The sequence below is a fragment of the Thioalkalivibrio sp. ALJ2 genome (assembly GCF_000378325.1).
GTDB lineage: Bacteria > Pseudomonadota > Gammaproteobacteria > Ectothiorhodospirales > Ectothiorhodospiraceae > Thioalkalivibrio.
This window is the reverse complement of the sequence record NZ_KB899554.1, coordinates 454166-569508: the sequence shown is the minus strand read 5'-3', so window position 1 is coordinate 569508 and position 115343 is coordinate 454166. Positions and strand designations below refer to the sequence as shown.

Genomic DNA, 115343 nt, shown 5'->3' with positions numbered 1-115343 from the left:
GAAGGTAACCTTCACGCCCTTCTTCTCGTACTCGGCCTTCAGCGACTTGCGGAAGTCCTCGAGCTCGGTGATGTCGGCCTCGTCGAACTGGGTCACGTGCGGGACAGTGACCCAGTTGCGATGCAGGTTCTTGCCGGTGAGCTTGTTGATCTTCGACAGCGGCTGGGTCTCGATCGGACCGAACTCGGAGAAGTCGATCTCCGGCATCGGCTCAACCCCCAGGCCGCCGCCGGCGCCCTGGCTCAGCGCGCGCTTGACGAAGCCCTGCACGTCCTCGCGCAGGATGCGCCCCTTGCGCCCGGAACCCTCGACCTTGCTCAGGTCCACGCCCAGCTCGCGCGCGAACTTGCGCACCACCGGCGAGGCATGGGCCTTGCGGAAGGCCGACTCGTCGCGGATGTGCTCGGTCGGCGACGGCCGCGGATCGGCCCGATCGGCCGCTTTCGGCGCCTCGGACGGCTTCGGCTGCTCGGCCTCGGGGGCCGACTCGGCCTGCCCACCCGAGGGAGACGGCGCTTCCTGCTTCGGCGCCTCGTCGTTGGCTGAGGTGTCCTCGGCCGCGCCCTTGTCGGAGGGCTCCAGCTCCAGGATCGGGTCGCCCTGGTTGACGCGGTCGCCGGCCTTCACCTTCAGCGCCTTCACGGTGCCGCCCTGCGGGGCCGGGATCTCGATGGAGGCCTTGTCGGACTCCAGCGTGATCAGCGGATCCTCGGGGGCCACGGTGTCGCCGGGGCTGACGATGACCTCGATGATCTCGACGTCCTTGAAGTCGCCGATATCCGGGACGTGCACAGTAGTCGTGTTGCTCATGTCTGCTCCTGCCTCGGGTCCGGCGGCCTCAGGCCTGCAAGGGGTTGGGCCGTTCGACGTCGATCTTGTACTTCTTGATCGCGTCGGAGACGGTCTTGACCTCGACGGTCCCGTTATCGGCCAAGGCCTTCAGGGCCGTGACCGCGATGTGGTAACGATCCACCTCGAAGTGGCGGCGCAGCGCGGCACGGGTATCCGAGCGACCGAAGCCGTCGGTCCCCAGCACGCGGTATTCGGCCGGCACGAAGGCACGGATCTGGTCGGCATAGGCCTGCACGTAGTCGGTCGCGGCGATTACCGGATCCTCCGAGCCACCCAGACATTCCTCCACCCAGGACTTGCGCGGCTTGGCCTCCGGATGCAGCCGCGCATGGCGCTCGACATCGCGGCCGTCGCGGGCCAGCTCGTTGAAGCTGGTCGCGCTCCAGACCTCGGCGGCGACGCCGAAGTCCTTATCCAGCAGTTCGGCGGCGGCAATGGCCTCGCGCAGGATGGTGCCGGAACCCAGCAGGCGCACCTTCTTTTTCTTGCGCCCACCCGCCTGCAGCCGGTACAGGCCGCGGCGGATGCCTTCCTCGGCGCCCTTCGGCATGGCCGGCTGCGGGTAGTTCTCGTTCATTACGGTGATGTAGTAGAAGACGCTCTCCTGCTCCGCATACATACGGCGCATGCCGTCCTGCACGATCACCGCCAGCTCAAAGGCGAAGGTCGGGTCGTAGGCGATGCAGTTGGGCACGTTGGCGGCCATCATCAGACTGTGGCCGTCGTCGTGCTGCAGGCCCTCACCGGCCAGGGTGGTACGCCCGGCGGTCGCCCCCATCAGGAAGCCACGGGCACGCATGTCGCCAGCGGCCCAGATCAGGTCGCCAATGCGCTGGAAGCCGAACATCGAATAGAAGATGTAGAACGGCACCATCGCCACGCCATGGGTGGAGTAGGAGGTGGCCGCCGCGATCCAGGAGGACATGGAACCGGCCTCGTTGATCCCCTCTTCGAGAATCTGGCCCTTCTTGTCCTCCTTGTAATACATCACCTGGTCCTTGTCCTGCGGCTCGTAGAGCTGACCGACCGAGGAGTAGATTCCCAGCTGGCGGAACAGCCCTTCCATGCCGAAGGTACGCGCCTCGTCGGGCACGATCGGGACGATGTTCTTGCCGATCTTCTTGTCGCGGGCAAGCAGGGTCAGCAGACGCACGAAGGCCATGGTGGTGGACATCTCACGCTCGCCGGAGGCCTCCAGCAGGCCGTTGAAGGCGTCCAGCCCCGGGATCTCCAGCGGGGTGGCCAGCGGGCGGCGCACCGGCAGATAGCCGCCCAGGTCCTTGCGCCGCTCGTGCATGTACTTCATTTCTTCGGAGTCGGGGTCCGGCTTGATGTACTCGGCCTTCTCCACCTGCTCGTCGGACAGCGGAATGTTGAAGCGGTCGCGGAACTGCTTCATGTCGTCCGCGTCCATCTTCTTCTGGCTGTGGGTACGGTTCTGGGCCTCGCCCGCCGACCCCATGCCGTAGCCCTTCACGGTGTGCGCGAGGATCACGGTCGGCTGCCCCTTGTGCTCCGCGGCCTCCTTGTAGGCTGCATAGACCTTGACCGGGTCATGGCCACCGCGATTCAGGCGCCAGATGTCCTCGTCGGACATATTGGCCACCATGCGCTTGAGCTCGGGGTACTTGCCGAAGAAGTGCTCGCGGACGTAGGCGCCATCGCGCGACTTGTAGTTCTGGTAGTCGCCGTCGACCGCCTCCATCATGCGTTTCTGCAGCAGGCCGTCAGTGTCCTTCGCCAGCAGCGGGTCCCAGTAGCGGCCCCACAGCACCTTGACCACGTTCCACCCGGCTCCGCGGAAGATCGCCTCCAGCTCCTGGACGATCTTGCCGTTGCCGCGGACCGGGCCGTCCAGGCGCTGCAGGTTGCAGTTCACCACCCAGGTCAGGTTGTCCAGCTTCTCGCGCGAGGCCAGCGTGATTGCCCCCAGGGTCTCCGGCTCGTCCACCTCGCCGTCACCGACAAAGCTCCAGACGCGGCGGTTCTCGGTCTGCGCCAGGCCGCGATCCTGCAGATAGCGCATGAAACGCGCCTGGTAGATGCTCATGATCGGGCCCAGACCCATGGACACGGTCGGGAACTGCCAGAAGTCCGGCATCAGCCAGGGATGCGGGTAGGAGGACAGGCCCTTGCCGTCCACCTCGCGGCGGAAGTGGTCCAGCTGCTCCTCGGTCAGGCGGCCTTCCATGAACGCGCGGGCATAGATCCCCGGCGAGGAGTGCCCCTGGGCAAACAGCAGGTCGCCGCCATGATCGTGCGACGGGGCGTGCCAGAAGTGATTAAAGCCGACGTCATAGAGCGTAGCGGCGGATGCGAAGGTCGCGATATGCCCGCCCAGCTCGGCCGATACGCGGTTGGCCTTGACCACCATCGCCATCGCGTTCCAGCGGATATAGGAGCGGATGCGGTGCTCCACCGCGCCGTCGCCCGGGTATTCGGGCTCCAGGTGCGTAGGGATGGTGTTCACGTAGGCGGTATTGGCCGAATACGGGAGGTAGGCCCCGCTGCGGCGCGCCTTGTCGACCAGGCGCTCCAGCAGGGCGTGCGCCCGTTCGGGGCCGTCGGTCTCCAGCACGGAGGCCAGGGCGTCAATCCACTCCTGGGTCTCCTGCGGGTCGATATCGTGTTCGGTCGCGTTCGGGTCCATGCGTCTACCCCTGAAAACGGGTTGGGAATCAGGATGCCATCACGGCTCCAGGCCACCGGGCGGGCGGGCATTTGCTACCATGCGCCGGTGTTGGGCGGGCATAAAAGGCGCAAGTATCCCGACTGAGCCGCCAACAGGTCAAGCGAAAGCCGCCTATGGCGCCGATCTTCGGGAAAATCTGCGGGAAAAGCCGCAAACATCACGAAAGCCCACGCTCTCGCCGCCAACACCCGCGAATACCGCCCGCCGACCCCATTCAGGACCGAGCACACCGATGGCCGAACCCGTCCAGCTGGACCCGCAACACCGCCCCATGGCAAACCGATTTCGCGGCTTCCTGCCCGTTGTGGTAGATGTCGAGACGGGAGGCTTCGATTGTCGGCGACATGCCCTTTTGCAGGTCGCGGCCGTGTTCCTGCGCCGCGACGAAAACGACCATCTGGTGCGCGACCGCACCGTGAGCCTGCACGTGCGCCCCTATGAGGGGTCGGAGATGGATCCAAAGTCGCTGGAGGTGAACGGGATCGACCCCTACCACCCGCTGCGCGCGGCCTACCCCGAAGATCAGGCCATGGGCCGGCTGTTCAGCGAGGTCCGACGGGAGGTGAAGATCAACCACTGCAAGCGGGCGATCCTGGTCGGGCACAACGCACACTTTGATCTCGGCTTCGTGCATACCGCCGCCGAGCGCTGCGGGATCAAGCGCAACCCGTTCCACCCGTTTTCCAGCCTGGATACCGTGTCCCTGGCCGCACTGGCGTTCGGCCAGACGGTGCTGGCACGGGCGGCCGATGCCGCGGGGCTGGGATGGGATACGGAAGCCGCTCACAGCGCGGCATTTGATGCGGAAAAGACAGCGGATATTTTCTGCCAGATCGCGAACCGCTGGCAGGACGGGGTCGGGGTCCCGCAGAACGCCCTGCGCCTGCCCGACCCGGAAGAGCTGCCGCCGGGGAGCTGACCCCGACCCGGGGTAACACCCACAGATCGCCATGCCCCTGCGGGGCTCGCGATGACACAACCGCAACCCCGTCATTGCGAACCCCGCAGGGGGTGAAGCAATCGCCCGACATTTCGGCGGCGGCAGGGCCCGGGGGCTACGTCAGGAGATCGCCACGGCCCCTGGCGGGGCCTCGCGATGACGGTTTTGGGGTGTGCGACAGCCCTTCGGGCTGACGCACCAGGAGTTCTAACTCGCCGCGCGCTTGGCGTGGGCCTCTTCGACCGCCTTCTTCAGCTCACCGCTTTCGAACATCTCAAGGGTGATGTCGCAGCCACCGATCAGCTCGCCATCCACATAGACCTGCGGGAAGGTCGGCCAGTCGGCGAAGCGCGGCAGGTTCTGCATGACCTCCTGGTCAGCGATCACGTTTACGTAGGCGAACTCCTGCTCGCAGCGCTTGAGCGCCTCGACCGCGCGGCTGGAGAAGCCACACATCGGGAACTGCGGGGTGCCCTTCATGAAGATCACCACCGGATTGTCTTCCACCTGCTGGCGGATGCGGTCCATTACGTCCATCGAAGTACTCCCAAAGATTCGGTGCAAAACAGGGCGAGGCACCAGCGGCACCACACCCGATAATCAATTCGCAGTGTAACGCTCAGACATTGAAGCGGAAATGTACCACGTCGCCTTCGTGCATTAGGTATTCCTTGCCTTCCAGGCGCCATTTCCCGGCGTCCTTCGCACCCTGCTCGCCATTGTTCGCGACGAAGTCGTCATACCCCACCACTTCGGCACGGATGAAACCGCGCTCGAAATCGGTGTGGATCGCACCCGCGGCCTGCGGCGCAGTGGACCCCCGACGCACGGTCCAGGCTCGCACTTCTTTCTCGCCGGCGGTAAAGAAGGTCTGCAGGTCCAGAAGCCGGTAGGCGGTACGGATCACCCGATCCAGCCCCGGCTCCTCGAGCCCGAGATCGGCCAGGAATTCGGCCCGCTCCTCCGGATCCAGCACGGCGATCTCGGCCTCGATGGCCGCACAGACGCTGACCACCTCGGCGCCCTCCTCGGTCGCCTTGGCCTGTACCGCCTCGACCATCGCGTTGCCGCCGGCCAGCGAGGCCTCGTCGACGTTGGCGATATACATCAGCGGCTTGATCGTCAGCAGATGCAGGTCATAGAGCAGGCGCCGCTCGTCCTCGTCCAGGTCCTGGGCCCGCGCCGGAATCCCCTGATCCAGGCCGGCCGCGACTTTTTCGGCCGCCTTCAGCTGCGCGATGGCCGTCTTGTCCTGCGACTTCGCCGCGCGCGCCAGTCGGGTCAGCGCCTTGCTGGCGGTCTCGAGGTCCGCCAGCATCAACTCGGTGCTGATCGTCTCGATATCGGCCAGTGGATCAACCTTGCCGGCCACGTGCACGATGTCGTCGTCCTCGAAACAGCGCACCACCTGGGCGATCGCATCCGTCTCGCGGATGTGAGCCAGGAACTTGTTGCCCAGCCCCTCGCCCTGCGCGGCACCGGCCACCAGACCGGCGATGTCGACGAACTCCACCGTGGTGGCCAGCGTACGCTCGGGCTTCACGATCTCGGTGAGCCGCGCCAGGCGCGGATCCGGCACCTCCACCACGCCCACGTTCGGGTCGATGGTGCAGAACGGATAGTTCTCCGCGGCGATCTCGGCGCGGGTCAGGGCATTGAACAGGGTCGACTTGCCGACGTTCGGCAGGCCGACGATCCCGCACTTCAGACTCATCGGGTTTCCTCGGGGGTTGTGCGACCGGGGGCCGCCTTCGACCCGCCGCCATGCAGATTGCGTACAGCCTCGTCCCAGCGCCCGGCAATCAGCGCCGGCACCTGGTCCAGCGCGGCATCGATGGCATCCTCGATCGCACGGGCATCGTCCCGACCAGGCCGGTCCAGCACGAACGGGACGACGTCGTCACGATGCCCGGGGTGACCGATACCCAGGCGCAGCCGGGCATAGTTCGGCCCACCCATATGGCGATGCAGGTCGCGCAGACCATTGTGGCCACCGTGCCCGCCGCCCATCTTCAGGCGCGCGACACCGGGGTCCAGGTCGAGCTCGTCATGCACCACGAGAATCTCTTCCGGGGCAATACGATAGAAATCCGCGCACTTGCGCACCGGGAGACCGCTCTTGTTCATGAAACTCATGGGCTTGAACAGCCAGCAGTCGCCCTCGGGCAGAGTCAGCCGCGCCGCCTCGCCATCGAAGCGGCCCTCGCTGCGAAATTCGGTGGAATGACGACGAGCCAGGGCATCCACAAACCAGAAGCCCGCGTTATGCCGGGTCTCGGCATAACGCGGGCCCGGATTGCCCAGCCCGACGATCAGGCGAATAGCCATGGGTCAGAAGGGCGCAGGAATGGCCGTGAGGCTTATTCCTTGTCCTCGGACCCGCCTTCGTCGCCGGAGGAGGACGCTTCTTCGCCACCCTCGGCCTCGGCACCCTCGGCCTCGGCGGCTTCGACTTCCTCGCCCTCTTCTTCTTCGGCCTTCGCGGCACGCGGGAGCAGGACACTGACCACGGCGTAGTCGTAGTCCTCGCCGTGCATCAGGGCCACACTTTCCACACCCTTCGGCAGTTTCAGCTCGGAGATGTGGATGGTGTCACCGACGTCCATCTCGACCACATCGATGTCGATGGACTCGGGCAGGTCGCCCGGCAGGCACTCGACTTCGATGTCGTTCAGCATGCGGCTGACCATGCCACCACCCAGCTTCACGCCCTTGCATTCTTCCTCATTGTGGAAGTGCAGCGGCACGTGCACACGGATCGGCTGGTTCGCCGACACACGCAGCAGATCCACGTGGTAGATGGTCGGCTTGAACGGATGACGCTGCACGTCGCGCAGGATCGCCTTCTCGCTCTTGCCATCCAGCTTGACCGTCAGGATGTGCGAGTAGAACGCATCATGCTTCAGGTTGTGCACCATCGCGTTGTGGTCGAGGGTGATCGGCTGCGCGTCATTCTCGCCACCGTACAGGATGGCGGGCAGCTTGCCGGCGCGACGCAGGCGGCGGCTCGCACTCGATCCCTGCTCGTCCCGCTTCTCGGCTTCAATGGTAAAACTCATGCTCATCGTTGCTTTCTCCAAATGAACACGCCTCATCCGCGACCAGATGAGGCGTGAAGTTGGGGGACAATCCCCCGAAATCGTGGCGCCAGTAGCGCCTTGCGCCCGAGGCTTCAGTCCACAAACAGCGAACTGACCGATTCTTCGAGATTAATCCGACGAATGGTCTCGGCCAGCATCTCCGCGACCGACAGCTGCCGGATCTTTGCACAGGCCTGGGCATTCGGCTGCAGGGCCAGAGTGTCGGTCACCACCAGCTCGTCCAGCGCCGAACCGTTAATATTATCAATTGCTGCACCAGAAAGCACGGGGTGCGTGGCGTAGGCGCTCACCGACGCCGCACCGTGCGCCTTCAGGGCCTTGGCCGCCTGACACAGCGTGCCGGCGGTATCCACTAGGTCGTCGATGATGATGCAGGACTTGTCGCGCACATCACCGATGATATGCATCACCTCGGACTCGTTCGCACGCGGACGGCGCTTGTCGATGATCGCCAGATCGGCATCATCCAGGCGCTTGGCAATCGCGCGGGCACGCACCACACCGCCAACATCCGGCGAAACCACGGTCAGATTGCCGGAGACATGCCGCCAGACATCGCCCAGCAGCACCGGCGAGGCGTAGATGTTGTCCACCGGGACGTTGAAGAAGCCCTGCACCTGATCCGCGTGCACATCGATAGTCAGCACGCGATCGGCACCGACCGCCTCGATCATGTTCGCGACCACCTTGGCCGAAATCGGCACCCGCGCCGAGCGCACCCGGCGGTCCTGGCGGGCGTAGCCGAAGTACGGGATCACGGTGGTAATGCGACCGGCCGAGGCGCGCCGCAGCGCGTCCACCATGATGACCAGCTCCATGATGTTCTCGTTGGTCGGCTGCCCGGTCGGCTGGATCAGGAACACGTCGCGACCGCGCACGTTCTCCAGGATCTCGACCTGCACCTCGCCGTCGCTGAAGCGGCCCACAATCGCCTTGCCCATCGGCAGGCCCAGGTGCTCGGCAACGCTCTGTGCCAGGCGGGGGTTCGCGTTCCCCGCGAAGACCATCATTCGGCTCTTGTCGACCACGGTTTTTTCCGGTCTGGGTGGTGCGGAGCGGGTGAACGGGTCACCTGGCTCCAAAATAGACCCCGGCGTGGCGCCGGGGCCGGTGGTGTGTGGCGCGGTGGCGATATCCAGCATCACCACCCGCGTTGTATGGCTGGGCCGGCAGGATTACGGCGCTTCGCGCCGCCCTTCGGGCCGCCGCCAGTGACGGCGTTCTCTCGCGGCTATGCCGCTCGAGTCGAACCCGGTTCTCATCCTGCCGGCCCTTTGGCCGGTGCCGCGGCGCCGTGCGCCGCGGGTTTCGTTGTATGGCTGGGCCGGCAGGATTCGAACCTGCGCATGACGGGATCAAAACCCGTTGCCTTACCGCTTGGCTACGGCCCAATTGCTCGTTGTTGCCTGCCCCAACCCTGCCCAGGTTCCGCTTCCGGAACCGATGGCGGATCGGCTGCCGCCGATCCGGGCCGGCAGGATGATGGCGCTGCGCGCCACCCTTCGGGCGCCACCTGCGGTGGCGTGCTCTCGCGGCTGCGCCGCTCGGGTCGAACCTGCGCATGACGGGATCAAAACCCGTTGCCTTACCGCTTGGCTACGGCCCAATTACTTGTTGTTCGGCACCCTCGGCGGCGGCGCTGCCCGGGAGCCACTGCCGCAGGGGCGACACGTTCGTCAGCGGCGTCACCCAGCTCCGCCAGGGACGGGGCTGTGCGGCCTGCGCCTGGCGGGCAGCCTGCTCGTTCGGGAACATCCCGAAGATACAGCCCCCAGTGCCGCTCAGCCGCGCGCGCTCCGTTTGCCCGCCCATCCAGTCCAGTGCCTCGGCAACGAGTGGATACTGCCGGCGAACCAGCGGCTCGAACACATTACGAAAGCGCGCGGCATCAATTTCGGGCGAAATTGTCTCGGCGGGACAGTCGCGTGTCAATTCCGCTGAGCCAAACATGGGCCCTGTCGCCACCGAAACGCCGGGGTCCACCAGCAGCAACCAGGCCAGATCCGGCTCCAGAGGAACCAGGCGATCCCCGACGCCTTCGGCCCAGGCCGCCCGGCCGCGCACAAAAACCGGCACATCAGCCCCCAGGCCCAAGCCAATCGCGGCCAGGTCATCCTCCAACAGCCCGAGATCGAATAGTCGGTTCAGTACGACCAGCGTGGTTGCGGCGTCGGAACTGCCCCCACCCAGGCCACCTCCAATCGGGATGCGCTTGTCGAGATGCACCCGCACCCCAAAGGATGAACCGCTGGCCTCCGCCAGCGCCCGCGCGGCCCGCAGGCACAGGTTGTGACCTCCATCGAGCGCCCCGGCCGACATCTCGAATCGCCCCCGCTCCAGCGGTTCGAAGCGCAGCGAATCCGCCAGCCCGACGAACTGAAACACGCTCTGCAGCTCATGGTAACCATCGGCGCGCCGCCCCGTGATATGCAGAAATCGGTTGATCTTGGCCGGCGCGGGGAAGGCCACATCGAAATCGCCGCTCATCGCGTCGCCATGTGCCAGTTAGCGATGCGCACACGCAGCTCCACGCCCTCGCGCTCGAGGTCCATGCGCACCGGGAGCGCCATGCCGTCAACCTCATCGAACTCGCCGAACTCGATCACCCAGCCGGACTGCTCGATGCGCCGGGGCAAGCCGTCCTCGTCCACCTCGAGATCGTACTCGGCGCCCGGCGCGAGCAGACCCCGCACCCAGTAGCGCATGCCGGACACCGGTATCGCCTCGTTCGTCAGGTAGGCGACCAGAGCATCCGGGTCCTCGGCCTGATACTGCTCGCCGGCTCGCGTGATCAGCACCGCGGGTTGATCCGGGGCCAGCGTCAGACGGCCACCCCCACGTCCCATGGGACCAGACAAGTCGAGGACATGGCGCTCCTGCTGCACGCGCCAATTCAGCTGCGCGGACCAGTATTCCGTCTCGGTGGAGAGCCCCAGACGGGCCGCCAGGCGCCACTCATCAAAGGCCTTCACGACCTCGGCGCGCTCGTCGAAGGCCTGTCGTGCAGCGGGGTCTTCGGTACGAGGCATTGGGGCCGTACAACCGATCAGCACCAGCGCCACGACGACACCTGACACCCAACGGGTCACTCCCGCCCACGAGGGCGCACGGGACTCTGGGGATCCAGACAACATCACTCGAGAAGTTCGTCACGCACCCGCAGCAGGCGCTCGTGATCCGGCTCGCGCTCCAGTGCCGCCTCCAGAATGGAGCGGGCCTCGTCGCGTTCGCCCCGCTCCCAGAGCACCACGGCGAGGTTGCTCGCGATCTCCCCGTCGTCGGAGAGATCGTAGGCGCGGCGCAGGAAATCCTCGGCCTCGTCCAGCCGTCCGAGGCGATAGAGGACCCAGCCATAACTGTCGATGATCGCCGCGTCGTCGGGCTCCTGCGCGTAGGCCCGCTCGATCAGGTCCAGCGCCTCCTCATAGCGGTCGGTGCGATCAGCCAGGGTATAGCCGAGCGCATTCAGCGCGGCGACGTTCTCCGGATCGTTGTCCAGGATCGCGCGGAAATCCGCCTCGGCGGCCTCGATTTCATCCTGGCGCTCGTGCACCAGGCCGCGCATATACAGCAACCGGGTATCGCCGGGGAACTGCACCAGCCCCCGGTTCAGGCGTTCGCGCGCAGCCGTGTACTCGCCCTTTTCACGCAGCAGGTTCGCCTCGCCGAGATAGGCGCGTCGGGCAAGCTCCGTATCCGGGCCCTGCTGCATCTGTTCGAAACGCTCGCGCGCAGCCGACTCGCCCTCGACCTCCAGCGTCATGCGCGCCGCACGCAGGCGGGCATCATCGGCGTGGCTGCCGCCCCCGACCCGCTCGTACGCCTGGCGCGCCCCCTCCGGGTCGTCTTCCATCTCGTGCAGCCGCCCCAGGTAGTAGGCGATGTCGTCCTCGCGCTCGCCCAGGGCGTCCAGTCGCTCCAGATAGGTCCGGGCCGGTCCCAGCTGTTCGGCCTCGAGGTTCATCAGCGCCAGGGCCAGCAGCAGCTGCACATCCTCCGGGTCCTGCTCGACCAGGCGGTCCATCTCTTCGCGTGCCATTTCGCGATCATCGTGCTCCGCCAGCATGCGGGCATAGCCAAAACGGGCCTCTCGGCTCTCGGGGTGGCTGGCCACCGTCGTGCGCAGTTCTTCCAGTGCCTCGTCGGACTGCCCCACCTCGTCCAGGGCACGGGCGCGCAACAGACGCAAAGACACGGATTCCGGGAAGCGCTCCACACCCCGAGCGGTCGCCTCCAGCGCCGGCTCGCCGGGCGCGAAGCGCAGTGCGGCCTCTGCAAATACGCGATGGACACCGACGTCGTCCTGACGCTGATCCGTCAGGCTCTCCAGGGCCTCCAGCGCGGCCTCGCGGTTGCGTGTCTGACCGACCACCGCCCCCAGCGCCGCGTAGGGATCTCCACCCTGCACGGTCTGCAGGTCAATCACCGTGCCCATCTGCTCGGCAGCGGGGTCCGGCTGCCCGAGGTCCAGACGCAGCACCGTGGACAGCTGCAGGGCATCCAGGCTCTCCGGTGCCAGCTGGCGCCAGCGCTCGGAAGACTGCAGGGCCTGGTTGCGGTCCTGGGCGAACAGCGCAATGCGGGTGGCCCGTTCGGCGATAGCCGGGTCGTCGCTGAGCAGGGCCGCGGCGCCGTAGTAGCGCGCGGCCTCTTCGTACTGCCCGGAGCGCACAGCAATCTCGCCGACCAGCACACCCAGCATCAGGGCCGCTTCCGGGTCCTGCGCCGGCATGATCGGGAGGATCACGGGGCGATCCACCTCCGGGGCCTCGCCCTCCGAGGCGCCCAGAGGCATGTGGGCGCAGCCCACCAGCACGAGCGCGGCCAGCGCCGCAAAAAGGGGTCGAATCATTTCGGGTCCGATCGGATTACTCCGTTGCATTCTGGGGAGACTCGGATAAGTGCATCACTTAGTTGCATCACTAATGGGACGCCCATCCCGTGCCACGGTTCCAAACCGGCAACCGTGCGGCACACCGGCTGGACACTGTAACGGACGGCACGGGTCGTTACACTACGCGCGTAGCCCTTGGGGAAGCACAAGTATCCTGGGTGACTTGTATGTTTTGGGGGCCTTTTCCGGGTATTTGCGGCACAATAGCGTCAGCATGCTGTTCACTCTTGGTATCAATCACAAAACCGCCCCGGTCGCGATCCGCGAACGGCTGTCGGTGAATGAAAGCCAGCTCGGCGAGGCCCTGCACTCGCTGCGCTCGGGCGTCCTGTTGCCGGAAACCGCGATCCTGTCGACCTGCAACCGCACCGAGGTGTACTTCCGCGAGGGCGGCAAGCAGTCGGAACATCGCGTGCTGGACTGGCTGGGCGGCTACCACGGCATCGACCGCGACGAACTCAGGCCCTACCTCTACCTGCACCACGACGGCTCCGCGGTGCGCCACACCCTGCGCGTGGCGAGCGGCCTGGATTCGCTGGTCCTCGGCGAGCCCCAGATCCTCGGGCAGATGAAGACGGCCTACCAGCATGCCCATGACGCCGGCACGCTGGGCCGCTCACTGGAGCGACTGTTCCAGCACGCCTTTGCCACCGCCAAGGATGTGCGTACCCAGACAGCGATCGGGCAGAGCGCCGTCTCGGTGGCCTTTGCCGCGGTCTCGCTGGCGCGCCAGATCTTTGGCGACCTGAAGCCGCTGACCGCGCTGGTAATCGGCGCCGGAGAAACGATCGAACTGGCGCTGCAGCACCTGTCCGGCCACGGGATCGGCAAAGTGATCGTCGCCAACCGCACCGAGGAGCGCGCCCAGGCCGTAGCCGAGCGCTTCGATGGCGAAGCGATCAGCCTGAACCAGTTACCGGATCGCTTGGCCGAGGCCGACATCGTCATCTCGTCCACCGCTGCCCCGCTGCCGATCCTCGGCAAGGGGGCGGTGGAACGCACCCTGCGCAAGCGCCGTCACAAGCCGATCTTCATGGTCGACATCGCCGTCCCGCGCGACATCGAGCCCGAGGTTGGCCAGCTCGAGGACGTCTACCTCTACACGGTGGATGACCTCCAGGAAGTGATCGACGAGAACATGGCCTCGCGCCAGGCCGCCGCCGCACAGGCCGAGGAGATCATCACCCAGCGCGCCAGCGAATTCATGCGCTGGCTGCGCGCCCGTGACTCCGTGGACAGCATCCGCCAGCTGCGTCAGCGCGCCGAGACCGTCAAGGCCGAATCCCTGGCCAGGGCCGAGGCGATGCTGCGCGCCGGCAAGTCGCCGGAAGAGGCCATGCAACTGCTGGCCCACAGCCTGACCAACAAGCTGATGCACGCCCCCTGCAAGTCACTGAACACCGCCGCCCACGAGGGCGACGCGCGCCTGCTCAATGCCGCCCATCGGCTGTTCCAGCTTCCCAGCCCGGAAGACGACCCCGGCCACGACCCCGAGTCCGGCACCCGTTCGTGAAGGCCTCGTTCCGCACCAAGCTCGAGGGCCTGGCCGAGCGCCATGCCGAGATCGCACAGCTGCTGGCCACGCCGGACGCCGCCGAGGACGCCGACCAGCTGCGCCGCCTGTCGCAGGAATACAGCCAGCTGGAACCGGTCGCCGCGGCCTGGAAGGCCTGGCACGACAACCAGGGCGCACTGGAAGAGGCCCGCGCGATGCTCGCGGAGGACGACCCCGAACTGCGCGAAATGGCCGAGGCCGAGATCGCGACCCTGGAGGAACAGGCCGAGGCGCTGGAGGCCGAGCTCCATCGTCACCTGATCCCGAAGGACCCGCACGACAACGCCAACGTGTTCCTCGAGATCCGCGCCGGCACCGGCGGCGACGAGGCCGCGATCTTCGCCGGCGACCTGCTGCGCATGTATACCCGCTACGCCGAACAACAGGGCTGGAAGCTGGAGATCCTCAGCGCCAGCGAGGGCGAACACGGCGGCTACCGCGAGGTGATCGGGCGCCTGGCCGGCCAGGGCGCCTTCTCGCGACTCAAGTTCGAGTCCGGCGCCCACCGCGTGCAGCGCGTGCCGGAGACCGAGTCCCAGGGCCGCATCCACACCTCCGCGGCCACCGTCGCCATCCTGCCGGAGCTGGACGAGGTCGAGATGCCGGATATCAACCCGGCCGACCTGCGCGTGGACACCTTCCGCGCCTCCGGGGCCGGCGGCCAGCACGTGAACAAGACCGACTCCGCGATCCGCCTGACCCACCTGCCCACCGGCATCGTGGTCGAGTGCCAGGAAGAACGCTCGCAGCACAAGAACCGCGCCAAGGCGATGACCTACCTCGCCGCGCGCCTGTTCGAGGCCGAGCGCGAGGCCCAGGCCGCCGCGCAGAGCGCCGAGCGCAAGAGTCTGGTCGGCAGCGGCGACCGCTCCGAGCGCATCCGCACCTACAACTTCCCGCAGGGCCGAGTGACCGACCACCGCATCAACCTGACCCTGTACAAGCTGGAGCAGGTGATGGCCGGCGACCTCGACCCGGTGATCGACCCGCTGATCCACGAATACCAGGCCGAACAGCTCGCGACTCTCGCGGAGGCGTAATGGAAACGCCCGCGACGCTGGATGCCCTGCTGCGCGAACTTCGCCGCCGCCTGCAGGCGGCCGGATTGGAAGAGCCGGGGCTCGAGGCCCGCCTGCTGCTCGGCGCGGCGACCGGCCTCGACACCAGCGCCCTGATCGCCCGCGGGCTCGATGTCGCCTCCGCGTCGCAGCGCGAACGTGCCGACACCCTGTGCCGGCGTCGCGAGGCGGGTGAGCCGATCGCCCACATCCTCGGCCGCCGCGCCTTCTGGACCCTCGATCTCGAGGTCTCCCCCGCCTGCCTGATTCCGCGCCCGGAGACCGAACTGCTGGTGGAACGGGCCATCGCGGCCATCGACGCCTGCGAGCGCGCGCATCCCCGGGTACTGGATCTGGGCACCGGCAGCGGCGCGATTATCCTCGCGCTGAAGGCGGAACGCCCGGCCATCGAGGCCGTCGCCACCGACCGCAGCCCGGACGCCCTGCGCCAGGCCCGTGCGAACGCCAACACCCTGGGGCTGGACGTGACCTTCCTGCAGGGGGCGTGGCTCACCCCGTTCAAGCCCGAGGACGCCTTCGACATGATCGTCAGCAACCCGCCCTATATCGCCCAGGACGATCCCCACCTGACCCGCGGCGACCTGCGCTTCGAACCGAGGGAGGCACTGGCCGCACCGGAAGCCGGACTTGGCGATCTGTACACCATCATCGATACCGCACTCCTCCACCTGCTCCCGGATGCCCCGCTGCTGCTGGAGCACGGGTTCGATCAGGCCCGAGATGTTCGCGCCCGCATGCAACAGGCGGGCTATCGCGAGGTGCAGAGTTTGCGTGACCCCGCCGGGCACGAGCGCATCACGATCGGGAGCCGTCCATAAAAAAGCCCCGGCGCGAACGCCGGGGCCAACCGTGTGATGCGGGTGCTGCCTAGAACGGCAGATGCAGGTGCAGGTTCATCGAGCCGCTGGGCGAGCGGTGCCGCGGGCGGCTGTGGTAGTGGTGATGATGGTGCTGCTGGTAGCTGTGATAGTGCCGGTGATGATGGCCACGCCCGCGTTTGTGCGAGCGCTTGGAATGCTTGTAGCCACGATAGCCGGGATGGCTGCGGGCATGCGGCGGGCCGCCATAATGGCCCGGGCGATGATGCGCATGCTGCAGTGCATCAGGGTCGAAGGCCGCGGCACCGGTGTGCACAAAGCCGGAGACCGGCTGGGCCGCATGCGCCGGGGCCGCCAGGGCAAACGCCAGCAACGCCGCCGGCGCCAGGGCGATCATCATGCGTTTCATCGTGTACCTCCTTGAACTGCGCAACTGGCAGAATTGCCAAGGTCCAAATTACGGGGTCTTCCTGAACGGTTCCTAACCGAGCCGCCCCAGGAGCGTGACGCCGGTTACACTTTGCCGTACTACGTGACTAAGCCTTGACCCGATTCACACTGGAGAACGCCCCGTGGATGACCCGGAACTGCTGCGCTACAGCCGCCAGATCATGCTGCCCGGTGTCGGAGTCGAGGGGCAGCAGCGCCTGCAGGAAGCACATGCGGTCATCATGGGCCTGGGCGGACTGGGTTCGCCGGTAGCCGCCTACCTCGCGGCCGCCGGGGTCGGACGACTCACGCTGGTCGACCCGGACCATGTCGAGGTCACGAACCTGCAGCGGCAGATCCTGCATACGGACGCGGATATCGGCCGCGACAAAGTGGAGTCCGCGGCGCGGCGCCTGGCGGCGATGAATCCGAACTGCCACGTCGAGACCCGCGCCGAACGCCTGGATGTGGATGCCATGACCACCCTGTTTGCAAAGGCCGACGTGGTCCTGGACGGCACCGACAACTTCGCCAGTCGGGGCGCGATCAACCGCGCGGCCGTAGCCAGCGGCACACCGCTGGTCTCCGGCGCGGTGATCCGCTTCGAGGGACAGCTCACCACCTTCGACTACCGCGACCCCGAGGCCGCCTGCTACCACTGCCTGTATGGCGAGGGCGGCGGGGACGAGGACACCTGTGCGGCCAATGGCGTACTGGCCAGCCTGCCGGGGGTGATCGGCAGCCTGCAGGCCACCGAGGCGCTCAAACTGCTGATCGGGCTCCCGACCCTGAGCGGGCGGCTACTGATGGTGGATGCGGCCGGCATGCAGTTTCGCGAGATTCGTCTGCGCCGCGACCCGGGTTGCCCGGTCTGCGCACAGCGCCCGGCGCGGGCCTGAGCGGCACGCTGAGTCAGGCGCTGGAACGGGGCCGGAAGGCGACCACCTGGCCACGGGGGATACGCTGATCCTCCTGGGCCAAGGCGGCGGTCAGGCGGTCGGCCATACAGTTCAGGGCGCGATTGGTAACCATGGGCGCCATGGAGTGGTAAAGACGCAGCTCGCAGGCCACCGGGCGATGCAGGTTGTACCGGTGGGCGGCGCGGAAGGCCGTCCAGGCCACCACCGGCATATCGTTGAGCACACGATCCACCACAACCCAGGCATCCGGCTGCAGGATCAGGTCCAGGTGTTTGAGGATTGGCAGGGGCAGACGGATCTCGGGGCCCAGCCGCCGCAGGGCCAGGGCCACCTGGTTGTAATAGCGGGCCTCGACCTGCCATCCGGGTCGGGTATCCAGGGTGGGAATCTCGGTATGCCGGGAATACATGACCAGCCCCCCCGCCAGGGAAACACTGATGCCATTACTATCTCTATAGCAAAGACTGTCTCTCGGCGGGAAGATTCCGTGTCCGGTTTATTTGCACCCGGCTACTGGCGCGTGTCGGGGGTTGGCGGCTGGGCTGTCTGGGTGGCGCAGAGGGCCTCGGCATCCACCGGGTCGAAGTGGTATTGCGCGTTGCAGAACTCGCAAGTCACCTCGATCTTGCCCTGCTCCTCGATGACGCCGCGGATCTCGTCCTGCCCGAGGCCGCGCAGGGTCTCGGCCACCCGTTCGCGCGAGCAGGGGCAGTGGAACTGGACCGGGGTCCCGTCGAACAGGCGCACGCGCTCCTCGGCGAACAGCCGGCCGAGCAGCGTGCCGGCATCCAGCTTCAGCATCTCCTCGGGGGTGGTGGTGTCGGCCAGGATGTTCGCGCGGTTCCAGTCCTCGGAGTCACGCGTGACTGCATGACCGCCCTCGCCCGGTACCGCCTGCAGGAGCATCCCGGCCGCGGACTGGCCGTTGGCCGCCAGCCACAGCCGGGTGGGCAGCTGCTCGGAACGCTCGAAGTAGACATTCATCGCATCCGCGAGAGTCTCGCCCTCCAGCTCGACCACGCCCTGATAGCGCTCGCCGCCATCGCCCGGGTCCAGCGTCAGCATCAACCGGGCGTTGTCGCCGGCACACTGGGCCAGCGTCGCACCCTCGGGGGGCGTCTCGCGGAAGCGGGCCAGGCCGCGCAGCCGACCCTGGCCATCGGCCTGGGCCACGATCATGTGCACGGGGCCGGTGCCGGTGATTTGCAGGATCAGTGAACCATCGAACTTGAGCGTGGCGGCCGTCAGCGCCACGGCCGCATAGGCCTGCCCCAGGAGGTCGCGCACCACCGGCGGATACTCGTGGCGTTCCAGCAGGGCCTGCCAGGCCGCGTCCAGGTGTACCCATTCGCCACGCACCCCGGCTTCTTCCAGCATGAAGCGGTGCAGGGTGTCGGTTTCAAGCATGAAGTCCGCAGCCCTGCATCATCCGTCCAGCTTGGCCTTCAGGCGCTCGTTCACCTGAGCCGGGTTGGCCTTGCCCTGGGTGGCCTTCATCACTTGGCCGACAAAGAAGCCAAACAGCTTGTCCTTGCCACCACGGTACTGCTCCAGCTGCTGCGGATTGTTGGCCATCACCTCGTCGATGATCGCGTCGATCGCGCCGGTATCGGTGATCTGCTTGAGCCCCTTGGCCTCGATCACGGTGTCGGCATCGCCCTCGCCGTTCCACATCGCCTCGAAGACCTCCTTGGCGATCTTGCCGGAGATGGTCTCGTCCTGGATGCGCGCCAGCAGCCCGGCGAGGTCCTCGGCGTTCACCGGGGCGTCGGCCAGCTCGACCTCGGAGCGGTTCATCGCGGCGGAGAATTCGCCCATCACCCAGTTGGCGGCGATCTTCGGCGCGCCACAGCCGGCGGCCACGGCCTCGTAGAAGTCGCCCATCTCGCGCGCGGCGGTCAGTACACCGGCGTCGTAGTCGGACAGGCCGTACTGTTCGACGAAGCGGGCGCGCTTGGCATCCGGCAGCTCAGGCAGCCTGGCACGCACGGACTCGATGAAGGCCTGGTCCACGACCAGCGGCAACAGGTCCGGGTCGGGGAAGTAGCGGTAGTCGTTGGCCTCTTCCTTGCTGCGCATGGAGCGCGTCTCGTCACGATCCGGGTCGTACAGGCGGGTCTCCTGGACCACGCTGCCACCACCCTCGATCACGTCGATCTGGCGCTCGATCTCGTGATTGATCGCGCGCTCGACGAAACGGAAGGAGTTCAGGTTCTTCAGCTCCGCACGAGTGCCAAACTCGGTCTGGCCCTTCGGCCGGATCGAGACATTCGCATCGCAGCGGAAGCTGCCTTCCTGCATGTTGCCGTCGCAGATATCGAGATAGCGCACCAGCGAGTGCAGTTTCTTCATGTAGGCGACAGCCTCTTTCGCCGAACGCAGTTCCGGCTCGGAGACAATCTCGATCAGCGGCGTACCGGCGCGGTTGAGGTCGATGCCGGTCATCGACTCGAAGCCCTCGTGCAGGCTCTTGCCGGCGTCTTCCTCCAGGTGCGCGCGGGTTACCCCGATGCGCTTGATCGTGCCGTCCTCCAGCTCGATATCCAGATGCCCCAGCCCGACGATCGGCAGTTCGAACTGCGAGATCTGGTAGCCCTTGGGAAGATCCGGGTAGAAGTAGTTCTTGCGCGCGAACACCGACCGCGGCGCGATCTCGGCGTCAATCGCCAGCCCCAGCATCACGGCCCGCTCGACCGCGCCCTGGTTCAGCACCGGCAGCACGCCGGGCATGCCCAGGTCCACCGCGCAGGCCTGGCGGTTGGGCTCGGCGCCGTAGGCGGTCGGCGCCCCGGAGAAGATCTTGGAGACGGTGTTGAGCTGGGCGTGAATCTCCAGCCCGATGACGGTTTCCCATTCCATGCGGCGATCCTCAGGCGAAGGCCGCCGGCACACGGGTGTGCCAGTCGGTTTCTTGCTGGTACTGGTGGGCAACGCCGAGCAGGCGCGCCTCGTCGAAGTAGTTGCCGATCAACTGCAGGCCCACCGGCAGGCCGTCGATCTCGCCGGCCGGCAGCGACATCGCCGGCAGGCCCGCGAGGTTCGCGGCGATGGTGTAGATGTCCGACAGGTACATGCTGACCGGATCGGCCTTGGCGCCCAGGGCGAACGGCAGCTCCGGCGTGGTCGGGCCGAGCAGGACGTCGACGTCCGCGAATGCGCTGCGGAAGTCGTCGGCGATGATGCGGCGGACCTTCTGCGCCTTCAGGTAGTAGGCGTCGTAGTAGCCGGCGGACAGCACGTAGGTACCGACCATGATGCGGCGCTTCACCTCGTCGCCGAAGCCCTCCCCGCGCGAGCGGGTGTAGAGGTCCATCAGGTCCGCGGGGTTGTCGCAGCGGTGGCCATAACGCACGCCGTCGAAGCGCGCGAGGTTCGAGGAGCACTCGGCCGGAGCGACCACGTAGTAGGCCGGCACCGACAGGTGGCTGTTCGGCAGGCTCACCTCGCGGATCTCGGCGCCGCGGCCCTTGAGCACCTCGACGGCCGCGTCGATCACGCCGCGTACCTTCTCGTCCAGGCCCTCGCCGAAAAACTCCTTCGGCAGGCCAATGCGCAGACCCTTCAGGTCCTGGCTCAAACCGGCGGTGAAGTCCTCGGCCGGGCGCTCGACGCTGGTGGAGTCGCGCTCGTCGAAACCGGCCATGGCGTTCAGCATCAGGCCGCAGTCCTCGGCGGTCGCGGCCATCGGCCCACCCTGATCGAGGCTGGAGGCAAAGGCGATCATGCCGTAGCGCGACACGCGCCCGTAGGTCGGCTTGAGCCCGGTAATGCCGCAGAACGCGGCCGGCTGACGGATCGAGCCGCCGGTGTCGGTGCCGGTCGCCCCCGGCACCAGGCGCGCACCCACCGCCGCGGCGGAGCCGCCGGAGGAGCCGCCGGGGACGCGCTCGGTATCCCAGGGATTGCGCACCGGGCCATAGAAACTGGTCTCATTGGACGAACCCATCGCAAACTCGTCCATATTCGTCTTGCCGAGCATCACCGCCCCGGCGGCGTTCATGCGCTCGACGACGGTGGCGTTGTACGGCGAGACGAACGGATCAAGCATGCGCGAGCCGCAGGAGGTCCGCACACCTTCGGTGCAGAAGATGTCTTTCTGGGCGACCGGCACGCCCAGAAGCGGGGTCTGCTCACCATTGGCCAGGCGGGCATCGGCCGCTTCGGCCTGCGCCAGCGCGGACTCGGCGGTCACGGTAATAAAGCTGTTGAGCTGTGAATCGAGGCGCTCGATCCGGTCCAGATACAACTGGGTCAGCTCACGCGAGCTGATCTCGCGGGCCTGGAGCTTGCGCGCCCAGCCGGACAGGGTTTCCTGGGACATGGTTTCGGGAACTCTTGTCTAATAAAGCGTGATGAAATCGGCGAAATCGGCCAGCGGTGCCCGCGGCTTACTCGATCACGCGTGGCACCAGGTAAAGCCCACCCTCGACGGCCGGCGCAATCGCCTGAAAACCCTCGCGATTGTCGGTCTCCGTGACCGCGTCCGGGCGCAGGCGCTGCTCGGCATCCAGCGGGTGGGCCATGGGTTCCACGCCCTCGATGGGGGCGCCGTCGAGCTGCTCGACAAAATCGAAGATATCGCTCAGACCGCCGGCAAATTCGCGGGCCTTTTCGTCGCTCATCGCCAGACGAGCGAGGTGCGCGATGCGCTGAACTTCGGAGGCTTCTACAGACATGATCGGCAAGGGCCCCTGTATCAGTCGATGGTGATGCGGAATGCGGCCGGCAAACTTACCACAAAGCCGTTATTGCCCAAACCCCGGGCAGTTGCTAGAGTCTCGGGCTTTCCCGCCCGACCACCAACGCAGGTTTCTTCTTCATGCTCAAACGCCTCCTGGGGTTGTTCTCCAACGACATCTCCATCGACCTCGGCACTGCCAACACCCTTATCTATATGCGCGGCCAGGGGATCGTCCTGAACGAGCCGTCCGTGGTCGCGATCCGGCAGGACCGAGGCCCGGGCGGCCCGCGCTCCATCGAAGCCGTGGGGATCGAGGCGAAGAAGATGCTGGGGCGCACGCCGGAGCACGTGGTAACCATCCGCCCGATGAAGGACGGCGTGATCGCCGACTTCACCACCACCGAGAAGATGCTGCAGTACTTCATCAAGAAGGTGCACGAGCGGCGGATCTTCCGCCCCAGCCCGCGGGTACTGGTCTGCGTGCCCTGCGGCGCGACCCAGGTGGAGCGCCGCGCGATCCGCGAATCCGCGTTCGGCGCCGGGGCGCGCAAGGTCTACCTGCTGCAGGAACCGGTGGCCGCGGCCATCGGCGCCGGCATCCCGCTGGATGAGGCCGTGGGCTCTATGGTGCTGGACATCGGTGGCGGGACCTCCGAGGTCGCGGTGCTGTCGATGAACGGCATCGTCTACTCCGAGTCCGTGCGCATCGGCGGTGACACCTTCGACGAGGCGATCATGTCGTATGTGCGCCGGAACTACGGCGTGCTGATTGGCGAGGCCACCGCCGAGCGTATCAAGCATGCGGTCGGCTCGGCCTATCCAGGCAAGGAGCTGCTGGAGATCGAGGTCAAGGGCCGCAACCTGGCTGAAGGCGTGCCGCGTTCGTTCACCCTGAACTCCAACGAGATCCTCGAGGCCCTGCAGGATCCGCTGTACGGAATCGTCTCCGCCGTACGCACCGCGCTGGAACAGACCCCGCCGGAACTGGGCTCCGATGTCGCCGAGCGTGGCATAGTGCTGACCGGCGGCGGCGCCCTGCTGCAGCAGATCGACCGCCTGCTGATGGAAGAGACCGGCATCCCGGTGGTCATCGCCGACGACCCGCTGACCTGTGTGGCGCGTGGCGGCGGGCGTGTGCTGGAGATGCTCGACGAGAAGCAGGTGGACTTCCTGTCCATGGAGTAGACTCCGGGCTGGATCGGGGGATGGGGTGTCGCCCCGCATCCTGGGAAATTGGTGGGGCTCTTCCCATCGCACCTGCCAACCGCGGTGCGGCCCTGACCCAGTCACGACCCGCAACCGGAGGTTAAGCCATCAGCAAGCCGCTGTTCAGACTGGGTGTATCGCCCACTCTGCGCCTGCTCGCGGTGATCCTGCTGGGTGTCGCGCTGATGGCGCTGGATCACCGACTGAACGAGCTGCAGACGGTGCGCAATGCGCTGTCCACGGTGGCCTACCCCCTGCAGGTCGCGGTCGATGCACCGATCCGGGCGGGCAGCCGGCTGCTCGAGTCCTTTACCAGCCGCGAAGACCTGATTACCGAGAACCGCATCCTGCGCGAAGAGAACGCTGAGCTGCGGGCCCGCCAGTTGCGCTTCGATGCGCTGCAGATGGAAAACGACCGCCTGCGCGCACTCCTGAACACCGCCGAACGGGCACAAGAGCGCGTCGAGATCGCCAAGCTCCTGGCCGTGGACCTGGACCCCTTCCGCCAGCAGATCGTGCTCAGCAAGGGCAACCGGCACGGTGTCTACCCGGGGCAGCCTGTCATCCACCCCGATGGCGTGATCGGACAGGTCCTGTCCACCCAAATGACCAGCTCCACCGCGCTGCTGATCTCCGACCCCGGCCACGCCCTGCCTGTGCTCAGTGCCCGTACCGGCCTGCGCGGCATTGTCGTCGGCACCGGCAACCCGCGGCGCCTCGAAATGCGGCACGTACCGCCCCAGGAGGACATCGAGGAGGGCGACCTCCTGCTGACCTCCGGGCTCGGCGGGCGCTTCCCGCCGGACTACCCGGTCGCCCGAGTGACCTCGGTCGAACGCCAGCCGGGACAACCCTTTCTTGATATCCAGGCCGAGCCTCTGGCGGCCCTGGACCGCTCGCGCGAGGTCCTGCTGCTGTGGACCAGCGAACGTCCGGACGCGGACACCGATACCCACCCGGAAGAAGAAGGGGAAACGACCGAACGGGAAGCAGAACCGGAGGGCGAGGCCGACATTCCGGGGGCGGCTGAGAACCCATGAACCGCGCGCTGGGCATCCCCTGGCTGATCGCCCTGACCCTGGTCGTCGCGCTGGCCCTGGCCATCGTGCCCATACCCGATGCGCTGCCCCCAGCCCGACCTGAATGGCTCCTGCTAGCGCTGGTGTACTGGATCATGGCCTTCCCTCAGCGCTTCGGGGTGCTGACGGCCTTTGTCATGGGGTTGCTACTGGATGCCCTGTACGGCCAGTTGCTCGGGCAGAACGCCATCGCCCTGGCGGTGGTGGCGTACATCGTGCTGCAGATTCATCCACGCCTGCGTGTTTACCCCGTCTGGCAGCAGGCCATCGTGGTGGCCGTCCTCACGGCGCTTTACAAGCTCCTGGCCCTGTGGCCACAGGGCGCGATTGGACTGCCGCCCGGCAGCGCCTGGTACTGGGCGCCGGTGGCGACCAGCGCACTGGTCTGGCCGTTGATCTTCGTGCTGCTAAGGGACATGCGGCGGCGCTGGCTGCTCCACCTGAGCTGAACACGGGCCACCCGTTCTGGTCGAACGCCCCCAAAAGCGACTCATGCGCGAGCGTGTACGTTGATCACTAGTCCCCTGACGAATGGAGAGAGACACCATGGACCCGAAGACCCGCACCGAAATCGAGGCCGCTGTATTCCAGCGCCTGTTGCAGCATCTTGATGAACGCAAGGATGTACAGAACATCGACCTGATGAATCTCGCAGGTTTCTGCCGCAACTGCCTGTCCAAGTGGTACGTCGCCGCCGCCGAGGAACGCGGCGAGTCGATCGATTACGAGGGGGCCCGCGAGATCGTCTACGGCATGCCCTACAGCGAATGGAAGGAGCGCTACCAGAAGGAGGCGACCGCCGAGCAGAAGGCGGCTTTTGAGGCGAGCCAGAAATCGACCCATGCATGACCACGGGCTGATCGAGACGCCCGAGGCCCTGCAGGCGTTTCTCGATTCGATCGCCGGGACGGACTGGATCGCGCTGGACACGGAGTTTCTGCGCGAGAAGACCTACTATCCGCAGCTCTGCCTGGTACAGGCCGCCACGCTGGATCAGCTCGCCTGCATCGACCCGCTGCGCCTCGACATCCAGCAGCTCGCCCCGCTGTTCCGGGACGCGCGCATCACCAAGGTCTTCCACGCCGCCTCGCAGGACATGGAGTTGCTGTATCGCGAGCTGGGGTTTGTACCCAGCCCCGTGTTCGATACCCAGATTGCGGCCAGCATGCTCGGCTACGGCGAGCAGGTCGGCTATGCCAACCTGGTCAAGAACGTGCTCGATCGCGATCTCGACAAGAGCCAGACCCGGACCGACTGGTCCCGGCGCCCCCTGAGCGCGGACCAGATCCGCTATGCCGCCGACGACGTCCGCCACCTCGCGACACTGTTCAACCGCCTGCTGCACGAGCTGGATACCCACGACCGCATGCACTGGCTACGCCCGGAGATGGAGGCGCTCAGCAATCCGGCCCTGTACGAACCGGCCCCGGAACAAAGCTGGCAGCGCGTATCGGGGGTCAAGCGGCTGAAGCCCAAAGAACGCGCGGTACTCAAATGCGTCGCGGCCTGGCGCGAGCGTACCGCGCAAAGCAGCAATCGTCCCCGGCGCTGGGTGCTGTCCGACGACCTCCTGCTGGACATCGCACGCCGCACACCGGCTGATACCCAGGCTTTGCGCGAACTGCGCCAGTTCCCCGGCGGCATGAAGCCCGACCACATCGAATCGCTTCTGGCCGCCATCCGGGAAGGCCAGGCCCTGCCACGCGAGCAATGGCCGCATTTGCCGGAGAAGCCGCGCCTGAGTGAGCGTGACGAGGTGCTGGTCGATATCGGCATGGCGCTGCTGCGCGAGTGTGCCCGCGAACACCAGATCAGCGCCGCGGCGATCGCGCAACGCAAGGATGTGATCGAACTACTGAAGAGCGGCGGCACGAATGGCCGCCTGGCGAGTGGCTGGCGCCGGGAGATTGCAGGTCAGACCATCCAGCACTGGTTCAGCGGCGAGAGCCGCCTGGCCTGCAAGCCCAGTGGTGAGCTTGATATGGAACCCGTTAGCGAAACGATTGCGACGGAATAGCCGCCGCAATCGTCGCAAGATGCAGATGCAACCCGCTCAGGCCGCGGATTTGTACACACCACGGCGCGGGGACTTCAGACGTCCCTGGCGCTTGAGGTAGGCAAGCGTTTGCGAGATGTTCTTGGTATCCAGGCCGGCCTTCTCGGCACGCTCCTTGATCTCCTTGGTCGCCATCTCGGATTTCTCCGCCACGATCTCGACCAGCTGCTGACTGACCGAGCTGCCGCCCCGGCCGCCACGGCGACCACCACCAGCACGACCGACACGGCCGCCCAGTTCACGGATCTGGCGCTCAAGCTCGTTGAGTTCTTTGCGATGACGCGCGATCATCTCTTTGCGCTTTTCCATCAGCTTTTCGCGCTTCTTGCGGCGCTCGGCGTCCTGGCGCTCGGCTTCTTCCTTTTCCCGCTGACGGGCCAGTGCATACAGCTCTTCGGCGGAAAGTTCGGAGGCCTTCTTGCTATCCAGACTCATTACTCGTCTCCTCGTTCGGAACTTCTCAATGACCAGAACGGCTTCCAACTCCTCGCACGCCCTGGACGGCACATATCGCACGGGTGAATATGATAAAAATGGAAGTAAATTACAAGAGCCGAGAAATAAATTAACACCCGAAGAGGAATCGAAAATCCGACAAAAGGTGTGCGGCTTTTACATCAAGGCGCATCCGGAACAGTCGAACACGATTCCAGAAGTTCTTTTTAACCTGCGGGGCAAAGCCGCCGGACAATGGCGACTGAGCAACGGGCACGAGCAGCTACGGTTCAACCCCGAGGCGTTCTGTCAGGACTGGGATTCACACTTCCCGGATACCGTCGCCCACGAGGTGGCACACTCGCTCGTGTACCGGACGTCCGGGTTACGCCGCGTACGCCCTCACGGCCCGGAATGGCGAGCCTGGATGGAAACGTTCGGCTGCCAGCCACGCGTTACGCACAACACCCCCCTGAAAGGCAGAAGGGTCCGGACCTATACCTACCGTTGCGCCTGCCAGACCCACGCACTGAGTGCGCGGCGACATTATCTGATTCAGCGGCGCCGATACCGCTATGAGTGCAGAGAATGCGGGCAGCGGCTACGGCAGGAGAACTAAAACCTAATACAAAGACTGGCGGGGCGGTCAATGCAGATCATGCAACCGGCTTTCCAACTCGGCCAATACGCGCTCCACTGCGCCACGCCCTTCCTCGATCACCGTGCGCGCCGCATCACCCATGGTTTTCCGACACTCGGAATCTCCCAGCAAATCCGCGACGGCGCGGCCCAGCGCCTCGGCATCCCGCACACGCCACAAAGCACCTTGCTCCCCGAGGCGCTCGACTGCGAATGTAAAATGCTCGGTGCTGGGCCCCACAAGCACCGGCAGCCCGAGCGCGGCGGGCTCGAGTACATTTTGCCCTCCCAGGGGAACCAGGCTGCCCCCGACAAAAGCGGCATCCGCAGCACCAAGGTAGGCCCCAATCTCGCCGATCGTATCGCCCACCAGCACATCCAGCGGCGGCCCCGGACATTGCGTGCGCCTCCCGACAGAAAACCCGGCTTGCCGGGCCGCCTCGAAAGCCACGTCAAAGCGATCGCGATGGCGCGGCACCCAGAGCAATAGGGCGTCGGGATGGGATTCGCGCACCGCGCGATGGGCCTCGAGCACGGCCTCTTCCTCGCCTTCCCGCGTACTGACCGCCACCCAGACCGGCACGCCTTCAGGCGCAACAGTCGCACGCAGATCCGCCGCCTGCTCATGGCCGGGCGGCAATGTGCGATCGAACTTCAGGTTCCCCACCACCTGGACACGCGCGTTCGGCGCCCCCAGCTCGCGAAAGCCCCGGGCGGCCGACTCGTCCTGGGCCAGGATCTTCTCGGCACGCGCAAGGGTTTCCCGCACCAGAGGCTGCAGACGCCGGTACCGCTTGATTGAGCGTGGTGATAGCCGCGCACTCACCACCCAGAGCGGAATACCGGCCTGTTCGCAGGCACGATAGAGATTGGGCCAAAGCTCGGTCTCGACGATCAGCGCGACGGCCGGACGGGTGCGCCGCAAGAATCGGCGAACGGCCCCGGGCAGGTCCAGCGGCAGATAGGCGTGCTGGACATCCCTCCCGAGAGCCGCTTCCACCCGGGCGGCCCCCTCCGGTGTCGTGGTCGTCATCAGGAGCGCATGCTCCGGATAGCGGCTACGCAAGGCACGTGCGAGCGGTACCGCCGCCTCCACCTCGCCCACCGAGGCGGCATGGAGCCAGATGGTGCCGGATGTTAGCGGCTCCCCGGCTCCCAGCCATTCGCGCCAGCGGGCCACTGGTACCGCGTTTGCCCGGGCGCGGCGCACCAGCCGCGCCAGCAAGGCCGGAGAAGTCAGTCGCAGGAGGGCCGTATAGAAGATGTGGCGCATCGCGGCTAGCGGCTCAGTCGAGCCACGCAATGGCCTCGGGCAGGGTGCGGATACGGATGTCTCCGTCTTCAGTGGGCAGCGGTTCCGCGCCCGAGGGATCAAACAGCAATCGGGCGCCGACCCCGGCGCGCCGCGCGGCCTCGAGATCGGACGCGCGATCCCCGACGAGCACCGAACCAGGGAGATCCAGATCCAGGTCATCCCGCGCCCGCAACAGCATGCCCGGCTCCGGCTTGCGATCCGGACAGGCCCGACGATAGTCGGGCTGCGCATCATGGGGATGATGAGGGCAGTGGTAGACGGCCTCGATGCGGCCACCGCGCTCGGCAAAGCGCTCGCGCATCCAGTCCGTCAGCTGCCGGAAATCGCTGTCGCCGTAATAGCCGCGGCCAATCCCGGACTGGTTGGTGACGACCACCACCGGCCAGTGCCGGGAAGTGGCGGCCGCCACCAGTTCGAAGATGCCGGGGACGAACTCGACCTGGTCAGGGCGATGCACGTAGCCATGGTCGACATTGATCACCCCGTCGCGGTCGAGAAACAGGGCGCGCGCACTCACGCCGACCCCGAACGTTCCTGATCGGTCACCAGCGCATCCTCGACGATCCCGCACAACAGATGCCCGATCAGCCCGTGGACCTCCTGAACCCGCGCGGTAGCGGCATCGGGCACCCGCAGCACATGATCTGCGGGATGCGTCTCCGGCAGCCCCTTCTCGCCGGTCAGGGCAACCGTAACCAGCCCACGCTTGCGCGCCATCCCGATGGCCTCGAGCACATTGGGCGAATGCCCGGATGTGCTGATCCCGACGAATACATCACCCGGCTGCCCCAGCGCCTCGACCTGACGCGAGAACACATGCTCGTATCCAAAATCGTTCCCGATCGCCGTCAGCACCGAGGTGTCGGTCGTCAACGCGATCGCCGCCGCCCCCGGGCGCACCGCCCGATAACGACAGACAATCTCCGCCGCAATGTGCTGCGCATCCGCCGCGCTGCCACCATTGCCCGCCAGCAGCACCTTGCCGCCGTCGCGGATGCACTGCAGCCAGCGCTGCCCAACCGTCTCGACCTCGGCAACAAACGCCCGGTCCTCCGCCAGCCGCCCGAACAGCCGGCTGGCCGCCGTGAGCTCCTCGATGATTCCTTCCCGCACTTGCGCTCTCCGCCAGGGAAACACTGAACAATGTAAATGGTCAGCGGGGCACGCCCGCCGATGCCGGGCAAAGTACACCGCGTATCCTTAAGGCCACAAGCAACCGCACGTCGCGGTATCACAGGGCCATGTACAATTTGGGAATGTCTCTCAGCGCCAGTCCGAGTTTCGTGCCACCCGCAAGCCACACGCCGGGCAGCCTTGCCCCATGTTCCGCAGCCCCTGCCGCCCAGCAAGCCCCGGGCGCGACCGGGTGTGCTTTCGTGCTGGCCGGGAGATCATGTTGAGTTCAAGCGGCGCCCACGTCCCGGCTGTCCTGGTCATCGGCCCGGCCTGGGTGGGTGACATGGTGATGGCCCAGAGCCTGTTCATGACGCTCAAGCAACGCGAACCCGCACCCGCTGTGGACGTGATTGCGCCCGCGTGGAGCCTGCCGATTCTGGAGCGCATGCCCGAGGTGCGCCGTCCCATTCCGTTGCCTGTGGGCCACGGGGAGCTTGCACTCGGCCGGCGCTGGCATCTAGGGCGGTCACTACGGGACGCGAACTATCAGCAGGCGATCGTACTGCCGCGTTCAGCAAAGGCGGCAGTACCGGCCTTCGCCAGTGGGGTACCCCGACGGACCGGTTACCGCGGCGAGTTCCGCTACGGCCTGCTCAACGACATCCGCCCACTGGACCGTCAGCGCCTGTATCGCACGGTCGATCGATTCGTCGCGCTCGCGCACGCCCCGGATGCACCACAACCACCCCCGATTCCGGAACCCAGGCTGGTGATCTCCGAACGCGGTCGGGACGAGGCACGCATTGCACTGGGACTGGGCAACCAGGAGGCACCGGTTCTGGCACTCTGCCCCGGCGCGGAGTACGGCCCCTCCAAGCGCTGGCCCGCCGAGCACTATGCAGAAATTGCTCGGGCCCGCCTGACAGCAGGCTGGCAGGTCTGGCTGTTCGGTTCACGGAAGGACCGTCCAGTGACCCAGGCGATTGCCGAGGCCGCCCCGGGCTGCGCAGACCTGGCCGGGCGCACGCAGCTGGGCCAGGCGATTGACCTGCTTGCCTGCGCAGACCTGGTCATCACCAATGACTCGGGGCTCATGCACATTGCGGCGGCCACCGGCCGCCCGGTGATCGCTGTCTACGGGTCCTCCGACCCTGGCTACACGCCGCCGCTAACCCCCCGCCGGCGCATCCTGCATCTAGGTCTGGAATGCAGCCCCTGCTTTCAGCGCGAGTGCCCCCTGGGGCATTTGAACTGCCTGCGCAAGCTGGCGCCCGAGCAGGTACTGGAGGCCGCCGACGCCCTGCATGCGGAGAGGCACTGATGCATCTGGCATTCGTGTTGTTCAAGTATTTCCCGCATGGCGGGCTGCAGCGCAACTTCCGCCGCATCACCGAACTCGCCCTGGAGCGCGGCCATCAGATCGACGTATTCACACTCGCATGGGAGGGCTGGACCCCGGAGCACCCGCACCTGAAGCTGCATGTACTGCGGGTGCCTGGCTGGCGCAACCACACACGCTATCGCCATTTCGCCCGCCGCGTTCAATCGGAGGTCCAGGCACTACAGCCCGATCGCGTCGTCGGGTTCAACAAGCTGCCCGGGCTGGATGTCTACTACAACGCAGACCCCTGCTTCATCGAACGGGCGCAGGCTCGCAGCCAGCTTTATCGCCTCTCCGGGCGCTACCGCGTACATGCGGCCCTTGAGCGGGCGGTCTTTCGCACCGAGGCGAACAACCACATCCTGCTGCTATCCGAGGCCGAGAAGCCCCTGTTCCAGCGCTGGTATGCGACTCCCGAGGACCGCTTCCACCTGATGCCACCGTATGTCTCGGCTGACCGCTTCGCCAATGCCGACACCCCGCAACGAAGGCACGCTCTTCGCAAACAGCTCGGCCTGGGGGACGACTCGCTCATGCTCCTGATGGTTGGGTCGGACTTCCGACGCAAGGGTGTGGACCGCAGCATCCGGGCGCTGGCCGCCCTGCCGGACGGCTTGCGGGAACAGGCATCGCTATACGTACTGGGCAAGGGGCGCGCGGCCCCACTGATGCGCCTGGCCCGAAGTCTCGGTGTCTCGAGGCAGGTGCATTTCCTGCAGGGCCGCGACGACGTGGCCGACTTCCTGTTTGCAGCCGACCTGCTTCTGCACCCCGCCTACCAGGAGAACACCGGGACCGCGATCGTCGAGGCGATCGCGGCAGGTCTGCCCGCCCTGGTTACAGCCAATTGCGGATACGCCTTCCACATCGAGTGCGCCAACTGTGGTGAGGTGCTGACCACGCCGTTCGAGCAGCCCATGATGGACGCCGCCCTGGCCCGCATGCTGAGCCAGCCCAAACTGCAGGCCTGGCGTGATGCGGCCCTGCGCTACAGCGTTCGCACCGAACTCGGCGCACGCGCCGAGCACGCGCTGCGGGTCATCGAAGGCCCCCGCTATGGCGAGGTGGCGGCATGAGTGTGCTCCGGCGCAATGAACTGGTGATGGACGATGCCTTACACGCGGCGTTAACCGCACGCTACGGCCCGGGAGACCCCTTCGAGCAGGCCATGGCGCTGGATGGCGAGGTCGTCCGCAACGTCGACGGGCGGCGCACTTTCCGTTTCGAACTGGGCGGGCAGCCCTACTTCGCCAAGGTGCACAACGGCATGCCGTGGCGACGCATCCTGCGCAAGCTGAGCCAGTTCCGCATCCCGGTGCTGGGTGCCGAACCCGAATGGCGTGCAATCCACCGGCTGCGGAAGCTGGAGATCCCGACCACGCCACCGGTCGCATTCGGCATCCGGCGTGGACTGAACCCGGCACGGGAACGCTCGTTCGTGATTACCCGCGACCTAGGGCGCACCCGCACCCTGGAACAGGAATGCCTGAGCTGGCCCGAACAACCACCGGCCTTCGCCTTTCGCCTGCAGTTGATCCGAGAGGTCGCCCGCATTGCCCGCACCCTACACGGGAGCGGCATGAATCACCGCGACTTCTACCTGTGCCACTTCCGACTCGACCTGAACTCGAACGAGAACGCCATCCGGTCCGGCCGCATCCCGCCGCGCCTGCACCTGATGGATCTGCACCGCGTTCAGTTCCACGCCCGCCTGCCGGCCCGCGCGCAAATCAAGGATCTCGGAGGTCTGTACTTCTCCGCCATGGATATCGGCCTCAAGCCACGAGATATCCTCCGTTTCATGCGCCTCTATCATGGCACCAGACTCCGCGCCACCTTGGTTGAAAGACACACGCTCTGGACTCGAGTGGCACAGCGAGCCCGAACGCAATACCGCAAGGAACACGGGCGCCTCCCATGTCACGGCTGATGCAATGGCTCGCAGGCATCGGGCGAAGCTCAAGCGTGAAAGGAGTCGCCCCTCTTGACGAAGACCTGAAGAACGCCGGCCTCACCCTCCTGGAAAACCAACCAAAGGCGGGCTGGACCGTCCTGGACAGCTCGGCGCAGGCCCGCGTCGCGCGCGGCCAGTGGCAAAGTCAGGCAGTTGTAATAAAGGTCTTTCTTCCAAGGGGGCCATGGGAATCCGTCAAGTCCATCGGCCGGGGCAGTCGCGGCATGCGGGCCATTCGGCATGGGCGCCAAATGAGTGAAGATGGTTTCGATACACCACGCGCACTCGCCTATGGCTGGATCGGGGTGAACGAGTGCCTGGTAATGGAGGACATCAATGGGGCCAGCCTTTCACACCTGATCACTTCCCGCCATGGGGAACCGTTCCTGGCCATTGCGGACCGTCATCTTGTTCACCGCCGACTCGCAGAAACCGTTGCTCACCTCCATGAGTCCGGATGGACCCATGGCGACCTCCGACTTGGGAATATCCTCGTGTCACCCCCCTCCGCAACCGGACGGTTGGTGTTCCTGGACAACGAAAGAAGCAAAAAACATGGCAGACCATGTGACGGCCAGAAAAACCTGGTCCAACTCAACATGACTCATCCGTCTTTTCTGCCTCGAACCAGTCGTGTTCGGTTTCTGAGCCACTATGCAACACAGCGCGGCATGGGGCGGGTCGCATTCCGCCACCTTGCTATTCGGATTGCCCAGGCAACCGAGGCGCGCCACCAGGAACGGCTGCGACGTGGTGGTTCCAAAGCGCGTTTTTCAGCCAAATAGCAATGAACTCGAACAGCCAAAGCATCCGGCTAACTTCCGGGTTTTGCGGTGCCGGCAATCCCGACCACCCTGTCGTGAAAGCGCTCCAGGCGGGGCACCCCGTACTCGACGGGGCTCGGCGCGAATGCCTGAAGACCAATGCCCAGGCCGAGAGCGGGCTCCTTTTCTCGGACTTCTCGCCCGACCCTGTCTTTTACAAGCGGTATCCATCCCGATGGAGAAACCGGATTCTTGGGCATCTTGGCATTCGCTCCCGTGCCCGCCGGGTTTGGGAGTTCTCGACCTACCTGAAAGGACATAACGCGCCGGTTGCCAAACCTCTGGCCTACCTGGACGGCTCGGCGGAAAGCTGGTTCTTCTGCGAGGCTCTGCCCCAACACCCAAGCCTGAATCAATGGCTAGAAGACGATGCGCTACCGGACGCGGCCCTACTCAGTGAACAGGCCGCTCAAGCGATCGCCACGTTGCACAACGCGGGGGTTGTACACCGTGATTTCAAGTGGGGAAACGTGCTGTTCTCAGCCACAGGAGACCTCATCATCGCCGACCTGGATGGCGCGCGGTTCCATCACCAGCCGCGCCGGGCGGATCTCGCCCGCGACTTGGCCCGTTTCGCCGTTAACGGGCTCGAGGTTGGCCTGACGCAAAGCTGGGCGCGGTCCTTCATCGGCCGTTATTGCAAGATTCGCGGCATTCCCGTTGAACGGCTTCTTCCCGCGGTCGCCCGCTCCGTCACCGTCATTAGCAAACGGCACCAGAAGCGCTATCGTCGCCCCCCTGTCAGCCTGACCTGAGCTTTGGACATCGAAGTGAAAAACCAAGATCGACTTGTACAACTCATGCTGGATCGGCACCTGGGAAATTTTCTCGTCGCCACACCGGTCCTCTCTGCTCTGGCCCAACACGAGAAAAATCTCATCGTCATTCATGAACCTCACGCCGAACTCGCGAAACGGATCCCAACGCTAAAGGGCCCGATTGTCACACTGCCCAGAACGGGCAGCCCGGCAAGGGACTTCATCGGATTCATCAAGCTACTCCATACAGTCCGCTCCACAAGACCCACGATTGCCCTCGATTTCGGCGGCAGCGGCAGCGGGGGCTGGCTCGGAGCCATGAGTGGCGCCCCACGGCGAATCTGTCGAGACAGCGCACCGTATGCTCGGCGCTTCAGTGAGCACGTAGCAAAGCCAGAGGGGATGCAACACCGCATCGAAATCTACGGCGCCATAGGGCGAGCTGTCGTACCCGAACTGGAATGGGGATGGCCCAAGCTTGAGCCACTGTCTTCTGACCACGCAAACCTTGAAGAGACTCTGCGTGCGCACGAAATAGACTCGGAGCGCCCGATGATCTGCCTGCATGTAGCCGGAGGGAAGGAATACAAGCACTGGCCGTTGCCGAAATATGCTCAGGTAATCAACACATTACGCCGCGAAGGGAAACAGCCCATTCTGATCGGTGCGGGGCCTGACCGCACAGCGGCGCAGGAGGTTCAGGCTCTGTGCGAGGACCCGCCGGTCAACCTGGTGCAGCGACTGGGCATTGGAAGCCTCATCGCTCTCTTCGAGCGCGCGTCTCTTTTCATTGGCAACGACAGTGGCCCCATGCACATGGCTGCCGCAACGGGCACACCGATTGTTGCGTTGTTCGGGCCGACGGATCCCGTCCGCTGGGGCCCTCTAACCAACCGGGCCCTGATCGTTCGCGGCACGGAACATATACCGCCGGAACAAGGAAAGAAGAAGTTTGCCGACGGTCGCCGAATGGACAGCGTCCAGGTCGATGACGTGGTGAACGCCATTCGCCTCTCCGAGAAGCGCTTTGCAAAGTAGCTGGAAGAACCTTAAGTCCTTCGACCAAGCGCGTGGCCACCACTCACCAAATTCTCTCGTAGCGGCTCTTGTACCGCGCGTCGAATGCCGGGCAGGTATTTTCGCTGGATCAACCTGGCTGCCCGCGGCCAGACCCGTGGAATCCGTGAGGCGTGAGCCAGCCCCAGGGTGCAATACACTCTTCTGCGAAACGCCACCCCCCGAAAGGTGCGAAACGGAATGGCCGCCAGCCGAGAACTCTCTTCTCGAACTCCCTCCAGAAAGGCTCGCTGAGCTTCCACCGGATCCCCTTCCTCCAGATGAACTAGCGGATCCAGAAGCAAACGCCGGTACAGGTACCCCAGCAGGCGGTGGCCAGCGAGAGTTCGACGCCAGAGGGGTTCAGCGAATGCGGCCGCATAATCCAGGTGCATCGCACGGCCGCGGCTGACATCGAAGAGCACATTGTCCATATTGCGGTCCTTCATTCCCGCAATGAAGGCTGCTGGAAGCGATTGCCCCAGGCCATAAAACAGCTTCTCTCGTTCAAGGCCGCCAGGCTCCCGATCGACAATGGCAGCGACGGACTTTGCGGGGCTGTAAGGCATGGCCACCCAGCCAGCATCGATCACCTGAACCGGGAAAGCGGGCACTCCCAGCGCGGAGAGCACCTCGCTAACGGTGACCTCCTTGTCCGCATCAACTGTGCTCTTGACCACCAGGGTCTCCTGGCCGCCGGCTCGCACCAGAAATACCTCGCGAACCAGACGCTCCACCTGAATAGCCGGAGTACGGAGTTGCTCGGACAGCCGATCGCGAACGCCAGATGGTAGACTCTGCATTCGATCCATTCGCGTTGACGATTGCACGTTCTCTCCCAATAACGACTCGCTGCCCCGGCACCCCCCGCGAAAGCGCGCGGATCATAGCGGGCCACCAAGCCACTACATGATGTCATGACCGATACACCAGAAGAACGGCCCCTCGCCAACCAGCATATCCTCATCGTGCTGGAGAAAAAGGGCCATGTGGGTGCAAACGTCCGGGAACACTTTCGCGTCTACCGCGAGGCAGGCGCCCGCCTCACTCTGTGCTTCTTGACCGGCGACGGCTCGGAGTACCAGTCTGACTGTCCAGCTGACAGCGTTACCGGACTGCGTCTCAGCAACAAGGCAAGCAGACGGAACCGAATCGCAACCGCATGGCGCCTGGCGCGAATCCTGCGAAGGGACCGACCAGACGTCATGATTGGGGATCAATACAAATGCGTCGCGAGTCTGCTACTTGCCAGCGTCATCGCTCGCCATGGTCGCCCGATCTACGCACTGCTGCGCGGATACTACGCAACGGATTCCAGAAGCCGTCAGCGCTACTACCAAGCCTTCCGCAAGCGCCTCACGGGCATACTGACCCTGACCAACGCGCAGAGAGATCGCTTCATCGCGAACATGCCGTGGTATCCAACAGACAGTATCTCCGTCGTCCATAACTATATCGACGCCCACCGCCTGCGCACGACAATGCTGTCGAAAACGGAGGCGCGCGAAAGACTCGGACTGGATGAAGACCAGTTCGTCTTCGGCTGTGTGGCCCGTTTTGACAGCTACAAACGCATCACTGATCTACTAAAGGCCTTTGCGAAGCTGCAGACACGAGACGCCGCTCAGGCCCAACTCGTCATTATAGGCGACGGAAAAGAGCGCGCAGCTCTTCATGCCGAGACCAGAGATCTGGGTATTCACTCACGCACCCTGTTCACAGGCTTTTTAGCAGGTGCCAACCGGTACATGCAGGCGTTCGACGTATTCGTTCTGCCCTCCGAAGGTGACAACTTCGCCAGAGTCTTCCTCGAAGCGATGGCGGCCGAGATCCCTGTCGTAGGGGTACGCGGCGGCGGAACACCCGAAGTCCTCGGAACGACCGGCTACCTCGCCCCTCCCCGCGATCCGGCCGCGCTGTCCGAGATCCTCGACCAACTCATCCGCCTTTCTCCGGATGAGCGATGCGCTGCTGGGCGGAAGGGGCGGGAGGAGTCGGAGATCCGATTCACGCGGGAGGGGCTCCGACGTCAGCTACTCGGCGCCCTGAGCGGGAGCATGATGCAAGCTCGAACGCTTCAGCCTGATGGCATCTAGGTGCCTGTCGATCACTTGCGCCTGCGCCTGACCCAGCGATGAAACCTTCTGAAAAGGGGCCGCAAGGGCCTGACGAATACCCCGAGCGTGTGGGGATCGTATTTGCCCACATGCGCCACCTTTACGGCGCCGGTGGAGGACTCGAACGAAATCGCTGGAACCTCGCCAACGAGTTTCTCCGCATGGGCATCAAGGTGGACTTGCTGGTGTTGAATCCGGACGGGCTGGAACACCTTGCCGACCAACCCGATCGGCATGCCATTCGTCTGCGGCGCGAACACCCAATAGCAACGCGCATCCGCGCGCTCAACAGCGCGCCCGACAGCTGGAAGGAATTACTCAAACCCGTGATTCTCCCGGCCAAAGGTGCCAAGCCGCTTCGCTACCTAAGAAGCGTCCAGCAATATATCGAAGGGTATCGCCCAGAACGGATAATCGGAGGAGGAACCCAGGAAAACCTGACACTTGCCATCGCTCGATCCGGAACAACGCACAAACCTCGCCTGACCCTTAGCGAACATAACCCTTTGTCGAACACGCTTACGACAGAAAAACATCGTCGACTCTGGCGCTGGCACCACCTGCGCCCCCTGCTGCGGCGCATGTATTCGCAGGCCGACTCGCTCGTGGCGATCTCTGACGCAGTAGCCGATGATCTGGCAAGCACGCTCGATCTGCCAAGAGAACGCATCAAGACCGTCTACAACCCGGTAGTCACGGATGCCCTGTGGGAACGGATCCGCGAACCATTCGATCACCCTTGGTTCGCCGAAAGCTCCCCCCCAGTGATCCTGAATGTCGGGCGGATGACCGCTCAGAAGGACCAGGCTACGCTCATCCGAGCATTCGCAGCCGCGCGACAAACGCGCCCACTCCGGTTAATAATCCTGGGTGACGGGCCAGAGCGCGCCAATCTGGAGAGACTGGCTGACGAACTCGGTATTCGACAGGACATCCACATGCCGGGGTTCGCCGCGAACCCGCTAAAGTATATGGTTCGGGCATCAGTCTTCGCCCTCACCTCGCGCTGGGAAGGTTTTGGTAACGTGCTCGTCGAAGCGCTGGCATCGGGCTGCCCTGTTGTTGCCACCAACTGCCCGGGGGGACCCGCTGAAATCCTGGATCACGGTCGCTTCGGCACCATGGTGCCATCCGACCCGGCACAGATTTCAGAGGCCCTGCTGGCCACGATCGACGCCCCCCCCGATCGCTTGCTCCTGAAAGACCGGGCCTCCCAGTTCACCGCCGCCCGGGCCGCAGAACACTACCTGTCCCCCTGACCGGCGACATCACGAACCTGATCGAGCCTATTTCCAACTGTTGCGCCAGATGAAGCAAAGGTACCGACCATGGGGTTGCGAACGCATCTGAAAGTCCACCTGTCGCCTTTCTTTCTCCGCTATCCGTGTCGATACGGTACCACCAAGGTCGACACTCGAATTGCCGTGGACCGAGAACGGCGTTTCATCTATTTCCGCATACCCAAAGCGGCCAATTCCACTGTCAGCTATGCCATCAGCAATATCGAAACCGAAAACGGCGACAGCGCCGGAGCCTATAAATCCGGATACGATCGTGCGAGCTCATTGGGGTTCCTGGAGACCTACCGCCTTCACCAGCGGTTCTTCCTCTTTTCGGTTGTTCGAAACCCATATACCCGCGTAGCGTCAGCATACTTGGACAAAATCCAAGGCCAAAAGCGTCAAAGGGTCCCCGTCGCGAGAGCGCTGGGTCGCGCGAGCACCGCGCCAATCACCTTCAACGAGTTCTGCGCATACCTCGCGAAAGGCGGCTATCGCGACGACGTCCACTGGTTTCGCCAAACGGATCTGATTCCGTGCGGAATCGACCGTCTAGACTACCTAGGCTCCGTCGAAACACTCACGAAGCATCTGAACGCCATCCGCACCCGACTCGCGCTTCCACATCACAGTGAACGATCTGACTGGGCACGTGGCAAGACAGGAGCGTCATCTCGGATCTTCGAGCTCTACGACAACACCAGCCTGGAGTACATCTCACAAACGTACGGAAAAGACTTCGAGACACTCGGATACTCGAAAGCCCTCGACCACCATGCCGAACCGCCCTCACAAGCACTAGAGCCCAAGTGGCAGCGATAGACAAAACGACACCATATGACGATCATCTCCCACCAGCACCGATTCATATTTCTACGAACTCGAAAAACCGCAAGCTCTAGCGTGTTTGCATCGCTTGCCCGTTACGCGGGGCCAAGCGATCTTATTGCGCATGTGCCAGACGCCAGAAAAAAATACGGGGTCTTGCCGAAAAACAACCTCCGTCCCTGGGCGTCGTTATCCACGAGCGACAAAATGCGCGGCTGGCGCGCATGGTGCCTGGACCGAATCCGACCACAAAATGATCGCCGCCCGAGGCTGGAGCGTTTCCTTGAAGTAATACCCGAACACATGACCGCGCAAGAGATTCGGGATTTTTTGCCGCCATCGATGTGGGATAGCTACTATAAATTCTGCTTCGAGCGTAATCCGTTCGACAGGGCTATCTCCCTTTGGGTCTGGCGGCAGCACGTCAAAGGGTCCCAATTCCCTTTCGATCGGTTCCTGGACGCTCTGGAATCGGACCACCGTGAGACACAGAAACGATATGGCGCCTCCCATGGAAGCAACTGGCCGATCTACACCATCGACAACGAAATCGTGATGGACCGAGTATATCGTTACGAAGAGCTCGGCCAGTCGCTGGACCATGCAGGGAAGATGATCGGCATCCCATTTGATGGCTGGCTTCCCAGTCTAAAAAAAGGCCATCGAAATACGAAGACCGGCCCTCCCCATGAATTTCTGAGCCGAGAGCAGAGGCAGCGTCTGCGCCAAATCTTCGCGCGCGAGATAGAGGCGTTTGGCTATGATTTCAACGTCTGGGGTTCTGCAGAGTCCGCCGACGGCGAAGCTCATGCCCAACGAGCAGCGCAAGCGGGAACCACAGGCCTAGCCAAAAATGCGGGTTCACCTGATGAATGATCTCATGACCCGCAAATGACAGCAGAAAGACACCGGCAAAAAACATCGATATGCCAAAGACTGCAGTAGCTCGCCCACAGAACTCACGACGCGACTGGTGAAAGGCCTCCCGCATGGCGACCAGGACCAGCAGCACCCAAGCGGCAACTCCGAGCATCCCCGCCACAAGCGTCGACATCAGCCAGATACTGTGCGGGCTGTAATATGTTCGGCCGTCACCGCCCATGACGGTACGATCGAGGATGACCCCCTCCCCGTACCATGGGTTCTGGATGATGCGATCGACAACGGCCAACCAAACAGTGAAGCGATTAGCATCCGCGCGTTCGATGAAGCTTCGGAACCCAAAATCCATAACGTGAGCTACGACTACGAACGCCCCCACCCCGAAGACGAGCCCCAACAGCACCTTCCAGTACCGATAATAGGCAAGTTGGACAACCGCCCCGATTGAGAATCCGAGCAGGAGCGCACGGCTTTGCGCAAGAAGAATAAACGCCACCCCGACTGCGACGCCGACCCAGCCCAGAACCCGCAGATACCCCTTGTCTCGATTCAAGGCGACGGCCAATCCGATTAGCGCCACCAGCAAGAAGCCGACGGAACCGCGATTCGGACTGTCGCGGTAGAAGACCATGTTGTTCAGTCGCGCCGAGGGAAACGGATGATCCGCGTAGTAAACCCCGATGGAATACACGAGAACAACCGCCGCTATGGGTATCAATACCAGCACCAGGCGATCGAACCAGTCGTCGCGGGTCGCTACAACCCAGGCTGTCGCCGAGACAAAAATGAGGGTCAGAAGCGCATAGCGGACCTTGTCATAGACTTCGTCGGCGTCGACCAGACTTGGGTCACTCCACAGCATCGAGGCCGAGAGCACTCCGACCCACAGGATCAGAAACTGGAAGACGCGAGAAGAAAGAAGGAGGCCCCAGTCCTGCCACCTCATGGCCAGCAGGAACGGCAAAACTATCAGGAGGTACAGAACATCGCGATGAAAGCGGGTACTCCAGGCGGCAAGAAACCCCGCAAGGAATATAGCCAGCGCCCAGCCGAGCCACCGGGAATCCCTGACCCCGGCGCGAAACCGGGCAAAAGACCAGAATCCGCGCCCCCGGAAGAATGCGCCAGCATTCACGGCATCAGCCTCGCCCGATCAGCGGGATTCTGTGCTCATCGATCAAGAGCCGTATTGGTTTGCAGCTCCTGCACCCAAGCCTCGTCAAACAGCGAATCACGTCGGGTCTCGAGCTTCTGCTGGTTCCGGCGATGGGTCTTCTCGGGGGAGACAGCAGCAGTGCCATGCCCAAGGTGGACGATGCGCGGCATCATGGTACGCACTGGAACAACTTTGGTCGGGCACCCCTTGTCCCAGAGCTGGGCGGAAATCGAGTAGCCACCACTCTGGTCGTAGAAACCCTTTTTGCCCTCAACACTGCGGAAAGTGAGCCCCTCGTCCAGCAGAATCTGGCGGCGATACATCGCACAGAAGTCCTTGGGATAGTGACCCTGCTTCCACACGTAGCGCTTCTTGCGCAGCCCAAGAGCGTACTTGATGTTGCTACGGATCACGTGAAAGACACGCTTCTGGAACTCATAGACAGGGTTCTTCAGCTCCAGCTTCCATGTGCCCACACCACCAAGACGGGGATCATCTCCCATCGCCTTGAGGTATTCGTCCAGCCAGTCCTCGCGCTTTACAAACAGGTCCGTATGCATCGTAACCAGAAACTCGCCTGTGGCCTCTTTCAACGCGATATCGTGCGAGGTCCAGACGTTGTGCGGGAAATTGAACAGCCCCTCTTCCGGTCGCTCGATCAAGCGGATCCATTCCAGCGAACGCAGGTACTCCAGGCTTTCGTCTTTCGAACCATTGTCGATGACGATGACCTCCACATCCTTGCCGCGCGTGTTCTTGCGGATCGAACGCAGGCACGGCTGCAGCAGAGGCAGGACCTGCCAGTGAGGAATCGAGATGCTGATACGACCGGGAACAATGGTATGGCTCGACATAAACTACTCCGGATAGGCTGCGCACAAGCGCCCACATCAGGGGACATGGCAGGTCAGGCGCGCATGCTACCATGCGGCCAGTATCGCGTCCCTGATCCTGGGACGGATCCGGACGTCTGTTATCATGCGCACCATCTCGGCTTACTGACCCGGCTTGCGCTCCGCTTGCCCAGGTGCGCCGCACATCAATGCAGTGTCGCCAAGCCTAGCACCTAGCCTGCCAAGGAACCCAGATGGGCGCCCGCTCGATCGACCAGAACCCGAACCACCCGACCGCTGGCGAGTCCTGGCACCTTTACAAACGCATCTTTGCGTTCATCAAGCCCTACTGGCGCCTGGGCGTCCTGGCGATCACAGCGATGATCCTGGCCGCCGCCGGTCAGGCCGCGTTCGCCTGGATTATCCAGCCACTCGTTGACGGCACCTTTATCGAGCAAGACGCCGGCGCTCGCCTGTGGGTACCGGCTGCCCTGATCGGGATTTTCCTCTTTCACGGCTTGACCACCTTCGCTTCGGATTACAGCGTCGCCTGGATCGGGCGCAAGGTAGTGAAAGACATCCGCCAAGCGGTGTTCGAACATTATCTCCGATTGCCATCTTCGTTTTTCGACCGGCACTCCCCCGGCACCCTGCTGGCCAAGCTCACGTACAACGTGACGCAGATCAGTTCGGCCGCATCCAAGGCCATCGTCGTCCTGATTCGGGACAGCTTCACCGTCTTGTTTCTTCTGGCCTACATGACCTACCTCAGCGGTTGGCTCGTGCTCATCGTCTTCACCGTGGCGCCTATCGTCGGCCTGGTAATTACGGGCGCCAACCACAAATTCCGGAAGATCAGCCGCCGCATGCAGCAGTCAACCGGGGATTACGCGCAAATCGCTGAAGACGGGATTCGAGGCCAGACGGAGGTCAAGATCTTCGGCGCGATGGACTATGAAGCCCGACGCTTTGGTGATACCAACGAGCGGTTTCACCGCCAGGCCATGCGCCATAAGGCCGTACAGGCCGCCGCCCAGCCGTTATCGCAATTCGGAGCCATCATTGCCCTGGCCCTCATCGTCTACCTCGCAACCATGGACTTGGTACTCGAGACGATTTCGCCTGGAGGGATGGTCTCGTTTGTCGTCGCCATGCTCCTGCTGCTACCCCCACTCAAGCGCATCGTGGGCGTCAATGCCGAGATCCAGAAAGCACTGGCCGCAGGCGAGAGTGTATTCGAGGTCCTGGACACCCCTCCGGAGGCAGATAACGGCAAGCGCCCCCTGCACCGCGCCACGGGGCTGATCGAATTCGATCACGTAGGGTTCCAGTACCCGACGAGCCACCAACGAGTACTCCAGGATATCAACCTGGTCATCCAACCAGGCCAGACCGTTGCCCTAGTAGGCCGCTCAGGCAGCGGCAAGACGACGCTGGCTCGGCTCTTGCCCCGCTTCTACGAGATCGACGAAGGTGAAATCCGCCTGGACGGACACCCAATTCAGGAATACCGCCTTCAGGATCTCCGTTCCCAAATAGCCGTCGTCAGCCAGCACGTGGTCCTGTTCAACGACACACTGGCACACAACATCGCCTATGGGATGAAGGAACCACCCTCGGAAGACCAGCTCCGAGAAGCGGCGCGAGCGGCCAATGCGCTCGATTTCATCGACAAGCTCCCGAATGGCTTTGACACGGTCGTTGGCGAGAACGGCATCATGCTGTCCGGCGGGCAACGCCAGCGTGTCGCCATTGCGCGAGCGCTCCTCAAAAACGCACCCATTCTGATCCTTGACGAGGCCACGTCGGCGCTGGACTCCGAGTCGGAGCAAAAGATCCAGCTCGCACTGGAGACTCTGATGCGCGATCGCACCACTCTTGTGATCGCTCACCGCCTCTCGACTATTGAAGATGCCGATTGCATCGTGGTGGTAGATTCCGGGCGCATCACCGAAGCCGGCACCCACGCCGAGCTTCTGGGCCGCAATGGTGCATACGCTGCATTGCACAAGGTCCAGTTCGAAGACGGAAAAGAGGGGCCCCGGTGAAGAAACATCAGCGCGGAACGTCACCTGATCCCTGCGACACACCAAGGGCCCGGATGCCCCTGATATACTGAGCGGCTCTGCCATCAACTCCCACTTGATGCCATCCCCGTGAGCGCTCACCTGGCACTTTTTTCCAACTGGGGCCACAGGCTCGGCGTAGGCCTGCTATGGCTTATCGCTCGTCTGCCCGCGCCGCTCGTGCTGCGTCTGGGCGAGACGCTCGGGCCTGTTACCTATATTTTGGCCCGCCAGCGACGACTGATCATCCGCCGCAACCTCGAACTGTGCTTCCCTGAACTGGAGGCCCGCGAACGCGAGGCCCTGGTACGCTCCAACTTCCGTTATACCGGTCGCGGCTTTGCCGAACTGGCGCTGGCATGGTTCGGCGGACCACGTGTAGACAACATCCCGCTGCGCGTCCGCGGACTGGAGCATCTGGAGGAGGCACAGGCCGACGGGTCGCCTGTAATCCTGCTCTCGGGTCATTTCACGCCAATCGAGATCGCCGGCCGCCTGCTGAGTCGGCAAATCGACATGGCCGTGATCTACAAGCCCATGGATCGCCGGCCCCAGGCGGATGCCACCATGCGGCAGGGAAGGGCCAGGATCGGGCCCGTACTGTCCAAAGATGACCTGCGCGGCATCGTGCGCACCCTTCGTGATGGTCGACCCGTTTGGTACGCGGGCGATCAGAACTATCGCAGCCGACAGAACGTCTTTGCTCCGTTCTTCGGCATCCCGGCCGCCACCGTGACCGGACTCCCGCGTCTTGCGCGAATGAGCAAGGCACGTGTCGTGCCGCTTTTCTATCACGCCCTGCCCGGACACGAGGGCTACGAAGTGGTGCTCGGGCCGAAGCTGGAGAACTATCCCTCCGGAGACGATGAGGCGGACGCCGCACGTATGAACCAGATTATCGAGCAGGCCGTACGCGAACACCCGGAGCAGTACTTTTGGGCACACCGCCGTTTCAAGAGCCAACCGGACCCCGAGGTAGACATGTACCCCGGCGTCAAGGATCACCGCCGAGCCCGTCGCTCCGGGCGCCGCAAGTCTCACAAGTGAGCCGCAGCGACCATGCCCCGCGTACTACCCCTGACCAGCCCGCCCGAGTCCCTGTGCATCCTGCGCTTCTCGGCGCTGGGCGACGTGACTCACATGACACCGGTGGTCCGCACCCTGCAACACGAATGGCCGGACACCCGGCTGACTTGGGTCGTCGGGCGCGCTGAGCACGCTCTGGTAGGTGATATCCCGGATGTGGAGTTTCGGATCTTCGACAAGACGGCCGGCTGGGCCGGTTACCGCGAACTCTGGCGGCAACTGCGCGGCGAGCGCTTCGACGTGCTGCTGCACAACCAGTTCGCCATGCGCGCCAATATCGCCAGCCTGGGCATTCGGGCTGACCTGCGCCTGGGCTATGACCGCGCCCGTTCGCGCGATCTGCATGGTCTGTTCATCAACGCGCGCATCCCGCCGCACCCCGGTCAGCATGTAATCGACATTTATTTCAGCTTCATCGAGACACTGGGGATCCGCCGTCGCCACATGGTCTGGGACATTCCCGTACCGGAGGACGCCACAGCGCGCGCCCGCGACGAGATTCCCGACGACACCCCGACGCTGGTGATCAGCCCCTGCTCCAGTCACCCCCTGCGCAACTGGACCGCCGAGGGCTGCGCGCAGGTGGCCGACCACGCGTTTCGAACACACGGCCTGCAGGTACTGATTACCGGGGGGCCTTCCGAACTGGAGCGCCAAATGGGCGAGGCCACCCTGAAGCACAGCCGGTTCTCTCACCGGAGCCTGGTCGGGGCCACATCGATCAAGGAGATGCTGGCCATCCTCGGCCGCGCGACCGCCGTGGTCAGCCCGGATTCGGGCCCAGCCCACATGGCGAACGCGATGGGTACCCCAGTGATCGGCCTGTACGCCTGCACCAACCCGGGCCGTGCACGCCCCTACTACAGCGGACAGTGGTGCGTGGATCGTTACGATGAGGCCGCCCGACGGGAACTGGGCAAACCGGCCAGCGCGATCCGCTGGGGCACCAAGATCGAGCGACCCGGTGTAATGGAGCTGATCCGGCCCGAAGACGCAATCGAACGACTGGATGCATTGATGGCAGCGGGCGCGCCCCGCGCCCGGCCGCCGATGGCCGCGGCTCAGTCGCCCGAGGACGCGCCCGCCTCATAACCGGCACGCAGGGCCACAAAGCAGGCACCGGTGTAGACCCAGCGGCTGCGAATCCGCAGGCGCTTCTCCAGGTCGCGGCGCAGCCGCTGCAGATTGGCCTCGCGCCAGTCCGGGTCCGTTCCGGCTCGATGCCGCCCACGATCCCAGTCGATGACGCTGACCCGTCCATCCGAGGCGATTAGGATGTTGCGGCTGTTCAAGTCCGGATGCCAGTGCCCGGCATCGTGGAAGCGCCGGATGCAGGCGCCCACCGCCCGCCACGTGGTATCCGAAACCCCGGCCTCGCCAAGGTTCTCATCCAGTGAACGCGCCCCCGGTACCCGCACCGTAATCAGATCGGCCGCATACAGCGGCCCGGAACGCACCACGCGCCCGGCCACCGGGCGCGGCACAGGCAGTCCTTCATCATACAGCCGGGCCGTGTAGCTCCACTCGCGCCAGGGACGGGTCTCGGCAAGACCCTGCCACAGGTAACGATCGCCCAGAATGCGCGCAACAGTCCCGCCACGCATGTAGTGGCGCAGCACCCATTGCTCGTCGGGATCGAAAGGGCTGCGGAAGAACGCCACACTGCCACGGCCACCGCCGCGGCCCGTCACCAGACCTCGACGCTCCAGCTCGCCGAAATCGAACCACCAGGATTCCGGGACGGCGGGCAGGGCCGCGTCATGCAGCACGCGGACCCGCCCGCGACGCCAGTGGCGGGCTTCCACGCTCAGGCAGCCCGGCCGGCGGCCTCCAGCACCCCCCAGGGGGAACGCTCGGGCATATGACAGGCCTCAGGGCGCACGTAGAAGGTGGCCACCAGCGCGTGCTGGCCGGACAGCGCCGCATGACTGACCTGGTCGGTCAGCACGCACCAGCTGGAATACGGCTCGAAGCTCAGTTCCGTACCACGTCCCGGGGCATTCTGGAACTCGTCGCTGTCCTTCATCCAGTTGTGCATGCGCCGCATCGCGCGATCGTAGGGCGAGGTATCACCGACCACTTCGAGCTGCGGAAGGTTAAGGGCCGACAGTGCACGCAGACTGCCCGTCCATGCGCGCTCCGCCAGCCCCTGGCGCAAGCGCGGTGGAGGGGCAATGCCGGCGGCGGCGCCGAACTGGCGATAGAGTTCGCCGAACTCCTCGGCCACCCGCCAGATGCGCGCCTCTTCCGGGTTGATGTTGGTAAAGAAGCGCAACGGCCTCCATCCGTGAGTGGCCCCGGCCGGGAAGGCGTCCACATGCAAAAGTTCGTTGTTGGAGTGCCGCTTGATCACCCGGCCCTTCTCCTGCACCGGACGGAAGTTGATCTTGCGCGGGCTCCAGCCGCTGGTGAATCCCGGTAGCAGATGCCCCAGGAAGCCCTCCACCCGCTGGCCGTACTCGCGCAGGATACGGCGCACGCGCGCGCCTGCGTCGCCCTCATTCTTCAGGCCGCTGATAAAGTCTCCATGCGGGTGATAGCTGATGTTCTTCAGACTGAGCAGCCGCCCGACCTCGTCGCGCAGAAAGGCCAGGTCCTGCTCATCCGGCAGCGGCAGGCGTCCCGGCTCGAACAACAACACGTGCCCCTCCTCCAGCGAGCGCTCCAGGCGATCACCGGGGGTTTCATACTCGTCCGCGCGAACGCGATGCAGGGGCTGGCCACTCATGCTACTTCTCCGGAATCAATCGGCCTGATCGGCCGCGACCGCATCGAGGTAGGCGTGCACACCGTCCTCGATATCGTGAAATTCCAGGTCGCAGCCGGCCGCACGCAGCTGCGACAGATCGGCCTGGGTATAGCTCTGGTAGCGGCCCTTCAGGTGATCCGGGAACGGGATGTACTCGATCTCGCCGCGGCCGAACCAGTCGATCGTCGCACGCGCCATGTCGTTGAAGGTCCGCGCGCGACCGGTCCCGCAATTGTAGATCCCGTTGACCTCCGGATGTTCCAGCAACCACAGCTTCAGGTTCACGCAGTCACGCACATCAACGAAGTCGCGGCGCTGTTCGCCATCGGCGTAACCATCACAGCCCTCGAACAGCCGGACCGTATTGCCCTCGCGCAGCTGGTTGCTGAAGTGATGGATCACGCTCGCCATCCCGCCCTTGTAGCCCTCGCGCGGGCCGTAGACATTGAAATAGCGCAGCCCCACCACCTGGGCGGTCAGCTGATCCATGTGCCGGCGCAAATACTGGTCGAATGCGAGCTTGGAATAACCGTATGCATTCAGCGGGCGCTCGTGAGTCGGGTCCTCGCGGAAGGTGTCGTTACCGCCGTACACCGCGGCCGACGAGGCATAAATAAACGGGATACGTCGATCCTGGCACCAGTGGAACAGCTCGCGGGTGTAGGCGAAGTTGTTACGCATGATGTAGCGCCCGTCCCACTCGGTCGTCGCCGAACAGGCGCCCATGTGGAACACAGCCTCCACTGGCCCCAGGTGGGCATCGCCATCGACCAGGTCGCGGAAATCTTCCTTGTCGTGATAGTCGGCGATGATGCAGTCGGTCAGGTTCAGCGCCTTCTGCCCATGGGTCAGGTTGTCGACCACAATGATGTCGGTGCGACCCCGACGGTTGAGCTCCTTGACCAGATTGCTGCCGATGAATCCGGCACCGCCGGTAACAATAATCACGGGGACAACTCCTGAAAAAAGCTGGGGATGCGCCGCATTGTACGCGGCGCACGAAAGACGGGGAAAGCGTGGTGAGGGACGCCGGGTGTCAGGGCTCCGAGGGCTTGCGCATGCGTTCGATCATCGACGAGGTCGAGCAACCATCGAGGAAGTCGAGGATCTCCACGCGTCCGCCGTGTGCCACCACCGCATCGTGCCCGGCGATGTCCTTCGGGCGGTAGTCCCCGCCCTTCACCAGCCGATCGGGAAGGACCTCTCCGATCAGGCGCGCCGGGGTGTCTTCGGAGAACGGCACGACCCAGTCCACCGAGGCGAGCCCGGCGAGGACCGCCATGCGCTGCTCGACGGGGTTCACCGGACGCCCCTCTCCCTTCAGGCGGCGTACCGAGTCATCGTCGTTGACCGCCACAATCAGGCGGTCGCCCAGACTGCGAGCACGCTCCAGATAGGCGACATGCCCGGCATGCAGCAGGTCGAAACAGCCGTTGGTCATCACGATGCGTTCACCATGTACGCGAGCATCCGCCACGGCGTGCAGCAGCTCATCCTCGGTCAGCACCCCACGCCCGGTCTGCTCCTGATCCTGCAGGGCACGGCGCAGTTCCGCTACGCTGACTGTCGCGGTACCCAGCTTGGCCACCACGATACCGGCAGCAATATTGGCCAGGGCCATCGCCTGAGGCAGTTCCAGGCCGGTTGCCAGTCCGGCCGCCAGCGTCGCAATCACGGTATCGCCGGCCCCCGTTACATCGAACACCTCCCGTGCCCGGGCCCCCAGATGCACTGGCACGGCGCCCGGACGAATCAGGCTCATGCCGTCTTCGCCCCGCGTCACCAGCAGCCCTTCGATCCCACAGTCCCGGGCAAGTGCCTCGCCTCGCGCGACCAGTTCGGTCTCGTCGGCGCAGCGCCCCACCACCGCCTCGAATTCGGTCAGATTGGGGGTGATCAGCGTCGCCCCACTATAGAGCGAGAAATCACGGCCCTTGGGGTCGACCAGCACGGGGACTCTGGCGGCGCGGGCGGCCTGGATCAGGGGTTGGGGGTCGCGCAGCGCGCCCTTGGCGTAGTCGGACAGGACGACGGCGCCGCAGTTGGCCAGCAGGGGCTCGACCTGTGGCAGCAGGTCGGCGGCGCGGGTGCCGGGGAAACCGTCCTCGAAGTCGAGGCGGATCAGCTGCTGGTGGCGGCTGATCACGCGCAGTTTGGTGATGGTGGCCGCCCCGGGCTGGCGGCGGAAGTGGCAGGCCACTCCCGCGCCCTCGAGCAGACCGGACAGTTCGGCCGCGGCCTCGTCCTCGCCGGTCACACCGACCAGATCGGCATGACCACCCAGGGCGGCAAGGTTCAGTGCGACGTTGCCGGCCCCGCCCGGACGCTGCTCGATCTCGCTCACGTGGACCACCGGGACCGGGGCCTCGGGCGAGATACGATCGGTGCCGCCGTGCCAGTAGCGATCCAGCATCAGGTCGCCGACCACCAGCACACGGGCCTGATCAAACGGGGGCAGGGAGAGCTTCATCGGATGCGTGCGCGGGAACGCCCGGGGCGGGCACGATTCACCCCGGCGCAGATGCCAGGGCGCGGGCCCACGATGATCAGGCGTCGTCCTTCAGGATGAACTGGGTGCCACAGTAGGGGCACTGGTAGCGGCCGTCCGGGGTCTCGTCGATCGGCAGGTAGACGCGCGGGTGCGAGGCCCATAGCGCCATCTTCGGCGTCGGGCAGTGCAGCGGCAGGTCTTTCTTGGTGACCGTGATCTCCGGCTGCGCGTTCGCGGTCTCGTACTGGTCCTGGTGATGAGCGGTATCGGGATTGACCATGGTTTTCGTCTCGCGTGTCAGAGGTAGGTCAGCCAGCCGTCGTGCTGACGGTCGCGGCCCTGTACGACATCAAAATAGCGCGATTGCAGGCGTTCGGTAATCGGCCCGCGGGTGCCGGAGCCGATCGGCCGGTCGTCGACCTCGCGGATCGGGGTCACCTCGGCGGCGGTCCCGGTAAAGAAGGCCTCGTCGGCAATGTAGACCTCGTCCCGAGTGATGCGCTTCTCCACCACGCGCAGGCCTTCCTCCTCGGCCAGCGCGATCACCGTGCGGCGGGTAATGCCGTCCAGCGCGGAGGTCAGGTCCGGGGTGACCAGCACGCCATCGCGCACCAGGAAGATGTTCTCGCCACTGCCCTCGGCCACGTAGCCCTCGGTATCCAGCAGCATGGCCTCGTCGTAGCCGCAGCGGGTCGCCTCCTGCAGGGCCAGCATCGAGTTCATGTAGTTGCCGTTGGCCTTGGCCTTGCACATGGTCACATTCACGTGGTGCCGGCTGTAGGACGAGGTGCGGATGCGGATGCCCTTCTCCATGCCCTCGTCGCCCAGATAGGCGCCCCAGTGCCAGGCCGCGACCATCGCGTGCACATTGAGGTTGTCCGCGCGCAGACCCATGCCCTCGGAGCCGAGAAAGCACATCGGGCGCAGGTAGGCGCTCTCCAGGCCGTTGTCGCGGACCGAGGCGATCTGCGCGTCGTTCAGCTCGTCGGCCGAGTACGGGATGGTCATGCCGAGGATCTTGGCGGAGTTGAACAGGCGCCGGGTGTGGTCCTGCAGGCGAAAGATCGCCGGGCCGCGCTCGGTCTTGTAGGCGCGCACGCCCTCGAACACGCCCATGCCGTAATGCAGGGTGTGGGTCAGCACGTGGGTCTGCGCCTCGCGCCAGGGCACCATCTGCCCGTCCAGCCAGATCACCCCGTCGCGGTCGGCCATCGACATGTCTTGTATCCCTCTAGGCGTTCTTGTTGGCGACCGGATCCGGCGCGCCGAACAGGTCATTCCAGGTTTCGATTATGCGGTCGCGCACCGCCAGCAGCTCGTCGTCCGGCTCCTCGACCCGGGCCTCCCGGCCCGCCAGCGTCAGGCGATGGATGCGGTTGCGCAAATCCCGATAGGCATCCGCCAGCACCTCGCTCAGGTCCTCGCCGATCACGCCCTCGCGCCCGAGGGTCTCCAGCGTGCGGATCTTGTCCGGCCAGTTGCAGACGGCGGGATGGTCGTGGGCGGATACCAAAACCCAGTATTGAACCATGAATTCGATATCAGTGATACCGCCCCGATCGCGCTTGAGATGGAAGCCCTGGCCCTTTTTCGAGGCGTGCTCGGCCAGCATGCGCTGGCGCATCTCGACGACCTCCGCCCGCAGGGCATCGGTGTCGCGTTCGCGGGTCAGCACCTCGCGGCGCAGGGCATCGAACCGCTTGCCCAGCTCAGGATCACCGGCGACGAAGCGGGCGCGCACCAGTGCCTGATGTTCCCAGGTCCAGGCGGATTCGTCCTGATAACGCCGGAAGGCCTGCAGCCCGCTGACCAGCAGACCGGAGGTGCCGCTCGGGCGCAGCCGCGTATCCACCTCGTACAGCCTGCCGGCCGCGGTAAAGGCCCCCAGCAGATGGACCACGCGCTGCGCGACCCGGGCAAAGAACTCGGTGTTGTCGATCACCTTCGGCCCGGCGGTCTGCGCGTCCTCGCCCTCGGAATCATGCAGGAATACGACGTCCAGATCGGAGCCATATCCGAGCTCGAAGCCGCCCAGCTTGCCGTAGCCGATCACCGCGAAGCGCGCCGGGCGCAGGTCGTCGCCCTCGCCGCAGCGCGGCGCGCCGTGACGCTCGACCAGCTTGTCCCAGGCGAGCTTGAGCACACGCTCGAGCATCACCTCCGCCAGCCAGGTCAGGTGGTCGGAGACCTTCATCAACGGCAGAAAGCCCATGATGTCGGCCGCCGCCACGCGCAGCGTCTGCACCTGCTTGAACTGGCGCAGGCGGTCCAGCATCTGCTCGTGGTCCTCACCCGGGAACTGCGCGAGCTCCGCCTCCAGTTCCTCGCGCATCCCGTCCCGGTCCGGCGGGGCATACAGGGCACGCGGGTCGAGCAACTCGTCCAGCAGGACGGGGAAGCGCGTCAGCTGCTCGCTGATCCAGGGGCTGGCCGCGACCAGCTTGACCAGCTGCGACAGCGCCAGCGGATTCTCGACCAGCAGCGACAGATACACCGAGCGGCGGGCGATGGTACGTACCATCTGAAGGGCGCGGGGCAGCACTGCGTCCGGGGCATCCATCTCGGCCAGGGCCCCGATCAGCAGCGGCATCAGACGATCCAGCCGTTGGCGTCCCGTGGTGCTCATCGCGCGCACGCCGGGGCTCTCGCGCAAATCCACGAGCCCCTCCAGGGCCGCTCCGGGGTCGTCGAAGCCGAGGGAGGACAAGGCCTCCCGTGCCACATCGTCATCCAGCGAGCCTTGCCACAGGCGATGCAACTGCTGTTCGCGGTCCGCCTCGGGCGAGCTGTCCATGGACTCGGCATCGTCGCGCTGCGGGGCGGTAAACACCTGTTCGAAGTGCGCATGCACCCGGCGCTGCTCGCGCACCAGCGCCGCCTCGAAGGTCACCTCGCTGTCGAATCCCAGCGACAGGGCCAGGCGGGTCCGGTCGCCGGCAGAGCGCGGCAGACGGTGGGTCTGCTGATCGTTGAGCATCTGCAGGCGGTTTTCGACCCGGCGCAGAAAGCGATAACTGCGCTCCAGTTGGTCGACCGCGTAGCCCGGCAGCAGGTCGCGCGCTCGCAGCACCTCCATCACGCCCAGCAGGTCTCGCCGTTGGAGGGCCTGGTCGCGCCCGCCGCGAATCAACTGGAACGACTGGGCGATGAACTCGATCTCGCGGATCCCGCCCTCGCCATGCTTGACGTCCTCGTAGCGCCCCCGCCGGGCGGACTCGTCGTTGATCATCTGCTTGAGTTCGCGCAGGTTCGCGAGCGTGCCGTAGTCCAGATAGCGGCGGTAGATGAACGGACGCAGACGCTTCATCAGCGCATCCCCCGCGGCCGCATCGCCCGCCAGCGGACGCGCCTTGATCAGGGCGTAGCGCTCCCACTCGCGGCCATGCGCCTGGTAGTAGTCCTCCATCGCATCGAAGTGCATTACCAGCGGGCCCGAGTCGCCGAACGGGCGCAGGCGCATGTCCACGCGATAGCAAAAACCGTCGGCGGTCACCTCGGACAGCGCCGCGATCAGGGCACGCCCCAGCTTCTGAAAGTACGCACCGTTATCCAGGACCCGCTCGCCATCAGTCTCGCCGGACTGGGCGTAGGCGAAGATCAGGTCGATATCGGAGGAAAAATTCAGCTCACCACCACCGAGCTTCCCGAGCCCCAGCACGACCAGCGACTGAGGTGCGCCGTCGGCCCCACGCGGCTGCCCGTGGCGACCCTGGTAGTGGCGGTCGAGCCAGTCCAGCGCGCCCTGGATCAGGCCCTGGGCAAGCCGACTGAGGTCGTGCATGACCTCGTCCAGGTCCGCGCGCCCCTCCAGGTCCCGCCAGGCGATGCGGATCATCTCGCGATGACGAACCTCGCGCAGCGCCTGCTTCAGCGGCCCTTCGCCTTCGGCCTTCTCCAGCGCGGCACGCAGCATCGCGGCAAAGGCGTCGTCATCCCGCGCGGGCACCCGCCCCTTGTCATCCAGGGTGTCGAGCAGATAGTCCGGATGCCGACCCACCGTCTGGGCGAGGTAATGGCTGAAGGCCAGCGGGCTGGCCGACTGACCCGACAGGCTGCCGGGCCAGTCGGCCTTTTCGCCAAGGTCCTGCAATAGGTGCTCGACCTCCTCGTCCAGGAAGGGGGGCAGGGCTTCGGGGGTATCAGGCAGGGGCTTGTCCATGGGCCAAGCTTAGGGAAACACTGATCAATTTACACGCTCGCGCTCGAGTCGCTTTTGCGTGCGAACAAGGCGCGGCGACTGCCGTGCAGTCACTCTGCACAAGGGAGCCGCAACGCCGTTCCCACGCAACAGCGGCCGAGCCCCGTGGGGTTGGCACCCCAGGTTCCCCGATCCTGCGTTGCGCCGCTTGCGGGTAGAACCACTACCCGCTGCACGACGCGCCTTGTCTCGGAAAACCTGGGGTGCCAACGCGAGTGTGTAAATTGGTCAGTGTTTCCCTTAGGAAACACCGGCCGACGTGCATGCCACCCCCTTGGAAAGGTGCAAAGCCCCAACTCGGTGGCAGAAAATCGTTGACACGGATGAGAACACAAATAACAATCGTTCTCGTCTAATTTGATCAATGGAAGATTCAGTATGTCGTTTCGCCCCCTTTCCTGGCTGGTGATGGCCGCCGCAGCCGTGGCCGTCTCCATGCCCCTGGTCGGCTGCAGCCCGGCCGACGAAGATGAAGTGAACCTTTACTCGGCGCGGCAGGAGAATCTGATCCAGCCCCTGCTCGAGCAGTTCACCGAGGAGACCGGGATCAAGGTGAACCTGGTCACCGGCAGCGCGGACAGCCTGCTACAACGCCTGCGCCACGAAGGGCGCAACTCGCCCGCGGACGTGCTGATCACCGTGGACGCCGGGCGCCTGCACCACGCCCAGCAGGCGGGTGTGCTGCAGGCTGTGGAATCCGACACGCTGGCCGAGAACATCCCCGAGCGCTATCGCGATCCCGAAGGCGAGTGGTACGGCCTGTCGCTGCGCGCGCGCCCAATCCTCTATCACAAGGACCGGGTCGATCCGGATGACCTGTCCACCTACGAGGCCCTGACCGACGAGCAATGGGAAGGTCGTATCTGCATCCGCTCGTCCGACAACGTCTACAACCAGTCGTTGGTGGCCGCGATGATCGCGACCGAGGGCGCGGAGGCCGCCGAGGCCTGGGCCGCCGGCATCGTGAACAACATGGCGCGCCGGCCGCAGGGCGGCGACCGGGACCAGATTCGCGCGGTGGCCGACGGGGTTTGTGATGTTGCCATCGCCAACACCTACTACCTGGGACTGATGCTGGACGGCGATGGCAGCGACCGCGATGTCGCCGAACAGATCGGCGTCTTCTGGCCCAACCAGGACGACCGCGGCACACACGTGAACATCAGTGGTGCGGGCGTAACGGCACATGCCCCGAACCGCGACAACGCCATCCGCCTGATCGAGTTTCTGACCTCGCAGGAGGCGCAACAGTGGTACGCCGAGGCAAACCAGGAATACCCGATCCGGGATGACGTGCCGGCCAGCGAGATCCTGCAGGGCTTTGGCGAGTTCAAGTCCGACGACATCGAGCTGCACCTGCTGGGCGACAACAATAGCGAGGCGGTGCGAATCATGGACCGCGTACGCTGGCGCTGATGCCCTTCGGGTCCACGCGTTTCGCAAGCCCCCGGCTCCGTCCGGGGGCTTACTGTTTCTGCGAAGCCTTTAATGGAGGAGCGGTCTTGGTGGTATTCGAAACAAGAACCTTTATTATTCGCACTCCATGAGCGCCCAGCCCTCCAACCCAGCCCTGCCCGCTACGCGAACCATTTCTCGGGGCCGGCCGCGACTGTCGTTCAGTCTGTGGTCGGTCGTGGCGATTACGGTGGCGCTGGTGCTCGCACTGCCGGTGCTGGTGATCTTCGGGCACGTGTTCATCCCCGCGGGCGAGGTCTGGGAACACCTGCGCCAGACGGTACTGGCCGATTACGTCACCAACTCCCTGGCCCTGCTGGTCGGTGTCGGCATCGGGGTGCTGCTGATCGGCGTCCCGGTCGCCTGGCTGGTGAGCATGTGCGAGTTCCCCGGACGCAGCATCTTTCAGTGGGCGCTGATGCTGCCGCTGGCGATGCCGGCCTATATCATCGCCTACACCTATACCGGCATGCTGGACTTCTCCGGGCCGGTGCAGAGCCTGATCCGCGACCTGACCGGGCTGGGCTACGGGGAGTACTTCTTCCCCGAGATCCGCTCGCTCGGCGGGGCGATGGTCATGCTGATGCTGGTGCTCTATCCGTATGTGTACCTGCTCAGTCGCGCGGCCTTTCTCGAACAATCGGTCTGTGTGCTGGAGGTCTCGCGCACGCTCGGTCAGGGGCCATTCGGCGGATTTCGTCGCGTGGCCCTGCCGCTGGCCCGCCCGGCGATCATCGCCGGGCTGACGCTTGCGCTGATGGAGGTGCTCGCGGACTACGGTACGGTCGCCTACTTCGGCATCAGCACCTTTACCACCGGCGTGTTCCGCACCTGGTACGGGCTGGGCGACCCAGCCGCCGCCGCGCAGCTCTCGGCGGTGCTGCTGACTTTCGTTTTCATACTCATCGTGCTGGAGCGCTGGTCGCGCGCAAAGGCCCGCTTCCATCACACCAGCCGCCGCTACTCCACCCTGCCGCGCTATCGCCTGCAGGGCTGGAAGGCCGCGGCGGCGTTCACCGCCTGCCTGCTACCGGTGGTGCTCGGGTTCCTGCTGCCCGCTGCCCAGCTCACGATCTGGGCGGCACAAACCACCGACCACTGGATGAACGCCCGCTTCGCCGAGCTGGTGTTCAACACCTTCTGGCTGGCGGTGGCCGCTGCCGTGATCGCAGTAGTCCTGGCCCTGGTTCTGGCCTACGCCAAGCGCATGCAAGGCGGGACCTTTACCAACCTCGCCGTGCGCGTAGCGGGCATGGGCTACGCGATCCCCGGCACGGTGATCGCGATTGGCGTAATGATCCCGTTCGCCGCCTTCGACAACGCCTTGGACGGCTTCATGCGCGACACCTTCGGGCTGTCGACCGGGCTGCTGCTGTCCGGCACCGTGTTCGCCCTGCTGTTTGCCTACGCGGTGCGCTTTCTCGCGGTCTCGCTGCAGACCGTGGAGGCGGGGCTGGGCAAGATCCAGCCAAGCATGGACGACGCCGCCCGTTCGCTCGGCATGCGTCCCCTGCAGACCCTGACCCGCGTACACCTGCCGATCATGCGCGGCACCCTGCTGACGGCGCTGTTGCTGGTCTTTGTCGATGTACTCAAGGAGCTGCCCGCGACGCTGATCCTGCGCCCGTTCGATTTCAACACCCTCGCGGTGCGCGCCTTCGAGCTGGCCGGCGACGAACGGCTGGCGGAATCCTCCAGTGCCGCACTGGCCATCGTGCTGGTCGGGCTGGTTCCCGTTATCCTGCTGTCGATGACCATCGGTCGCTCGCGGCCCGGTCAGGGCGCACCCGACCAGCGCCCGGACACCGAGGCCGACGCGCCACAGAAACCGCTCCCCATGCCCGCCGGTACGACCTGACATGACACAAGCCGCTACTTCCAACGCCGCCATCCAGGTCACCCATACGCCACTGCTGGAACTGGATAGCATCGACATCGGCTATGACGGCAAGGCTGTGGTGCACGGGGTCTCGCTGGCCCTGCCCGAGGGGCAGATCGGCTGCCTGCTGGGCCCCTCCGGTTGCGGCAAGACCACCCTGCTGCGCGCGATTGCGGGCTTCGAACCGGTGATGCGCGGGGCCATTCATCTGGGCGGGCGGGCCGTCAGCGAGCCCGGACACACTGTGCCCCCGGAACGCCGTGGCGTCGGCATGGTGTTCCAGGATTTCGCGCTGTTTCCGCACCTGAGTGTCGCCGACAACATCGCCTTCGGCATCCGCGACTGGAGCCGCGATGCACGTACCGATCGCGTTCAGACACTGCTGAAGCTCGTCGGCCTGTCCGGATACGGCGAGTCCTATCCGCACGCCCTGTCCGGCGGCCAGCAGCAGCGCATCGCACTGGCGCGCGCCCTGGCGCCGAAACCCGCGCTCCTGCTGCTGGACGAGCCCTTCTCCAGCATGGACGTGGAGCTGCGCGGTGACCTGGCCCGCGAGGTGCGGCGCATCCTGCGTGCGGAGCACACCACCGCGATCCTGGTGACCCATGACCAGCACGAGGCCTTCGCCTTTGCTGACCGCATCGCGGTGATCCACCAGGGCCGCATTGCGCAATGGGATACCGCCTACAACCTGTACCACCGCCCGGCCGACCGCTTTGTCGCGGACTTTGTCGGCGAGGGCACACTGATCCCCGGCATGGTATGCACCGAGGACCAGGTCGACACGGCCTTTGGCGAGATCCAGGGTTCGATGTCCGAGCAGCTCCCGCCGGGCACTGCGGTGGACGTGCTGGTACGCCCGGACGATATCGCCATCGACAACGAACAGGGCACGGTGCAAACCGAGATCCTGGACAAGGCCTTCCGCGGGGCTGACTTCCTCTACACCCTGAGGCTCCCCGACGGGATCAGCGTGCTGTGCATCGCACCCAGCCACGACAACTTCGTGATCGGCGAGCATGTGCGCCTGCGCCTGGACTTCACCCATCTGGTGGTGTTCTCGCGCGGGAGCGGAGTGGACTGCCCGAGCGTCTGAACCCAGGGGAGACACTGACGTGATCCTTGTCGGGAACTCACGTCCGCGGCAAGACACTGATAGGGACGCCCCCTTTTCCCAAAGCCCTGCGGCTTCCCGCTATCATCGATCCATGACCCTTCTTCCTCGCCCGCATCCATTTTCCCTGCTGCATGCGCATGCGGTTCGGCGGATGAGATGGATCGGGATTCTGCTGGCGCTGCTGGCATTCCCCCTGGCGGCCGACGAGGACAATGGCCCGGTACCGGGCCTGGTGCTGGAGGGCGGCACGGAGCTCCAGCGCGAGAACATTCGCAACAGCCTCAACCTGGCGCGTCAGCCCTGCGACCTGCCCGGCTTTCGCGAGCGCCGCCTGCTACGCGATATGGAGGAGCGAGCCCGCAATGCCCTGCGCGCCGTCGGCCACTACGATGCCGAACTGGACCTGAGTCTGGAACGCGACAACGACGGCTGCTGGGACCTGCACCTGACGTTCGATCCCGGCCCTCCGACCACAGTGGAAACCGTCGACATCCAGGTCACCGGCGAGGGGGTCGGCGATCTCGCGTTCGAGGCCGTACTCAGCCAGACCGACATCCAGGAAGGCGATGTCCTGCGCCATGACCGCTACGACACCCTGCGCAATCGCATGACGCGGATTGCGGCGGATCGCGGCTATTTCGACGCGGACCTGCACACCCGCCGCCTGGAGGTCGACCGCGAAAACCGCACCGCGACCATCCGCCTGCACATGGACACCGGGGAGCGATACCGCATCGGCCGGGTCACGCTGGACCAGGACATCCTGGCGCCAGAGTTCGTCGAGCGCATGATCCCTTTCGAGGAGGGCGACCCCTACAGCTCCTCGCAGATCATCGCGCTGCAGCGAAACCTGAATGACTCGGGGTACTTTTCCGGCGTACGGGTACGCCCCCTGCGTGACGAGGCCGAGGACCGCCACGTCCCGATCGTGGCCGAGTTCGAGCCTCGTCGGCGGCACAGCTACGAGGCCGGCATCGGCTACTCCACCGATATCGGCCCGCGCCTGCGCTTTCGTTTCGAGAACCGCTATGCCAACAAGCGCGGTCACCGCTATCACGCGGAGCTGGAGGCCTCCCCGGTACGCTCCGGTGTGGGCTTCAACTACGCGATCCCGCTGCGTGACCCGCTGCGCGAGCAGCTGAACCTGTTCACGACCTACCGCACCGAGGACACCGATTCCCAGCAGTCGGACCGCTTCCAGATCGGGGCCAACCGCGTGCTGCAGCGAACCGGCGGCTGGCAAACCACCGAGGGCCTGCGCTACGAGTACGAGGACTACACCGTCGGCGAAGAGACGGATCGCAGCCGCCTGCTGATCCCGTCTTACCGCATCGGCCGCATGGAGGCGGACGACCCGATGACCCCACGCCGCGGCTACCGCTTCGACATCACCGTGCAGGGGGCCCAGGAAGAGCTGCTATCCAGCACCTCGTTCGCTCAGGTGCTGGCCAGCGGCAAAGTCGTACGCGCCATCGGCCCGGGACGGGTCCTGGCCCGCGCCGATGCCGGATTCACCGAGGTGGATTCGGTCCACGAACTACCCAGCTCCCTGCGCTTTTTCGCCGGCGGGGACGCCAGCATCCGCGGCTACGGCTACCAGAAGGTCGGCCCGACCAACGAGGACGGCGACGTGATCGGCGGGCGCCACAAGGTGGTCGGCAGCCTGGAGTACGACATCCCGGTTCGCGGCAACTGGAGCGCCGCCGCCTTTGTGGATGCAGGCAACGTCGTCAACGAATGGACCGAGTTCGACCCGGTCTACGGCGTCGGCGTGGGCGTGCGCTGGCGTTCGCCCGTGGGACCGATCCGCGTCGACATCGCCCACGGCCCGGATTCCGATGACGACTTCCGCATCCACTTCTCCATGGGGCCGGACCTGTGAGGCGCCTGGGCAAGACACTGCTGTGGCTGATCGGCGGGGTCCTGCTGCTCCTGGTCCTGGTGATCGGGAGTTTGGTCGCCCTGCTCGCCTCCGAGAGCGGCACGCGCTGGCTGGTCGAACAGGCCGAGCAGCACGCCCCAGTGGATCTGCGCATCGAACGCGTGGAGGGCACGCTGTTCACCGAGCTCGCAATCCACGGTCTCTACCTGTCCCTGCCGGACGGCCCCCGCATCGAACTGGACGAGGGCCGCCTGGGCATCGACGCCCGCGCCGGCCTGCGCGGTGAGCTGCGGATCCCGGTTGTACATGCGACCGGGCTGCTGATCGACCTGCCACCCGAGGCGATCGATGACGACGAAGAGCCCTTCGAACTACCCGATGCGATCCGCCTCCCATTGGCCGTGCAGCTGGACGATGTCCTGCTGAGCGACCTGCGGGTCTACCGCGAAGGCGAGCCGCTGGTCACCATCACGCAGATCGCGGCCCAGGCCCGCGCCAGCGGCGCCCTGATCGAACTCCAGCACCTCGACCTGGACATGCCGGAGATCCAGGCACGATTACAGGCGCGGGTCGAGACTGAAGGTGACTACGCGGTGAACGCCGAGGGCACCTGGACCTCGCCCCTGCCGGACGCCGTGGCCGAAGGCCTCGACACCAGCGAGGCACAGGGGCGGCTGGAGCTGGACGGACACCTGCGTGAGCGCCTGCGGCTGCATCACGCCCTGAGCGCCGGCATGGATCTGACCCTGCAGGCCGAGGTGGTCAATGTGCTGGAGGACCCGCGCTTCGACATCGAGGCCACCTGGACCCCGTTCGCCTACCGTCTCGCCCCGGACCAGACCGCGCATCTCGCCATGGGACGGCTGCGTGCTTCCGGCGAGCCCGACGACTGGTCGCTGGGCCTGGATGGCGGCGCCCGGCTGGACGACATGCCGGCAGTCGAACTCGTGCTACAGGCCCATGGCGATTTGTCCATGGCCGAGATCGAGTCACTGAGGCTGGATTCCGAGGCCGGACGCCTGGCGCTCGCCGGACCCATCCGCTTCGACGAGGTCCTCGACTGGGACCTGCAACTGGCGCTCGACGACCTCGCCCCCGCCCCCCTGGGTCTGGAAATGGACGCCGGCCTGGAACACCTGCGGGCCACCCTGCGGGGCCGCCTCCCGCTGGACAGCGAACAGACACCGCTCGCGGCCCTGGAAGCCGCGATCGACATCGACGAGCTGCGAGGCCACTTCGAGGACCACGCCCTGACCGGACAGCTGGGCCTGACGCTCGCGGACGGTACGGCCCGCCTGCGCGAGAGCGAACTCAAGGTCGACGAAGACGCCCTGACGGCCGCCCTCAGTGGACAGGTCGCGGGGCTGGGCGGGGACCTGTCCGATCCGGGGCACGCGCTGGATCTCGAAATGGATCTGGCACTGACCGCACCGGATCTCGCGCGCCTGCAGGAAGAGCTGGAAGGTCACCTGGATCAGCTGCGCATCGCCGTGTCCGGCCGCTATACCCCCGCCTCGGGACAGCTCCAGGCCCAGCTGCGCCTGGACCCCCTGCGGGCTGAAAGTCATGGCATTGGCGTGACCGGCGACGGGCGCGTGGACCTGACCGAGAGCGGCGCCCGGATCGATCGCCTGCGCCTGGCGATGGACGACGGCGGGCGCCTGGATCTGGCGGGAGACGTAGGCTGGGCCGAGGGTCTCGACTGGGACCTCGCACTGCAGGCCGAGGCATTGGACCCGGCCATCATCACACCCGAGGCACCCGGCCGCCTCGACCTGACACTCAGCACCCGCGGCGGGCAGGCCGAGGACGGCGTACTGCATCTGCAGGCCGAACTGGAGCGCCTGACCGGCACCCTGCGCGAGCAGCCGGTCGAAGGGCGCGGCCGAGCCGAGCTGGAAGGCGATGCCCTGACGGTCGAACAACTGGAGCTGGCGCTCGGCGCCAACACCCTGAGCGCACAGGGCCGCTGGACCGAGGTGCTGGATTTCCGCCTGCGGGTAGATGCCCCGGAACTGCAGCAGCTATGGCCCGACCTTGCGGGACAACTGAACCTGGATGCGCACGTCACCGGGTCTCCCGAGGCGCCACAGGTAGCGGCCGAAGGCGACGGTGCCGGCCTCCGGCTGGGGGATATCGCGCTGGCGCGGCTGCAGCTGAACGCCGAGGCCGGGCTCGCGGAAGACACCCCCGCCCGGCTGGACCTGCGGCTGGAGGACCTGGAACCGGCCACCGGGATCCACCTGGCCGACGTGCACCTGAGGGCCTCGGGGACCGTCGACGACCATCGCCTGGATCTGGACGTGGATGGCCGGGAACTGGGTACGCTGGCACTGGCGATGGCGGGGGGCTTCGACCTCGACGCCACGCACTGGAGCGGCCGGCTGACCCGCCTGGACCTGACGCAACCCCAGGCGGGCGACTGGTCGTTGCCGTCCCCGGTCGGCCTGGAAGGCGGCCCGGAGTCCGCAGACCTCGAGCGTCTGTGCCTGGCCCGGGAAGGCGGGCGCATCTGCGCCGAAGGTCGCTGGCAGGAGGCGACAGGCGGAGACTTCAGTGCACTCCTGGAGAACCTGGAGCTTGGCTGGCTGGAGCCCCTGTTGCCGCCTGAACTGGGCATCGAGGGGCAGATCAATGCCGAGGCCAGCGGCCGCCTGGATGAGCAGGGGCGCATCGACGCGGATCTGGCCGTACGCCCGACGGATGGGCGCCTGATGGTGCGCGACGAGGATGGCGAGTTGCAGGATGTGCCCTACCGGGATGTCCATCTCGATGCGCGGGTACGCGACCGCGACGTGGATGTCGATTTTCGACTCGGCTTTCTCGATGGCGGTATCGCACGGGCGACACTCGAACTACGTCCCGACGGCGACTATACGCGCATCGATGGCGATTTCGAGGCCCGCCTCGATGATCTGTCCTGGATTGCGGCGGCAAGCCCCGACATTCAGCGCCTTCGCGGCGTGCTCGATGCCCGGCTGACCTTCGGCGGACGCCTGGATGCCCCGCTGGTCGAGGGCGCTGTGCGCTTTAGCGACGGGGGTGTGCTGATCCCGGATGCCGGGATCGACATCCTGATCCCCGAGGTCAACGCCAATGTCGTCTCCGCCGAGGAGATGACCCTGGACGGGCGGCTGGAGTCAGGCGATGGCGCCATCGACCTCGCGGGTCGCGTGGACCTGGGGGACGATGGACCGCGTGCCGAGATGCAGCTGCGTGGAGAAGACTTCCTCGCCGTGAATCGGGTGGACGCCGAGGCGACGATCACACCGGACCTGGAGCTGGTGTTCACCCCCGAGGATGGCATCCGCGTGCGCGGGGAGGTGCTGCTGCCCTGGGCACGGATCCGTCCGCCGGACCTGCCCCCGGGCGCGATCCGCGTCTCCGGAGACGAGATCATCCTGGGTGAGGAACTGGAAGAGGCGCAGGCGCTGAAGACGGATATCCGCATCCGTATCCGCCTGGGTGACGACGTGCGCTTTGACGGCCACGGGCTTACTGCCCGCTTTGCCGGCGAGGTGGATGTCGAGGAGATTGCCGGGCGCCCCACCCAGCTGTTCGGGGAGATTCGCATCCCCGAGGGGCGCTTCAATGCTTACGGACAGGATCTGCGAGTCGACCGCGGCATCCTGCTGTTCCAGGGGCCTGCGGAAACACCGGAACTGGACCTGCGCGCCGTGCGCACGGTACGCGAGTACAACGTAACGGTGGGCCTCGAGATCGGCGGGACCCCGGACAACCTGCGCTCGAGGGTGTTCTCGGAACCCGCGATGGACGAGACCGAAGCCATGGCCTTCCTGCTGACCGGACGGCCACTCTCGGGGGCGTCGGAGTCGGACGGCAACATGATCGCGTCGGCGGCCGCGGCCTACGGCCTCGAACAAAGCGCGCTGATCACCCAGCGGATCGGGACGGAACTGGGGCTGGACGAGGTTACGATTGATACTGAAGGCGGTATCGAGGAGAGCGCCCTGACCCTGGGGCTGTATCTGTCCCCGCGCCTGCTGCTGCGCTACTCGGTGGGCTTGTTCGACAATACCTCGCGGGTGTTGCTGAGCTACGAGCTCAGCCGGCGGCTGACACTGGAGACCTCCTCCGGCACCACCGAGCAGACCGTAGACCTGATCTACCGGATCGAACGCTAAGCCCGAACCAGGCTCCGGGACCTGTCAGGATCGCTCCAGCTTCTTCGCGCGTTCCGACCTCTGGTGCGTCTATCTAGCTCGATTCCCCGTTGTGGCGGATAGCCTGCTGAATGCGCTGACGGATCTGGCTGCGGTAGAGCTGCTCGTTGGGGATACCGACTAGCGGCTGGCCCACCGGATTGCCCTCGGCGTCAAAGGCCATGATGGTCGGGACCACACGCGCCCCGTAGGCACGGCCCAGCTCGTGACCGCGGCGCACCTCGCCGTCGAAGTCGCGCACCTCGTCACGGTTGAGGATGACCTTGCGAATGTGGATACCCTCGTAGCTCGCATCCTCGCTCATCGGACCCAGGTGCTGGTGTTCCGCCCGATCACAATAGGGACAGCTGTCGGAGGCGAACATGATCAGGGTCGGCTTGCCGTCCCCGTTCTGCACCAGGGACTGCAGATCCGTGGCCCGCTCGATCCCATGCGCGGAGGCGGCGCCAGACAGCAACATGCCCCCGAGCATCATGACGACCGTCAGGCCGACCAGACGGATGCCCTTGTGTAGCTTGAGCGTATGCAGATTCATGATCAGTAAGGTCCTCCGGTTTTGGAGTTAGTCTAGGACGGAAGGCTTAACCGGAACTTAACGCGCCCCCGCGCCGCAACCACATAACCAGGGCTCCAAGACCCTTCATAAAAAAGGCCCCGCCGAGGCGGGGCCTGATTCCCGGACCATCGGACGAACCGATGGCCGGATACCGACAGCTATAGAGACCTTAGTCGGCGCGCTGACGCACGTCGGAGGTCACTTCCACGCGACGGTTGGCCTCGCGACCTTCGCGGGTGGAGTTGTCGGCGGTCGGGCGGTCCTCACCGTAGCCCACGGTACGGATGTCGTCTTCACGCACACCTTCGCTGGCCAGGAAGTCGGCCACGGACTGGGCGCGACGCTCGGACAGGCCCTGGTTGTAATCGGCCGGGCCGATGGTGCAGGTGTGACCTTCGACCAGCACCGAGCTGTACTCGGCGTCGTCGGCGGTCAGGCTGCGGGCCAGTTCACGCAGGGCATCGCGGCCTTCCGAACGCAGTTCGGCGCTGTCAAAATCGAACAGGGCCTGGGCGCTCAGCGTGGTGGTTTCAAACTCGGGCTCGGGCTCGGGCTCGGGCTCGGGGGCCGGATCCGGCTCGGGGGCCTCCGCGGTTTCCTGGATGTAACCGGCGCACTCGGAATGACGGACGTTTTCCGGTGCCCAGGAACGGGTGCGCACGCACTCGCCAGAGCGATCCATCACGACATTACCGCTGCGGTCGGTGACGTTGGCCGCCGGCGGCTCCTGAGCCACTGCCTGGCTCGCGGTACCGATCAGCAGCGTGGCCACGGACGCGGCCAGAATATTCTTAACCAGCTTGTGATTCATGTTCATAGCCTCCTTGTAAAAACAAACGACGACTGATCAGAGACAAGCGCGTTGCCGAACGGTTGACTCCCGACCGGAATCTGGAGCAGCGAGCGCCAAGCCCTCTACAGCAGCTTGATAGTGGCACATGCTTTCCGGTTTTGCACGCATTCCAGCCAAGAATTGTATCGGCATCACAACGTTGTCACATTAAGGAAACACCTGCCTGTGATCAGGCGACTCCCTTCTTCTGTCTGATCAGGGCAACTACCTGCCCATCAAAACGCCGACCTTACCTAGAACCTTGTTCCCTTAAGGACACACAGATTACTTGTGGGTTCCGATGTACAAGAACAGGGTGGCGCGATCCAGACAAAAAGACCCCGCCGCAGCGGGGTCTCCTGTTGCTTGGCGTCACAAAAGGCCGAGCGGCTTACATCATGCCGCCCATGCCTCCCATACCGCCCATACCACCCATGTCGTCCATGCCGCCACCGGCACCGCCGTCGTCCTTCTTCGGCAGCTCGGCCACCATGGCCTCGGTGGTGATCAGCAGGGCGGCCACGGACGCGGCGTTCTGCAGCGCCGAGCGGGTCACCTTGGTCGGATCCAGGATGCCCATATCGATCATGTCGCCGAACTCGCCGGACGCGGCGTTATAGCCGTAGTTACCCTTGCCTTCCAGGACCTTGTTCAGGATCACGGAGGGCTCTTCGCCGGTGTTGTAGACGATCTGGCGCAGCGGCTCTTCCATCGCGCGACGGGCGATGTTCACGCCGGCGGTCTGCTCGTCGTTGTCACCCTTGAGCTTGGCGATCGCCGCACAGGCACGCAGCAGGGCCACGCCACCGCCGGGGACCACGCCTTCTTCAACCGCCGCACGCGTGGCGTGCAGGGCGTCCTCGACGCGGGCCTTCTTCTCTTTCATCTCGACCTCGGTGGCAGCACCGACCTTGATCACCGCCACACCACCGGCCAGTTTGGCCACGCGTTCCTGCAGCTTTTCCTTGTCGTAGTCGGAAGTCGCTTCCTCGATCTGGGCACGGATCTGGTCGACGCGGGCCTTGATGTCCTTGTTCTGACCCATGCCGTCGATGATCGTGGTGTTTTCCTTGGTCACCTGCACCTTCTTGGCACGACCCAGGTCTTCCACCGTGGTCTTCTCCAGCGACAGGCCGACCTCTTCGGAGATCACCTGGCCGCCGGTCAGCACGGCGATGTCCTGCAGCATGGCCTTGCGGCGGTCGCCAAAGCCCGGGGCCTTCACGGCGGCAACCTTCACGATGCCGCGCATGGAGTTCACCACCAGCGTGGCCAGGGCCTCGCCCTCGATGTCCTCGGCGATGATCAGCAGCGGCTTGTTGGACTTGGCCACACCTTCCAGGATCGGCAGCAGATCACGGATGTTCGAGATCTTCTTGTCGAACAGGAGGATGTAGGCGTCGTCCAGCTCGGCGCTCATGTTCTGCTGGTTGTTGATGAAGTACGGCGACAGGTAGCCGCGGTCGAACTGCATACCTTCCACGACATCCAGCTCGTTCTCCAGCGAGGAGCCTTCCTCGACGGTGATCACGCCTTCTTTGCCGACCTTGTCCATCGCATCGGCGATGATCTCGCCAATCGCGGTGTCGGAGTTGGCGGAGATCGAGCCGACCTGAGCGATCGCCTTGTGCTCGGTGCACGGCTTGGACAGTTTCTTCAGTTCCTGGGTCGCGGACTTCACGGCCTTGTCGATGCCGCGCTTCAGGTCCATCGGGTTCATGCCAGCGGTGACCGCCTTCATGCCTTCACGGACGATGGACTGAGCCAGCACGGTCGCGGTGGTGGTGCCGTCACCGGCGGCGTCGGAGGTCTGCGAGGAGACTTCCTTGACCAGCTGGGCGCCCATGTTCTCGAACTTGTCATCCAGTTCGATTTCCTTGGCCACGGACACGCCGTCCTTGGTGACAGTCGGGGCGCCGAAGGCCTTGTCCAGGACCACGTTGCGGCCCTTGGGACCGAGGGTGACCTTCACGGCGTTGGCCAGGGTGTTCACGCCCTTGGCCATGCGGGTGCGGGCGTCGTTACCAAAACGGACTTCTTTAGCACTCATGTCTCGTTCTACTCCTGCAAAAAATGGGGATAGGGGCGGATCCGCGGGGCTTAGCCCTCGATCACGGCCATGATGTCGTCTTCGCGCATCACCAGGACGTCTTCGCCTTCGACCTTGACCTCGGTGCCGGAGTACTTGCCGAACAGCACCTTGTCGCCAGCCTTCACGTCCAGGGCGCGGACTTCGCCGCTTTCCAGGATCTTGCCGTTACCGACCGCAACCACTTCGCCGCGAATCGGCTTTTCGGCCGCCGAGTCCGGGATCACGATGCCGCCGGGGCTGGTGCGTTCTTCTTCCATACGCTTCACGATGACGCGATCGTGCAAAGGCCGCAGGTTCATGGTGCGAACTCCTTATATCGATGTTCTTAACAGGTTGGAGGATGTCGGGTAGGCGCCCTGTTAGCACCCACCCCGAACGAGTGCTAATAATAGGGGCACACCAAGCCGAGTCAAGGGCGCGGGGAAGGAGAATTCTCAGCGGCGGTCGTCGTGGTCCAGGCGATCATCGGGCGCGGACTCGTCACCGGCGTCGTGGCGACGGAACTCCCCCTCGATCGGGCCGCCCGGCCCGGCCGGACCCGAGCCACTCGTGCGTGCCCGGATCATGCCCCGACGCAGGATGCCCTCGGCCGCCCAGCGCCGCAGCGGCGGCACCAGCAGCACAAAGCCCGCCGCGTCGGTGAAAAACCCGGGCAACAGCAGCAGGACCGCCGCCGACATCAGCAGCCAGCCCTCGACCAGCCCGCGCGCAGGCATCTCGCCGCGGGCCAGGCTCTGCTGCAAGCGGCGCCAGTGGTAGAAGCCCTGCAGGCGAAACAGCAGCAGACCCGCCGCGGCCGTCGCGATCACCAGCGCCACCGTGGCGAGCGCCCCGACAGCGTCGCCCACCCAGGCAAAGCCGAAGATCTCGAGCAATACCAACCCGAGAAAAACAAACAACGGGAGGAAGGGGCTGCGCATGAATAACGGGTTCCATAAAAGAAGAGCAGAACATTGGAACACGCCCCCAAACCGCTGTCGAACAGCCCTCTCAGGGGGCATGCCACCAACGCTCGCTTCGCTCTCTTTTCCTTGCAACCGAGAGGGAATTGAGGGACGCTCTGGCCCGTCTTAACTGTGAACGTCTTCAGAAATCCGGAGCCCAGCCGCATGAGACCGCGCCGCATCATTTCCCTGCTCCCCGCCCTGCTGGCGGCCCTGCTCCTGCTGCTCCCGGGATTGGGCAGCGCTGGCGTGGAAGACCCGCGCGATCCGAACCACCACTTCTTCGACCCGACCTTCGGCGACTTCCAGGAAGAACTGGAAGAGGCCCGCGAGGCCGGCAAGAAAGGCATCCTGCTGTTCTTCGAGATGGATGACTGCCCGTTCTGCCACCGCATGAAGAATCAGGTCCTGAATCAGCCGGAAGTGCAGGAGTTTTACAAGGACCGCTTCCGCATCTTCGCGGTGGATGTCGAAGGCTCGATTGAGGTCGTCACCTTCGAGGGCGATACCAAGACGATGATGGACTTCGCCACCCGCGACTTTCGGGTGCGTGCAACGCCGGTATTCCAGTTCTTCAACCTGGAAGGCGAACCCATCGCTCGCTTTACCGGGGCTACCCGGGATGTCGACGAATTCCTGCTGCTGGGCGAGTTCGTCGCCGAAGGGCATTACGAAGACGGCAATTTCACCCGCTTCCGTCGCGAACGCGCTGGACGATAGGTACCCCGATGCATCCAGCACATGCGGCGCGCCGGCAAGCGCGGCGTCGAATCGTAACGCCCCTTCTGGCCAGCCTCGTCGCACTCGGCGTTGCGCTTTTGCCTGCCACCGGTGGCGCACTGGACACTCCGGCAGATGGCGTGATCGATCCCGAACCACTGCCCGAGCCGTTGCGGCTGCAAAGCGCGCTGACCGCGGTCGACGCCCTCCACCCACAGGTCCGACGGGCGCGGGCGGAACGCGAGATCGCCGAACAGGAACTGGCCGGCACCCAGGCCGGGCGCGACGTCACGGTGAATGCGCGGCTGGAGGCTCGCTGGATCGAGCCCAATGACCTCGCCCCGGATCAGAGCCGCAACGACTCGCGGGCCACCATCGTCGCCCGCAAGCTGCTGAGCGACTTCGGCCAGTCAAACGCGCGCGAGGCCGCCAGCACCCAGCGCCTCGAGGCCGCCCGCGAGATGGAGATCCTGGCGCACGCCCGGCACTCGCTGCAGGTCATGGAGCGGTACTTCAACGTCCTGCTCGCCGATCTCGGTTTTGCCCGCGACACCGAGGCCATGGCAGCCGCATTCGTCAGCAAGGAGCGTGCGGAAGAACGCGCCGAGCGTGGACAGGTCTCGGATATCGAGGTCTTTCGCCTGGAGTCGGAGTACCAGACCCTGCGCGTGCAGCGCCAGCGCGCGCTGCAGAATCAGCGCCGAGCCCGCGACGAGCTGGCCGAGGCCCTGAACCGACCCGGCGAGCGCATCCGCACCGTCCTGGCGCCCGCCCTGCCGCTGGATCTCCCGGACCTCCCGGGCCTGGACGACCTGATGGCCGAACTCGACAGCGCCAATCCAACCCTTGCCGCCGAGCGCCTGCAAGTAGAGGCCGCCGCACGCGGCGTGGATGCGGCCCGCGCCCAGCGCCGCCCACGCCTGTATGCGGAGGCCGAGACGGGCTACTGGAACCGCGAGTTTGGCGGCGATCGCAACCCCTTTGCCGCCGGGCTCGTGCTGGAAGTGCCGTTGTACGAGGGGCGCCGCCAGGACAGCCGGGTCGGGCATGCGGTCGCGGCCCGGCAGCGCGCGGAGGCGGACCTGGGGCAGGCACGGATCGAGGCCCGCAACCGCCTGCGCGAGCTCTATCACGAGGCCCAGGCCCTGCGGATGCAGCGTGACGAGGCCGAATGGCGCATGGACTATCGCCAGCTGTATATCGACCGCGCCCGCTACCTGTACGACATCGAGGACCAGGCCGATCTCGGCGACTCGATGGTCCAGCAAAGTGCGGCGGCCTATTTCAATGCCCAGACCGAGTTCGAACTGGCTATGGTCTACGAGCGCCTCGCGCTGCTGACCGGCCGTAGCGACCTGAGCCCCTTTCGCCTGGCCGGCACGGCCATGGCGGAACGGGAATAACGAATGCGCGCCCACCGGCGCCCCGAGGGAGAACACCCGATGTCCATCGATCGCCTGATCCCGGGCAACCCAGGCCGACGACTGCTGCTCTCGGCGCTCGCTTGTTGCGCCCTGCTGGTACTGCCCTCCACGGGGTTGGCGACCGACGACAGCGACGCACTTGAGGGTCAGCTCGACTGGGGCCAGACCTACCGCATCACAGCACCGGTGGCCGGCAAGATCGAGACGATCGAGGTCCGCCCGGGCGAGCATGTCGACCAGGACGCCGCCCTGTTCCGCCTGGATACGCGGAGGGTCGAGGCGGACCTGCGTGCCGCGCAGGCCGCCATCGAGCGCCTGCAACTGGAACTGGACGAGGCCAATCGGGAGGTCGAAAAGGCGGAGGACCTGTACGACCAGACCCTGATCGCCTTGCGCGAGGTGGAACTGGCACGCATCCAGCAGGCCACCGTCGCCGCGCGTCTGGCCGAGGCCCGCGCCCAGCGCGACCGGGCGCGCGCCGATCGCGACGACGCCACAGTCCGCGCGCCAGCCAGCGGCCGCGTCACGCGTATTGATGTCTCCCCCGGCCAGTTCGTGAATCCCGCCCTGGCGCCGGCCGTGCTGGCGGTACTGGGGGCCGGGGACACCATGCGGGTCCGCGCCCTGGTGGCACCGGAGCGTATTCAGTCGCTCAGCGAGGGGCAGGAGGTCACGATTACGGTTGGCGAGCACGAGTTTTCGGGCACGATCGACCGGATCGGCTGGGAACTTGTAGGCAAAGACGAGGATCAGGGATACCGGATCGAGGCCGAATTCTCGCCGAGCGACGATGCCGTGCTGCGCCCCGGCCAGCCGGCCCGGATCGAACTTCGCACAAACTCCTGATGCCCAAGAGTCGATGATGCCGGACAAGGAACCCGACAACTCGAACGTGCGCGCCTGGCTGGTACTCACCACACTGGACGACCCCACCGAGGCCGAGACCCTGGCGGGTGAACTGGTCCAGCGCGGCCTGGCGGCCTGCGTGCACATCCTCCCGGCCGGACGCTCAATTTACGTGTGGAAAGGGAATATCGAGACCGATTCCGAAGTCACACTGCTGATCAAAACCTCCGTCGATGCCCGCGATGAGTTGCAGGCCCACCTGACGGAACATCACCCGTATGAGACCCCGGAGATTATCGCCGTGCCGATCACGCACGGGTCCCCGGATTACCTGAACTGGATAACGCAATGCACCTCCTGAATCTGCGCAACTGGCTGGCGACCTTCCTGGTCGCATTCCTGCTGACCCCGGCCCTGGCGAACGCCATCTTCGATGACGATCTGCTGGACCCGGATGATGCGTTCAGCCTGAGCGCGGAGGCCATTGACGCCGACACGATCCGCCTGACCTGGGAGATCGCGGACGGCTACTACATGTACCGCGAGCAGTTCGAGTTCGAACCCGAGAGCGAAGGGTTGGAGCTCGGCGAACCGAACATCCCCGACGGCGAGAAGAAGACCGACGAGTTCTTCGGCGAGGTCGAGACCTATCGCGACGAGATCAGCATCGAGCTTCCGATCCTCGCGGCCGAAAGCACCGAGATCGAACTGACCGCGCGCTCGCAGGGTTGCGCCGACCTCGGCGTGTGCTATCCGCCCCACTTCCAGACCGTATCGCTGGAGCTCCCGGGCCTGCCGGGCGAGAACGGTGAAGAGGCAACCGAAGACGAAGCCGTCGATGAGGAGCGCAGCGCCCTGGACGAGATGGGCGACCTCTCCGGCGACCTGGGTGCCGCCGACGACCTGCTCGAGCCGGAAGAGGCCTTCGCCGCCTCGCTCGAGGCCATCAGCCAGAATGCGGTCATCCTGCGTTTCGAAATCGCCGAGGACTACTACCTCTACCGCGACCAGCTCGACGTGCGCATCGCCGAGGGCGACGGGATCGAGCTGGGGCCGGTCAACCCGCCCGAGGGCGAACGTCACGAGGACGAGTTCTTCGGCGAGACCGAGATCTATCGCGACCAGGTCGAGATCCTGGTCCCGGTACTACGCGACGCGGATGACGTCTCCGAGATCACCCTGGCGATTGACTACCAGGGCTGCTGGGACGGGGGCGTGTGCTACCCGCCGCTGACCCAGGAGGTCTCGGTCAGCTTCGACTCCGACCTGGCCGCAGAGGCCGACGAAGACGCCCTGCCGGAGACCGGCGACGAAGCCCTGGACGAGATCGAGACCACCGATGCCGCCCCGGAAGAGGACGACGAGGCGGCCGCCCCCGTCACCCAGCAGGACCGCATCGCGGCCCAGCTGGCCGATGGTCAGATCTGGCTGGTAGCCCTGGCCTTCTTCGGCTTCGGGCTGCTGCTGACGTTCACCCCCTGCGTATTCCCGATGATCCCGATCCTGTCGAACATCATCATCGGGCAGAAGAACCTGACCACCCGCAAGGCATTCCTGATCTCGCTGGTGTTCGTGCTGGCGATGGCACTGACCTACACCATCGCCGGGGTATTCGCGGGCCTGGCCGGGGCCAACCTGCAGGCGGCCTTCCAGAACCCCTGGATCATCGGCACGTTCGTGGCGATCTTCATTGCGCTGGCGATGTCGATGTTCGGCTTCTACGAACTACAGATGCCGGCCGGCGTGCAGAGCAAGCTGTCGCAGATCAGCAACCGTCAGGAAGGCGGCACCTACATGGGCGCCGGGATCATGGGCTTCCTCTCGGCCCTGATCGTCGGCCCGTGCGTGACCGCGCCGTTGATTGGCGCCCTGCTCTACATCAGCCATACCGGTGACGCCGTCCTGGGTGGCATCGCCCTGTTCTCCCTGAGTATGGGCATGGGTGCCCCGCTGCTGGTGATCGGCACCTCGGCCGGCCGCCTGCTGCCGAAGGCCGGCCCGTGGATGGACACCATCAAGGCGGTATTCGGTGTGGGTCTGCTGGCGATCGGGATCTGGCTGCTCGAACGGGTGATCCCGGGCGAGCTGGCGATGTTCCTGTGGGCCATCCTGCTGATCGTGACGGCGGTGTACATGGGCGCGCTGCGCACCCTGCCGGAGGGAAGTTCGGGCTGGTACACGCTGTGGAAGGGCCTGGGTGTAGTCCTTCTGATCTACGGCATCCTGCTGATGCTGGGCGCGGCCACCGGCGGCAAGGACGTCTTCCGCCCGCTGGCCACACTCAACCAGCCGACGATGACGGCCAGTGGCGAACGCTCCGGCCCCACGGAGATGGAGTTCACCTACATCGACAGCCTCGATGACCTGGAACGCGAGCTGGAACAGGCCCAGAACAACAACCAGCCGGTGTTCCTGGACTTCTATGCCGACTGGTGCGTGGACTGTGTGCGCCTGGAAAGAACGACCTTCCAGGACCAGCGCGTGATCAGTGCGATGGCGGACGTGCACCTGCTCAAGGTGGATGTGACCGACAACACCTCCGAGCACCGCAGTCTGATGCGCGAGTTCAACCTGTTCGGGCCGCCCGCGATGATCTTCTGGGATTCCGACGGTAACGAATTGCGCAACTATCGCAACGTGGGTTACCTGAACGCCGACCGCTTCCTGGCCCATGTAGAAAATGCGCTCGGGGTGACGCCATGACGCATCGCTCGCACACAGTTGGCTGGATCGCCCTTGCCGCCGCCAGCGCCTTCTTGCTGGCCGGTTGCGAGGACCCCACGCCGGAAATGGATACCGCCGAGGCGAATGGGGGGGAAGCCGCGGAGGCCGCCACCGAAGAGGCCCAGGGCGACCGCCGCATCGACTTTACCCTTCCGGATCTGGACGGTAACGACCGCCAGTTGAGCGAATGGGATGGCGACCTGATCGTGCTGAACTTCTGGGCCACGTGGTGCCCGCCGTGCAAGAAGGAGATGCCGCTGTTCCAGGAGATCTGGGAAGAACATCGCGATGATGGCTTCACCATCGTCGCGGTCGCCGTGGATGAACTCAGCGCGACCCAGCACTTCGTCGACGACTTCGGGATCGAATTCCCGATCCTGATCGGCCAGGACGAGGCCGTGGAAGTCGGTCGCAAGTACGGAAATCGGATCGGCGCACTGCCCTACACGGTGCTGATTGACCGTGACGGCATCATCCGCGATACCCATCGCGGCGAAGTCGAGGAAGAAGACCTGCAGGCCTGGCTGGACGACTACCTCTAAGGAATCAGTGTTTCCCTATCGGCGTCAGCCGCTGCCGAGGGCATCGAATCCCGTTTGCTGGAGCTTGCGTTCTGCCAGGCGCACGGCCGCCACGAGCGCCTGCTCGGGGGGCTCGCCCGAGACCAGCGCATCAACCAGGCCGGCATTGAACATATCGCCGGCCCCCACGCTGTCGACGACACGCAAACCCGGTGTCGGCGCGCAGTACACATGCAGGTCATCCTGTGCGAGCCAGGCCCCCTCGGCCCCGGCCGTCACGGTCACGATACGCCCGGGGTAACGGCGGGCCAGTTCGGCCGCGGCCTCTTCTGGGCGTGCGGCAATCCCCTGCGCCCAATCGCGCGACAGCATCAGGACATCGGCCCACTCCAGACACGCCTCCAGCCCTGGGCGACGCTTTTCCAGCTCCAGGGAGATCGGCTGATCCGTTACGGCTTCGCGGACCCGGGGCAGAATCTCGCGCAAGGTCTCCGGCTGGCGCCCCTCGAAATGCAGCCAGTCGTACTCCTCCCACGCGATCCGCCGCAGATCGGCTGCACTCAGCTCGGGCAGGTCGCGGTGGTGCACGATGGTACGGCTGCCCGAATCGCGCGACCGCAGGATATGCGAGGTCGGGGTCGCGCCCGGGTGCCGCACACACGCGGCGGTATCGACGCCGCGCGCGACGAGACGTTCCCGCAGCCAGTCACCCGACCCATCCTCCGCGAACACGGCGGCCAGGGCCGCACGATGACCGAACTGCGCAAGGATGCGGGCAGTGTTGGTCGCGTTGCCCCCTGGCTGAGAGGAGCTGGCCAGGGCGCGAATTTCGTCGTCCTCGCGCGGATAGCGCTCGACGTCCAGAGTGTGATCCAGGGTTGCAATGCCCGTTGTCAGGATGCGCGCCATGCTGCTCTCGTCATTCGACCGGGCTGTATTGTGCGGGCCGCGAAGCCCGGCGTCATCCGCGACATCCCGACGACAGCCTGCGACAATGTGGCCTCACCCGATCACGACGAGCGGCATGGCAACCTTCCCCTCCCCGGAAACCGCCGAGGCGGCGTTCTACGAGGCCTTTCAAGCAGGCGACTCCGACGCCATGCGCACGATCTGGCTGGACAGTCCCGAATGCGTCTGTATTCACCCCGGGGGCGAGCGCCTGCTCGGGACCGACGTCATCCTCGAGAGCTGGGACGACATCCTGCCGAACATGCGAGGCGTCGTGATCCACCGCACCGAGCTGAACATCATCCCGGGGCAGGACTTGGTGATCCACACCCTGCGCGAAAACCTCTACGTCAGCGGCGAACGCCGCGGCGTGATGCTGGCCACGAATGGTTACCGCCTCGAGGGCGAGAGCTGGCGGATGTTCCTGCATCATGCCAGCCCCGATCCCGACCCGCCGCCGGCCTGGGATACAGGACGGGTGCACTGATGGGCGGGGCGAGCGACGAACGCCTGGCGGCCTACTACGAGGCCTTTCGTGCCGCGGACATTGAGCGGATGATGCGGTTATGGGCAGAACGCCCGGATATCGTCTGCGTGCACCCGGGCAGCCCACGCGCGCATCGCGGGGTTTCCGAGGTGATGGAGAGCTGGCTGCTGGTATTCGCACGCGAGCTGAATATCGGGATCGAGCCGCGCATCGTCGGGCGCCAGGAAACGACCGAAAGCCTGAGTCTCGTGATCGAGGAGGCAATTACCCGCCCCGGCGATGTCGCGGCCACCGGGACCATCCTGATCAGCCAGACCTGGCGCCGCAGCGGCGATAGCTGGCGACTCCAGTTTCACCATGCCTCGCACGGACGCCGCGCACCGCCCTCGCAGCAGGGGATGTTCGTGCCGGATGGGGGCGGCTCCACCCGGCACTGACGTGCAAGCGGTTCTGGCGCGAAAGACTCAGCCCTCTGAACGGGGCTGGCACAGATCCGGACGCTGGACCTTGAGGGCATCACAGACCCCGCGAACGGCATCGCGCACGCGTCGTCCCCGTCCCTCCAGTGTCATGCTCGCAATCTCCCGATAAAGCGGATCACGGCGCTCGAACAGCTCCTGCAGCTTGGCCCGTGGGTCTGCCACCTCGTTCAGCAGGGGGCGTTTGCGATTGCGGCGCGTGCGCCGGAACTGCTCGTCCACCGGGACGCGCAGGTAGATCACGAAGTGCTCGCGCAGGAGGTCACGGTTCTCCGGGCGCTCGACGATTCCGCCGCCTGTGGCGATTACCGCTCCATCGCGTTCCAGTAGCGATTGCAGCATCGCCGACTCGCGCTTGCGAAAACCCGCCTCGCCCTCGAACTCGAAGATCGTGGGTATATCCACGCCGGTACGCCGCTGGATCTCCTGATCGGTGTCGAAGAACGGGCGCCGCAGCAGCCCCGCCAGCCCGCGCCCGATTGTGCTCTTGCCGGCCCCCATGGGCCCTACCAGGACAATGTTCTGCATGGCGGCAAGGCTACTGGCCTCGCTGGACAAAGAAAAGCCGGGGACAGGCCCCGGCTTTTCCTGCCAATGCGCATTCAGTAGTCAGTCGAGAACGCGCGGCGTCACGAAGATGAGCAACTCCGCCTTGGTATTCTGGGTCGAACGATTGCGGAAGAGGTTGCCCAGGAACGGGATATCGCCGAAGAACGGCACCTTTTCGAGGTTGGTACGGCTGTCGATCTCGTAGACGCCACCGAGCACAACCGTCTCGCCGTTACCGACGAACACCTGGGTCTGGACTTCGCGCTTGTTGATCCCCGGCACACCCAGTACCTCGCGCTGACTGGGCTCGTCCTTGGTCACGTTGATATCGAGAATCACGTTACCGTTCGGCGTGATCTGCGGCGTCACCTCGGTGGACAGCACCGCCTCGATAAACTGGGTGGAGGTGGCACCAGAGGCGGTGGCCTCCTGATACGGGATCTCCTCACCCTGCTTGATGGACGCCGTCTGACCGTTGGCCGTGATCACACGCGGACTGGAGATGATCTCCCCGCGGCCTTCAACCTGCAGGGCCGACAGTTCGAGATCGAGCAGCACTCCGCTCCGCAGGATACTGATCCCGGCCTGTCCCGCATTGCCACTGGCGGGCAGCGAGCTGTTCAGGCGATCGCCAATCGCGATGCCCCCAACCCCCGCCGTCGTTGCATCACGGGCGGCATCAGCGCCCTCGATGGAACCCGCGCCGCCGACTCGAGTACGGCGATCCCCTCGCGTTCCGGAAATGCCGAAGCGTGCACCCAGTTCGCGATTGAAGGTGTCCTCCGCGATCACAATGCGGGTCTCGATCAGCACCTGTTGCACGGGCACGTCGAGCGTCTGCACCAGACGCCGCACATCCTCGATACGGTTCTGGGTGTCCTGCACCAACAGAGTGTTAGTGCGGCTGTCGATCGTGATGCTGCCGCGATCGGACAGGAACTGGCCGGTCTCGTCGCCGCGGATCAGCGAGGCGATCTGCTCGGCCTGGGCAAAGTTGATCTGCACGAACTCGGTGCGCAGTGGCTCGAGTTCCTGGCGGTCGCGCTGCGCCTCAAGCTCCAGGCGTTCGCGCGCCGCAATCTCTTCGCTCGGGGCGACGTAGAGCACGTTCCCGTCCATGCGCTTGTCCAGACCACGCGAGCGCAGAATGATATCCAGTGCCTGATCCCAGGGCACGTTGTTCAGGCGCAAGGTGATATTGCCACCCACGGTATCGCTGACCACGATATTGAGATCAGTAAAGTCAGCCAGCAGCTGCAGGACCGAGCGCACCTCGATGTCCTGGAAATTCAGCGACAGGCGCTCGCCCTCGAACTGCTCCTCCTCGCGGCGCCGCGCCTCGCGTTCCGCCTCGGTAATCGGCGCCACCTCCAGCACAAAGCGGCGATCGCTCTGGTAGGAGAGGACTTCGTATTCGCCATGCGCGCCCACTTCCATGCGCACACGCTCGCGCTCGGCCACGGTGTCGATGGTGCGAACCGGTGTGGCGAAATCGAGCACGTCCAATCGGCGCTCCAGGGATTCGTCCACACGAGCGCGCGGGAACGTCAGTTCAACCTTACCCGCCTGCTCGCGCACATTAACCTCGGCCCCCGAGCGCGACAGGTCGATCTCGACTCGGCCTTCGCCCTCGGAACCGCGACGAAAATCGATGCCGGTAATCTCGACCGGGCGCGCACTGCGCGTCGCCCGTTCGGAGGGCTCGCCGGCACGATCGACCACCTGCTGGACATCGCTGTCGGCCTCGGAAACCCCGCGACCCAGCGTCAGAATCAGGTTGTTGCCCTCGACCCGGGTCTGGTACTCGGAGGGCTGGGTCAGGTTCAGCACCACGCGCGTGCGATCACCGGATTCGACCGCCGTGGCGGTCAGCAGCGGGCCCACATTGAGGTCCGTCTCGCGGCTGCGCAGCGCATTGCCAGCGTCCGGCAGGTCCAGTGCGATCCGCGGCGGGGAGTCGATGGCAAAGGCCCGCACGTCTTCGGGCGGAGTCCCGGAAAAGCGCAGATTCACCTGCACCCGGTCACCGCTAATGCTGGCCGCCCGAATCTCTTCCAGTTCGGTCGCCGCCACCCCCTGCGAAACCATGAACAGCAAAGCCGCCATCACGGTGCCCGCCAGCGCGCGCATGGAAGAACCCATGTGTAATCCCCTGTAGTTGTTGCCGGTCTTGCGGCCCATTCGGTTCATCATTGTTCTGCTCCCCCAACCGCTAGTCGGCCAGCGCCACGGAGTTTTCGCGTTCCACGTGCCCGCCGAAGGCGTCCGGGACCACCTCGACCAGCTTCACCCGGGTGGCTGTGATCTCGACGATACGGCCGTGGTTTTCACCCATGTAATTGCCAACTGTCACGCGCTGAATACCCCGATCGGGGGTACGGACCAGGGCATAACGCACCTCGTCCTGCTCCAGCGACCCCACCATGCGCAAGGAATCCAGCGGGAAGCTCTCGAGGAATTCGCGGGGGCGATCCGGGTCGACCTCGGCGTCGCCGGGCTCGCCCTGGGCTGCCGCCAGCTCGGGCTGCGCAATTACGGAGGAATCGAACGGGGAGCGGGTGTGCCCCGGATACAAGTAGGGCTCGTGCGGCTCCAGCGTCGGGATCGGGTCGATACCGCTGCCCGGACGCTCATTGATCTCCGCAATGTAGCGCTCCAGGTCGCTCTTGTCGGGGGCGCAACCCGACAACCCGAATGTGGCCACCAGGCCCAGCGCAAGGGCCGCCCCCAGGGATCGCTGTGCAGGGTTCCGCATCAGTGGTCCTCCAGGTAGCGGTAGGTGCGCGCAGTGGCGTCCATCAGCAGATCGTTATCGGAATTGCCCCGACGAATGTGCATGTCGTGCATGGTGACGACGCGCGGGAGCGCCGAGGTCCCGCTGACGAATTCGGCCAGATCCTCGTAGTCACCGCGCACCCGCAGCCGAATCGGCACCTCGGCATAGAAATCCCGTCGGTTTTCGCCGCGCGGCTCGAACAGCTCGATCTCGAGCCCGGCCTGCAAGCCGGTCTGCGAGATATCCACCAGCAGGCTGGGGATCTCGGCGCTGCTCGGCAAGAGCTCCAGCAACGAGGCAAACATCCGCTCCATCTCTTCGAGCTGTTCCTCGTAGGCCCCGAGATTCGCGGCCCGCTGCTGCTTGTCCTCGAATTCGGCGCGCAGTTGCTCCTCGCGATTCTCGGCGCGTTCCAGATCGGTGCGCTGATCACCGATGAAGAAGTAATAGGACAGCCCCAGGATGGCCAGAACGATGACGATCAGGATCAGCGCCTTTACCGCCCAGGACGCCTCACCAATGTTGTTGAAGTCGATCTCGTTGAGTTCCTTGATATTCATCAGGAATCCTCCTCGACATCCGAAGGCCGCGCCTGATTGGCGTCGAGGCGGAAGTCACGTACCTGCAGGCTGCCGTCTTCACGTGTCTCGATGATCTGCAGGTTGGAATCGGCCAGCCAGGGCGAGGCGTCGATGCGGCGCATCAGCGTCGAGATCCGGGTGTTGGATTCGGCCCGCCCCGTCAGACGAATGCGTTCGCCCTCCTGGCGCACCTCGTTGAGATAGGTGCCGTCCGGCAACGTCTCCACCAGCTGATCGAACAGATGTACGGCCTCTGGGCGGCGCGCCTGCAAGGTCTGAATCACTTCCATGCGCGCGATCAAGGCCTGGCGCTGCTCGTCCAGATCGCGGATGCGAGCAATCTTTCGATCCAGCTCGCGGATCTCGCTCTCGAGCATCTGGTTACGAGACTGCTGGTGGTCGATCAGCGCACTCATAAAGGTGTGCGCGCCGAACGCCAGCAACACGCCGACCACGAGCGCGCCGCCCACGGCACCGAAGAATTGCTTGCGCCGCTGCTCGCGGGCCTTCTCGCGCCAGGGGAGGAGATTGATGTAGATCATCCGGCGTACCCCCTGATGGCCAGGCCACAGGCCGTAAGCAGCGCGGGGGCATCATTGGCGAAGCGCTGCTGATTCACACGACGGGAAAGCGCCATGCCACGGAACGGGTTGGCGACAGATACCGGGGTCCCGGAACTTTCCTCGAGCATCTCGTCGACACCCGCGATCGCGGCACAGCCGCCACCCAGCAGGATGTGGTCGATCGAGTCCTGCGGGCGGGTCACGTAGAAGTACTGCAGCAGACGCTGGATCTGATCCATCATCGTCTGCTTGAACGGCTCGAGGATATTGCTGACGTAGTCGGCCGGAAGATCACCGCTCATCTTGGCGGAGCCGGCCTCCTGATAGTTCATGCTGTAGCGGCGCATGATCTCCTCGGTCAGCATGCGGCCGCCGAAATTCTGCTCGCGGGTATAGATCACGCCCTCGGTCTGGCTGACGACATACACCGCCGTTACCGATGAGCCGACGTCGACAATCGCGACGATGGGCTTGTTCTCGCGATCGGGGATCTGCTCGACCAGTCGTTCAGAGGCGTGCTCGATCGCGTAGGCCTCGACATCCACCAGCTCGGGGGTGAGCTTGGCGGATTCGGCGATCGCCACACGCGATTCGACGTTCTCGCGCCGCGAGGCGACGACCAGGACGTCGACCAGCTGGGGATTCTTTTCGTTCTTGCCGAGGACCTGGAAGTCGAGATTGACCTCTTCCAGGGTGTAGGGGATGTACTGATCGGCCTCGACGAACACCTGGCCCTCGAGCTCAGTGTCGCTGAGCGTGGCCGACATCTGGATGGTCTTGGTGATGACCGCCGAGGACGGCACGGCCATGGCGCAGTGCTTGAGCTTTGTGCCGGAGCGCTTCACCGCGCGGGCGAGTGCGTTCCCCACCGCCTCGGTGTCCTGGCAGACCTTGTCCACCATCACACCATCCGGCAGCGGCTCCACCGCAAAGGCCTCGACACGGTAGCCCTTACCTTGCCGGGCCAGCTCCAGCACCTTCACGGCGGCGGAGCTGACATCCACGCCCAGCAGTCCCTGCTTGCTCTTTCCGAGACTCAGCACACATCCCCCTGTATACCCCAATGAAAGTAACTGGTAGCGTTACAATCAAGTATGCTAGCTCGTTCACAATATACACTCCAAAATCCGGGTTGCAAGTTGCTTTGAAAGCTGATTCTTAACTTGGCCCCACTTTTTCTACAGTCATGAAGCCGATTCTCAAGATTTTTGCGGCGTTGCTGGCCCTGATCCTTGCGGCCGGAATCGGCGTATCCGCAGCCATTGCAGCCCTGTACGTGCACTACGCCCCGACCCTCCCCGAAGCGGAGGCGGTGCGCGACGTGCGCCTGCAAACCCCATTGCAAGTCCGCACCGCGGACGGCCTGCTGATGGGCGAATTCGCGGAAGAACGCCGCATTCCCCTGCCCATCGAGGACATCCCCGAGCGCGTCCGCCAGGCGTTCATCGCGGCCGAGGACGAGCGCTTCTACGATCACCCCGGGGTCGACATCGTTGGCCTGGCACGAGCGGCGATCAACGAGATCTCCACTCGCGGCGAACGCAGCCAGGGGGGCTCCACCATTACCATGCAGCTGGCGCGCAATGTCTTTCTGACCCGCGACCGCACCTACGAGCGCAAGCTGCGGGAGATCTTCCTGGCCATTCGCATGGAACAGGAGATGAGCAAGGACGAGATCCTTGAGCTGTACCTGAACAAGATCTACCTGGGCCAGCGCGCCTACGGGATCGAGGCAGCCGCTCGGGTCTACTACGGCCGCTCGATCGATGAGCTGGAACTGGACGAGATCGCCGTCCTCGCGGCCCTTCCGAAGGCGCCGTCCACAACCAACCCCGTTGCCAGTGCCCAGCGCGCGGAGATCCGCCGCAATTACGTGCTGCGGCGCATGCTGGATACCGGCGCGATCAGCGAATCGGAATACGAGGAGGCGGTGGCCCGCCCGGTATCGTCCGAGCGGCACGTGGCCGCGACCGAGGTCGATGCCCACTGGGTGGCGGAGGCGGCCCGCCAGATCGTCTTTAACCTCTGGGGCGAGGACGCCTACCGGCGCGGCCTGCAGGTCCATACATCGATTGACTCCCGTTACCAGGAAGCCGCCAACCAGGCCCTGCGCGAGGGCCTGCTGGAATACGACGAACGCCACGGTTATCGCGGGCCCGAAGATCAGCTGAGCGACGAGACCATGGCCGACGCCGAGGCACGCCAGCGCGCCCTCAAGACACAGGGCGTACACGGGCGCCTGCTGTTTCCCGTGGTCGTCGTGGAACGCGACGGAGACGGCACGCTGCACGTCGACGGCGGCCAGATCGGCGAACTCACCATCGAACCCCGCGATCAGGAATGGGCACGCAACCCCGAGTTCGAGCCGGGCGACGTGATCCGCGTCAGGCCCCACACCGACGGACGCTGGCGCCTGGCACAGAAGCCCGAAGTCACTGGCGCGGTAATCGCCCAGTCGCCGGCCGACGGGGCCATCGTTGCGCTCGCGGGAGGCTTCGATTTCTTCGAGAATCGCTACGATCGCAGCACCCAGGCGCAACGACAGCCCGGCTCTGCGTTCAAGCCGCTGGTGTACGCGCTGGCGCTGCAGGATGGCTACCGCCCGGACGGCATGCTGGTCGACGCCCCGATGGTCTTTGACGACCCCGCGCTGGGTGCGGAGTGGCGCCCGCAGAACTACTCGCGGCAGTTTCAGGGCGAGATGAGCATGCGCGACGCCCTGGCTCAGTCGCGCAATCTGGCGTCGATCCGCCTGCTCAACAGCCTGGGTCCGCAACGCGTGCACGAACAGCTGCCGCGGTTCGGTCTGGATCCGGACAAGCACCCGAGCAACCTGTCGATGGTGCTCGGCACTGGCGGGGTCACGCCCTTGCAGCTGAACAATGCCTACAGCGTTTTTGCCTCCGGCGGGAAACTGTACAGCCCGTGGATCATCACGCGCATCGAGACGGACGACGGCGAGGTCCTCTACACAGCCCCGACCGAACGCGCCTGCCCCGAACCGTGCGAGAACCCGGCCGGCCAGGACCTGTACCTGAACGCCAGCGGGGGTCCGCTGCAGTATACCGACCCGGCACAGGTGCTGGACCCGGGTGCCGCCTGGCAGATGAGCAACATGCTGGGGCACGTAATCACCGCCGGAACCGGGCGTCAGGCGCAGCAGCTGGGACGCTCGGATCTCGCCGGCAAGACCGGCACGACCAACAGCTATCGCGATGCCTGGTTCTCGGGGTTCAACGCCGACATCGTCGCGACCGCCTGGGTCGGGTTCGACGACAACCGCGAACTGGGCCGGCGCGAGAGTGGTGGGCGCACGGCGCTCCCGCTCTGGATTCGATTCATGGACTCAGTGCTGACCGACACACCGGAGCGCCCCGTGGAACGTCCCGATGACCTGCAGCGCGTGGCAATCCTGCCAGACGGCCGCCGCGCACCAAGCGAGGAGACCCCGGGGGCGAATATCCAGTGGCTGATCCCGCAGCAGGTACCGGAACGCGGCCAGGCCCCGGCGGGCCCCCGCGGGGAGAATGGTCAGGGCCCGGCCGAGTCGGTGTTCTGATGAGCCCCTCGCGTATTCGCCAGGAGCTGGCACAGGAGGCCGCGCGGATCCTGCTCGACGATGGCATCCGCGACTTCGCGCTGGCCAAGCGCAAGGCTGCCGAGCATCTGGGTGTGGAACCGCGCCACGAGATGCCGCGCAATATCGAGATTCAGGAGGCTGCGATCGAACGCAGCCGCCTGTTCGCAACGGACGACAGCCGCCAGGCCTACCGCGAACGCCTCGAGGCCGCCCGGATCGTCATGGAGCGGCTTTCGGCACTGGAACCCCGCCTGGTCGGCCCGCTGCTGGACGGCATCGTCGAACGCCAGCCGCTGGTCAATCTGCATGCATTTGCCGAGACGGTGGAGGAGGTCATCCTCGACCTGGGCGAGCGCGGAATCCGCTGCCAGACGGGCGAACGCCGCTATCGCAGCCGGCAGGGGCGTGAGCAGCGGGTACCGTTTCTGAGTTTTCGCGGGCCGAATGACACGGACATTGAACTGACCGTATTCCCGCTGGATGGGCTGCGCCAGGCGCCGCCGTCGCCGGTAGACGGCAAGCCCATGGCCCGCGCAGGGCGCGCGGACGTGGACAGGCTGCTGGCCGCCGCGAACGCCGACGCACCAGCGGCGGCCGACGCGTCCTGACGCCAGGAAGGCGCCGCTGCCTTAGTCGCGGCGGTAGGAGGTGACGGTCTCAACCAGGGTTGCCACCCGTTCCGGGTCGATCCCCGGATGAATCCCGTGCCCCAGGTTGAAGACATGACCGGTGTCCCGGTCGAAGCCGTCCAGCACCCGCAGGGCCTCCTCGCGCACCACCGCATCCGGCGCGTACAGCACCGACGGATCCAGGTTGCCCTGCAGCGCCACGCGATCGCCCACACGACGGCTGGCCTCGGCAATCTCGATCGTCCAGTCCAGCCCCAGCGCATCGGCACCGGTCTCGGCCTGCGCCTCGAGCCAGGCATCGCCACCCTTGGTGAACAGGGTAACCGGCACGCGACGGCCGTCGTGGTCCCGAATCAGGCCATCCACGATGCGTTGCATGTAGGCCAGCGAGAATTCGCGATAGCCGCGCGGCGTAAGCGAACCGCCCCAGGTATCGAAGACCATCACGGCCTGCGCACCGGCGCGAATCTGCGCGTTCAGGTATTCGGTAACCGCGGTGGCGACCTTCTGCAGCAAGGCGTGCATCGCCTGCGGTTCGCCGTACATCAGCCGCTTGGTCTCGGCGAAGTCGCGCGAGCCCTGACCCTCGACCATATAGGTGGCCAGCGTCCACGGGCTGCCGGCAAAGCCGATCAGCGGCACTTCGCCATTCAGCTCGCGGCGGATCAGGCGCACTGCATCCATCACATAGCGCAGCTCCTGCTCGGGATCCGGCACCGGCAGGTTCTCGATCGCCTCGAGCGAACGGATCGGGTCGCGGAAACGAGGGCCCTCGCCGGTCTCGAAATAGAGTCCCAGGCCCATCGCATCCGGGATAGTCAGGATGTCCGAGAACAGGATCGCCGCGTCCAGCGGGAACCGGCGCAGCGGCTGCATCGTGACTTCGCAGGCCAGCTCCGGGTTCTGACACAGATTCATGAAGCTGCCGGCCTGGGCGCGGGTCTCGCGGTACTCCGGCAGGTAGCGCCCGGCCTGGCGCATGATCCAGATCGGCGGGCGATCCACGGGCTCGCGCAGCAACGCACGCAGCAGACGGTCATTCTTCAGGGTCTGGGACATCGAAAAACTCAAACGCCGAGGTATTCAAGGATGCCTTCGGCGGCCTCGCGGCCCTCGAAGACGGCGGTCACAACCAGGTCCGAGCCACGCACCATGTCGCCGCCAGCAAAGACCTTCGGGTTGCCGGTCTGGAAGGCGTGCTCACCGACGGCCTGTACACGCCCGCCCTCGTCCACGCCGATTTTGTATTCGGCGAACCAGTCCGCCGGGGACGGACGGAAACCAAAGGCGATCAGCACGCGGTCGGCCGGGATCACATGCTCGGAGCCCGGCACCGGCTCCGGACGGCGGCGGCCGCGCTCGTCCGGCGCACCCATCTGGGTGCGCACCACCTTCACGCCCTCGACCTTGCCGTCGCCGACGATCTCGACCGGCTGCACGTTGAACTCGAACTGCACGCCCTCTTCGCGGGCATGCACCACTTCCTTGCGCGAGCCGGGCATGTTCTCTTCGTCGCGGCGATAGGCGCAGGTCACCGAGGCCGCGCCCTGGCGGATCGAGGTGCGGTTGCAGTCCATCGCGGTGTCGCCACCGCCAAGGACCACCACACGCTGGCCGGCCACGTCGATGAAGCCGTCTTCATCGTGCTCCCAGCCCATCACCTGGCGGATATTGGAGATCAGGAACGGCAGCGCCGGGTACACCCCCGGCAGGTCCTCGCCGGGGAAGCCGCCCTGCATCGCGGTGTACGTGCCCATGCCGAGGAACACGGCGTCGTATTCCTCCAGCAGGGTGTCCATCTGGATGTCGCGGCCGATCTCGGTATTCAGGCGGAACTCCACGCCCATGCCCTCGAGGATCTCGCGGCGGGTGCGGATCACCTGCTTTTCGAGCTTGAACGGCGGGATACCGAAGGTCAGCAGGCCACCGATCTCCGGGTAGCGGTCATAGACCACTGCCTGCACGCCGTTGCGCGCCAGGATATCGGCGCAGCCAAGGCCGGCCGGCCCGGCGCCAATCACGGCCACGCGCTTGTCGGTCGGGGTGACATCGGACAGGTCCGGGCGCCAGCCGGCCTTCAGGGCCTCGTCGGTGATGTACTTCTCCACCGAGCCGATGGTGACCGCGCCAAAACCGTCGTTCAGCGTGCAGGCGCCCTCGCACAGGCGGTCCTGCGGGCAGACGCGGCCGCAGACCTCGGGCAGGGAATTAGTCTTGTGCGAGAGCTCGGCGGCGGCGAACAGGTTGCCCTCTTCCACCAGCTTCAGCCAGTTCGGGATGAAGTTGTGAACCGGGCACTTCCATTCGCAATACGGATTGCCACAGGCCAGGCAGCGGCCCGCCTGCTGCCCCGCGGTCGCCGGGTCGAACTGACCAATGATCTCGCCGAACTCGTGGATACGAATCTCGGCAGGGGTCTTCTGAGGGTCCTGGCGCGGCAGGTCCAGGAACTGCATCGGATTGGAAGCCATGGATCACTCGCTCCGACGGGAACCGGCGGCATGACGCCACGGGGTTCAACCGTTCATGCGTTCAGGAAAGGAACGTTTCGCTCAACCGAGCGTAACGGTCAAGAAATCCCCAGCGCGGTACGGACCTTCTGACTGACGACGCCCATGTCCGCGCGGCCGAAGACCCGGGGCTTGAGCACGCCCATCACCTTGCCCATATCGCTGGGACCGGCCGCGCCGGTCTCGGCGATCGCCTCGCCGATCATCTGCTCCAGCTCGGCGTCGCCCAGCGGCTCGGGCATGTAGGCCTCGATCACCGTGATCTCGGCGGCCTCGCGCTCGGCCAGGTCCTCGCGACCGCCCTTGCGGTACTGGTCGATGGAGTCGCGGCGCTGCTTGAGCATCCGGTTCAGGATGGCCAGCACCGCGTCGTCGTCGGCCTCGCGCCGCTCGTCGACCTCGAACTGCGAGACCTCGGCCTGGATCAGGCGCAACGCCCCAAGGCGTTCCTTCTCCCGGGCCCGCATGGCCTGCTTCACGTCATCCTGCAAACGGGCCTTGAGCGACATTGAAGGGTCCTCGATCCGGGCCTGAGGCCCGAGAGACGATTCTTAGTACAGACGCACCCGACGGGTCATATCGCGGGAATTCTTCTTCAGCTGGCGTTTCACCGCTGCGGCGGCCTTGCGCTTGCGCTCGGTGGTCGGCTTTTCGTAGTACTCGCGGCGGCGGACTTCCGCGACCACGCCGGCCTTCTCACAGGTGCGCTTGAAACGGCGCAGGGCAACCTCGAAGGGCTCATTCTCGCGAACTCGTACGTGCGGCATACAATCTCCGGATGCGAATGCTGATTCGTCTACCAAAACAAAAACGCCACCCGAAACACTCCGGGCAGCCATGCAGAACTCCCTATGGTAATCCAACCGGCGTCATTTGCAAAAGTCCGTGAAGCGATGCCCATCCTGACCGCGCACACGCTTACGCCCAAAGTGGCACGCACGCTATGATGCCCCTGATGAACGCACCCGGCACACAGAACCTGAACGTCGAACTGGGCGAGCGCAGCTACCCCATCCGGATCGGACCGGGCCAGCTCGCCGCCGCCGAAACCCTGCGCCCGGCGCTCGAGGGCCGCCGCGTGGCGGTGGTGACCAACACCACCGTGGGCCCGTTGTACGGTGAGGCTCTGCGCGAAACGCTCGGCCAGTGCGAGATCGCCGGCGAGATCCTCTGGATCGAACTGCCCGATGGCGAGGCCCACAAGACCCTGGCCACAGTGGAATCGATCATCACCCGCCTGCTGGAGGCCCGGCTTGACCGAGGCAGCCGCATCGTCGCGCTGGGCGGGGGCGTGGTGGGCGATATCGCCGGCTTCGCCGCTGCGATCTACCAGCGCGGGATCGACTTCGTGCAGGTGCCGACCACCCTGCTGGCCCAGGTCGACTCCTCGGTGGGCGGCAAGACCGGGGTCAACCACCCGCTGGGCAAGAACATGATCGGTGCCTTCCACCAGCCGCGCGCGGTGCTGATCGACACCGACACCCTGAAGACACTCCCCGAGCGCGAGCTGCAGGCCGGGCTCGCCGAGGTCATCAAGTACGGGCTGATCCGCGACGCCGAGTTCTTCGCCTGGCTGGAAGCGCATATCGACGAGCTGCGCGCCCTGGAACCCGAGGCGCTGGCCTGGGCCATTCACCGCTCCTGCGCCTGCAAGGCCGAGATCGTCGCCGCCGACGAACGCGAAGGCGGCATCCGCGCCCTGCTGAACCTGGGCCACACCTTCGGCCACGCCATCGAGGCCGGCATGGGCTACGGCGAATGGCTGCATGGCGAGGCCGTGGGTACGGGCATGGCGATGGCCGCGCGCATGTCGGAACGCATGGGCTGGCTGAGCACGGCCGAGCGCGAACGCGCCGAGGCCCTGATCCAGCGCGCCGGCCTGGCTCTGGATCCACCGGACAGCATGAGCGCCGAGCGCTTCCGCGAGCTGATGGCGATCGACAAGAAGGTCGCCAGCGGCCGTCTGCGCCTGGTGCTGCTGAGGGGGATCGGCCAGGCCGAACTCACCGACCAGTTCGATGTGTCGGCGCTGGACGCGACGCTGCACGAGGGCGCCCGTGTCGCCTGAGGCCCTGGCCACCACACCCCGGGTCGACCGGGCCTCCGGGCTCGCGTCGTACGCCGCCGACCCCGCGGCCTCGCGCGGGCGCGCCCACCCGGAAGCGGCGCCACGCCACCGCAGCGATTTCCAGCGCGATCGCGATCGCATCGTGCATTCCAGCGCGTTTCGTCGCCTGGAATACAAGACCCAGGTCTTCATCAGCCACGAGGGCGACCTGTTCCGCAACCGCCTGACCCACTCGCTGGAGGTCGCGCAGATCGGGCGCTCGATCGCGCGCGCGCTGCGTCTGAACGAGGACCTGGTCGAGGCCATCGCCCTGGCGCACGACCTCGGCCACACCCCGTTTGGCCATGCCGGCCAGCATGCCCTGAACGACTGCATGAAGGGGTACGGTGGCTTCGAGCACAACCTGCAGTCGCTGCGCATCGTCGACCTGCTGGAACGTCACTACGCGGAATTCGACGGCCTCAACCTGACCTTCGAGACGCGCGAGGGCATCCTCAAGCACTGCTCGCCGCAGCGTGCGCGAGAACTGGGCACGATCGGCGTGCGCTTTCTCGAGAAGCAGCAGCCCTCGCTGGAGGCGCAGCTGGCCAACGTGGCCGACGAGATCGCCTACAACAACCACGATGTCGACGACGGCCTGCGTTCCGGGCTGCTCGACATGGACCAGTTGACCGAGGTCCGCCTTTTCCGCGAGTGCCTGGAAGCGGTTCGCGCACGTTACCCGGACCTCGAGCCACGACGGGTTCAGCACGAGACCGTCCGCCGCATGATCGACGCCCTGGTCTCCGACCTGATCGAGAGCAGCCAGGCCGCGATCGATCACCAGCGGCCCGACACCCCGGACGACGTCCGCCAGGCCGGCCAGCCGCTGATCCGCTTCAGCCCGGAGATGGCCGAACAAGCGCGCGAGCTGAAAGCCTTCCTGCGCGAGAACCTGTACCACCACCATCAGGTCCACGCAGTGATGCACAAGGCCCGCCAGCTGATTCAGGAGCTGTTCGCCGCGTTCGACTCCGAGCCGCGACTGATGCCCGAGCACTTCCAGCGGCATGCCGAGCAGATCGCCGCGGCCGATCCGCATGCGCCGCAGCGCGCGATTGCCGACTACATCGCGGGCATGACCGACCGCCACGCCATCCGTGAACACCACCGCCTGTTTGATCTGGGCACGCTGACCTGAGACTGAGACCCATGGCGCTCTCCGACCAATGCCTGAAACAGCTCGGCCTGCACACGGCGCCGTTCGACGAGACCCCGGATGAACACTTCATCTACAGCGACCCGTTGCTGGACGGGCTGCTGGAGTCGGCGCGCGCCGCCCTCGATGCCCCGGGCGCCATCGTGATCATGACCGGCGAGAACGGCTCCGGGCGCAGCCTGCAGTTGATGCGCCTGCTGGCCATGCTGCCCGAGCCCTTCGAGCTGATCGCCTTTCGCGCCCGCATCAACACCCAGTTCGAATCGGTGGACAACACCATTCGCAACTACCTGCGCTCGCACAACGCCGATGACCCCGACCGCCCGCTGACCGAGCTACTGGCCGAGCGCGTAGCCGTCGGCCGCGACCCGGTGATCGCGATGGACGATGCCCACCTCGTCGGCACCGACATCGTGAACAACCTGATGCGCATGCGCAGCGAGGTGCTCGAGTCCCAGGGCCGCGCCCCGCGCATCGTGCTGGTGGGCTCCGGCGGCCTGCTCCGCCGCCGCCTGTACCTCCCGGACCCCTCCGACGAGGACCAGGTCACGCGCGTCAACCTGCGCGCCTTCAACCTCGAGCAAACGGCCGCCTATCTGCGCCACCGACTGCAAGCGGCGGGCCTCGACGACCCGGAACGCCTGCTCGACCAGGACACGATCCATCATCTGCAGACCACCAGCCAGGGCCTGCCGGGCAACCTGAACCGCGAGGCCAACCAGGTCCTGGAGCGCCACTGCCGCAGCGAACGCCATGCCGCCAGCGCGACCGGCACCACAGCGCCCGGCATCGCGCTGGGTGACGAGGCCGAGCGCGAAGAGGAGCCGTCACCCACGACACCCGAGGCCGCCGGCGTCACCATCGACTCCGACGCCGGCCTCGACCGCGAAACCGACGCCGAGCCCGTGCTTCGTGCCCAGCGCGAAGAGGACGAATTCACTCCGGCCGCCGAGGCCCTCGCGCACTCGGATGCCGATGACGAACCGGACTGGCCGCCGGAGCCCGACCACGAACTCGACGAACCCCCGGAGGAAAAGCGCACCGCGCCCTTCTGGAATCAGCGCTGGTTCGTGCCAGCGGTTGCCGCCACGGTCGCGATCGGTATCGCCGCACCCGTCGCTCTGCAGTTGATGGACGGTGGCGAAACCGAGGCGGAACAGGAGGTCGTCGAACTCCCGCTGCCCGAAACCCGCCCCCCGGCATCCCCCGAGCAGGACGACCTGGTCGCGCCCGACCCGCTGGAGCATGCGGACGACACGCTGACCAGCCCGGGAATCGAACCCCTGCCCGGCCAGGAACGCCCGAGCGGCGATCCGATTGCCGGCATCGAGGCCGAACCCGCCGCTGAACCTGAGCCACAGCCCGAGCCAGAACCCGCTCCGGAGCCCGAACCGGAACCCGAACCCGAACCCGAACCAGCACCAGAGCCGGAACCGGAACCGGAACCGGAACCGGAGACGACGACCGAGGCCCTGGCCGACGAGGATGGTGACAGCGAGCGCCTGCGCGGCGATCTGGAGTGGCTCGGCAACCAGTCCTCCGATGCGCTCACCATCCAGTTGATTGCGGCTCCGGACATGTCCACTGCCCGTGGCTATGCCGATCGCCACAACCTTGGCGGCATCCGCTACATCCCCACGCGAGTGAACAATCGCGACTTTGTGGTCGTGCTGGCTGGATCGTTTACCAGTCGCGAGGCCGCCGAAGGCGCGGCGTCCGACCTGCCCGAGGCGGTACGCAACGAAGGCCCCTGGATCCGCTCCATCGGCTCCGTACAAGGCGTGGCACGCGAGTAGACTCGCCGCCTCGGCACCCGCCAACCCGCACCTCCCCGTGCCTACTTGACCGGCCCCGGTTTGCCGGGAGAATGACGGTTCGGCTATATTCCTGCGCCTTTTTTCGTGTTCTTTTCCAGCCCGACGGCCCGCCTTTCGCGCGCCGTGACCGGAGTTCACCGATGCGACAGAACCAACTGAACGGCACCCTCTACCGCCCCGAATTCGAGCGCGACAACTGCGGCTTCGGCCTGATTGCGCACATGGACGGCGTAGCCAGCCACTGGGTGGTGGACACCGCGATCAAGGCCCTGGAACGGATGACCCACCGCGGCGCGATCGCCGCGGACGGCAAGACCGGCGACGGTTGCGGGCTGCTGATGAAGACCCCCGAAGCCTTCCTGCGCACCCTGGCCTCGGAGTCGAACATCGAACTGGCCGAGCGCTTCGCCGCCGGTATTGTGTTCATCAACCCGGACAAGATCGCCGAGACACGCGCCGCCGTGGAGGGTGCGATCGAGCACGGCCCGCTGAAGCTTGCCGGCTGGCGCGAGGTCCCGATCAACCCGGAAGACGCCTGTGGCGCCGAGGCCCTGAAGAGCCAGCCGCACATCCTGCAGGTGTTCATCAACGCCCCGGCCGACATGGACGGCGACGCCTTCGAGCGCGCGCTGTTCGTAGTGCGCCGCCGCGCCGAGATCGCAATGGGCGACGACCCGGTGTTCTACGTGCCGAGCCTGTCCGCGCGCGTGGTCTCCTACAAGGGTCTGGTGATGCCGGAGAACCTGCCGGTGTTCTACCGCGACCTGCAGCGCCCGGAGCTGGAGACCGCGATCTGCGTGTTCCACCAGCGCTTCTCCACCAACACCTTCCCGCAGTGGGGCCTGGCGCAGCCGTTCCGCTTCCTCGCCCACAACGGCGAGATCAACACCGTGCAGGGCAACCGCAACTGGGCGGTTGCGCGCCAGCACAAGTTCGCCACCGAGAACCTGCCGGAACTGGCCGAGCTGGAGCCGCTGGTCAACCTGGAAGGCTCCGACTCGCAGAGCCTGGACAACATGCTCGAGGTCCTGCTGGCAGGCGGTATGGATCTGTTCCGCGCGATGCGCCTGCTAGTGCCGCCGGCGTGGCAGAACGTCGCGCACATGGACTCCGACCTGCGCGCCTTTTACGAATACAACTCCATGCACATGGAGCCCTGGGACGGCCCGGCCGGGATCGTGCTGACCGACGGCCGCTACGCCGCCTGCACCCTGGACCGCAACGGCCTGCGCCCGGCGCGCTACGTGATCACCAAGGACCGCCACATCACCCTGGCCTCCGAGATCGGCGTGTACGACTACGCCCCGGAGGACGTGGTCGCCAAGGGCCGCCTGAAGCCCGGGCAGATGCTGGCCGTGGATACCGAGTCCGGCGAGCTGCTGCAGCCCGAGGACGTCGACCGCATCAACCGCACGCGCCAGCCCTACCGCCAGTGGCTGCGCGCCCACGTGAAGCACCTGAAGAGCCAGCTGGACGACAACCAGCTGTTCTCCGGCGAGCCGATGCCGGCCGAGCGCCTGGAGACCTACGAGAAGCTGTTCGACGTGACCTTCGAGGAGCGCGACCAGATCCTGCGCGTGCTGGCCGAGGCCGGCCAGGAGGCCGTGGGTTCGATGGGTGACGACACCCCGTTCGCCGTGCTCTCCAGCCACACCCGCTCGCTGTTCGACTACTTCCGCCAGCAGTTCGCCCAGGTCACCAACCCGGCGATCGACCCGCTGCGCGAGAGCATCGTGATGTCGCTGGAGACCTGCTTCGGCCGCGAGCAGAACCTGTTCGAGGAGACCCCGGACCACGCCCACCGCCTGGTATCCGACTCCCCGGTGCTGTCCGAGGCCAAGTTCCGCGAACTGTGCAACCAGACCGAAGACGCCTTCCGCGTCGAGCGCATGGACCTGAACTACGACGTCCATGCCGGCTCCCTGGAAGACGCCGTGAAGGCCCTGACCGACAACGCGGTGGAGGCCGTGCGCGGCGGTGCTGTGGTGCTGGTGCTATCGGACCGCGGCATCGACCCGGAACGCCGCCCGATCCCGGCCGCGCTGGCCGTGGGCGCGGTGCATCACGCCCTGATCCGCGCCAAGCTGCGCACCGACGCCAACATCGTCGCCGAGACCGCCACCGTGCGCGACCCGCACCACTTCGCGGTCCTGCTGGGCTATGGCGCCACCGCGATCTACCCCTACCTGGCCTACTCCGCGCTGCACGGCATGTGCGAGTCCGGCGAGATCCCGAACGCGGACCCGCTGACCCTGGCGCAGAACTACCGCCGTGGCATCAACAAGGGCCTGTTCAAGATCCTGTCGAAGATGGGCATCTCCACCATCGCCAGTTACCGCGGCGCGCAGCTGTTCGAGATCGTCGGCCTGGCCGACGAGGTCGTGGACACCTGTTTCACCGGCACTACCAGCCGTATCAAGGGCACCCGTTTCGCCGATATCGAGGCGGACCTGGAGACGCTGTCCAAGCGGGCCTGGAACCCGCGCAAGAGCGCCGGCCAGGGCGGCCTGCTGAAGTACGTCCACGGCGGCGAGTACCACGCCTACAACCCGGACGTGATCCAGACCCTGCACCGTGCGGTGCAGTCCGGCGACTACGGCGTGTACCAGGAGTACGCCGCACTGGTGAACGAGCGCCCGGTGACCGTGCTGCGCGACCTGCTGAAGGTCCGCGATGACATCGAGCCGATTGATGTAGACGAGGTCGAGTCCGAGGCCGAGATCCTGCCGCGCTTCGACTCCGCCGGCATGAGCCTGGGCGCGCTGTCGCCGGAGGCCCACGAGGCCCTGGCGACCGCGATGAACCGCCTGGGCGGGCGCTCCAACTCCGGCGAGGGCGGCGAGGCCGTCTCCCGCTACGGCACCGAGCGCATGTCCAAGATCAAGCAGGTGGCCTCCGGCCGCTTCGGCGTAACCCCGCACTACCTGGTCAACGCCGAGGTGCTGCAGATCAAGGTCGCCCAGGGCGCGAAGCCCGGCGAGGGCGGTCAGCTGCCGGGCCACAAGGTCAACAAGATGATCGCGGAGCTGCGCTACTCGAATCCGGGCGTGGCCCTGATCTCGCCGCCACCGCACCACGACATCTACTCCATCGAGGACCTCGCGCAGCTGATCTTCGACCTCAAGCAGGTCAATCCGGATGCGCTGGTCTCGGTGAAGCTGGTCTCCGAGGCCGGGGTCGGCACGATCGCCGCCGGCGTGGCCAAGGCCTACGCCGACCTGATCACCATCTCGGGTTATGACGGCGGCACCGGTGCCAGCCCGCTGACCTCGGTGAAGTACGCCGGCACCCCGTGGGAGCTGGGCCTGACCGAGACCCACGCGACCCTGCGCGGCAACGACCTGCGCGACAAGGTGCGCCTGCAGACCGACGGCGGCCTGAAGACCGGCCTCGACGTGATCAAGGCGGCCATCCTGGGTGCGGAGAGCTTCGGTTTCGGCACCGGCCCGATGGTCGCGCTGGGCTGCAAGTACCTGCGCATCTGCCACCTGAACAACTGTGCAACGGGTGTCGCCACGCAGGACAAGGTGCTGCGCATGAACCACTTCATCGGCCTGCCCGAGATGGTCATGCACTACTTCCAGTTCGTCGCCCGCGAGACCCGCGAATGGATGGCGAAACTGGGCGTGCGCAGCCTGACGGATCTGATCGGCCGTACCGATCTGCTGGAGATCCTGCCGGGTGAGACGCCGAAGCAGCAGCACCTGGACCTGAACGGCCTGCTGGCCAGCGGCGACCTCGACGACAAGCCGCGCTTCTGCAAGGAGCCGAAGAACGAGCCGTTCGACAAGGGCGAGCTGGCCGAAAAGATGGTCGCCGAGATGCTCGAGGCGATCGAGAACAAGGCCGGTGGCGAATACCGCTTCGACGTTGCCAACACCGACCGCTCGATCGGCGCGCGCCTGTCCGGCGAGATCGCCAAGCGCCACGGCAACCAGGGCATGTCCGATGCCCCGATCACCGTGCGCATGAAGGGCACGGCCGGGCAGAGCTTCGGCGTCTGGAACGCCGGCGGCCTGTACCTGTACCTGGAAGGCGATGCCAACGACTACGTCGGCAAGGGCATGACCGGGGGCAAGCTGGTGATCCGTCCGCCGGAAGGCTCGGGCTTCGCCAGCCAGGACACCACCATCATGGGCAATACCTGCCTGTATGGCGCAACCGGCGGCAAGCTGTTCGCCGCCGGCCAGTGCGGCGAACGCTTCGGCGTGCGCAACTCCGGCGCGATCGCCGTGGTGGAAGGCATCGGCGACCACGGCTGCGAGTACATGACCGGCGGCGTGATGGTGGTGCTGGGCAACACCGGCATCAACTTCGGCGCGGGCATGACCGGCGGCTTCGCGTTCGTGCTGGACCGGGAGAACGACTTCCCGGACCGCATCAACAACGAGCTGATCGACCTGCACCGCCTCGATACCGAGGACATGGAGGCCCACCGCAACTACCTGGAGGAGCTCATCACGGAATTCGTGCACGAGACCGACAGCGCCTGGGGCCGCGAAATCCTCGAGCAGTTCGACCACTACCAGGGCTCGTTCTGGCTTGTGAAGCCCAAGGCCTCCGAACTCCGGGGCCTGCTGGCCAACCTGCGCCAGGCCGCCTGACCCACCACCCGGCGGAACGTTCAAACGGGCCCCTGACGGGGCCCGTTTTGTTTGCAGTGCCCCAAAACCCGTCATTGCGAGCGCAGCGAAGCAATCGCTTGATACTGTGTTCTGGTGGCAGTTCCTGGAGATTGCTTCGCTGCGCTCGCAATGACCTGGCAGCACCCGGACACCATCGCGCGACCGGAGGCTGACGGATAGCGATTGCTTCGTCACCCAAGGCTCCTCGCAAGGACGGGGAGGTAGAAAGTAGCGCCATCGCGAGGAGCGAAGCGACGTGGCGATCTCCACGGGCAACCCCGGCGTCCGCCCCGGAGACCACCGGGGCTCGCCGCATCGGCTGCGGCGTCCCGCAATGACGTGTTGCGCCCCGACCCTGGGCTATCATGCGAACCTGACGACGAGCACACCCCCGAGGAATAGCCGGCGAAACCATGGCAGGTCTCATCCCCCAGGCATTCATCGACGAGTTGCTCGAACGTAGCGATATCGTCGAGGTGATCCAGCGCCGCGTGAGCCTGAAGAAGGCCGGGCGCGAGTTCGCCGCCTGCTGCCCGTTCCACGGCGAGAAGACGCCGTCGTTCTACGTCTCTCCGCAAAAGCAGTTCTACCACTGCTTCGGCTGCGGGGCGCACGGCACGGCCATCAGCTTCCTGATGGAGTACGAGAATCTGAGCTTCCCCGAGGCGGTCGAGCAACTGGCCGAGCAGGCCGGACTGGAGGTCCCTCGCGAGGCCGGAGCGGACGACAAGCGCGAGTCCCACGCGCCGCTGTACGAGGCCCTGAACGCGGCCGCCGACTACTACGTGCAGCAGCTGCGCCAGACGCCGAAGGCAGTCGAATACCTGAAAAACCGCGGCATCGACGGCACCACCGCCCGCGACTACCAGATCGGCTGGGCCCCGCCCTCGGGCCTGATCGAGGCACTCAAGCCACGCTTCACCCCGCAACAGCTGGTGGAAGCCGGCCTGGCCGCGCGGCGCGACGACGGCGGCATCCGCGAGCGCTTCCGCGCACGCATCATGTTTCCGATCCGCGACCGGCGCGGGCGCATCACCGGCTTCGGCGGGCGCCTGATCGAGGACGGCGAGCCGAAGTACCTGAACAGCCCGGAGAGCGAGGTCTTCCACAAGGGACAGACCATCTACGGCCTGTTCGAGGCGCGCAAGGCCGGCACCCGGCTGGATGACATCGTGGTGGTCGAGGGCTACATGGACGTGGTCGGGCTGGCGCGCGCCGGCTTTCGCCGCGCGGTGGCCTGCATGGGCACCGCCCTGACCCGCGCCCACCTGGACAGCCTGTTCCGCCAGGTCTCGCGCATCACCCTGTGCTTCGACGGCGACGCCGCCGGGCGCCGCGCGGCCTGGCGCTCGCTGGCCGAGGCCCTGCCCGCGATCCAGGGCCTGCGCGAGGTGCGCGTGCTGTTCCTGCCCGAGGGCGACGACCCCGACAGCCTGGTGCTGCGCGACGGCCTCGCCGGCTGGGAGGAACGCCTCACCGGCGCCCTGCCCCTGTCCGAGACGCTTGTGCGGCTGTTGCGCGAGGAACACCCGACCGAAACCGCCGAGGGCCGCACCCGCTTCGCGCATGCCGCGATGAAACTGGTCTCCACCACCCGTGACCCGCTGTTCCGCGACCAGCTGGTCGAGCGTGTCGCCCAGGAGACCCACCTGAGCCCGGAGCGGCTGGGCGAGCAACTGCGCGAGGCCGAAGACGGGAACGCCCGCGCGACGGGCCCCGTCTCCGCACCGGCGGACATCCCCGATGCCCCATCCGCCGAGCCGGCGGGCGCGGCGCAGGAGACACCCTCCGCCCTTTGGGGGGCGCTGCTTGCGCGCATCCTGCAGCACCCCGAGCTCGAGTGGTCCCAGTCCGAACTGGCCGACCTCACGGCCTTCCCCGGCACCGCCGCGCAAACGCTGGGCAAGCTGCTGGGAGCCCTGCAAGAGCGTCCCGGCTGTAGCAGCGCCCATCTGCTGGAAAGATTCCGCGACGATCGCCACTTCAACCGCCTGCAGGCCCTGGCCGCCCGGGAACTTGGCGATGGCGACCCGAAGGTGACCCAACAGGTGGCCATGGACTGTGCCCGCCAGCTCCTGCTCCAGCAGGCACGCACGCGGATTCGTGAACTCACTCGCGCAGACGGCGGGCTCACTACGGAACAACGCGAGGAGCTCGCGCGTCTTAGTGCACTACTGCAGAAGAGAAACCCCGGTTAGATTCCCCCGTAGCACGCGGCCCAGAGGCCGTAAGCGATTGAAATTGAAAACTCCGCCCCCAGAGTACTTACCGGGATTTCCGCGACCCGGAAGAGGGTTTGGCGGGAGAATCCCGGCAATATAAGAATCTTCTGCTACAATGTAGGATTGATTTTTCTGCGACCCGGAATGATCCGACCCATTCAGCGACCCAGGCACCTCGGAGTACGACCGTAATGAATCGTGAAGAGCAACAATCCCAGCTCAAGGAACTGATTGCCAAGGGCAAGGAGCAGGGATACCTCACGTATACCGAGGTCAACGACCACCTGCCCGACTCGATCATCGACTCCGACCAGGTCGAAGACATCATTGCGATGATCAACGACATGGGCATCGCGGTGCACGAGCAGGCCCCGGACGCCGACAGCCTGCTGCTGTCCGATGGCTCCGTCTCTGCCGACGAAGACGCCGAGGACGCCGTGGCCGCGCTCGCCTCGGCCGATTCCGATTTCGGTCGCACCACCGACCCTGTGCGCATGTACATGCGCGAGATGGGCACGGTCGAGCTGCTGACCCGAGAAGGCGAGATCCGCATCGCCAAGCGCATCGAAGAGGGCCTGATGCAGGTCCTGTTCGCGCTCGCCCATCACCCGGGCGCGATCGAGCGGCTGATCCACGAGTACGATCAGATTGTCGCGAACAACGGCCGCCTGACCGATCTGGTGGTCTCCTTCATCGACCCGAACGACCACGCCAACGGCGAGGCCGTGGCCCGTGGCCTGGTGACGCCGGAACAGTCGCAGAAGGCCCAGGACGAGCAGAAGGCGGCGGCCGCGGCCGCCGCCGAACAACAGGCCAGCGCCGAGCTGGACGCCATCGTCGACGAGGTGGAGGACGCCGAGGAAGACGACGAGGCCGCCGAACCGGTCGACACCGGCCCCGACCCGGAAGAGGCCCGCGAACGCTTCGAGAAGCTGCGCAAGCTGCACGCCAAGGCCCACAAGGCCTTCGAGAAGGGCAACCGCGAGGCCTACGCCGTCGCGCGCGAGGCCACCGCCAAGTACTTCATGGAGTTCAAGCTGGTCCCGCGCATGGTCGACCAGCTGACCAGCCAGCTGCATGGCAGCATCGACCAGATCCGCCGCCATGAACGCCGCATCATGGAACTGGCCGTAAACCAGGCGCAGATGCCGCGCAAGGCGTTCATCGACAGCTTCCCGAAGAACGAGACCAACCTCGGCTGGATCAAGGAGGCCTGCAAGGCCAAGGGCAAGTACACCACCGCCCTCGCCGAGCACGAGGAAGAGATCGTGCGCCTGCAGAAAAAGCTCGCCGAGACCGAACACGAAGCCAGCCTGAACATCTCCGAGATCAAGGAGATCAATCGCCGCATGTCCATCGGCGAGGCCAAAGCTCGCCGCGCGAAGAAGGAGATGGTCGAGGCCAACCTGCGCCTGGTGATCTCCATCGCCAAAAAGTACACCAATCGCGGCCTTCAGTTCCTCGACCTGATTCAGGAAGGCAACATCGGCCTGATGAAGGCGGTGGACAAGTTCGAATACCGTCGCGGCTACAAGTTCTCGACCTACGCCACCTGGTGGATCCGACAGGCCATCACCCGCTCCATCGCGGACCAGGCCCGGACCATCCGCATCCCGGTGCACATGATCGAGACCATCAACAAGCTCAACCGCGTCTCCCGCCAGATGCTGCAGGAGATGGGCCGCGAGGCCACGCCGGAAGAGCTGGCCGAGCGCATGGAGATGCCCGAGGACAAAATCCGCAAGGTGCTCAAGATCTCCAAGGAACCGATCTCCATGGAGACCCCGATCGGCGACGACGAAGACTCCCACCTGGGCGACTTCATCGAAGACGAAAAGGTCGCCTCGCCGTCAGACTCCGCCGCGCGCGAGAGCCTGTCCGAGGCCACCCGCGAGATCCTGTCCACGCTGACCCCGCGCGAAGCCAAGGTCCTGCGCATGCGCTTCGGCATCGACATGAACACCGACCACACCCTCGAGGAAGTCGGCAAGCAGTTCGACGTCACCCGCGAGCGCATCCGCCAGATCGAGGCCAAGGCCCTGCGCAAGCTGCGCCACCCGACCCGCGCCGAACTGCTGCGCACCTACACCGACGCCGAGTAACCGGCGTCCCGGCCGCACGGCCGGAGCCTGTGCCCTGCCGATGCGGCGCCATCTCTCCCTTTCCGGGTAGAATGGCGCCGCAGTCGTTTGTACCCTCCCCGATTACGGGCCTGTAGCTCAGTTGGTTAGAGCAGGGGACTCATAATCCCTTGGTCGTCGGTTCGAGTCCGACCGGGCCCACCACTCGCTTGCGCTCCTGCTGGGCAGGTCGGACTATTCCAGTCGCGTGCCTGCCGGCGCACGCCGTTCCGGCCTCGCGAGGACAGGCTTCGCGCCGCTACGCGGCCGGCTTCTACCCAACCGGGACCGCCACTCGAACCCTTGCTTGCAGCACGGGGGCATTCCGGGGCCGTTGCGCTCAGGCCGCCTCTGCGGTGACGAGGCCGCGCTGCAGGTCAACGGTGATCCGTTGGCCCTCGATCACCGTGGCGCAAGCCAGCAGGAAGATCTCCACGAACTCGTTGCGCTCCTCCTCCGGCATCTCCGAGGAGGTGTTGGAGGCATTAAAGGTACCGAACATGGTGTCGTGTGCGCCGGCCGAGTACAGGATCAGGCGCTGCATGGCGGCCTGGTCGTCCGGTGATGGAGCCGCAGTATCCAGGACCGGCTCGCCGAGCTTCTGCTTGATGGTGGAATAGAGATGGAACAGGTATTCCGCCGCGCTCTCCCGGCCCCGCCGATCCTGCAGGGTGAAGTTGGCCGAAACCGCCTCGCCACTGCGAGCACGCAAGAGGATGTGCTTCGGCTCGGGCTGATCGTCGGCGTACGGATTCAGGATGTTGACCACGATGTCTCCAGCGGGGTTAGGCAGATGGCGGGCCAGAGTACGAGACCGCCTGCGAGATTTCCATGACGCCCCCGCCAGCTATGCAGCTATCCACTGTGGGGGATGCGCAGCCATGCTGGGCCGGCCTCTACCCAACCCTGCGCGCCCGCTCACGCACCTCGACGAAGGGACTTGAAGGGACGCACCCTTGCTGGCACGTTTCAAGTCAAAAGCGTGTTCGTACCGATCCCGGTCACCAGTGGAGCACCACGATGGCGAAATCCGTTTTGATGTGCCGACCGGAACACTTCGCCATCCACTATGAGATCAACCCCTGGATGGACCTTGAGTGCCCCGTGTGCCCGGACGCAGCGGCCCGGCAATGGGAGGCGCTTTATCAACTGTATACGGAGACCCTTGGCTGGGAGGTCCATCTGATCCCGCCCGTCGAGGGGTTTCCGGATATGGTCTTCACGGCCAACGGCGCGCTCGTCGTGGGTGACAAGGTGGCGCTGCCCACCTTTCGGCATCCAGAACGTCAGGGCGAGACCTGGTGGTTCGAAAGCTGGCTGCGCGAGCAGGGGTTCACGGTGCTCTACCAGCCCCGCCACGATTTCGAGGGCGAAGGCGACGCGCTGATCTGGAACGATACGCTCTTCGCCGGCTACCCCTGGCGCAGCGATCAGGCGGCGCATGCCGAGCTCGCGTCGTTTCTGGACCTGGAAGTGGTCAGCCTTCAGCTAACCGATGCCCGCTTCTACCACCTCGACACGGCTTTCACGGTGGTCGATCACCAAACCGTTGCGCTCTACCCGCCCGCCTTTACCCACGAGAGCCTGGAGGCGGTACGGCATCGGGTGCCCAATGTGATCGAGGCGAACGAGGCCGATGCGCTGGCCTACGGCCTCAATGCGGTCAGCGATGGCGAGCGAATCGTCCTCAGCGACCGGGCCACGGGACTCGCCGAACGCTACCGGCAGCACGGCATGGAGGTGCACCTGGTGGCGATCGACGAATTTCAGAAATCCGGTGGCGGCATGAAGTGCCTGACGCTGGACCTGAAAGGAAGGCTGCAAGGCCGATAATCAAGACTCTCGTTCCTTGACCTGGCTGTTCGAGCAGACACCGTCGCGACAGGCGGGCGACTGTCGATGGCGCCGAAGTGGCCGACCCGCGCCGATTCGGGCGGTTTGCGGCGGCTTTCCTTTGGATACCCATCATGGCGCAACCTGCCCTGCCTTTACGGGGTTGCGGCAAGGTTGGGATACTGCCGGTATGTGATGGCGCGCACGGTTTGCGGGCGGTCGCCGGAAACTCACCTGCCGACCGAGAGAGCGACCTCCGCCGCCTCCATGCGCCTGCTCAAGCACCCTGTATTCTTCGGCTGCCTGCTTTTCCTGGCTACGGCCGCCGGGGCGAGCAGCCTGCCTGCGGAATCCGGCAACGGCGTCGCAGGGCCCGCCCCCATAGTCGGCTCCGGCGATCAGCCGGCGGACGGGCCACTGAGGCTCACGCTGCGCGATGCACTGCAACTGGCCATCGCTCGCAATGCGTCGCTGCGCAGCGCGTATCTAGGCCGCGTGCTCGATCGGGCCAACCTGGATCTGGCCGAACGCACGTTCCAGCCCCGCAGCTCGGTATCGCTCGAGGCGCGGGGAGACCGCTCGGCCGGCTTGAACGGCACACGCACGCGGACCGCCAGCGTGGCTCCGGGAGCCAGCATGGCGCTCCCAACAGGCGCACAGGCCAGCCTGAACTGGCGAGTGGAGCGGGTGCTGCAATCCAGCGCACCCGATGGGACGGAGGACAGCACGTCCGAGGTCACGCTGGACATCAGGCAACCGCTACTGCGCGGCGGCGGGCTGGAGATTGGGCGGGCCCCCGTCGAGCGGGCACACCTGAATGAAGAACGGAACGTGCTGGTCCTGGAGTCGCAGGTCACCAGCACCCTCGCCCAGGTGATCCAGTCCTATCGCACGCTGATTCTGGAGAACCAGCGAGTGGAGCTAGCCGAACTGGCCCTGGAGCGCAGTCGCCAGAACCTCGAAACCCGCAGCGAACTGGTGGACCGCGGTCGGCTTTCCGCGGCGGACCTGGCGCCCGCGCGCGAGAGCCTGGCGCGCCAGGAACTGCAGCGCGAGCAGACCCTTGAGCGCCGAGACCAGGCCGAGCTGGAACTGGTACGCCTGATCGGACTGGAACCGGGGACGAGGGTCGAGCCGGAAGACACCATCGATATCCGCTCCGTACAGGCGCTCCATTCTGACGCACCCAGCCTGGACCAGGCGCTGGATATAGCCATGGAGCAGCGCCCGGAGCTGCGCCAGTCGCTGGTCACCCAGCAACTGGCCGCGCTTGATAGAACGCTGGCCGAGGATGCCAACCGCTGGCAACTGGACCTGTCCGCCTCGGTCGAGGTCAGGGGCGATGCCCCTTCCACCACGCGCGCGATCGAGCAGGGCTTCGAGGAATCGCCCGGCCATACGGTAGGCCTGCAACTCAGCATCCCCTGGGGCGACCGCCCCGCTCGCCAGCAGCGCCTGGGTACGGCGCGTGTAGAGCAGCGCCAGGCGCGCCTAAGCACTGAAGAGCTGCGAACCTCTATCCGCATCGAGGTGCAGCGCAACCTGAACGCCCTCGAGAGTCGCTGGGATCAGTTGCGCCTGGCGGAGCAATCGCTGGAGCTTGCGCGCCAGGCCGTGGCCGTCGAACAGGAAAAACTCGGCGTGGGGCGATCCTCGGGATTCGAGGTGGAAAGCGTAGAGCGCGATCTTCGCGAAGCGGAACAATCCCTGCTGGATGCCGCCATCAACTACCAGAATGCCCGAACCGATCTCGATCGCGTCATGGGTGTCGTGCTCGAGCGCTGGGAACTGGCGATCCCTCAGCCGACGAGCTGACTCGGTCTCCCACATCTCCCCCGAACGCCCCGTGTACAGCAATCCCCGGGGCGCCCCACCTCACGCCGAACTAACCATTCCCGCGGGGATTACAACCTTGCTGTGCTAGGTTGAGCCACTCCACTCGACAGTCCGCACGGAGGCCACCCCCGCATGATTGATCAGCCGCTTCGACGCGCCGCGCTAATGGTAGGCGTTGTGACCGCCCTCACGGGCATCTCGGGCTCGGCCATGGCCTCAGGCGTATCCAGTGCGAGCGTGGGCGACACGCTCCGCGCCGGGGACTCTGTAAGGGTCGAGGCCGCGATCGGTTCCACGGGTTGCATGGGCCTGCGCGGGCTGTCCGACAGCGAAGTCCAGGGATACCAGTTGATCGTCTCCTACAGGGGAGGGGACCCGATCACCAAGCAACGGGGACGCGAGAGCTGGAGGGAAGGAGAAACCAAGCGCTTCGACTTTCGCACCTCCGAGATCCGTGTGCTGTCCGGCGCCGTAGAGATCACCGAGATCAGTAATACCGGTGGCGGCTGCCCCGACCGGCTTGGACTGCGCGTCAGCTGACCGCGGCCGCGCAAAACAAAACCGAACCCACCGAAACAGGATCCGGAATGCCAAAGATCACCCAAGCTCTTGTCGCCATGGCCCTGCTCTCGATCGCCGCTACCTCGCCCGCAGCCGCCTCGGGGGGCGGAAGCTCGGCCAACGAAGGCGATGTCCTGCGCAGCGGCGATCGCGTGCAACTGGCTACGCAAAGCTTCGCGACCGGGTGCATCGGCTTTCGCGGGCTCGAGTCCAGCGAGCTGCAGGGATACGCATCCGTAATGGACGATGACTACCCCCACCGGGAACGGATGACGCTGGAGGCCCGTGACCGGGAAAGCTGGCGTTCCAGCGAGACCAAGCGGCTCGACTTTTCCCACCGTTCGGAGGTTCACGTGGTCTCCGGAGAGGTCGAGATCACCGAAATTCGCTATAGCGGTGGCGGCTGCCCGAACCGCCTCGGCATACGCTGACCCGCTCGACCTCCCCGACCGGGGAAGCCGCCCGCGCGGCGGCCCTATCCCCGCCGACTGCCCTGTTTGCGCTCGCCCGCGGTGCGTTGCTGGCGGGCTCCGCGATCCTCTTTCACCTGAGTTTTGCCGAAGGGCCGCTCCCCGGGGTCTTCACTCTGTTCTCCATCAGCCTGGTGGGGCTCGCGCTGCAGGGGCTTAGGCCGGGGGCGGCCGCCGCAGCCGGGCTGCTCGCCGGCCTGGGCTACTGGTTGCCATCGGTGGGATGGGTGGTACCGGGCATGGAGGCATGGCTGGACCTTGCGTGGGCAGTGGGCGGTCTGACCGTGCTCGGGATTGCGCTGTTCCAGGCGCTCCCGTATGCCGCGTTCGCCGCGACGGCCTCGCTCCTGGCGCTGCGCCTGGAGCGACCCGCGCAGGCCCTGCTTGCGGCGGGTCTGCTGACCGTCATCCTGTCGTTCTCGCCGCAGATCCTTCCCGGTCATTTCGGCTATGCCCTGCTCGCCCATCCACGCCTGGCTCAAGTGGTCGATGTCGGCGGCATCCCGCTCCTGCTGTTTTTTGCGGCTGCGCTCGGCTTTCTCGCCGCCGGCATCTTGCCCGGGCTGCACCGTCGTACGCTCGCGCCGGCTGCACCGCTGCTGCTGGTGCTACTGCTCGCCGCCCTGCTCGCATACGGAAGCTTTCGCCTGGACGCGCTGGACCAGGCCGCGCCGGAGCACAGCTCGCGCCTGGGACTGGTGCAGCCCAATATCCCGGTCCATGCGCGTCGCGACGACATGCCAGCGGCCGACCGCGACAACGACATCGAGACCGCGATCGAGATGACTCGACGGCTGCATGCGTCCGACCCCGACCTGGATCTGGTGATCTGGCCCGAGGCCGCGATCACGATGCAGGCGGCGCCGGAATCCTGGGGTCATCGCGCGCTCGCCGATCTCGCCGACGAGATCGGGGTGCCCATACTGGTCAACGGGACCGAGCGGCGCCGCGACGGGGATCATGTCGTCCACAATGTCGCCCTGCTGTTCGAGCCCGACTCTGGCCTGTCCGGGACCTACCGCAAGCGCAAGCTTGTGCCATTCGGGGAATACCTGCCTCTTGAAAAGCAGCTCCCCTGGCTGCGCACGCAGCTCCCGCAGGCCTCGCGCTTCAGCCCGGGATCGATGGCGGCGCCGCTGACTGGCCCCGATGGCATACCCCTCGCTCCGGCGATCTGTTTCGAGAGCCTGTTCGCTGACCTGGTGCGGGAAAATCTGGCCGGGCAGGCCGGCCTGATCGTGAACATCAGCAATCACGCCTGGTTCGGCTCCCCACGCGCGACCGATGCCCACCGGGCCATCGCCCGTGCACGCAGCCTGGAAAACCGCAGCCCGTTGATCATGCTGCACAACACCGGGGGTGGTGCCGTGTTCGATGCCGCCGGCCGGGTCGTACCCGGAAGCGAGACCCCGCATTGGGAAAGCACGACCCGAAGCATCGATGTACACACCGTAGCGGACCGGCCGTTCTATCAGCGCCATGGCGATCGTGTCCTGCAGGGCCTGGCCGTGCTGGTGATGCTGGCCGGGCTCTACCGGGGGTGGCGGCGGTTTGCGCGGCCTACTCGCTGCGCAACGCGATGATCGGATCCAGCCGCGAGGCCTGCAACGCGGGGTAGTAGCCGAAGGCCACCCCGGTCAGGGTCGACACGGAGACGCCCAGCGCGACCGCCACGGGTGCCGCCACAAAGGCATTGCCGGTGAAGTGTGCGAAGCCGTATGCCACGCCGGTACCCAGTACGGCGCCGAGCACGCCGCCCAGCAGACACAGCAGCACGGCCTCGACCAGAAACTGCCGGCGGATGTCGGCATTGCGTGCCCCGATGGCCAGACGGATTCCGATCTCGCGACGGCGCTCGGTCACCGACACCAGCATGATGTTCATGATGCCCACCCCTCCGACGATCAGGGCGATGCTGCCGATCGCACCGAGCATGACGGTAAACATGCGGCTTTGCGCCTCCATGTTCTCCAGCAGTTGCTCGGCGCTGTTGACCTCGACCCGCAGCCCCGGGACACGATCGGAAAACCACCCGATGATCTGCTGCCCCAGGGCGCTGTGATCGACCTCGTTGTGCACCCGTGCAAGGATGCCGTCCAGGTCCCCGTCCGGCTCGAATCGCTGCAGGGCCTCCAGCGGCAGAAACACCGTGCTGTTCGGTGACACCGGGCTGACACCCCCGCCCCGCGGGTAGGGTTCGAGGATCCCGGCGACGGTCACATAGTACGCCCCGATACGGACCCGCTCGCCCACCTCCAGCGGACTCCCGGCCTCGCGCGCATAACGCTGCGCCACCTCGGCGCCGAACACCCCCTGCAGGCTGACGCCATCGATATCCGAGATCCAGCGACCCTGGGCGAGACGCACCCGCAGCAGGTCGCGCAGCGATTCGGTCGCGCCCGTCAGGCGCAGGTTGTGATTGCCCGCGCCCATTTGCAGCTGGGCGCTACCGGTACTGAACGGCGCCACGCGCTGCAGGCCATCGGTCTCGCGCCCCAGATCAAACGCCAGCTCCGGAGTCAGCGATACCGCTTGGCCATCCTCTTCGCGCTGAAAGCGCTCGCGGATATTGACCACATTCGTGCCCATGGCACGAAACTGCTCCAGCATCGCGTTCTGCATGATCGTGCCGACATTCAGCATCGCGATCACCGAGGCCGTGCCGATCACGATCCCCAGCAGGGCCAGCAGCGATCGCTGCTTGGTCGCGGCGATGTTGCGCAGGGCCTCGCCCAGCAGCACACGGGGCCTCATGCGCCATCCTCGTCGACCACCCCGTCGCGGATGACCAACTGACGCCGGCACTGCCGCGCGACATCAGTATCGTGGGTGATGATGATCAGCGTGACACCCTCGGAATTCAGCTCGAGGAACAGATCCATGATCTCCTGCCCCACGCGGGAATCCAGCGCCCCGGTCGGTTCGTCGGCCAGCACCACCGAGGGGCTGCCCACCAGGGCGCGTGCAATCGCCACGCGCTGACGCTGACCGCCGGAGAGCTCGTTCGGCCGGTGATCGCCGCGATCTCCCATGCCGACTCGCTCCAGGATGGCGCGGGCACGACGTCGCATCTCGCGCTTGCCGACATCCTGATACATCAGCGGCAAGCCGACGTTGTCGACCGCAGTCAGGCGTGGCAACAGGTGAAAGGTCTGGAACACGAAGCCGATCTGGTGATTGCGATAGCGGGCGAGGTCGTCGGCGGTCATCCGGGAGACATCGTGGCCGTCGAAGTGGTAGTCACCGGCCGACGGGCGTTCCAGCAGCCCGGCAATGTGCATCAACGTGGACTTGCCGGAACCGGACCCGCCCATCAGCGACACCAGCTCGCCACGCTGGATGTCCAGGTCGACCCCGCGCAGGACGTGAACATCGGATGGCCCGACGCGGTAGCGACGGTGTACATCCCGCATCTGCACCAGGGGCTGAGCGCTCACGACCCGCCACCGGGCGGCGCGATCAACCGATCCCCGGCCTCCAGCCCTGCACTGACCTGTACGCCGTCAAACCGCGAATTTCCCAGCTCGACCGCGATCCGTTCCGGCTCGCCATCGTCGCGCTGGCGCCATACCCAGTACTCGTCGCCGTCGCGCTCGACAAAGGCGTGCGGGATGACAACCGCATCGGGTTCCTCCTGGGTGACCACATCCACCGAGGCCGACATCCCGACGCGAATCCGCTCCAGCGCCTCGGCGTCCAGATCGTCGATGCGGGTGATCAGGCGAAACACCGGCAAGCCACGCCCGCTCGACTCCTGTGCCTGCGAGGAGACATACGACACTCGGGCCGGAAACTCCTCGCCGCCCCCGCGTGCAATCCGCACACGAGCGGACTGACCAACGCGCACGTCGTGGATATCCAGCTCGTCCACACTGCCCTCGATCTCCATCGACGACAGGTCGCCCACCGCCAGCAGGGCCTCGCCGCTGTTCACCCGCGACCCGGACTCGACCCGACGATCGCCGTCCTGTTCGTCGTCGATCGGGGCCAGCACGATACCGTCCACCGGCGCGATGACCCGCTTGCCCTCCATCTGAGCACGCACCTGCTCGTATTCAGCACGCGCGTTCTCGGCCTCGGCGCGCGCGCGCTCGAGCTGACGCGTACCGCCGCGGCGCTGGGTCTCGGCCATGTCCTCGCGCGCCGCTTCGACGCGCACTTCGGCTTCCTGCACTCGGTCCTCGGCCGCGCGCAGCTCGCGCTCCGGCACGATGCCACGCTCGAACAGATGCTCGACGTCATCCAGCTCGCGGCGGTCATTGTTGAGCGAGCGCTCCGCCTGGCGCAGGCTGCGCCGGGCCGAAGCCATGTCCCGGCTCTGCTCCCAGTCTTCCAGCGATTCCACCTCGGCCTCGGCATCCGCCAGATCGCTGCGAGCGCGGCGGTAACGAATGCGGACCTCGGTGGGGTCCAGCTCCAGCAGTACGTCGCCTTCGGATACGCGTTCGCCATACTCGACGTGGCGCGACAGCACGGTGGATTCGAACGGGGCGACCAAGGTAATCACATCGCCCGGCCGGAAGCGCCCCGAAAAGCCCGTCGTCGATTCAAGCGAACGCGCCTGCACCTCGAACACACCCGGATCCACAACATCCGGCGCAGCGCGCGAAGCCGTGGTCTCGCCAAAGTCCGGTAGTGAGAGGCTGGGCATGGCCCAGTACGCGGCCAGGGCAAACACGCCGATCACGGCGACGGTGGCGGCCAAACGCAGACGGTGAGTGCGTCGAAAGACATGCTGCAGGGCTTCGTTGCTGGACTCGACCTGCACATAGGCATCCTGCAACTCCCGGTGCTTGCCGCGCAGCTCCTCGGCCAGTGCGTGCTCGCTGCGCCGGGCGGCCTCGAGATCGGTGACATCCGTGAACACGGCCAGGACCGCCCGCTCCCCGCCGGCCGCCCCCTCGTCGAGGTAGGACGTGGTCAGCTTGAGGGAACGGGTCTCGCCGCCCAGTTCAACCGCCACCACACGATCGGGCACCATCTCGCCGGAGTAGATGGCCTCCAGCAATACATCGACGAACTCGCCATAGCCGGATTCGCCAAGGAAGACCTCGGCCAGACTGCGCCCCAGGGTGGACTCCGGCGACAACGAGAGGATGCGGGCCGCAGCCGGATTGAGCGTTCGAATCATCCCGGCGGCGTCCACGACCAGGACGCCATCGGCCATCGCATCGAGGATGTGCTGACTGACCGGTTCCTGTTGACTCATGGCATGACTCCGGCTTCGGGGAGTGCCAGGCCCCAGGTGTCCAGCGTGGTGCCCAGCACACGATCCAGCACACTCTGGGCATTCAAATACGCCACAACCGCATTGAGCAACGACTGCTCCGCCTCCCGCAGGCTGCGTTCGGTGGCATTGACCTGAAACGAGGTGCTGCGCCCCACCGACAGCTTTTCGCGCTCGATCTCGAGGCTCTCGCGGGCCAGCTCCAGCGATTGCCGGGCAAAGCCGATCTGGCGCCAGCGGCTATCAAGGTCGTTGAGCGCGCGCTCAACCTCCAGACGCAGTTCGGTCTCGCGTTCGGCAAACTGGATATGCGCTTGCTGCAGGCGGATCTCCGATTCCAGCAAGCGCACCGGCCGCTCCGGATCGAACAGCGGGACCTCCATCTGCAGCCCGGCGCTGTAGCCGGGACGCTCGTCCAAGGTGGCCTCAAGAGCGCTGCGCGCGGAATCCCCCTCGCCACCGGCACCAAGACTGGCGACCAGGTCCAGCCGCCAGAGATGATTGTTCTGCGCCAGCATGCGGTTGACGTCCTCGATGGCGCGCCCGAGGCGCAGGCGCAGGTAGTCAGGGCGATTCTGCAGTGCGATATCCAGCGCTTCATCGACCGCCGGGGCGTCCACGCGCAGGGTATCCAGCTCATCGAGGTCGATGGTGTCCAGGAGCCGCAGCCGCGTGTCGCGCCCGAGGTTCAGCAGACGCAGCAGCTCCAGCTCGGCCTGTTCCAGAGTCTCCTCTGACTGGCTCACATTGAAACGCTGATTGGCCAGACTGGCCTCGGTCTGTACCAGTTCATTGCGCGCCATGCGCCCGCGCTCCACCATCGCCCGATTGCGTTCCAGCTGATCCTCGGTGCGCTCCAGTGACAAACGGGCGATCTCCAGGCGCCGCTGCTCCTGCAGCAGCGAACGGTACGCGTTGATCACGCTCTCGATCACCGTGACAACCTGTTCTTCAAGGCTCAACGCACTGATCGCTTCCTGGATACGCGCAATCTCGAGTGGCGCACGCCCAACCGCCAGCCCGCCTCCGCGCAGCAGCGGCTGCGAGAGATCCAGCGACAGGTTGGAGACTCGCGAGCTGGCTGCGGCCAGCCCGGTCTCGCCATGCGACTGGGCCAGGTTCCAGCTAAAGCCGATCCGGCCGCCGGTCGGCAGTTCCGCCTCCAGGGTGGGTGACAGGGTCGAGCTTCGCTGCGTCTCGGCATCGTCGCCGGGCGATCGGCTCTGCTGCGCCGACAGGTCAATCGTGCCCTGCGGCCGGAACTGCGCCTCCGCCACGGCCAGGTTGAGCTGATCCACGACCCGGTCGAGATAGGCGCTTTGCAGCTGCGTATTCCGGCGCAGAGACAACGCCACGGCCTCCGCAAGCCCAAGCTCGATGGTGCTGCCCGCGAGCGGGGCCGGGGCATATTCCATCGCCTGTTGTTCGAAGGCATCGGTGCCCGCTACGGCCTCGACAGCCGGGCCCAACAACAGCAAAGGGCTGAGCAGGAACAAGCCCCGCACAGCCCACCGAACGACCCATTCGATCCCTGTCCCGTTTTCAGTCACTCAAAAGATCATGGCGCTAATAGAGGCATTGATTGACGCGCTTCCCGACGGCCGGTGGCCACAAACACCGGC

General features: G+C 65.6%; 101 protein-coding genes, 2 tRNA genes and 1 other RNA gene (1 of these 104 cut by a window edge). 51 read left to right on the top strand and 53 right to left on the bottom strand.

The features are described from left to right. Together aceF and aceE are read right to left on the bottom strand one after the other, a co-directional pair. Positions 1 to 927: the 5' portion of a dihydrolipoyllysine-residue acetyltransferase gene (gene aceF / locus F468_RS0102645; protein WP_081616957.1), read on the bottom strand. 516 nt of this gene lie to the left of the window's left edge; the window shows 927 of its 1443 coding nt (coding positions 1–927); the start codon lies at positions 925 to 927; the stop codon falls past the left edge of the window. Then, positions 839 to 3502: a pyruvate dehydrogenase (acetyl-transferring), homodimeric type gene (gene aceE, locus F468_RS0102640; RefSeq protein ID WP_018137625.1), complete on the bottom strand. Its 2664-nt coding sequence runs from the start codon at positions 3500 to 3502 to the stop codon at positions 839 to 841. Before aceE ends, aceF begins: the two co-directional genes overlap by 89 nt. A 274-nt stretch (positions 3503 to 3776) precedes the next feature. On the opposite strand from aceE, the gene rnt reads away from it, so the two are divergent. Continuing rightward, on the top strand, positions 3777 to 4463 hold the full coding sequence (rnt, locus tag F468_RS0102635) for a ribonuclease T (RefSeq protein ID WP_018137626.1): 687 nt from the start codon (positions 3777 to 3779) through the stop codon (positions 4461 to 4463). A gap of 228 nt (positions 4464 to 4691) precedes the next feature. Here rnt and grxD read toward each other — a convergent pair whose 3' ends face one another. The 10 genes from grxD to F468_RS0102590 all read right to left on the bottom strand — a co-directional run bounded on the left by grxD (position 4692) and on the right by F468_RS0102590 (position 12437). Beyond that, positions 4692 to 5021, bottom strand: a complete 330-nt coding sequence (grxD, locus tag F468_RS0102630) for a Grx4 family monothiol glutaredoxin (protein WP_018875229.1) — start codon at positions 5019 to 5021, stop codon at positions 4692 to 4694. Positions 5022 to 5103: 82 nt separating this feature from the next. After that, entirely contained in the window at positions 5104 to 6198 is a 1095-nt protein-coding gene (gene ychF / locus F468_RS0102625) for a redox-regulated ATPase YchF (RefSeq protein ID WP_018175347.1), read from the bottom strand. Next, the gene (pth, locus tag F468_RS0102620; protein WP_018993510.1) at positions 6195 to 6812 is read right to left on the bottom strand and encodes an aminoacyl-tRNA hydrolase; all 618 of its coding nucleotides are present in this window, start codon (positions 6810 to 6812) and stop codon (positions 6195 to 6197) included. Before pth ends, ychF begins: the two co-directional genes overlap by 4 nt. Positions 6813 to 6844: 32 nt before the next feature. Beyond that, positions 6845 to 7549 (bottom strand): 50S ribosomal protein L25/general stress protein Ctc, encoded by a 705-nt coding sequence (locus F468_RS0102615; protein WP_018993509.1) that lies wholly within the window; start codon positions 7547 to 7549, stop codon positions 6845 to 6847. 107 nt (positions 7550 to 7656) lie between these two features. Then, positions 7657 to 8613 carry a ribose-phosphate diphosphokinase gene (locus F468_RS0102610; protein WP_026182170.1) on the bottom strand — a complete coding sequence of 319 codons (957 nt, stop codon included), beginning with the start codon at positions 8611 to 8613 and terminating at the stop codon, positions 7657 to 7659. A gap of 130 nt (positions 8614 to 8743) precedes the next feature. Further along, a non-coding RNA gene (locus tag F468_RS14055) (RtT sRNA) lies at positions 8744 to 8868 on the bottom strand. 33 nt (positions 8869 to 8901) lie between these two features. Further along, a tRNA-Gln gene (locus F468_RS0102605) sits at positions 8902 to 8976 on the bottom strand. A gap of 205 nt (positions 8977 to 9181) precedes the next feature. Beyond that, on the bottom strand, positions 9182 to 10072 hold the full coding sequence (gene ispE / locus F468_RS0102600) for a 4-(cytidine 5'-diphospho)-2-C-methyl-D-erythritol kinase (RefSeq protein ID WP_018137946.1): 891 nt from the start codon (positions 10070 to 10072) through the stop codon (positions 9182 to 9184). Further along, the gene (gene lolB / locus F468_RS0102595; protein ID WP_038038431.1) at positions 10069 to 10674 is read right to left on the bottom strand and encodes a lipoprotein insertase outer membrane protein LolB; all 606 of its coding nucleotides are present in this window, start codon (positions 10672 to 10674) and stop codon (positions 10069 to 10071) included. The genes ispE and lolB overlap by 4 nt, the downstream gene beginning before the upstream one ends. Before the next feature lie 44 nt (positions 10675 to 10718). Then, entirely contained in the window at positions 10719 to 12437 is a 1719-nt protein-coding gene (locus F468_RS0102590; RefSeq protein WP_018137948.1) for a tetratricopeptide repeat protein, read from the bottom strand. 256 nt (positions 12438 to 12693) lie between these two features. Between F468_RS0102590 and hemA the strand changes: the two genes are divergently transcribed. From hemA to prmC, 3 genes are read left to right on the top strand one after another with little or no spacing between them, the layout of a single operon-like run. Further along, positions 12694 to 13992, top strand: a complete 1299-nt coding sequence (gene hemA / locus F468_RS0102585) for a glutamyl-tRNA reductase (RefSeq protein WP_018137949.1) — start codon at positions 12694 to 12696, stop codon at positions 13990 to 13992. Further along, positions 13989 to 15074: a peptide chain release factor 1 gene (gene prfA, locus F468_RS0102580; protein WP_018137950.1), complete on the top strand. Its 1086-nt coding sequence runs from the start codon at positions 13989 to 13991 to the stop codon at positions 15072 to 15074. Before hemA ends, prfA begins: the two co-directional genes overlap by 4 nt. Continuing rightward, the gene (prmC, locus tag F468_RS0102575; protein ID WP_018994583.1) at positions 15074 to 15931 is read left to right on the top strand and encodes a peptide chain release factor N(5)-glutamine methyltransferase; all 858 of its coding nucleotides are present in this window, start codon (positions 15074 to 15076) and stop codon (positions 15929 to 15931) included. Before prfA ends, prmC begins: the two co-directional genes overlap by 1 nt. 49 nt (positions 15932 to 15980) lie before the next feature. Here prmC and F468_RS0102570 read toward each other — a convergent pair whose 3' ends face one another. Continuing rightward, on the bottom strand, positions 15981 to 16340 hold the full coding sequence (locus F468_RS0102570; RefSeq protein WP_026296410.1) for a hypothetical protein: 360 nt from the start codon (positions 16338 to 16340) through the stop codon (positions 15981 to 15983). Between the two features lie 163 nt (positions 16341 to 16503). Between F468_RS0102570 and F468_RS0102565 the strand changes: the two genes are divergently transcribed. Then, positions 16504 to 17259 carry a molybdopterin-synthase adenylyltransferase MoeB gene (locus F468_RS0102565; RefSeq protein ID WP_018175340.1) on the top strand — a complete coding sequence of 252 codons (756 nt, stop codon included), beginning with the start codon at positions 16504 to 16506 and terminating at the stop codon, positions 17257 to 17259. A 13-nt stretch (positions 17260 to 17272) separates the two neighbouring features. Here the strand turns inward: F468_RS0102565 and F468_RS0102560 are convergent, their stop codons facing one another. The 5 genes from F468_RS0102560 to gatC form a co-directional block, all read right to left on the bottom strand. Beyond that, a complete protein-coding gene (locus tag F468_RS0102560) occupies positions 17273 to 17689 on the bottom strand; it encodes a hypothetical protein (RefSeq protein WP_018137953.1) in 417 nt (138 codons plus the stop codon). A gap of 101 nt (positions 17690 to 17790) precedes the next feature. Then, positions 17791 to 18687 carry an Hsp33 family molecular chaperone HslO gene (hslO, locus tag F468_RS0102555; protein WP_018994582.1) on the bottom strand — a complete coding sequence of 299 codons (897 nt, stop codon included), beginning with the start codon at positions 18685 to 18687 and terminating at the stop codon, positions 17791 to 17793. A gap of 18 nt (positions 18688 to 18705) precedes the next feature. Next, positions 18706 to 20139 carry an Asp-tRNA(Asn)/Glu-tRNA(Gln) amidotransferase subunit GatB gene (gene gatB, locus F468_RS0102550; RefSeq protein ID WP_018994581.1) on the bottom strand — a complete coding sequence of 478 codons (1434 nt, stop codon included), beginning with the start codon at positions 20137 to 20139 and terminating at the stop codon, positions 18706 to 18708. 10 nt (positions 20140 to 20149) lie between these two features. Beyond that, complete coding sequence (gene gatA / locus F468_RS0102545) at positions 20150 to 21601, bottom strand: Asp-tRNA(Asn)/Glu-tRNA(Gln) amidotransferase subunit GatA (RefSeq protein ID WP_018993502.1); 1452 nt, start codon at positions 21599 to 21601, stop codon at positions 20150 to 20152. 67 nt (positions 21602 to 21668) lie between these two features. Continuing rightward, the gene (gatC, locus tag F468_RS0102540; protein ID WP_018137957.1) at positions 21669 to 21956 is read right to left on the bottom strand and encodes an Asp-tRNA(Asn)/Glu-tRNA(Gln) amidotransferase subunit GatC; all 288 of its coding nucleotides are present in this window, start codon (positions 21954 to 21956) and stop codon (positions 21669 to 21671) included. A gap of 143 nt (positions 21957 to 22099) precedes the next feature. Here gatC and F468_RS0102535 point away from each other — a divergent pair, with 143 nt between their 5' ends. The 5 genes from F468_RS0102535 (at position 22100) to rnd (ending at position 26263) form a co-directional block, all read left to right on the top strand. Next, a complete protein-coding gene (locus F468_RS0102535; protein ID WP_018137958.1) occupies positions 22100 to 23146 on the top strand; it encodes a rod shape-determining protein in 1047 nt (348 codons plus the stop codon). A gap of 128 nt (positions 23147 to 23274) precedes the next feature. Next, positions 23275 to 24207, top strand: a complete 933-nt coding sequence (gene mreC / locus F468_RS0102530) for a rod shape-determining protein MreC (protein WP_155997841.1) — start codon at positions 23275 to 23277, stop codon at positions 24205 to 24207. Next, positions 24204 to 24695, top strand: a complete 492-nt coding sequence (gene mreD, locus F468_RS0102525; protein ID WP_018994579.1) for a rod shape-determining protein MreD — start codon at positions 24204 to 24206, stop codon at positions 24693 to 24695. Before mreC ends, mreD begins: the two co-directional genes overlap by 4 nt. Positions 24696 to 24792: 97 nt before the next feature. Then, on the top strand, positions 24793 to 25095 hold the full coding sequence (locus F468_RS0102520; protein WP_018137961.1) for a DUF1244 domain-containing protein: 303 nt from the start codon (positions 24793 to 24795) through the stop codon (positions 25093 to 25095). After that, the gene (gene rnd, locus F468_RS0102515; protein WP_018994578.1) at positions 25088 to 26263 is read left to right on the top strand and encodes a ribonuclease D; all 1176 of its coding nucleotides are present in this window, start codon (positions 25088 to 25090) and stop codon (positions 26261 to 26263) included. Before F468_RS0102520 ends, rnd begins: the two co-directional genes overlap by 8 nt. A 36-nt stretch (positions 26264 to 26299) precedes the next feature. On the opposite strand, the gene F468_RS0102510 is transcribed toward rnd, so the two are convergent. Beyond that, positions 26300 to 26737 (bottom strand): hypothetical protein, encoded by a 438-nt coding sequence (locus F468_RS0102510; protein ID WP_018137963.1) that lies wholly within the window; start codon positions 26735 to 26737, stop codon positions 26300 to 26302. Positions 26738 to 26765: 28 nt separating this feature from the next. Between F468_RS0102510 and F468_RS14050 the strand changes: the two genes are divergently transcribed. Beyond that, a complete protein-coding gene (locus F468_RS14050) occupies positions 26766 to 27356 on the top strand; it encodes a SprT-like domain-containing protein (RefSeq protein ID WP_081616955.1) in 591 nt (196 codons plus the stop codon). A gap of 27 nt (positions 27357 to 27383) precedes the next feature. On the opposite strand, the gene waaA is transcribed toward F468_RS14050, so the two are convergent. The 3 genes from waaA to F468_RS0102495 are packed head-to-tail and all read right to left on the bottom strand — an operon-like array spanning position 27384 to position 29804. Continuing rightward, positions 27384 to 28649, bottom strand: coding sequence for a lipid IV(A) 3-deoxy-D-manno-octulosonic acid transferase (gene waaA, locus F468_RS0102505; protein WP_018994577.1), 1266 nt, complete (start codon positions 28647 to 28649; stop codon positions 27384 to 27386). A gap of 13 nt (positions 28650 to 28662) precedes the next feature. After that, on the bottom strand, positions 28663 to 29208 hold the full coding sequence (locus F468_RS0102500) for a D-glycero-beta-D-manno-heptose 1,7-bisphosphate 7-phosphatase (RefSeq protein ID WP_018137965.1): 546 nt from the start codon (positions 29206 to 29208) through the stop codon (positions 28663 to 28665). After that, positions 29205 to 29804, bottom strand: coding sequence for a D-sedoheptulose 7-phosphate isomerase (locus F468_RS0102495; RefSeq protein ID WP_018994576.1), 600 nt, complete (start codon positions 29802 to 29804; stop codon positions 29205 to 29207). Before F468_RS0102495 ends, F468_RS0102500 begins: the two co-directional genes overlap by 4 nt. Positions 29805 to 30084: 280 nt before the next feature. Between F468_RS0102495 and waaF the strand changes: the two genes are divergently transcribed. Genes waaF through F468_RS14035 form a run of 6 tightly spaced genes read left to right on the top strand, consistent with a single transcriptional unit; the run spans position 30085 to position 35762 of the window. After that, entirely contained in the window at positions 30085 to 31128 is a 1044-nt protein-coding gene (gene waaF / locus F468_RS0102490; protein ID WP_018993495.1) for a lipopolysaccharide heptosyltransferase II, read from the top strand. Further along, positions 31128 to 32264, top strand: a complete 1137-nt coding sequence (locus tag F468_RS0102485) for a glycosyltransferase family 4 protein (protein ID WP_018994575.1) — start codon at positions 31128 to 31130, stop codon at positions 32262 to 32264. Before waaF ends, F468_RS0102485 begins: the two co-directional genes overlap by 1 nt. Beyond that, positions 32261 to 33118 carry a lipopolysaccharide core heptose(I) kinase RfaP gene (gene rfaP, locus F468_RS0102480; protein ID WP_018994574.1) on the top strand — a complete coding sequence of 286 codons (858 nt, stop codon included), beginning with the start codon at positions 32261 to 32263 and terminating at the stop codon, positions 33116 to 33118. The genes F468_RS0102485 and rfaP overlap by 4 nt, the downstream gene beginning before the upstream one ends. Then, positions 33106 to 33927 carry a lipopolysaccharide kinase InaA family protein gene (locus F468_RS14045; RefSeq protein WP_081616954.1) on the top strand — a complete coding sequence of 274 codons (822 nt, stop codon included), beginning with the start codon at positions 33106 to 33108 and terminating at the stop codon, positions 33925 to 33927. The genes rfaP and F468_RS14045 overlap by 13 nt, the downstream gene beginning before the upstream one ends. Before the next feature lie 2 nt (positions 33928 to 33929). Continuing rightward, positions 33930 to 34721: a lipopolysaccharide kinase InaA family protein gene (locus F468_RS14040; protein WP_081616953.1), complete on the top strand. Its 792-nt coding sequence runs from the start codon at positions 33930 to 33932 to the stop codon at positions 34719 to 34721. A 3-nt stretch (positions 34722 to 34724) separates the two neighbouring features. Beyond that, positions 34725 to 35762 carry a glycosyltransferase family 9 protein gene (locus tag F468_RS14035; RefSeq protein WP_231373170.1) on the top strand — a complete coding sequence of 346 codons (1038 nt, stop codon included), beginning with the start codon at positions 34725 to 34727 and terminating at the stop codon, positions 35760 to 35762. An 11-nt stretch (positions 35763 to 35773) separates the two neighbouring features. Here F468_RS14035 and F468_RS0102455 read toward each other — a convergent pair whose 3' ends face one another. Further along, positions 35774 to 36517: a hypothetical protein gene (locus tag F468_RS0102455; protein WP_231373169.1), complete on the bottom strand. Its 744-nt coding sequence runs from the start codon at positions 36515 to 36517 to the stop codon at positions 35774 to 35776. 180 nt (positions 36518 to 36697) lie between these two features. Here F468_RS0102455 and F468_RS0102450 point away from each other — a divergent pair, with 180 nt between their 5' ends. The 4 genes from F468_RS0102450 (at position 36698) to F468_RS14025 (ending at position 40881) form a co-directional block, all read left to right on the top strand. Further along, positions 36698 to 37876: a glycosyltransferase gene (locus tag F468_RS0102450; RefSeq protein ID WP_026296492.1), complete on the top strand. Its 1179-nt coding sequence runs from the start codon at positions 36698 to 36700 to the stop codon at positions 37874 to 37876. 38 nt (positions 37877 to 37914) lie between these two features. Then, positions 37915 to 39156 (top strand): glycosyltransferase, encoded by a 1242-nt coding sequence (locus F468_RS14550; protein WP_156000510.1) that lies wholly within the window; start codon positions 37915 to 37917, stop codon positions 39154 to 39156. A 165-nt stretch (positions 39157 to 39321) separates the two neighbouring features. Continuing rightward, positions 39322 to 39999: a sulfotransferase family 2 domain-containing protein gene (locus F468_RS0102435; protein ID WP_018994570.1), complete on the top strand. Its 678-nt coding sequence runs from the start codon at positions 39322 to 39324 to the stop codon at positions 39997 to 39999. Positions 40000 to 40014: 15 nt separating this feature from the next. Next, positions 40015 to 40881, top strand: coding sequence for a sulfotransferase family 2 domain-containing protein (locus tag F468_RS14025; RefSeq protein ID WP_081616951.1), 867 nt, complete (start codon positions 40015 to 40017; stop codon positions 40879 to 40881). Here the strand turns inward: F468_RS14025 and F468_RS0102430 are convergent. Then, positions 40772 to 42022 carry an O-antigen ligase gene (locus F468_RS0102430; protein ID WP_018994569.1) on the bottom strand — a complete coding sequence of 417 codons (1251 nt, stop codon included), beginning with the start codon at positions 42020 to 42022 and terminating at the stop codon, positions 40772 to 40774. The genes F468_RS14025 and F468_RS0102430 overlap by 110 nt on opposite strands. 35 nt (positions 42023 to 42057) lie before the next feature. Beyond that, positions 42058 to 42897 carry a glycosyltransferase gene (locus tag F468_RS0102425; RefSeq protein ID WP_018994568.1) on the bottom strand — a complete coding sequence of 280 codons (840 nt, stop codon included), beginning with the start codon at positions 42895 to 42897 and terminating at the stop codon, positions 42058 to 42060. A gap of 233 nt (positions 42898 to 43130) precedes the next feature. Between F468_RS0102425 and msbA the strand changes: the two genes are divergently transcribed. The 3 genes from msbA to F468_RS0102410 all read left to right on the top strand — a co-directional run bounded on the left by msbA (position 43131) and on the right by F468_RS0102410 (position 47120). Beyond that, on the top strand, positions 43131 to 44924 hold the full coding sequence (gene msbA / locus F468_RS0102420; protein WP_018994567.1) for a lipid A export permease/ATP-binding protein MsbA: 1794 nt from the start codon (positions 43131 to 43133) through the stop codon (positions 44922 to 44924). A 102-nt stretch (positions 44925 to 45026) separates the two neighbouring features. Further along, positions 45027 to 45989, top strand: coding sequence for a lipid A biosynthesis acyltransferase (locus F468_RS0102415; RefSeq protein ID WP_026296409.1), 963 nt, complete (start codon positions 45027 to 45029; stop codon positions 45987 to 45989). 12 nt (positions 45990 to 46001) lie between these two features. Beyond that, positions 46002 to 47120, top strand: coding sequence for a glycosyltransferase family 9 protein (locus F468_RS0102410; protein WP_018994566.1), 1119 nt, complete (start codon positions 46002 to 46004; stop codon positions 47118 to 47120). Here F468_RS0102410 and F468_RS0102405 read toward each other — a convergent pair. The 7 genes from F468_RS0102405 to glnE form a co-directional block, all read right to left on the bottom strand. After that, entirely contained in the window at positions 47090 to 47833 is a 744-nt protein-coding gene (locus F468_RS0102405) for a 3-deoxy-D-manno-octulosonic acid kinase (protein WP_018994565.1), read from the bottom strand. The two genes, F468_RS0102410 and F468_RS0102405, sit on opposite strands and share 31 nt — an antisense overlap. Before the next feature lie 2 nt (positions 47834 to 47835). Further along, entirely contained in the window at positions 47836 to 48756 is a 921-nt protein-coding gene (locus F468_RS0102400) for a Kdo hydroxylase family protein (protein WP_018994564.1), read from the bottom strand. Between the two features lie 15 nt (positions 48757 to 48771). Next, positions 48772 to 49725, bottom strand: a complete 954-nt coding sequence (gene rfaD, locus F468_RS0102395) for an ADP-glyceromanno-heptose 6-epimerase (RefSeq protein WP_018993476.1) — start codon at positions 49723 to 49725, stop codon at positions 48772 to 48774. 88 nt (positions 49726 to 49813) lie between these two features. After that, the gene (gene hldE / locus F468_RS0102390) at positions 49814 to 51247 is read right to left on the bottom strand and encodes a bifunctional D-glycero-beta-D-manno-heptose-7-phosphate kinase/D-glycero-beta-D-manno-heptose 1-phosphate adenylyltransferase HldE (RefSeq protein ID WP_018994563.1); all 1434 of its coding nucleotides are present in this window, start codon (positions 51245 to 51247) and stop codon (positions 49814 to 49816) included. 76 nt (positions 51248 to 51323) lie between these two features. Then, a complete protein-coding gene (locus F468_RS0102385) occupies positions 51324 to 51548 on the bottom strand; it encodes a zinc-finger domain-containing protein (protein WP_018137983.1) in 225 nt (74 codons plus the stop codon). Positions 51549 to 51565: 17 nt separating this feature from the next. Beyond that, positions 51566 to 52486, bottom strand: a complete 921-nt coding sequence (locus F468_RS0102380) for a branched-chain amino acid transaminase (RefSeq protein ID WP_018175314.1) — start codon at positions 52484 to 52486, stop codon at positions 51566 to 51568. Positions 52487 to 52499: 13 nt separating this feature from the next. After that, on the bottom strand, positions 52500 to 55427 hold the full coding sequence (gene glnE / locus F468_RS0102375) for a bifunctional [glutamate--ammonia ligase]-adenylyl-L-tyrosine phosphorylase/[glutamate--ammonia-ligase] adenylyltransferase (RefSeq protein WP_018994562.1): 2928 nt from the start codon (positions 55425 to 55427) through the stop codon (positions 52500 to 52502). Positions 55428 to 55844: 417 nt separating this feature from the next. On the opposite strand from glnE, the gene F468_RS0102370 reads away from it, so the two are divergent. The 5 genes from F468_RS0102370 (at position 55845) to F468_RS0102350 (ending at position 65944) form a co-directional block, all read left to right on the top strand. Further along, positions 55845 to 56882: a Fe(3+) ABC transporter substrate-binding protein gene (locus F468_RS0102370; protein ID WP_018175313.1), complete on the top strand. Its 1038-nt coding sequence runs from the start codon at positions 55845 to 55847 to the stop codon at positions 56880 to 56882. A gap of 217 nt (positions 56883 to 57099) precedes the next feature. Then, on the top strand, positions 57100 to 58779 hold the full coding sequence (locus F468_RS0102365; RefSeq protein WP_018649234.1) for an iron ABC transporter permease: 1680 nt from the start codon (positions 57100 to 57102) through the stop codon (positions 58777 to 58779). A gap of 1 nt (position 58780) precedes the next feature. Continuing rightward, positions 58781 to 59896, top strand: coding sequence for an ABC transporter ATP-binding protein (locus tag F468_RS0102360; RefSeq protein WP_018175311.1), 1116 nt, complete (start codon positions 58781 to 58783; stop codon positions 59894 to 59896). A gap of 172 nt (positions 59897 to 60068) precedes the next feature. Continuing rightward, a complete protein-coding gene (locus tag F468_RS0102355) occupies positions 60069 to 61799 on the top strand; it encodes an autotransporter assembly complex family protein (protein WP_018139063.1) in 1731 nt (576 codons plus the stop codon). Further along, positions 61796 to 65944, top strand: coding sequence for a translocation/assembly module TamB domain-containing protein (locus F468_RS0102350; RefSeq protein ID WP_018994561.1), 4149 nt, complete (start codon positions 61796 to 61798; stop codon positions 65942 to 65944). Before F468_RS0102355 ends, F468_RS0102350 begins: the two co-directional genes overlap by 4 nt. A gap of 73 nt (positions 65945 to 66017) precedes the next feature. On the opposite strand, the gene F468_RS0102345 is transcribed toward F468_RS0102350, so the two are convergent. The 5 genes from F468_RS0102345 to F468_RS0102325 form a co-directional block, all read right to left on the bottom strand. Beyond that, entirely contained in the window at positions 66018 to 66518 is a 501-nt protein-coding gene (locus F468_RS0102345) for a thioredoxin fold domain-containing protein (protein ID WP_018994560.1), read from the bottom strand. 190 nt (positions 66519 to 66708) lie between these two features. Continuing rightward, entirely contained in the window at positions 66709 to 67350 is a 642-nt protein-coding gene (locus F468_RS0102340; protein WP_018993115.1) for an OmpA family protein, read from the bottom strand. A 412-nt stretch (positions 67351 to 67762) separates the two neighbouring features. After that, complete coding sequence (gene groL / locus F468_RS0102335; protein WP_018649196.1) at positions 67763 to 69421, bottom strand: chaperonin GroEL; 1659 nt, start codon at positions 69419 to 69421, stop codon at positions 67763 to 67765. Positions 69422 to 69471: 50 nt separating this feature from the next. Then, positions 69472 to 69762 carry a co-chaperone GroES gene (groES, locus tag F468_RS0102330; protein WP_018139058.1) on the bottom strand — a complete coding sequence of 97 codons (291 nt, stop codon included), beginning with the start codon at positions 69760 to 69762 and terminating at the stop codon, positions 69472 to 69474. Between the two features lie 135 nt (positions 69763 to 69897). Next, a complete protein-coding gene (locus F468_RS0102325) occupies positions 69898 to 70383 on the bottom strand; it encodes an FxsA family protein (protein WP_018139057.1) in 486 nt (161 codons plus the stop codon). 189 nt (positions 70384 to 70572) lie between these two features. Here F468_RS0102325 and F468_RS0102320 point away from each other — a divergent pair, with 189 nt between their 5' ends. The 6 genes from F468_RS0102320 to F468_RS0102295 all read left to right on the top strand — a co-directional run bounded on the left by F468_RS0102320 (position 70573) and on the right by F468_RS0102295 (position 76663). Next, positions 70573 to 71127 (top strand): thioredoxin family protein, encoded by a 555-nt coding sequence (locus F468_RS0102320; RefSeq protein ID WP_018139056.1) that lies wholly within the window; start codon positions 70573 to 70575, stop codon positions 71125 to 71127. Between the two features lie 140 nt (positions 71128 to 71267). Then, complete coding sequence (locus F468_RS0102315) at positions 71268 to 72530, top strand: TolC family protein (protein WP_018994559.1); 1263 nt, start codon at positions 71268 to 71270, stop codon at positions 72528 to 72530. A 3-nt stretch (positions 72531 to 72533) separates the two neighbouring features. Then, positions 72534 to 73397 (top strand): efflux RND transporter periplasmic adaptor subunit, encoded by an 864-nt coding sequence (locus F468_RS0102310; protein WP_018994558.1) that lies wholly within the window; start codon positions 72534 to 72536, stop codon positions 73395 to 73397. Between the two features lie 13 nt (positions 73398 to 73410). Further along, the gene (gene cutA / locus F468_RS0102305) at positions 73411 to 73758 is read left to right on the top strand and encodes a divalent-cation tolerance protein CutA (protein WP_018139053.1); all 348 of its coding nucleotides are present in this window, start codon (positions 73411 to 73413) and stop codon (positions 73756 to 73758) included. Continuing rightward, positions 73746 to 76100: a protein-disulfide reductase DsbD gene (gene dsbD / locus F468_RS0102300; protein WP_018994557.1), complete on the top strand. Its 2355-nt coding sequence runs from the start codon at positions 73746 to 73748 to the stop codon at positions 76098 to 76100. The genes cutA and dsbD overlap by 13 nt, the downstream gene beginning before the upstream one ends. Then, positions 76097 to 76663, top strand: coding sequence for a TlpA disulfide reductase family protein (locus F468_RS0102295; RefSeq protein ID WP_018993467.1), 567 nt, complete (start codon positions 76097 to 76099; stop codon positions 76661 to 76663). Before dsbD ends, F468_RS0102295 begins: the two co-directional genes overlap by 4 nt. A 24-nt stretch (positions 76664 to 76687) precedes the next feature. On the opposite strand, the gene F468_RS0102290 is transcribed toward F468_RS0102295, so the two are convergent. Then, a complete protein-coding gene (locus F468_RS0102290; RefSeq protein ID WP_018994556.1) occupies positions 76688 to 77551 on the bottom strand; it encodes a PfkB family carbohydrate kinase in 864 nt (287 codons plus the stop codon). A 115-nt stretch (positions 77552 to 77666) separates the two neighbouring features. Between F468_RS0102290 and F468_RS0102285 the strand changes: the two genes are divergently transcribed. Together F468_RS0102285 and F468_RS0102280 are read left to right on the top strand one after the other, a co-directional pair. Then, positions 77667 to 78077 (top strand): nuclear transport factor 2 family protein, encoded by a 411-nt coding sequence (locus F468_RS0102285; protein ID WP_018139049.1) that lies wholly within the window; start codon positions 77667 to 77669, stop codon positions 78075 to 78077. Then, positions 78077 to 78514, top strand: a complete 438-nt coding sequence (locus F468_RS0102280) for a nuclear transport factor 2 family protein (RefSeq protein ID WP_018139048.1) — start codon at positions 78077 to 78079, stop codon at positions 78512 to 78514. Before F468_RS0102285 ends, F468_RS0102280 begins: the two co-directional genes overlap by 1 nt. A gap of 27 nt (positions 78515 to 78541) precedes the next feature. On the opposite strand, the gene F468_RS0102275 is transcribed toward F468_RS0102280, so the two are convergent. From F468_RS0102275 to F468_RS0102250, 6 genes are all read right to left on the bottom strand, one after another. Beyond that, the gene (locus F468_RS0102275; RefSeq protein ID WP_018175257.1) at positions 78542 to 79084 is read right to left on the bottom strand and encodes a shikimate kinase; all 543 of its coding nucleotides are present in this window, start codon (positions 79082 to 79084) and stop codon (positions 78542 to 78544) included. A gap of 81 nt (positions 79085 to 79165) precedes the next feature. Beyond that, entirely contained in the window at positions 79166 to 81286 is a 2121-nt protein-coding gene (pilQ, locus tag F468_RS0102270) for a type IV pilus secretin PilQ (protein ID WP_196799361.1), read from the bottom strand. A gap of 31 nt (positions 81287 to 81317) precedes the next feature. Further along, a complete protein-coding gene (locus tag F468_RS0102265) occupies positions 81318 to 81860 on the bottom strand; it encodes a pilus assembly protein PilP (protein ID WP_018139045.1) in 543 nt (180 codons plus the stop codon). Then, positions 81860 to 82441 carry a type 4a pilus biogenesis protein PilO gene (locus tag F468_RS0102260; protein ID WP_018139044.1) on the bottom strand — a complete coding sequence of 194 codons (582 nt, stop codon included), beginning with the start codon at positions 82439 to 82441 and terminating at the stop codon, positions 81860 to 81862. Before F468_RS0102260 ends, F468_RS0102265 begins: the two co-directional genes overlap by 1 nt. Further along, a complete protein-coding gene (locus F468_RS0102255) occupies positions 82441 to 83004 on the bottom strand; it encodes a PilN domain-containing protein (RefSeq protein ID WP_018139043.1) in 564 nt (187 codons plus the stop codon). Before F468_RS0102255 ends, F468_RS0102260 begins: the two co-directional genes overlap by 1 nt. After that, positions 83001 to 84068 carry a pilus assembly protein PilM gene (locus F468_RS0102250; protein ID WP_018139042.1) on the bottom strand — a complete coding sequence of 356 codons (1068 nt, stop codon included), beginning with the start codon at positions 84066 to 84068 and terminating at the stop codon, positions 83001 to 83003. The genes F468_RS0102255 and F468_RS0102250 overlap by 4 nt, the downstream gene beginning before the upstream one ends. A 143-nt stretch (positions 84069 to 84211) precedes the next feature. Between F468_RS0102250 and F468_RS0102245 the strand changes: the two genes are divergently transcribed. Continuing rightward, the gene (locus tag F468_RS0102245) at positions 84212 to 86584 is read left to right on the top strand and encodes a penicillin-binding protein 1A (protein ID WP_018139041.1); all 2373 of its coding nucleotides are present in this window, start codon (positions 84212 to 84214) and stop codon (positions 86582 to 86584) included. Continuing rightward, a complete protein-coding gene (locus F468_RS0102240) occupies positions 86584 to 87213 on the top strand; it encodes a hypothetical protein (RefSeq protein WP_012981687.1) in 630 nt (209 codons plus the stop codon). Before F468_RS0102245 ends, F468_RS0102240 begins: the two co-directional genes overlap by 1 nt. Before the next feature lie 21 nt (positions 87214 to 87234). On the opposite strand, the gene hemE is transcribed toward F468_RS0102240, so the two are convergent. The 4 genes from hemE to rpsU form a co-directional block, all read right to left on the bottom strand. Beyond that, positions 87235 to 88293, bottom strand: a complete 1059-nt coding sequence (gene hemE / locus F468_RS0102235; RefSeq protein WP_012981686.1) for a uroporphyrinogen decarboxylase — start codon at positions 88291 to 88293, stop codon at positions 87235 to 87237. An 8-nt stretch (positions 88294 to 88301) separates the two neighbouring features. Then, a complete protein-coding gene (locus F468_RS0102230; protein WP_018139039.1) occupies positions 88302 to 89705 on the bottom strand; it encodes an FAD-dependent oxidoreductase in 1404 nt (467 codons plus the stop codon). 98 nt (positions 89706 to 89803) lie between these two features. Continuing rightward, positions 89804 to 90253, bottom strand: coding sequence for a GatB/YqeY domain-containing protein (locus F468_RS0102225; RefSeq protein WP_018139038.1), 450 nt, complete (start codon positions 90251 to 90253; stop codon positions 89804 to 89806). A 42-nt stretch (positions 90254 to 90295) separates the two neighbouring features. Beyond that, positions 90296 to 90511 carry a 30S ribosomal protein S21 gene (rpsU, locus tag F468_RS0102220; RefSeq protein ID WP_012981683.1) on the bottom strand — a complete coding sequence of 72 codons (216 nt, stop codon included), beginning with the start codon at positions 90509 to 90511 and terminating at the stop codon, positions 90296 to 90298. Between the two features lie 176 nt (positions 90512 to 90687). Here rpsU and aroB point away from each other — a divergent pair, with 176 nt between their 5' ends. The 7 genes from aroB (at position 90688) to F468_RS0102185 (ending at position 103959) form a co-directional block, all read left to right on the top strand. Next, the gene (gene aroB, locus F468_RS0102215) at positions 90688 to 91812 is read left to right on the top strand and encodes a 3-dehydroquinate synthase (protein WP_026296491.1); all 1125 of its coding nucleotides are present in this window, start codon (positions 90688 to 90690) and stop codon (positions 91810 to 91812) included. Continuing rightward, positions 91802 to 92992 (top strand): deoxyguanosinetriphosphate triphosphohydrolase, encoded by a 1191-nt coding sequence (locus F468_RS0102210; protein WP_018994554.1) that lies wholly within the window; start codon positions 91802 to 91804, stop codon positions 92990 to 92992. The genes aroB and F468_RS0102210 overlap by 11 nt, the downstream gene beginning before the upstream one ends. A gap of 11 nt (positions 92993 to 93003) precedes the next feature. Then, positions 93004 to 94806: an SPOR domain-containing protein gene (locus tag F468_RS0102205; protein WP_018994553.1), complete on the top strand. Its 1803-nt coding sequence runs from the start codon at positions 93004 to 93006 to the stop codon at positions 94804 to 94806. A 161-nt stretch (positions 94807 to 94967) separates the two neighbouring features. Then, positions 94968 to 99431: a glutamate synthase large subunit gene (gltB, locus tag F468_RS0102200; protein WP_018994552.1), complete on the top strand. Its 4464-nt coding sequence runs from the start codon at positions 94968 to 94970 to the stop codon at positions 99429 to 99431. Positions 99432 to 99865: 434 nt separating this feature from the next. Then, a complete protein-coding gene (gene dnaG, locus F468_RS0102195) occupies positions 99866 to 101650 on the top strand; it encodes a DNA primase (protein WP_018994551.1) in 1785 nt (594 codons plus the stop codon). A gap of 215 nt (positions 101651 to 101865) precedes the next feature. After that, positions 101866 to 103776 carry an RNA polymerase sigma factor RpoD gene (gene rpoD / locus F468_RS0102190; RefSeq protein WP_018139033.1) on the top strand — a complete coding sequence of 637 codons (1911 nt, stop codon included), beginning with the start codon at positions 101866 to 101868 and terminating at the stop codon, positions 103774 to 103776. A gap of 106 nt (positions 103777 to 103882) precedes the next feature. Continuing rightward, positions 103883 to 103959 (top strand) — tRNA-Ile (locus F468_RS0102185). Between the two features lie 175 nt (positions 103960 to 104134). On the opposite strand, the gene F468_RS0102180 is transcribed toward F468_RS0102185, so the two are convergent. After that, on the bottom strand, positions 104135 to 104563 hold the full coding sequence (locus F468_RS0102180) for a hypothetical protein (RefSeq protein WP_018175241.1): 429 nt from the start codon (positions 104561 to 104563) through the stop codon (positions 104135 to 104137). A gap of 62 nt (positions 104564 to 104625) precedes the next feature. On the opposite strand from F468_RS0102180, the gene ddaH reads away from it, so the two are divergent. The 5 genes from ddaH (at position 104626) to lnt (ending at position 110077) form a co-directional block, all read left to right on the top strand. After that, on the top strand, positions 104626 to 105627 hold the full coding sequence (ddaH, locus tag F468_RS0102175) for a dimethylargininase (RefSeq protein WP_369773896.1): 1002 nt from the start codon (positions 104626 to 104628) through the stop codon (positions 105625 to 105627). A gap of 267 nt (positions 105628 to 105894) precedes the next feature. Further along, positions 105895 to 107442 (top strand): TolC family protein, encoded by a 1548-nt coding sequence (locus tag F468_RS0102170; protein ID WP_018994550.1) that lies wholly within the window; start codon positions 105895 to 105897, stop codon positions 107440 to 107442. Between the two features lie 153 nt (positions 107443 to 107595). Continuing rightward, positions 107596 to 108003, top strand: coding sequence for a hypothetical protein (locus F468_RS0102165; RefSeq protein WP_018994549.1), 408 nt, complete (start codon positions 107596 to 107598; stop codon positions 108001 to 108003). 47 nt (positions 108004 to 108050) lie between these two features. Then, positions 108051 to 108455, top strand: coding sequence for a hypothetical protein (locus F468_RS0102160; RefSeq protein ID WP_026296489.1), 405 nt, complete (start codon positions 108051 to 108053; stop codon positions 108453 to 108455). Between the two features lie 86 nt (positions 108456 to 108541). Next, entirely contained in the window at positions 108542 to 110077 is a 1536-nt protein-coding gene (gene lnt, locus F468_RS0102155) for an apolipoprotein N-acyltransferase (RefSeq protein ID WP_018994547.1), read from the top strand. Here lnt and F468_RS0102150 read toward each other — a convergent pair. From F468_RS0102150 to F468_RS0102135, 4 genes are read right to left on the bottom strand one after another with little or no spacing between them, the layout of a single operon-like run. Further along, on the bottom strand, positions 110055 to 111236 hold the full coding sequence (locus F468_RS0102150) for an ABC transporter permease (protein ID WP_018994546.1): 1182 nt from the start codon (positions 111234 to 111236) through the stop codon (positions 110055 to 110057). The two genes, lnt and F468_RS0102150, sit on opposite strands and share 23 nt — an antisense overlap. 8 nt (positions 111237 to 111244) lie before the next feature. Next, entirely contained in the window at positions 111245 to 111931 is a 687-nt protein-coding gene (locus F468_RS0102145; protein ID WP_018175234.1) for an ABC transporter ATP-binding protein, read from the bottom strand. Continuing rightward, on the bottom strand, positions 111928 to 113703 hold the full coding sequence (locus F468_RS0102140; RefSeq protein WP_018994545.1) for an HlyD family efflux transporter periplasmic adaptor subunit: 1776 nt from the start codon (positions 113701 to 113703) through the stop codon (positions 111928 to 111930). Before F468_RS0102140 ends, F468_RS0102145 begins: the two co-directional genes overlap by 4 nt. After that, entirely contained in the window at positions 113700 to 115217 is a 1518-nt protein-coding gene (locus tag F468_RS0102135; protein ID WP_018994544.1) for a TolC family protein, read from the bottom strand. The genes F468_RS0102140 and F468_RS0102135 overlap by 4 nt, the downstream gene beginning before the upstream one ends. Positions 115218 to 115343 lie beyond the last annotated feature (126 nt).

Bases quoted from the DNA above. Each gene is read 5' to 3' on its own strand.
- gatC (WP_018137957.1), bottom strand. From the start codon at position 21,956: ATGTCTGTAGAAGCCTCCGAAGTTCAGCGCATCGCGCACCTCGCTCGT.
- waaF (WP_018993495.1), top strand. From the start codon at position 30,085: ATGTTGAGTTCAAGCGGCGCCCACGTCCCGGCTGTCCTGGTCATCGGC.
- F468_RS0102140 (WP_018994545.1), bottom strand. From the start codon at position 113,703: ATGAGTCAACAGGAACCGGTCAGTCAGCACATCCTCGATGCGATGGCC.
- F468_RS0102385 (WP_018137983.1), bottom strand. From the start codon at position 51,548: ATGGTCAATCCCGATACCGCTCATCACCAGGACCAGTACGAGACCGCG.
- F468_RS0102165 (WP_018994549.1), top strand. From the start codon at position 107,596: ATGATTGATCAGCCGCTTCGACGCGCCGCGCTAATGGTAGGCGTTGTG.
- F468_RS0102245 (WP_018139041.1), top strand. From the start codon at position 84,212: ATGAAGCCGATTCTCAAGATTTTTGCGGCGTTGCTGGCCCTGATCCTT.
- F468_RS0102170 (WP_018994550.1), top strand. From the start codon at position 105,895: ATGCGCCTGCTCAAGCACCCTGTATTCTTCGGCTGCCTGCTTTTCCTG.
- mreD (WP_018994579.1), top strand. From the start codon at position 24,204: ATGAACCGCGCGCTGGGCATCCCCTGGCTGATCGCCCTGACCCTGGTC.
- waaA (WP_018994577.1), bottom strand. From the start codon at position 28,649: ATGCGCCACATCTTCTATACGGCCCTCCTGCGACTGACTTCTCCGGCC.
- ispE (WP_018137946.1), bottom strand. From the start codon at position 10,072: ATGAGCGGCGATTTCGATGTGGCCTTCCCCGCGCCGGCCAAGATCAAC.
- F468_RS0102380 (WP_018175314.1), bottom strand. From the start codon at position 52,486: ATGTCGATGGCCGACCGCGACGGGGTGATCTGGCTGGACGGGCAGATG.
- rpoD (WP_018139033.1), top strand. From the start codon at position 101,866: ATGAATCGTGAAGAGCAACAATCCCAGCTCAAGGAACTGATTGCCAAG.
- F468_RS0102560 (WP_018137953.1), bottom strand. From the start codon at position 17,689: ATGTATTCCCGGCATACCGAGATTCCCACCCTGGATACCCGACCCGGA.
- gatA (WP_018993502.1), bottom strand. From the start codon at position 21,601: ATGTCCCAGGAAACCCTGTCCGGCTGGGCGCGCAAGCTCCAGGCCCGC.
- hemA (WP_018137949.1), top strand. From the start codon at position 12,694: ATGCTGTTCACTCTTGGTATCAATCACAAAACCGCCCCGGTCGCGATC.
- rnd (WP_018994578.1), top strand. From the start codon at position 25,088: ATGCATGACCACGGGCTGATCGAGACGCCCGAGGCCCTGCAGGCGTTT.
- rnt (WP_018137626.1), top strand. From the start codon at position 3,777: ATGGCCGAACCCGTCCAGCTGGACCCGCAACACCGCCCCATGGCAAAC.
- cutA (WP_018139053.1), top strand. From the start codon at position 73,411: ATGATGCCGGACAAGGAACCCGACAACTCGAACGTGCGCGCCTGGCTG.
- F468_RS0102615 (WP_018993509.1), bottom strand. From the start codon at position 7,549: ATGAGCATGAGTTTTACCATTGAAGCCGAGAAGCGGGACGAGCAGGGA.
- F468_RS0102265 (WP_018139045.1), bottom strand. From the start codon at position 81,860: ATGCGGAACCCTGCACAGCGATCCCTGGGGGCGGCCCTTGCGCTGGGC.
- F468_RS0102340 (WP_018993115.1), bottom strand. From the start codon at position 67,350: ATGAATCACAAGCTGGTTAAGAATATTCTGGCCGCGTCCGTGGCCACG.
- hldE (WP_018994563.1), bottom strand. From the start codon at position 51,247: ATGAAGCTCTCCCTGCCCCCGTTTGATCAGGCCCGTGTGCTGGTGGTC.
- groL (WP_018649196.1), bottom strand. From the start codon at position 69,421: ATGAGTGCTAAAGAAGTCCGTTTTGGTAACGACGCCCGCACCCGCATG.
- F468_RS0102370 (WP_018175313.1), top strand. From the start codon at position 55,845: ATGTCGTTTCGCCCCCTTTCCTGGCTGGTGATGGCCGCCGCAGCCGTG.
- F468_RS0102355 (WP_018139063.1), top strand. From the start codon at position 60,069: ATGAGATGGATCGGGATTCTGCTGGCGCTGCTGGCATTCCCCCTGGCG.
- ddaH (WP_369773896.1), top strand. From the start codon at position 104,626: ATGACGCCCCCGCCAGCTATGCAGCTATCCACTGTGGGGGATGCGCAG.
- F468_RS0102280 (WP_018139048.1), top strand. From the start codon at position 78,077: ATGGGCGGGGCGAGCGACGAACGCCTGGCGGCCTACTACGAGGCCTTT.
- F468_RS0102320 (WP_018139056.1), top strand. From the start codon at position 70,573: ATGAGACCGCGCCGCATCATTTCCCTGCTCCCCGCCCTGCTGGCGGCC.
- hslO (WP_018994582.1), bottom strand. From the start codon at position 18,687: ATGCTTGAAACCGACACCCTGCACCGCTTCATGCTGGAAGAAGCCGGG.
- F468_RS0102400 (WP_018994564.1), bottom strand. From the start codon at position 48,756: ATGAGTGGCCAGCCCCTGCATCGCGTTCGCGCGGACGAGTATGAAACC.
- dnaG (WP_018994551.1), top strand. From the start codon at position 99,866: ATGGCAGGTCTCATCCCCCAGGCATTCATCGACGAGTTGCTCGAACGT.
- F468_RS0102410 (WP_018994566.1), top strand. From the start codon at position 46,002: ATGCCCCGCGTACTACCCCTGACCAGCCCGCCCGAGTCCCTGTGCATC.
- F468_RS0102450 (WP_026296492.1), top strand. From the start codon at position 36,698: ATGACCGATACACCAGAAGAACGGCCCCTCGCCAACCAGCATATCCTC.
- F468_RS0102360 (WP_018175311.1), top strand. From the start codon at position 58,781: ATGACACAAGCCGCTACTTCCAACGCCGCCATCCAGGTCACCCATACG.
- F468_RS0102310 (WP_018994558.1), top strand. From the start codon at position 72,534: ATGCGCGCCCACCGGCGCCCCGAGGGAGAACACCCGATGTCCATCGAT.
- pth (WP_018993510.1), bottom strand. From the start codon at position 6,812: ATGGCTATTCGCCTGATCGTCGGGCTGGGCAATCCGGGCCCGCGTTAT.
- hemE (WP_012981686.1), bottom strand. From the start codon at position 88,293: ATGTCCCAGACCCTGAAGAATGACCGTCTGCTGCGTGCGTTGCTGCGC.
- glnE (WP_018994562.1), bottom strand. From the start codon at position 55,427: ATGGACAAGCCCCTGCCTGATACCCCCGAAGCCCTGCCCCCCTTCCTG.
- F468_RS0102425 (WP_018994568.1), bottom strand. From the start codon at position 42,897: ATGTCGAGCCATACCATTGTTCCCGGTCGTATCAGCATCTCGATTCCT.
- F468_RS14025 (WP_081616951.1), top strand. From the start codon at position 40,015: ATGACGATCATCTCCCACCAGCACCGATTCATATTTCTACGAACTCGA.
- F468_RS14050 (WP_081616955.1), top strand. From the start codon at position 26,766: ATGACCAGAACGGCTTCCAACTCCTCGCACGCCCTGGACGGCACATAT.
- F468_RS0102240 (WP_012981687.1), top strand. From the start codon at position 86,584: ATGAGCCCCTCGCGTATTCGCCAGGAGCTGGCACAGGAGGCCGCGCGG.
- F468_RS0102275 (WP_018175257.1), bottom strand. From the start codon at position 79,084: ATGCAGAACATTGTCCTGGTAGGGCCCATGGGGGCCGGCAAGAGCACA.
- F468_RS0102205 (WP_018994553.1), top strand. From the start codon at position 93,004: ATGGCGCTCTCCGACCAATGCCTGAAACAGCTCGGCCTGCACACGGCG.
- rpsU (WP_012981683.1), bottom strand. From the start codon at position 90,511: ATGCCGCACGTACGAGTTCGCGAGAATGAGCCCTTCGAGGTTGCCCTG.
- F468_RS14550 (WP_156000510.1), top strand. From the start codon at position 37,915: ATGAAACCTTCTGAAAAGGGGCCGCAAGGGCCTGACGAATACCCCGAG.
- F468_RS0102255 (WP_018139043.1), bottom strand. From the start codon at position 83,004: ATGATCTACATCAATCTCCTCCCCTGGCGCGAGAAGGCCCGCGAGCAG.
- rfaP (WP_018994574.1), top strand. From the start codon at position 32,261: ATGAGTGTGCTCCGGCGCAATGAACTGGTGATGGACGATGCCTTACAC.
- F468_RS0102260 (WP_018139044.1), bottom strand. From the start codon at position 82,441: ATGAATATCAAGGAACTCAACGAGATCGACTTCAACAACATTGGTGAG.
- groES (WP_018139058.1), bottom strand. From the start codon at position 69,762: ATGAACCTGCGGCCTTTGCACGATCGCGTCATCGTGAAGCGTATGGAA.
- F468_RS0102225 (WP_018139038.1), bottom strand. From the start codon at position 90,253: ATGTCGCTCAAGGCCCGTTTGCAGGATGACGTGAAGCAGGCCATGCGG.
- F468_RS0102590 (WP_018137948.1), bottom strand. From the start codon at position 12,437: ATGATTCGACCCCTTTTTGCGGCGCTGGCCGCGCTCGTGCTGGTGGGC.
- aceE (WP_018137625.1), bottom strand. From the start codon at position 3,502: ATGGACCCGAACGCGACCGAACACGATATCGACCCGCAGGAGACCCAG.
- F468_RS14045 (WP_081616954.1), top strand. From the start codon at position 33,106: ATGTCACGGCTGATGCAATGGCTCGCAGGCATCGGGCGAAGCTCAAGC.
- prmC (WP_018994583.1), top strand. From the start codon at position 15,074: ATGGAAACGCCCGCGACGCTGGATGCCCTGCTGCGCGAACTTCGCCGC.
- F468_RS14040 (WP_081616953.1), top strand. From the start codon at position 33,930: ATGAACTCGAACAGCCAAAGCATCCGGCTAACTTCCGGGTTTTGCGGT.
- F468_RS0102295 (WP_018993467.1), top strand. From the start codon at position 76,097: ATGACGCATCGCTCGCACACAGTTGGCTGGATCGCCCTTGCCGCCGCC.
- pilQ (WP_196799361.1), bottom strand. From the start codon at position 81,286: ATGGGCCGCAAGACCGGCAACAACTACAGGGGATTACACATGGGTTCT.
- gatB (WP_018994581.1), bottom strand. From the start codon at position 20,139: ATGGAATGGGAAACCGTCATCGGGCTGGAGATTCACGCCCAGCTCAAC.
- F468_RS0102325 (WP_018139057.1), bottom strand. From the start codon at position 70,383: ATGCGCAGCCCCTTCCTCCCGTTGTTTGTTTTTCTCGGGTTGGTATTG.
- F468_RS0102535 (WP_018137958.1), top strand. From the start codon at position 22,100: ATGCTCAAACGCCTCCTGGGGTTGTTCTCCAACGACATCTCCATCGAC.
- gltB (WP_018994552.1), top strand. From the start codon at position 94,968: ATGCGACAGAACCAACTGAACGGCACCCTCTACCGCCCCGAATTCGAG.
- ychF (WP_018175347.1), bottom strand. From the start codon at position 6,198: ATGAGTCTGAAGTGCGGGATCGTCGGCCTGCCGAACGTCGGCAAGTCG.
- F468_RS0102520 (WP_018137961.1), top strand. From the start codon at position 24,793: ATGGACCCGAAGACCCGCACCGAAATCGAGGCCGCTGTATTCCAGCGC.
- F468_RS0102285 (WP_018139049.1), top strand. From the start codon at position 77,667: ATGGCAACCTTCCCCTCCCCGGAAACCGCCGAGGCGGCGTTCTACGAG.
- F468_RS0102510 (WP_018137963.1), bottom strand. From the start codon at position 26,737: ATGAGTCTGGATAGCAAGAAGGCCTCCGAACTTTCCGCCGAAGAGCTG.
- F468_RS0102230 (WP_018139039.1), bottom strand. From the start codon at position 89,705: ATGGCTTCCAATCCGATGCAGTTCCTGGACCTGCCGCGCCAGGACCCT.
- grxD (WP_018875229.1), bottom strand. From the start codon at position 5,021: ATGGACGTAATGGACCGCATCCGCCAGCAGGTGGAAGACAATCCGGTG.
- F468_RS0102290 (WP_018994556.1), bottom strand. From the start codon at position 77,551: ATGGCGCGCATCCTGACAACGGGCATTGCAACCCTGGATCACACTCTG.
- F468_RS0102345 (WP_018994560.1), bottom strand. From the start codon at position 66,518: ATGAATCTGCATACGCTCAAGCTACACAAGGGCATCCGTCTGGTCGGC.
- F468_RS0102570 (WP_026296410.1), bottom strand. From the start codon at position 16,340: ATGAAACGCATGATGATCGCCCTGGCGCCGGCGGCGTTGCTGGCGTTT.
- msbA (WP_018994567.1), top strand. From the start codon at position 43,131: ATGGGCGCCCGCTCGATCGACCAGAACCCGAACCACCCGACCGCTGGC.
- F468_RS0102485 (WP_018994575.1), top strand. From the start codon at position 31,128: ATGCATCTGGCATTCGTGTTGTTCAAGTATTTCCCGCATGGCGGGCTG.
- dsbD (WP_018994557.1), top strand. From the start codon at position 73,746: ATGCACCTCCTGAATCTGCGCAACTGGCTGGCGACCTTCCTGGTCGCA.
- aroB (WP_026296491.1), top strand. From the start codon at position 90,688: ATGATGCCCCTGATGAACGCACCCGGCACACAGAACCTGAACGTCGAA.
- F468_RS0102160 (WP_026296489.1), top strand. From the start codon at position 108,051: ATGCCAAAGATCACCCAAGCTCTTGTCGCCATGGCCCTGCTCTCGATC.